This is a genomic window from Paracoccus aeridis (assembly GCF_004923205.2).
Lineage (GTDB): Bacteria > Pseudomonadota > Alphaproteobacteria > Rhodobacterales > Rhodobacteraceae > Paracoccus > Paracoccus aeridis.
The window spans coordinates 169,086-282,895 of sequence record NZ_SELD02000006.1; the positions used below are offsets into that span (position 1 = coordinate 169,086).

General features: G+C 69.7%; 87 protein-coding genes and 1 tRNA gene (1 of these 88 only partly in view). 46 read left to right on the forward strand and 42 right to left on the reverse strand.

Annotated elements, in window-relative coordinates:
- Both ugpA and ugpB read right to left on the reverse strand, forming a co-directional pair.
- Positions 1-54: the 5' portion of a sn-glycerol-3-phosphate ABC transporter permease UgpA gene (ugpA, locus tag ELI80_RS03250; RefSeq protein ID WP_136649555.1), read on the reverse strand. The gene continues 828 nt to the left of window position 1, outside the view; 54 of the gene's 882 nt are visible here — the first part of the coding sequence; it begins with the start codon at positions 52-54; its stop codon lies off the left edge, out of view.
- A gap of 72 nt (positions 55-126) precedes the next feature.
- Positions 127-1,422 carry a sn-glycerol-3-phosphate ABC transporter substrate-binding protein UgpB gene (gene ugpB, locus ELI80_RS03255; RefSeq protein WP_136649556.1) on the reverse strand — a complete coding sequence of 432 codons (1,296 nt, stop codon included), beginning with the start codon at positions 1,420-1,422 and terminating at the stop codon, positions 127-129.
- A gap of 511 nt (positions 1,423-1,933) precedes the next feature.
- On the opposite strand from ugpB, the gene ELI80_RS03260 reads away from it, so the two are divergent.
- The 3 genes from ELI80_RS03260 to ELI80_RS03270 are packed head-to-tail and all read left to right on the forward strand — an operon-like array spanning position 1,934 to position 4,969.
- On the forward strand, positions 1,934-2,854 hold the full coding sequence (locus tag ELI80_RS03260) for a transketolase (protein WP_136649557.1): 921 nt from the start codon (positions 1,934-1,936) through the stop codon (positions 2,852-2,854).
- 1 nt (position 2,855) lies between these two features.
- Positions 2,856-3,860, forward strand: a complete 1,005-nt coding sequence (locus tag ELI80_RS03265; protein ID WP_136649558.1) for a transketolase family protein — start codon at positions 2,856-2,858, stop codon at positions 3,858-3,860.
- Positions 3,857-4,969 carry a RuBisCO large subunit C-terminal-like domain-containing protein gene (locus ELI80_RS03270; protein ID WP_136649559.1) on the forward strand — a complete coding sequence of 371 codons (1,113 nt, stop codon included), beginning with the start codon at positions 3,857-3,859 and terminating at the stop codon, positions 4,967-4,969. The genes ELI80_RS03265 and ELI80_RS03270 overlap by 4 nt, the downstream gene beginning before the upstream one ends.
- 38 nt (positions 4,970-5,007) lie before the next feature.
- Here the strand turns inward: ELI80_RS03270 and ELI80_RS03275 are convergent, their stop codons facing one another.
- From ELI80_RS03275 to ELI80_RS03285, 3 genes are read right to left on the reverse strand one after another with little or no spacing between them, the layout of a single operon-like run.
- The gene (locus tag ELI80_RS03275) at positions 5,008-6,027 is read right to left on the reverse strand and encodes a substrate-binding domain-containing protein (RefSeq protein WP_136649560.1); all 1,020 of its coding nucleotides are present in this window, start codon (positions 6,025-6,027) and stop codon (positions 5,008-5,010) included.
- Between the two features lie 29 nt (positions 6,028-6,056).
- Positions 6,057-7,052: an ABC transporter permease gene (locus ELI80_RS03280; RefSeq protein WP_136649561.1), complete on the reverse strand. Its 996-nt coding sequence runs from the start codon at positions 7,050-7,052 to the stop codon at positions 6,057-6,059.
- A gap of 10 nt (positions 7,053-7,062) precedes the next feature.
- Entirely contained in the window at positions 7,063-8,577 is a 1,515-nt protein-coding gene (locus ELI80_RS03285) for a sugar ABC transporter ATP-binding protein (protein ID WP_236641299.1), read from the reverse strand.
- A gap of 136 nt (positions 8,578-8,713) precedes the next feature.
- On the opposite strand from ELI80_RS03285, the gene mtnK reads away from it, so the two are divergent.
- Together mtnK and mtnA are read left to right on the forward strand one after the other, a co-directional pair.
- Complete coding sequence (gene mtnK, locus ELI80_RS03290) at positions 8,714-9,964, forward strand: S-methyl-5-thioribose kinase (protein ID WP_136649563.1); 1,251 nt, start codon at positions 8,714-8,716, stop codon at positions 9,962-9,964.
- Positions 9,961-11,052: an S-methyl-5-thioribose-1-phosphate isomerase gene (mtnA, locus tag ELI80_RS03295; RefSeq protein ID WP_136649564.1), complete on the forward strand. Its 1,092-nt coding sequence runs from the start codon at positions 9,961-9,963 to the stop codon at positions 11,050-11,052. Before mtnK ends, mtnA begins: the two co-directional genes overlap by 4 nt.
- 8 nt (positions 11,053-11,060) lie before the next feature.
- Here the strand turns inward: mtnA and ELI80_RS03300 are convergent, their stop codons facing one another.
- Positions 11,061-11,990 (reverse strand): sugar-binding transcriptional regulator, encoded by a 930-nt coding sequence (locus ELI80_RS03300; protein ID WP_236641300.1) that lies wholly within the window; start codon positions 11,988-11,990, stop codon positions 11,061-11,063.
- A 147-nt stretch (positions 11,991-12,137) separates the two neighbouring features.
- On the opposite strand from ELI80_RS03300, the gene ELI80_RS03305 reads away from it, so the two are divergent.
- From ELI80_RS03305 to ELI80_RS03350, 10 genes are all read left to right on the forward strand, one after another.
- Positions 12,138-14,177 (forward strand): bifunctional aldolase/short-chain dehydrogenase, encoded by a 2,040-nt coding sequence (locus tag ELI80_RS03305; RefSeq protein WP_136649566.1) that lies wholly within the window; start codon positions 12,138-12,140, stop codon positions 14,175-14,177.
- Between the two features lie 97 nt (positions 14,178-14,274).
- Positions 14,275-15,297 carry a substrate-binding domain-containing protein gene (locus tag ELI80_RS03310; RefSeq protein WP_136649567.1) on the forward strand — a complete coding sequence of 341 codons (1,023 nt, stop codon included), beginning with the start codon at positions 14,275-14,277 and terminating at the stop codon, positions 15,295-15,297.
- A 64-nt stretch (positions 15,298-15,361) separates the two neighbouring features.
- The gene (locus ELI80_RS03315) at positions 15,362-16,381 is read left to right on the forward strand and encodes an ABC transporter permease (RefSeq protein WP_136649568.1); all 1,020 of its coding nucleotides are present in this window, start codon (positions 15,362-15,364) and stop codon (positions 16,379-16,381) included.
- Entirely contained in the window at positions 16,378-17,154 is a 777-nt protein-coding gene (locus ELI80_RS03320) for an ATP-binding cassette domain-containing protein (protein WP_136649569.1), read from the forward strand. The genes ELI80_RS03315 and ELI80_RS03320 overlap by 4 nt, the downstream gene beginning before the upstream one ends.
- Positions 17,151-17,762, forward strand: coding sequence for a nucleoside/nucleotide kinase family protein (locus ELI80_RS03325; RefSeq protein WP_236641301.1), 612 nt, complete (start codon positions 17,151-17,153; stop codon positions 17,760-17,762). Before ELI80_RS03320 ends, ELI80_RS03325 begins: the two co-directional genes overlap by 4 nt.
- A gap of 369 nt (positions 17,763-18,131) precedes the next feature.
- The gene (locus tag ELI80_RS03330; protein WP_136649570.1) at positions 18,132-19,601 is read left to right on the forward strand and encodes a lipopolysaccharide biosynthesis protein; all 1,470 of its coding nucleotides are present in this window, start codon (positions 18,132-18,134) and stop codon (positions 19,599-19,601) included.
- Positions 19,602-20,672, forward strand: coding sequence for a polysaccharide pyruvyl transferase family protein (locus ELI80_RS03335; RefSeq protein WP_136649571.1), 1,071 nt, complete (start codon positions 19,602-19,604; stop codon positions 20,670-20,672).
- A gap of 10 nt (positions 20,673-20,682) precedes the next feature.
- On the forward strand, positions 20,683-21,630 hold the full coding sequence (locus ELI80_RS03340; protein WP_161596416.1) for a glycosyltransferase: 948 nt from the start codon (positions 20,683-20,685) through the stop codon (positions 21,628-21,630).
- A gap of 6 nt (positions 21,631-21,636) precedes the next feature.
- Positions 21,637-22,647: a glycosyltransferase family A protein gene (locus ELI80_RS03345; RefSeq protein WP_136649573.1), complete on the forward strand. Its 1,011-nt coding sequence runs from the start codon at positions 21,637-21,639 to the stop codon at positions 22,645-22,647.
- Between the two features lie 180 nt (positions 22,648-22,827).
- A complete protein-coding gene (locus ELI80_RS03350; protein ID WP_136649574.1) occupies positions 22,828-23,751 on the forward strand; it encodes a hypothetical protein in 924 nt (307 codons plus the stop codon).
- Positions 23,752-23,994: 243 nt separating this feature from the next.
- Here ELI80_RS03350 and ELI80_RS03355 read toward each other — a convergent pair.
- The 3 genes from ELI80_RS03355 to ELI80_RS03365 form a co-directional block, all read right to left on the reverse strand.
- Positions 23,995-24,081: transfer RNA gene (locus tag ELI80_RS03355), tRNA-Leu, on the reverse strand.
- A gap of 47 nt (positions 24,082-24,128) precedes the next feature.
- Entirely contained in the window at positions 24,129-27,872 is a 3,744-nt protein-coding gene (gene metH / locus ELI80_RS03360) for a methionine synthase (RefSeq protein WP_136649575.1), read from the reverse strand.
- A gap of 113 nt (positions 27,873-27,985) precedes the next feature.
- Positions 27,986-29,104 carry an NAD(P)-dependent alcohol dehydrogenase gene (locus tag ELI80_RS03365; RefSeq protein WP_161596417.1) on the reverse strand — a complete coding sequence of 373 codons (1,119 nt, stop codon included), beginning with the start codon at positions 29,102-29,104 and terminating at the stop codon, positions 27,986-27,988.
- A gap of 145 nt (positions 29,105-29,249) precedes the next feature.
- Between ELI80_RS03365 and lipB the strand changes: the two genes are divergently transcribed.
- From lipB to ELI80_RS03385, 4 genes are all read left to right on the forward strand, one after another.
- Positions 29,250-30,005, forward strand: a complete 756-nt coding sequence (gene lipB / locus ELI80_RS03370; protein WP_136649577.1) for a lipoyl(octanoyl) transferase LipB — start codon at positions 29,250-29,252, stop codon at positions 30,003-30,005.
- A gap of 94 nt (positions 30,006-30,099) precedes the next feature.
- Complete coding sequence (locus ELI80_RS03375) at positions 30,100-30,582, forward strand: c-type cytochrome (RefSeq protein ID WP_236641302.1); 483 nt, start codon at positions 30,100-30,102, stop codon at positions 30,580-30,582.
- A 149-nt stretch (positions 30,583-30,731) separates the two neighbouring features.
- Complete coding sequence (ctaD, locus tag ELI80_RS03380; RefSeq protein WP_136649578.1) at positions 30,732-32,411, forward strand: cytochrome c oxidase subunit I; 1,680 nt, start codon at positions 30,732-30,734, stop codon at positions 32,409-32,411.
- An 88-nt stretch (positions 32,412-32,499) separates the two neighbouring features.
- Positions 32,500-33,030 carry a DUF2244 domain-containing protein gene (locus ELI80_RS03385; RefSeq protein WP_136649579.1) on the forward strand — a complete coding sequence of 177 codons (531 nt, stop codon included), beginning with the start codon at positions 32,500-32,502 and terminating at the stop codon, positions 33,028-33,030.
- A gap of 135 nt (positions 33,031-33,165) precedes the next feature.
- On the opposite strand, the gene ELI80_RS03390 is transcribed toward ELI80_RS03385, so the two are convergent.
- The 10 genes from ELI80_RS03390 to ELI80_RS03435 all read right to left on the reverse strand — a co-directional run bounded on the left by ELI80_RS03390 (position 33,166) and on the right by ELI80_RS03435 (position 49,536).
- Positions 33,166-36,285: a multidrug efflux RND transporter permease subunit gene (locus ELI80_RS03390; RefSeq protein WP_136649580.1), complete on the reverse strand. Its 3,120-nt coding sequence runs from the start codon at positions 36,283-36,285 to the stop codon at positions 33,166-33,168.
- A 3-nt stretch (positions 36,286-36,288) separates the two neighbouring features.
- Positions 36,289-37,764, reverse strand: coding sequence for an efflux RND transporter periplasmic adaptor subunit (locus ELI80_RS03395; protein WP_136649643.1), 1,476 nt, complete (start codon positions 37,762-37,764; stop codon positions 36,289-36,291).
- A gap of 163 nt (positions 37,765-37,927) precedes the next feature.
- Positions 37,928-39,661 carry an ABC transporter permease gene (locus tag ELI80_RS03400; protein ID WP_136649581.1) on the reverse strand — a complete coding sequence of 578 codons (1,734 nt, stop codon included), beginning with the start codon at positions 39,659-39,661 and terminating at the stop codon, positions 37,928-37,930.
- Entirely contained in the window at positions 39,639-40,634 is a 996-nt protein-coding gene (locus ELI80_RS03405; protein ID WP_136649582.1) for an ABC transporter substrate-binding protein, read from the reverse strand. Before ELI80_RS03405 ends, ELI80_RS03400 begins: the two co-directional genes overlap by 23 nt.
- 92 nt (positions 40,635-40,726) lie before the next feature.
- The gene (locus tag ELI80_RS03410; protein WP_136649583.1) at positions 40,727-41,842 is read right to left on the reverse strand and encodes an ABC transporter ATP-binding protein; all 1,116 of its coding nucleotides are present in this window, start codon (positions 41,840-41,842) and stop codon (positions 40,727-40,729) included.
- Positions 41,843-41,891: 49 nt separating this feature from the next.
- A complete protein-coding gene (locus ELI80_RS03415) occupies positions 41,892-43,592 on the reverse strand; it encodes an ABC transporter ATP-binding protein (RefSeq protein WP_136649584.1) in 1,701 nt (566 codons plus the stop codon).
- Between the two features lie 184 nt (positions 43,593-43,776).
- Positions 43,777-44,547, reverse strand: coding sequence for an ATP-binding cassette domain-containing protein (locus ELI80_RS03420; RefSeq protein WP_136649585.1), 771 nt, complete (start codon positions 44,545-44,547; stop codon positions 43,777-43,779).
- Positions 44,544-46,514, reverse strand: coding sequence for a Fe(3+)-hydroxamate ABC transporter permease FhuB (gene fhuB / locus ELI80_RS03425; RefSeq protein ID WP_136649586.1), 1,971 nt, complete (start codon positions 46,512-46,514; stop codon positions 44,544-44,546). The genes ELI80_RS03420 and fhuB overlap by 4 nt, the downstream gene beginning before the upstream one ends.
- Positions 46,511-47,431: an iron-siderophore ABC transporter substrate-binding protein gene (locus tag ELI80_RS03430; protein WP_438943051.1), complete on the reverse strand. Its 921-nt coding sequence runs from the start codon at positions 47,429-47,431 to the stop codon at positions 46,511-46,513. The genes fhuB and ELI80_RS03430 overlap by 4 nt, the downstream gene beginning before the upstream one ends.
- Entirely contained in the window at positions 47,425-49,536 is a 2,112-nt protein-coding gene (locus tag ELI80_RS03435; protein ID WP_236641303.1) for a TonB-dependent siderophore receptor, read from the reverse strand. The genes ELI80_RS03430 and ELI80_RS03435 overlap by 7 nt, the downstream gene beginning before the upstream one ends.
- Before the next feature lie 185 nt (positions 49,537-49,721).
- On the opposite strand from ELI80_RS03435, the gene exbB reads away from it, so the two are divergent.
- The 8 genes from exbB (at position 49,722) to ELI80_RS03475 (ending at position 59,860) form a co-directional block, all read left to right on the forward strand.
- Positions 49,722-50,654, forward strand: a complete 933-nt coding sequence (exbB, locus tag ELI80_RS03440; RefSeq protein ID WP_136649588.1) for a tonB-system energizer ExbB — start codon at positions 49,722-49,724, stop codon at positions 50,652-50,654.
- A gap of 1 nt (position 50,655) precedes the next feature.
- Entirely contained in the window at positions 50,656-51,195 is a 540-nt protein-coding gene (exbD, locus tag ELI80_RS03445; protein WP_136649589.1) for a TonB system transport protein ExbD, read from the forward strand.
- Positions 51,192-52,274 carry a TonB C-terminal domain-containing protein gene (locus ELI80_RS03450; RefSeq protein WP_136649590.1) on the forward strand — a complete coding sequence of 361 codons (1,083 nt, stop codon included), beginning with the start codon at positions 51,192-51,194 and terminating at the stop codon, positions 52,272-52,274. Before exbD ends, ELI80_RS03450 begins: the two co-directional genes overlap by 4 nt.
- Positions 52,271-53,263, forward strand: a complete 993-nt coding sequence (locus ELI80_RS03455; protein WP_136649591.1) for a siderophore-interacting protein — start codon at positions 52,271-52,273, stop codon at positions 53,261-53,263. Before ELI80_RS03450 ends, ELI80_RS03455 begins: the two co-directional genes overlap by 4 nt.
- A 129-nt stretch (positions 53,264-53,392) precedes the next feature.
- Complete coding sequence (locus ELI80_RS03460) at positions 53,393-54,970, forward strand: OpgD/OpgG family glucan biosynthesis protein (protein ID WP_161596418.1); 1,578 nt, start codon at positions 53,393-53,395, stop codon at positions 54,968-54,970.
- Between the two features lie 77 nt (positions 54,971-55,047).
- On the forward strand, positions 55,048-57,141 hold the full coding sequence (gene mdoH / locus ELI80_RS03465) for a glucans biosynthesis glucosyltransferase MdoH (protein ID WP_136649593.1): 2,094 nt from the start codon (positions 55,048-55,050) through the stop codon (positions 57,139-57,141).
- Positions 57,138-58,262, forward strand: coding sequence for an OpgC domain-containing protein (opgC, locus tag ELI80_RS03470; protein ID WP_136649594.1), 1,125 nt, complete (start codon positions 57,138-57,140; stop codon positions 58,260-58,262). Before mdoH ends, opgC begins: the two co-directional genes overlap by 4 nt.
- 50 nt (positions 58,263-58,312) lie before the next feature.
- Positions 58,313-59,860: a malonate--CoA ligase gene (locus ELI80_RS03475; protein WP_136649595.1), complete on the forward strand. Its 1,548-nt coding sequence runs from the start codon at positions 58,313-58,315 to the stop codon at positions 59,858-59,860.
- A 7-nt stretch (positions 59,861-59,867) separates the two neighbouring features.
- On the opposite strand, the gene ELI80_RS03480 is transcribed toward ELI80_RS03475, so the two are convergent.
- A complete protein-coding gene (locus ELI80_RS03480; protein WP_136649596.1) occupies positions 59,868-60,929 on the reverse strand; it encodes a zinc ABC transporter substrate-binding protein in 1,062 nt (353 codons plus the stop codon).
- Positions 60,930-61,012: 83 nt separating this feature from the next.
- Here ELI80_RS03480 and ELI80_RS03485 point away from each other — a divergent pair, with 83 nt between their 5' ends.
- The 10 genes from ELI80_RS03485 (at position 61,013) to ELI80_RS03520 (ending at position 74,774) form a co-directional block, all read left to right on the forward strand.
- Complete coding sequence (locus ELI80_RS03485; RefSeq protein WP_136649597.1) at positions 61,013-61,483, forward strand: transcriptional repressor; 471 nt, start codon at positions 61,013-61,015, stop codon at positions 61,481-61,483.
- Entirely contained in the window at positions 61,456-62,322 is an 867-nt protein-coding gene (locus tag ELI80_RS03490; RefSeq protein WP_438943049.1) for an ATP-binding cassette domain-containing protein, read from the forward strand. Before ELI80_RS03485 ends, ELI80_RS03490 begins: the two co-directional genes overlap by 28 nt.
- Positions 62,322-63,140 (forward strand): metal ABC transporter permease, encoded by an 819-nt coding sequence (locus ELI80_RS03495; protein WP_136649598.1) that lies wholly within the window; start codon positions 62,322-62,324, stop codon positions 63,138-63,140. The genes ELI80_RS03490 and ELI80_RS03495 overlap by 1 nt, the downstream gene beginning before the upstream one ends.
- A gap of 104 nt (positions 63,141-63,244) precedes the next feature.
- Positions 63,245-64,450, forward strand: coding sequence for a glycosyltransferase (locus ELI80_RS03500; protein ID WP_201740537.1), 1,206 nt, complete (start codon positions 63,245-63,247; stop codon positions 64,448-64,450).
- Positions 64,447-66,801 (forward strand): UDP-galactopyranose mutase, encoded by a 2,355-nt coding sequence (gene glf, locus ELI80_RS03505; protein WP_136649599.1) that lies wholly within the window; start codon positions 64,447-64,449, stop codon positions 66,799-66,801. The genes ELI80_RS03500 and glf overlap by 4 nt, the downstream gene beginning before the upstream one ends.
- Positions 66,802-66,856: 55 nt before the next feature.
- Positions 66,857-68,017, forward strand: a complete 1,161-nt coding sequence (locus ELI80_RS16155; protein WP_201740538.1) for a glycosyltransferase family 4 protein — start codon at positions 66,857-66,859, stop codon at positions 68,015-68,017.
- Positions 67,908-68,945 carry a Gfo/Idh/MocA family protein gene (locus tag ELI80_RS16160; protein ID WP_201740539.1) on the forward strand — a complete coding sequence of 346 codons (1,038 nt, stop codon included), beginning with the start codon at positions 67,908-67,910 and terminating at the stop codon, positions 68,943-68,945. Before ELI80_RS16155 ends, ELI80_RS16160 begins: the two co-directional genes overlap by 110 nt.
- Before the next feature lie 136 nt (positions 68,946-69,081).
- Positions 69,082-70,029, forward strand: a complete 948-nt coding sequence (locus ELI80_RS16165) for a zinc-dependent alcohol dehydrogenase (RefSeq protein WP_201740540.1) — start codon at positions 69,082-69,084, stop codon at positions 70,027-70,029.
- Positions 70,022-72,388: a glycosyltransferase family 4 protein gene (locus ELI80_RS03515; RefSeq protein ID WP_136649600.1), complete on the forward strand. Its 2,367-nt coding sequence runs from the start codon at positions 70,022-70,024 to the stop codon at positions 72,386-72,388. The genes ELI80_RS16165 and ELI80_RS03515 overlap by 8 nt, the downstream gene beginning before the upstream one ends.
- Positions 72,389-72,491: 103 nt before the next feature.
- Positions 72,492-74,774 carry an FdhF/YdeP family oxidoreductase gene (locus tag ELI80_RS03520; RefSeq protein WP_136649601.1) on the forward strand — a complete coding sequence of 761 codons (2,283 nt, stop codon included), beginning with the start codon at positions 72,492-72,494 and terminating at the stop codon, positions 74,772-74,774.
- 228 nt (positions 74,775-75,002) lie between these two features.
- Here ELI80_RS03520 and phoB read toward each other — a convergent pair whose 3' ends face one another.
- The 7 genes from phoB to ELI80_RS03555 form a co-directional block, all read right to left on the reverse strand.
- Complete coding sequence (gene phoB, locus ELI80_RS03525) at positions 75,003-75,695, reverse strand: phosphate regulon transcriptional regulator PhoB (protein WP_136649602.1); 693 nt, start codon at positions 75,693-75,695, stop codon at positions 75,003-75,005.
- A gap of 3 nt (positions 75,696-75,698) precedes the next feature.
- On the reverse strand, positions 75,699-76,421 hold the full coding sequence (gene phoU / locus ELI80_RS03530) for a phosphate signaling complex protein PhoU (protein WP_136649603.1): 723 nt from the start codon (positions 76,419-76,421) through the stop codon (positions 75,699-75,701).
- Between the two features lie 30 nt (positions 76,422-76,451).
- Positions 76,452-77,255, reverse strand: coding sequence for a phosphate ABC transporter ATP-binding protein PstB (gene pstB, locus ELI80_RS03535; protein WP_136649604.1), 804 nt, complete (start codon positions 77,253-77,255; stop codon positions 76,452-76,454).
- A 15-nt stretch (positions 77,256-77,270) separates the two neighbouring features.
- The gene (pstA, locus tag ELI80_RS03540) at positions 77,271-78,635 is read right to left on the reverse strand and encodes a phosphate ABC transporter permease PstA (RefSeq protein ID WP_136649605.1); all 1,365 of its coding nucleotides are present in this window, start codon (positions 78,633-78,635) and stop codon (positions 77,271-77,273) included.
- Complete coding sequence (gene pstC / locus ELI80_RS03545; RefSeq protein ID WP_136649606.1) at positions 78,632-80,086, reverse strand: phosphate ABC transporter permease subunit PstC; 1,455 nt, start codon at positions 80,084-80,086, stop codon at positions 78,632-78,634. The genes pstA and pstC overlap by 4 nt, the downstream gene beginning before the upstream one ends.
- 85 nt (positions 80,087-80,171) lie before the next feature.
- Positions 80,172-81,206 (reverse strand): substrate-binding domain-containing protein, encoded by a 1,035-nt coding sequence (locus tag ELI80_RS03550; RefSeq protein WP_136649607.1) that lies wholly within the window; start codon positions 81,204-81,206, stop codon positions 80,172-80,174.
- 120 nt (positions 81,207-81,326) lie between these two features.
- Positions 81,327-83,138, reverse strand: a complete 1,812-nt coding sequence (locus ELI80_RS03555; protein WP_136649608.1) for a thiamine pyrophosphate-requiring protein — start codon at positions 83,136-83,138, stop codon at positions 81,327-81,329.
- Positions 83,139-83,301: 163 nt separating this feature from the next.
- Here ELI80_RS03555 and ELI80_RS03560 point away from each other — a divergent pair, with 163 nt between their 5' ends.
- Together ELI80_RS03560 and ELI80_RS03565 are read left to right on the forward strand one after the other, a co-directional pair.
- The gene (locus ELI80_RS03560; RefSeq protein ID WP_136649609.1) at positions 83,302-84,303 is read left to right on the forward strand and encodes a TAXI family TRAP transporter solute-binding subunit; all 1,002 of its coding nucleotides are present in this window, start codon (positions 83,302-83,304) and stop codon (positions 84,301-84,303) included.
- 64 nt (positions 84,304-84,367) lie between these two features.
- Complete coding sequence (locus tag ELI80_RS03565) at positions 84,368-86,446, forward strand: TRAP transporter permease (RefSeq protein ID WP_136649610.1); 2,079 nt, start codon at positions 84,368-84,370, stop codon at positions 86,444-86,446.
- 75 nt (positions 86,447-86,521) lie between these two features.
- Here ELI80_RS03565 and ELI80_RS03570 read toward each other — a convergent pair whose 3' ends face one another.
- The 3 genes from ELI80_RS03570 to ELI80_RS03580 are packed head-to-tail and all read right to left on the reverse strand — an operon-like array spanning position 86,522 to position 89,033.
- Positions 86,522-87,292, reverse strand: coding sequence for a MetQ/NlpA family ABC transporter substrate-binding protein (locus tag ELI80_RS03570; protein ID WP_136649611.1), 771 nt, complete (start codon positions 87,290-87,292; stop codon positions 86,522-86,524).
- A 27-nt stretch (positions 87,293-87,319) separates the two neighbouring features.
- The gene (locus tag ELI80_RS03575; RefSeq protein ID WP_136649612.1) at positions 87,320-87,994 is read right to left on the reverse strand and encodes a methionine ABC transporter permease; all 675 of its coding nucleotides are present in this window, start codon (positions 87,992-87,994) and stop codon (positions 87,320-87,322) included.
- The gene (locus ELI80_RS03580) at positions 87,984-89,033 is read right to left on the reverse strand and encodes a methionine ABC transporter ATP-binding protein (RefSeq protein ID WP_136649647.1); all 1,050 of its coding nucleotides are present in this window, start codon (positions 89,031-89,033) and stop codon (positions 87,984-87,986) included. Before ELI80_RS03580 ends, ELI80_RS03575 begins: the two co-directional genes overlap by 11 nt.
- 386 nt (positions 89,034-89,419) lie before the next feature.
- On the opposite strand from ELI80_RS03580, the gene ileS reads away from it, so the two are divergent.
- Positions 89,420-92,380 carry an isoleucine--tRNA ligase gene (ileS, locus tag ELI80_RS03585; RefSeq protein ID WP_136649613.1) on the forward strand — a complete coding sequence of 987 codons (2,961 nt, stop codon included), beginning with the start codon at positions 89,420-89,422 and terminating at the stop codon, positions 92,378-92,380.
- 70 nt (positions 92,381-92,450) lie between these two features.
- On the opposite strand, the gene ELI80_RS03590 is transcribed toward ileS, so the two are convergent.
- The 10 genes from ELI80_RS03590 to ELI80_RS03635 form a co-directional block, all read right to left on the reverse strand.
- Positions 92,451-93,236 (reverse strand): crotonase/enoyl-CoA hydratase family protein, encoded by a 786-nt coding sequence (locus tag ELI80_RS03590; protein WP_136649614.1) that lies wholly within the window; start codon positions 93,234-93,236, stop codon positions 92,451-92,453.
- Positions 93,233-94,081, reverse strand: coding sequence for a hydroxymethylglutaryl-CoA lyase (locus tag ELI80_RS03595; protein ID WP_136649615.1), 849 nt, complete (start codon positions 94,079-94,081; stop codon positions 93,233-93,235). The genes ELI80_RS03590 and ELI80_RS03595 overlap by 4 nt, the downstream gene beginning before the upstream one ends.
- Positions 94,074-94,778, reverse strand: coding sequence for a glutathione S-transferase family protein (locus ELI80_RS03600; RefSeq protein ID WP_136649616.1), 705 nt, complete (start codon positions 94,776-94,778; stop codon positions 94,074-94,076). The genes ELI80_RS03595 and ELI80_RS03600 overlap by 8 nt, the downstream gene beginning before the upstream one ends.
- Positions 94,779-94,847: 69 nt before the next feature.
- Positions 94,848-96,779, reverse strand: a complete 1,932-nt coding sequence (locus ELI80_RS03605) for an acetyl-CoA carboxylase biotin carboxylase subunit (protein ID WP_136649617.1) — start codon at positions 96,777-96,779, stop codon at positions 94,848-94,850.
- A gap of 85 nt (positions 96,780-96,864) precedes the next feature.
- Positions 96,865-98,469, reverse strand: coding sequence for a carboxyl transferase domain-containing protein (locus ELI80_RS03610; protein ID WP_136649618.1), 1,605 nt, complete (start codon positions 98,467-98,469; stop codon positions 96,865-96,867).
- A 46-nt stretch (positions 98,470-98,515) separates the two neighbouring features.
- Positions 98,516-100,081: an AMP-binding protein gene (locus ELI80_RS03615; protein ID WP_136649619.1), complete on the reverse strand. Its 1,566-nt coding sequence runs from the start codon at positions 100,079-100,081 to the stop codon at positions 98,516-98,518.
- Positions 100,081-100,665 carry a lysozyme inhibitor LprI family protein gene (locus tag ELI80_RS03620; protein WP_136649620.1) on the reverse strand — a complete coding sequence of 195 codons (585 nt, stop codon included), beginning with the start codon at positions 100,663-100,665 and terminating at the stop codon, positions 100,081-100,083. Before ELI80_RS03620 ends, ELI80_RS03615 begins: the two co-directional genes overlap by 1 nt.
- Positions 100,662-101,087, reverse strand: a complete 426-nt coding sequence (locus tag ELI80_RS03625) for a DUF1622 domain-containing protein (protein WP_136649621.1) — start codon at positions 101,085-101,087, stop codon at positions 100,662-100,664. Before ELI80_RS03625 ends, ELI80_RS03620 begins: the two co-directional genes overlap by 4 nt.
- Before the next feature lie 40 nt (positions 101,088-101,127).
- Positions 101,128-102,288 (reverse strand): isovaleryl-CoA dehydrogenase, encoded by a 1,161-nt coding sequence (locus ELI80_RS03630; RefSeq protein WP_136649622.1) that lies wholly within the window; start codon positions 102,286-102,288, stop codon positions 101,128-101,130.
- Positions 102,289-102,353: 65 nt separating this feature from the next.
- A complete protein-coding gene (locus ELI80_RS03635) occupies positions 102,354-103,097 on the reverse strand; it encodes an alpha/beta fold hydrolase (RefSeq protein WP_136649623.1) in 744 nt (247 codons plus the stop codon).
- 178 nt (positions 103,098-103,275) lie between these two features.
- Here ELI80_RS03635 and thrS point away from each other — a divergent pair, with 178 nt between their 5' ends.
- From thrS to ELI80_RS03665, 6 genes are all read left to right on the forward strand, one after another.
- Positions 103,276-105,222, forward strand: coding sequence for a threonine--tRNA ligase (thrS, locus tag ELI80_RS03640; protein WP_136649624.1), 1,947 nt, complete (start codon positions 103,276-103,278; stop codon positions 105,220-105,222).
- A 230-nt stretch (positions 105,223-105,452) separates the two neighbouring features.
- Positions 105,453-105,659 carry a cold-shock protein gene (locus tag ELI80_RS03645; RefSeq protein WP_131673513.1) on the forward strand — a complete coding sequence of 69 codons (207 nt, stop codon included), beginning with the start codon at positions 105,453-105,455 and terminating at the stop codon, positions 105,657-105,659.
- A gap of 257 nt (positions 105,660-105,916) precedes the next feature.
- Positions 105,917-106,585, forward strand: coding sequence for a DsbA family oxidoreductase (locus ELI80_RS03650; RefSeq protein WP_201740541.1), 669 nt, complete (start codon positions 105,917-105,919; stop codon positions 106,583-106,585).
- 81 nt (positions 106,586-106,666) lie between these two features.
- A complete protein-coding gene (locus ELI80_RS03655; RefSeq protein WP_136649625.1) occupies positions 106,667-108,955 on the forward strand; it encodes an adenosylcobalamin-dependent ribonucleoside-diphosphate reductase in 2,289 nt (762 codons plus the stop codon).
- 256 nt (positions 108,956-109,211) lie between these two features.
- Positions 109,212-110,450, forward strand: coding sequence for an abortive infection family protein (locus ELI80_RS03660; protein ID WP_136649626.1), 1,239 nt, complete (start codon positions 109,212-109,214; stop codon positions 110,448-110,450).
- Between the two features lie 234 nt (positions 110,451-110,684).
- Entirely contained in the window at positions 110,685-112,118 is a 1,434-nt protein-coding gene (locus ELI80_RS03665; protein WP_136649627.1) for a hypothetical protein, read from the forward strand.
- A gap of 351 nt (positions 112,119-112,469) precedes the next feature.
- Here ELI80_RS03665 and ELI80_RS03670 read toward each other — a convergent pair whose 3' ends face one another.
- Together ELI80_RS03670 and ELI80_RS03675 are read right to left on the reverse strand one after the other, a co-directional pair.
- Positions 112,470-112,715: a hypothetical protein gene (locus tag ELI80_RS03670; RefSeq protein WP_143803193.1), complete on the reverse strand. Its 246-nt coding sequence runs from the start codon at positions 112,713-112,715 to the stop codon at positions 112,470-112,472.
- On the reverse strand, positions 112,712-113,810 hold a 1,099-nt coding region (locus tag ELI80_RS03675), incomplete at its 5' end, for an AAA family ATPase (protein WP_136649628.1). The genes ELI80_RS03675 and ELI80_RS03670, both read right to left, overlap by 4 nt.

Consider the following 113,810-nt stretch of genomic DNA (forward strand, 5'->3'; position numbering starts at 1 on the left):
CGGCGCAAGCAGCAGCCACGGCAGGACCTTGTGGGGAAAGACGGTTCTTTGCATCCAGGGGGCGCTCTTGACGGAAAACGGACGCGGACGGGCACCGGGCCCGTCCGCACCAAGAAGGGGATGCCGTCAGCCGCCCGCAGCCTCCTTGATCGCGGCGTTGCCGCGCGTCACCGCGTTCTTCAGCGCCTCTTCCGCGGTCTGCTGGCCGGCCAGCATCTTCTCGTATTCCTCGTTCTGGATGTCGCGAAGCTGCGGCAGGTTGGGCGCGCGCACGCCCTTGGAGTTCTCGGTCGGCGGCTTGCCCGACATTTGCAGGATCGGCGTCTCGCGTCCCGGGTTCTCGTCATAGAAGCCCGAGGACTTCGTCGCCTCGTACGCGGCCATCGTCACCGGCAGGTAGCCCGACTGCTCGTGCAGGTACTTCTGCACCTCGGTCTGCGACAGATAGTCGAAGAACGTCGCGACGCCCTTGTAGACCTCGTCCGACTTGCCCGCCATCACCCACAGCGAGGCGCCGCCGGGGGTGGTGTTCTGGGGGGCGCCCTCGGCCGTCTCGTCGTAGGGCAGCTTGCCGATGCCGTAGTTCATCCCCGACTTGACCACGTCGCCAAGGCCGCCCGAGCTTTCGGTCAGGATGCCGCATTCGCCCGAGGTGAAGTTCTGCTTCGCTTCCGACGTCCGGCCGCCATAGACCAAGACGCCTTCCTTGGCGAGGTCGGCGATTTCCTGGAAATGCTTGACGAACAGCGGCGCGTCGATCTTCAGCTCCGGGGTGCCGGCCAGGCCGTTCTCGTTGGTGGCCCACGGCACGTTGTTCCAGGCGGCGAAGTTCTCGGTGTGGATCCAGGTCAGCCAGGTCGAGGTGTAGCCGCAGGTCGCGGCGCCGCTTTCCTTGATCTTGCGGGCGGCGGCCCACACTTCGGCCCAGGTCTGCGGCGGCGCGTTCACGTCCAGCCCGGCCTTCTCGAAGATGTCCTTGTTGTAGTACAGGATCGGCGACGACGAGTTGTACGGGAACGACAGCATCTCGCCTTCGGGGGTCGAGTAGTAGCCCACGATCCCCGGCAGGTACTGGCTCTTGTCGAAGGTGAAGCCGCCCTCGGCCAGCACCTCGGCCACGGGCTTGATGGCGCCGCCCGCGCCCATCATCACGCCGGTTCCCACGTCGAAGACCTGCATGATGTCGGGGGCCTGACCGGCGCGGAACGCGGCGATGCCGGCGTTCAGTGTTTCGGGATAGGTGCCCTTGAAGACCGGCTTGACGACATAGTCGGACTGGCTGGCGTTGAAGTCGCCGGCGATCTTCTCGACCACCTCGGCATTCGCGCCGGTCATGGCGTGCCACCACGAAATCTCGGTCTGCGCCTGTGCGGCGAATGGCATGGCGGCAAAGCCGCAGAGCCAGAGGCTTGTCAGTTTCATCAGGTACTCTCCCTCTTGCGGCGTGCCTGCATGGGCATTCACCGCGACTACCGCGTCGATCCAGCGCCTGACCGTGCCTGCCCCTGGCCCGCGCCCGATTAACCCGAGCGCTACCGCCCGAGTCAATTCTTGTCGCAGGGGTCATTCAGCAATTGCTTAACACCCCGGGTGCCTGCGGCATCCGGCGACGCTGAATCGTGCGGGTCCATGGATAGGCGCGGGTCGTTGCAGTTGCATGACAATCGCGCGCGACCTCGGCCGGGCGGGCCGGACGTTGTTGTTGCATGACCCGCCGAGGCCCGATCCGGCAATGCTCACTCGTTTGAAATCGTGCGCGGCGGCAACCAGTCCTCGGGCTGTTATATCCACGTTTTAAGCAATGAAGATGAACCGTTGCCTTCCAGCGCTACTGCGCTCACAAAGACTAGTTTTCGACACATGTCACCATGCGTTGACTTATGCCATGCGCTTGCGCAAAGATGCTTCCTGAACCTTGAGGGGAGCGCGCCCCGTGAGAAACAGCAAGACGGTGGAAGAGATCGCGGCCGGCATCCGCCGCCGGGTGTTCGAGCACACTATCCGCAACAATGGGGGGTATCTCAGTCAGGCGTGCTCGGCTGCCGAGCAGCTGGCGTTCCTTTACGGCGAGGCGCTGACACTTGGCGCGCCGACACTGCCGATGGTGCCACGGCCGTTCGCTGGCGTACCCTCGGCCGGAAACCCCGACTACGTCACCGGCGCGGGCTATAACGGCCCCGCGGCGCCCGGGTTCGACCGGCTCTTCATCGCGCCTGCGCATTATGCGCTGGTTGCCTATGCCACGCTGATCGAGACCGGTCGCATGGCGCCCGAGGCGCTGGAACAGTTCAACCGCGACGGATCTTCAGTCGAGATGATCGGGGCAGAGCATTCACCGGGGATGGAGGTCCACAACGGCACCCTCGGCATCGGGCTTTCAACGGGGGCCGGGCTCGCTTGGGGGCGCAAGCGCAAGGGCGAGGCGGGGCGCGTCTGCGTCTTCATGTCGGACGGAGAGGTGCAGGAGGGGCAGACCTGGGAGGCCGTGCAGGCGGCCGTCCATCACCGCATCGACAATTTGTGGGCGCTGATGGACGTCAATCGCCAGCAGTGCGACGGCGCGATGGACAGCGTGATGGACGTGGGTGACATCTCGGGCAAGCTGCGCGCCTTCGGCGCCGTGGTCGCGGAATGCGACGCCCACGACGTGGCCGCGCTGCGCGAAGCGGCGGCGACCCCGCACGAGGGCCGGCCGCTGGTCATCCTCGCGCACTCCTCGCCGTTCCACGGCATGGACCACCTCAGCGCGCGAATGCCACGGTTGCATTACGTCCGCTTCAAGTCCCATGCCGAGCGGGACGAGGCCAACCACGCCATCGCCGCCCAACTGGGCATTCCGCCGGTGGAGATCTGAGATGCCGGAACTCGTCACACGTCCCTACGCCCGCGCGTTCGAGGAGTACGCCGTCCGCCACCCGGAGGTGCTGTGCCTGTCGGCCGACCTCACCTCCAGCTGCGAGATCGACGGCTTCCGGGACCGCCACCCCGGGCAGTTCCTGTCCCTCGGAATGGCCGAACAGAACATGATGAGCTTCGCGGGCGGCCTCGGGCTCGCGGGCTTCCGGCCGTTTCTACATAGCTTCGGCGTGTTCCTGTACCGGCGGCCCTACGACCAGTTGATCGCTTCGGTCGCCTATCCGCGCCGCCCCGTGCGGCTGATGGGGTTCCTGCCCGGCATCACCACCCCGGGCGGCATGACCCACCAGGCGATCGAGGACGTGGCCGTGATGCGCGCGATCCCGAACATGACGGTCCTCGACTGCGGCGACGCGACCGAGGTGGAGAGCGTGGTAGAGGCCGCTGACGCGATCGACGGCCCGGTCTACTGCCGCATCCTGCGAGGCGAGGTGCCGCGCCTGTTCGACACGCCGCTGGCGGTCGGGCGGATGCGGGTGCTGGCCGAGGGTCGCGACGTCCTCATCGTCACCGCTGGCATCGCGACCGAGGAGGCGATGCGCGCCACCGCCGCTCTCGCCCGTGTGGGCGTGTCGATCCGGCATCTCCACGTCTCGACGCTGAAGCCGTTCGACGCTGCAACCGTGGTCGGCCACGCTGAATCGGTACACGACGGCGTTGTCACGCTGGAAAACCATGTCACCACCGGCGGCCTCGGGAGCGCGGTGGCTGAGGCGCTGGCCGAAGCCGGTCTGGCGCGTCGGCTGATCCGGCTCGGCCTTGACGACACCTTCGCGCATGGTGGCAGCCGGCCGTACCTGATGCGCCATTATGGCCTCGACGCCATTGCGCTTGTCGCGGCGGTCGAGCGGCTAACGGGACGACGGACCGGGATCGACGAGAACACGCTCGCCGACGTGCGGGTGGACGCGGTCCACTCCGCCACCAAGGCCGAGGCGCTGTGAGCGGCCGCTTCACCGTCACCTACCGGATCGCAACGGCGGATTCAGCCGATGCCCGCACCCGTGCGGAGGCGATCGCCCGCGAGCAGACGCTGGAGGCCCCGCCGGAGGCCACCACACCCGCGATAGAGGCGGCGCTGCTGGGGCGAGTGGACGCGCTGCACCGTGACGGTGAGGCACATGTCGCGCAAATCAGTTATGACCCGAACAGCGCCGGGCCGGATTTCGCGCAGTTCCTGAACGTGATGTTCGGGAACAGTTCGCTGCAGCGGGGGCTGAAGGTCGTAGGGCTGGACGCGGGCCCGATCGCGTCGCTGCATGCCGGACCGCGCTTCGGGATCGATGGCATCCGCCGCCTTTGCGGCCGTCCACGCGGCGGGATGATCGCGCCCGTACTGAAGCCGATGGGACTTGCGCCGGCCGACCTCGCTTTGATCGCTGGTCGTTGTGCCGCGGCAGGGGCGGACATCGTCAAGGAAGACCACGGCCTCGCCGACCAGCCCTCCGCCCCCTATCGTGCCCGCCTGCCACGGATCGTCGAAGCTGTGGCCGAAGCCAACGCGCGGGCCGGCGCCCGCACGCTTTACTTCGCCACGCTCGCCGGCACCCACGAGCATCTGGAAGACAACATCGCCTTCGCTCGGCAGGCGGGCGTGGACGGGCTGATCTTGATGCCCGGCCTCACCGGCTTCGGCCTTGTCGCGCGTCTCGCGGCGGAAGGGGCGCTGCCGGTGATGACGCACCCGGCCTTCCTCGGCGGCTGGACCGCCGCGCCGGGCAGCGGGATAGCGCACGACGTCCTGTTCGGGACACTGATGCGACTTGCCGGAGCCGACATCAGCGTCTTTCCAAATTGGGGCGGGCGCTTCGGCTTCACGCAAGGCGAGTGCCTCGCCATCGCCCGTGCCTGCCGCGACGCCGCCGGCGCGGGGCGGCCGATGCTGCCCAGCCCCGGCGGCGGCATGTCTGTCGAACGCGCCGGCGAGATGGCGAGCGCATATGGCGAGGACGTAGTCTACCTGCTCGGCGGCAGCCTTCTGGCGATGCGCGAACGGATCGGCGACGGGATCTACCGTATGCGCGAAGCGATTGACGCTGCGACAGGATCGTGACGTCCCGGCGCGGTCGGCCCGCGCCGGGTACCATCAGCTCAACGCGGCGGCAGCTTCATCCAGGGCGTCATGGCCACCTCGGCATGGGCAAAGGCGGGCAGCTTGGCGGCCAGTTCCTCCATGCTCTTGATGTCCTGTTCGTTCAGCTGCGTCTGGGTGATCAGCGTCGGCGGCACGATGACGCTGCGACCGGGATCCTCGCCGCCCAGCAGCATCGCGAGGCTGCGGACACTGACCTCGCCCACCACGGCGGGGTTGGTCGCAGCCGTGGCCTTCCAGGCGCTGCCAGGCTCGCGCATGGCGGCGATGTCGGCGGTTGAAATGTCGGCCGAGTAGATCGACATGTCGGCCCCCATCCCGGCCTCGTCCACCGCGATCTTCACGCCCTTGGCGAACTCGTCGTAGGGCGCGAACATCACCGTGATGTCGGGGTTCGCGGACAGGACCGAGCGCGCCTGGTTCGCGACCGAGTTCGCGATCGGGTTATCCATCGTCCCGAACATCGCCTTCTCGGTTATGCCAGGATACCTTGCCTTGAACTCCTTCCAGGTCTCGTCGCGGCGGTCGAGCGGCGCGATGCCAGGCACGTAAACGTAACCCGCTGTGAAGCTGTCGCCGTTGTCCTCGATCGCCTGCTCCAGCGCGAGCCGGGCGAGGTCGCGGTCGGACTGCTCGATCTGGGGAATCGCCTCGTTCTCGACGTCGACGTCGAAGGCCACAACCTTGATGCCCGCATCCACCGCGCGCTGCGCGGCTTCCTTCATCGACTCGGTCAGGCCGTGCTGGATGATGATTCCCTCGACCCCCAGCGAGATCGCCTGGTCCACCATGTCGGCCTGCAGCGCCGCGTCCTGACGGCTGTCGAGGACCTGAAGCTCGAGCCCAAGCGCCTCGGCCTGCTTCTCGACCCCCGACAGGTAGGCCTGGAAGAAGTCCCCGGTCGAAAGATAGCGCACCAGCGCGATCTTGGTCCCAGCGGCCGGCGCCTCGGCGGCGGCCAGGCCCGGCACGAGCAGCGCCGCGGCGGCTGCGGTGGCAAACATCCGTCTGGACAACATGGTTTTCCTCCCCTGATGTGTCCGGTGTCTCAGGCCGGCCGGCCCGCCCGGCCGGACAGCGCGAAGGTGAAGACCAGGGCCACGATCAGCACCGCGCCCTTGATGAAGTCTTGCGTGTAGTAAGGAGCATTCAGCATCGTCAGGCCCTGCAGCAGGATGCCCACGAACAACGCGCCGATGGCCGTGCCGAATGCGTTGGGCTTGCCGGCGCCCAGCACGGCGAAGCCGATCAGCGCGGCGGCGACCGCGTCGAGCAGCAGGTTGTTGCCCGATGCGACGTCCCCTCGCCCCAGCCTCGCCGCCAACAGGACGCCCCCGACCGAAGCAAGCGTGCCCGAGATGACGTAGGCCGCGATCCGGTAGCGGTCGACGTTGGTGCCCGCCAGCGCCGCCGCCTGTGCGTTCGAGCCGATGGCGTACATCAGCCGGCCGTGGCGCGTCGTCTCCAGGAACACCCAGACGAGCAAAGCGATGACCAGCAGCATCACGACCGACAGCGGCAAGAGACGCGGCAGGATGAAGTCGAGGCGCAACCGCCCGAGCGCGAGGAACAGCGGATCGAAGGTGCCCGTGGCGCTTCCTCCGCCAGGGAGCGCCATCCCGGTCGAGATGGAGTTGCCCTGCGTGGGAATACGCTGCAGCCCGATCAGCACGAACATCATGCCCAGAGTCGCCAGCAGGTCGGGCACCCGCAGCTTGACGATCATGACGCCGTTCGCCAGCCCGACGGCAGCGCCCATGGCAAGGCACATCAGCACCGCCTCGATCGCGCCGAGACCCCAGATCACCTGCGCGTAGGCCGACAGCATCAGCGCCGATGTCGCGACTGCCCCGATCGACAGATCGAAGCCGTCCACCACCATGGTGCAGGTCACACCCAAAGCGAGAATACCGGTGATCGCCACCGATTGCAGGATGAACACCGCGCTCTGCGGGGTCAGGAACCCGGGCGCCGACAGGCCGAACACCACAATCAGCCCGATCATCAGGATCAGGAAGCCGTACCGGATTGCAAAGTCTCGCATCCTCGTCCCTTCACTCGGCGGTGACGGCCCGCGCCCCCGGCGCGTCCACCACCTGCGCCATCAGCCGCCCGAGGTCGATGCCGCGGTTCACGTGCTCGCCCACAACCGTTCCCTCGCTCATCACGAGGATGCGGTCGGCGATCTCCAGCGCCTCGTCAATCTCGGTCGCAAGGACGATGGTCGCCCGCCCCGGTGCGGTCGCGCGGATGCGCGCGCCGATGTCGCGCCGGGCCTGGATGTCGACGCCCTGGAACGGCTCGTCGAGGATCAGCAGGCGCGAAGGCTGCGACAGCCAGCGGCCGACGACGACCTTCTGCTGGTTGCCGCCCGACAGTGTCGTGATCGGGTCGCCAGGCGACTGGCAGACAACGCCCATCTCGGCGACCACCGCGCGGGCGGCGGTGCGCTCGGACCTGCGGCTGAGGAAACCGCCCGAGGCGTGGCGGCGCAGGAACGGGAGCGTCAGATTGCGGGTGATGTCGAAATCCCGCACGACTGCGTTCTGAAGCCGGTCCTTGGGACTGAGGAACACGCCGCGCGCCACCGCGTCGCCGGGAGAAGCCGGGACGTAGTCCGCCCCATCCAGCCGCATCGCCCCGGCCAGCGGGAGAGCCACGCCAAACAGCGCCCCCGCCAAAGCGCTCTTGCCACTGCCGACGAGGCCGGTCACGGCCAGCACCTCGCCCGCGCGCGCGTCAAGGTCGAACGCCCGCGCGCCGGGGCGCAGGACCAGTCCCCGTGCCTCCAGCACCGGGGCGCCGGGGGCCGGAATGTCGATCCGCACTTCCGCCATGGCGTGGCCGAGCATGGCACGAACCGCGGACTCGATGTCGAGCGGCGCGCGTTCGAACCGACCCGAGATGGCCCCGTCGCGCATGGCGACGATACGGTCGGCAAGGCGGCGGATGTCGCCCATGCGGTGGCTGATATAGAGGATCGCGACCCCTTTCGCCCGCAGCCGCTCGACGAGCGCGAAGAGCCGCTCGGCCTCGACCGCGGACAGCGACGAGGTCGGCTCGTCCAGGATCAGGAGGCGCGGGCTGCGGGCCATGGCGCGGGCGATCGCGACCATCTGGCGCTCGGCCAGTCCGAGGTGGCGAACTTCAGCCCGCATGTCCAGATCGTGGAGGCCGACCTGCGCCGCGATGGCGCGGGCACGGGCCCGGATCGCGCGCTGGTTCAGGAACAGCGCCCCGCGCGGCAGTTCGTCGAGGACGAGGTTCGTCGCGACGTCGAGGCCCGGGACCACCCCGTCGTTGATGTTCTGGTGGACCGTGACCACACCCGAGGCCAGCGCGTCCGAAGGCGAGGCAGGAGCGAACGGCTGCCCGCCAAGCAGGATGCGCCCGGCATCGGCCCCATGGACACCGCAAAGGATCTTGACGAGCGTGGATTTTCCCGCGCCGTTCGCCCCCATGAGAACGGTGATCGTGCCGGCGGGCAGTTCCAGGTCGATGCCACGCAGGACGGCGTTTCTGCCGAAGGCCTTTCGGACCCCATCCAGGCGGATCGTCCTGTCCGTCACGAAGTTTGCCCCAGCTCGGTTCCTGCCGTCCCGCCCAAGGCTACGGTTGCCGTTTGTCATATGTCAAATACAATTGACAAAAGCCTGCGTCCGCGAAAACCTGCATTCCTGACCAAGATCTAGCGAGGGCCGTCGCTTGTCCGCCGACACCTACCAACCGCTGACAATCGACAGCCTGCCGCAGCGCCTGGGAGCGCTTCCTGTGCTGACGGACCGTTTGGGCGACGCGGCCGGGTGGCGCGCGCGCGAGGTGGGCGACGGCAACCTGAATCTGGTGTTCATTGTCGAGGGAGCGGGCAACGGGGCCGTGGTCAAGCAGGCGCTGCCCTATGTGAGGCTAGTGGGTGAAAGCTGGCCTCTGCCCCTGCGCCGCAGCTTCTTCGAGGCGATTGCGCTGGACCGCCAGGCGCGGCGCGATCCCGGCGCGGTGCCCGAGGTCTGGCACTTCGACGAACCGCAGGCGCTGATCGTGATGGAGTTCCTGACTCCGCACATCATCCTGCGCCGCAGCCTCATCGATGGCCGCAGGCACGAAGGGGTCGGCGCCTTCCTGGGCCGGTTCTGCGCCCGCACGGCGTTCCGCGGCAGCGACCTCGCCCTGCCCGCGGCAGACCGCAAGGCCGATGTCGCGCTGTTCGCAGGTAACGTGGAGCTTTGCGACATCACCGAGAACCTTGTGTTCACCGACCCCTATTTCGACGCCAAACTGAACCATTTCACGTCGGCGCTCGCGCCGCTGGTCGCACGGCTGCGGGCGGACGGGGCCCTGAAGATCGCCGCGCAGGAGCTGAAGGCCGATTTCACGTCATGCGCGGAGACGCTGATGCACGGCGACCTGCACACCGGATCGGTCATGGTGCACGGCAGCGACGCCAAGGTGATCGACCCCGAGTTCGCCGCCTACGGACCCTTCGGCTTCGACGTGGGCATGCTGATCTCCAACTTCCTGATGGCCCATCTCTCGCAACCTGGCCATTGCAATGACGCCGATTTCGGTGAGTGGCTACTGGACGAGACGGCGGCGATCTGGACCGCCTTCCGCGCCGAGTTCACCCGCCTGTGGCGGACTGAGCGGCGCGGAATGCTGTATCCCGACGCGCTCTTCGACGCGCAGGGAGACGAGCTTGCCGCCGAGGCCGCGCGGCTGCGGCTGATGGACCGCATCCGAAGCCAGGCCGTGGGCGTCTGCGGGGTGGAGCTTCACCGCCGCATCGTGGGTCTCGCGCACAACGCCGATTTCGAGACGATCGCCGACGAGGGCACCCGCGCCGCCTGCGAGGCCCGTGCGCTGGAACTGGGCCGGATCCTCGCCGTGCAGCGCGGGCACGTGAATATGGACGACGTCATCGAGCTGGCGCGAACGCTGAACGGAAGGGACTGCCTGTGAACATCGACGGAACCCATTACCGCTCGATCTGGCGCGATGCGGGCGGGATAGTGCAAGTCATCGACCAGCGCTGGCTACCGCATGAACTAAGGGTCGTCCCGCTGAAGAGCCTGCAGGACTTCGCCGACGCGATCCGCGACATGTGGGTGCGCGGCGCGCCGCTGATCGGGGCGACGGCCACCTACGGGATTGCCGTGCAGATGGCGGCCGATCCCTCGGACGAAAGCCTCGATCATGGCTGGGACGTGCTTCATGACACCCGCCCCACGGCGATCAACCTCCGTTGGGCGTTGGACGAGATGCGCGGTCTCCTGCGGCAGATCGCACCGGACCGGCGGGCCGAGGTCGCCTTTGCTCGCGCAGCGTCAATCGCGGACGAGGACGTGGAAATCAACCGCGCCATCGGCCGCCACGGGCTGGAGATCATCCGCGAGATCGCGGCGGCCAAGCCCGAGGGAGAGCCGGTGCGGGTACTGACCCACTGCAATGCGGGCTGGCTTGCGACGGTCGACTGGGGGACCGCGACCTCGCCCATCTACCACGCGGTCGAGGCAGGGATCCCGGTCCATGTCTACGTGGACGAGACTCGCCCCAGGAACCAGGGCGCCCAGCTGACCAGCTGGGAGCTGAACCGCCATGGCGTCAGCCATGAGCTGATCGTGGACAATGCCGGCGGCCATCTCATGCAGCATGGCGAGGTCGACGTCGTGATCGTCGGCACCGACCGCACCACGGCGCAGGGCGACGTCTGCAACAAGATCGGCACCTATCTGAAGGCGCTGGCCGCCAAGGCCAACGGGGTCCCGTTCTACGTGGCCCTGCCCTCGCCCACCATCGACTGGACCGTGCGCGACGGCCTGCGCGAGATTCCCATCGAAGAGCGCGGCGGGACCGAGGTGACGCACGTCCAGGGCCGTGACGCGGACGGGCGGACGGTGACGATCCAAGTCGCGCCGGACGGGACCACGGCGCGCAACCCCGCATTTGACGTGACGCCTGCTGCCCTCGTCACCGGCCTCATCACCGAACGCGGGGTAGTCGCGCCTTCGGAACTGTCCTCGATGTTCCCGGAACGCGCCAAGATCTGACGGCTACCTCAGGCCAGCAGCGCCTGGGCCACGCTCAAGGGGGCAATGAGGTGGGTGACATAGCCGCCGGCGATGGCGGCGCGCGTCGCCTCGACCTTGTCGAGACCCGGCGTCACGCAGATCCCCATGTCGAGACCGATTAGGTAATCGGGCGTGACGCCAATCATCCGCGCGTCGATCGGCCCTTCGACCCAGCGCCCGGCTACGTCGATGAACCGCCCGCACAGCACCGCCGCCGCGCCCCGCGCGACATACCAGGCAAGCTCGTCCTCGGTCGCGAGGCCGCTGCGGACCACGTGGCTGTCGGTCTGGCAGGTTCCTACCGAAAACAAGAGCTTGTTGCACCCCTCCGCCCCCGCCAGCTGGGCGGCGATGATCGGCTCGGCCCTGAGGCTCGCGGCGAGGGCATCGCTCGACAGGACCGCAGGGGCGTGAAGGTTAGCGCAGGTCGCGTGCAGCCGCTCGGCCAGCAGGCTGGAGCAGGCTTCCGCCGAAAAGCCGTAGGGCGTGGCCATCGACCCCACCAGCTGCAGCACGGTAAGATCGGGGAGACGGGTCGGCTCGAGCGTGGTGGCGAGGTCGTAAATTGTCCGCCCCCAGGCGAGGCCCACACGGTCGCCCGGCCGCAGCAGGTCAGGGAGCCAGGCCGCCGCGCCCTGCACCGTTCGCCTGAACGTTCCAACCTCCTCCTGCCCCTCGTCGGGGATGACGTGCGCGGCCGCAAGCCCGAAACGCCGTGTCAGCGCCACTGCCGCGGCGTGGCCAGCAAAGGCCGAGGGGTCAAGGTCGATGCGGATCAGCCCGCGGGTCCGCGCTTCTGCCAGATGGTTCACGACAGTCGCGCGGGAGAGGCTCAGCCGTTCCGCGATCTCCTTCTGGTTCAGACCCTCGCGGTAATAGAGCCAGGCTACCTCGATCACGACGCTGGCGCCGCTCACCTGCGCTGCTGCGCGCTTCCGGCCGCCCGTGCCGGCTGAAGATGGATCAACTTTAGCCAATGACAACGCCACCTGACATTTGTAGAAAGATGGAGCGAGGGTCGCATGCATGGCTAAAGCGCGCAATCGTTCCACTAAGGGGCCAGGATGATCGAGAACCGCTGGAACGAGGACGATGCGCGCTGCTGGCAGGACGCTGCAGGCGACGACCCGGCGACTCGCGAACTGGCGCTCAGGGTCTATTCCTCGCGGCTGATCGGGTCCGAGCCGGACCTTGTGATGCACGGCGGCGGCAACACCTCAGTCAAGCTGACTGCACGCGACGTCTACGGCGACAAGGTGGAGGTGCTGCACGTCAAGGGCTCGGGCTGGGACCTCGACACGATCGAGGCGGCGGGCCTGCCAGCCGTGCGGATGGCCCCGCTGGCCCGGCTGCGCGGGCTGGACTCGCTATCTGACGAGGACATGGTCAACGTCCAGCGCGCCAACTTGATGGACAGCACCGCCCCCAACCCGTCGGTCGAGACGCTGCTTCACGCTTGGCTGCCCGCGCGCTACGTGGACCACACCCACGCGACGGCGTTTCTGGCGCTGGCGAACCTGCCCGACGTCGCAGAAGCCGCGGCCGAGATCTTCGGCGATCGCATGGTGCTGGTGGACTACGTGATGCCGGGCTTCGCGCTGGCGAAACTCGCCGCGGAGACGGTGGCCGCGCACGCGGATGCCGAAGGGCTCCTGCTGGTCAACCACGGGCATTTCACCTGGGGCGCGACTGCGAAGGAGAGCTATGACCGAGTCATCGCCCATACCAACGCAGTCGAGGCGTGGCTGGACCGGCAGCGGGCAGCGGCCCCGTCCGTTGCCGGACGCAAGTGCGACCCGGCCCGGGCGGCGGAGATCCTGGCCTCACTGCGGGGCGCGCTGGCCGCCGGACGGCCGGAGGGTGCGGCGATGCCGGTCCTTGCACTTCGCGACGGGGCGGAAACCCTGGAGATCATGGCCTCGGGCGACCTGGCGGCTTGGGCGAAGCGCGGCGTCGCAACGCCGGATCATGTGATTCGCACCAAGGCGCATCCGTTGCACCTGACCGCAGCTGACTTGAAGGCCGAGCGGATGGCGGCGCGCGTGGCAAGCTTCGCCGAAGACTACCGTGCCTATTTCCACCGCAACGCGCCCGGTGCCACGCAGCGCAAGACGATGCTGCCGACCACCCCGGGGCTCGCGTGGATCGAGGGGGTGGGCCTCGTCGGCATCGGCGCGAATGCAAAGGCGGCGCGGATCGCGGCAGACCTTGGGGAGCAGACGCTGCGGGTCATGCGAGCGGGCGAGGCGGCGGGCGGCTTCCACCCTATTGGCGAAGCCGACACGTTCGAGATGGAATACTGGTCCCTCGAACAGGCCAAGCTCGGCAAGGGCAAGCCTCCCGCGCTGCAGGGGCGGGTCGTGCTCGTGACCGGCGGGGCCGGCACGATCGGGCTCGCCACGGCGCAGGCGTTCCGCGCTGCGGGGGCCGAGTTGTTCATCGTCGACCGCGAGGAGGACGCGCTCGCCGCAGCGTTGAACATGCTCGGACGCGAGGCGCGGGGCCTTGCCCTCGACATCACCGCGCCGGGCGGAGCCGTGAGTGCTGTCGACGCGGCGGTTACGGCGTTCGGTGGCCTCGACATCCTCGTCAGCAACGCCGGGGCGGCAGTCGAGGGCGAGATAGCGACACTTCCGGACGACGTCCTGCGCAGCAGTTTCGACCTCAATTTCTTCGCTCACCAAGCCTTCGCCCAAGCCGCGATCGCGGTCTTCCGCCGCCAGGGCCGGGGTGGGCAGATCCTGATCAATGCCTCGAAGCAGGCGGTGAACCCAGGCCGGAACTTCGGGGCCTACGGACTGCCGAAGGCGGCCGCGTTCTTCCTGATCCGGCAGCTGGCGCTGGAACTCGGGCGCGAGGGCATCCGCGTCAACGGGATCAACGCCGACCGAATACGCTCGGGTCTCTTGACGGCCGAGATGATCGCGGCGCGCGCCTCGTCGCGGGGCATCGACGAGGCCGCCTATCTCGGCGGCAACCTTCTCGGCCGCGAGGTCGAGGCGCGGCACGTGGCGGCGGCGTTCGTGGCGCTGGCGCAGGCCGAGCGCACGACGGCCCACGTGATGACCGTGGATGGCGGCAACATCGAGGCGGCGCTTCGCTGACGCGCGGCAGCCACCGGCCTGCTGCGGCGTTGACAACCACGCCCGCGCGTTCATTGTGCAGCCGACGGCGCGGGATGACCGCGCGAAGGAGGGATACATGAACACGCTGAAAACCACGGCCTGCGCCGCTGCGGCCCTGTTCGCCGCCACCCTGGGCGCGAACGCGCAGGAACCGACCCGCGCCTGCATCATCACCAAGACCGACATCAACCCGTTCTTCGTCAAGATGAAGGAAGGCGCGGAGGAGAAGGGCCGCGAGCTGGGGGTCGAGATCATGGCCTATGCCGGCAAGATCGACGGCGACCACGAGACCCAGCAGCAGGCGATGGAAAGCTGCATCGCGGCCGGGGTCAAGGGCATCCTGCTGGTCGCCTCGGACCCCAAGGCGATCGTCGCGCAGGTCGAACAGGCCCAGGCGCAGGGGATCCTCGTGATCGCGCTCGACACGCCGCTGGAACCCGCCGACGCGGCCGACGCGACCTTCGCCACCGACAACTACGAGGCCGGGCGCCTGATCGGCGCGTGGGCCAGGGGCACGCTCGGAGACGCGGCGCAGGACGCCAAGGTCGCGATGCTGAACATCAACGCGTCGCAGCCCTCGGTGGACGTGCTGCGCAACCAGGGCTTCACCGAAGGCTTCGGGATCGACCCCAAGGACAACACCCGCATCGGTGACGAGGACGATCCCCGCATCGTGGGCCAGGACTACACCGACGGAAACGAGGAAGGCGGCCGCCGCGCGATGGAGGCGCTGTTCCAGCGCGACCCGTCGATCAACGTCGTCTACACCATCAACGAACCCGCCGCCGCCGGCGCGGCCGAGGCGCTGCGCGCGTTCGGGCGGCAGGAGGGCGTGACGATCGTCTCGGTCGACGGGGGGTGCCCCGGGGTCCAGAACGTGGCCGACGGCGTGATCGGCGCGACCTCGCAGCAGTATCCGCGCAAGATGGCCGAGATGGGGATCGAGGCGATCGCGGCGTTCGCCAAGGACGGCACCCGGCCCCAGAACACCGAAGGGCTGAGCTTCACCGACACCGGCGTCCAGCTTGTCACCGACAAGCCGGTCGAGGGCGTGCCCTCGATCACCTCGGCCGAGGGGCTGAAGCTCTGCTGGGGCTGACCACCTGAACTATCGGGGACGGGCGGGCATCCCCGCCCGCCCTTTCCGCAACCGGAGACCCTGAATGACCGAAGCGACCGTCGCCCGGTTCGAGCATCGCCGCACCACCGCCGAATCGATCCAGCATTTCCTGCACCGCTTCCCGACGATGGTGCCGGTGATCGTGCTGATCGTCTCGGTCGCAGGCTTCGCGCTCGCCGCGCCCAACTTCATGTCGGCCTTCAACCTTTCGCTGATCCTTCAGCAGGTGGCGGTGGTCGGCACGCTCGCCGCGGCGCAGAGCCTCGTGATCCTGACGGCCGGAATCGACCTGTCGGTCAGCGCGGTGATGGTGCTCTGCTCGGTCATCATGGGCAAGCTCGCGGTCGAGATGGGGGTTCCGGTGCCTATCGCGATCGCCGCGGGCATCGCGGCCGGCCTGGGGACCGGCTGGGTCAACGGCACGCTCGTCACGCGGCTGAGGCTGCCGCCGTTCATCACGACCCTCGGCACGCTAAACATCTTCATCGCGCTGGTGTATTACCTGTCGGGCCGCAACACGATCCGCAGCCAGGACATCGACGCCAGCGCGCCGCTTCTGAAGCTGTTCGGCCAGAACTTCCGCCTCGGCGGCTTCGTGATCACCTACGGCGTGCTGCTGATGCTCGCCGTCTTCGCGGTGCTTTACGTGGCGCTGAACATGACCGCCTGGGGCAAGCGCGTCTATGCCATCGGCGACGATGCCGAGGCGGCGGCGCTGGCAGGGATCCGGGTCAACCGGGTGCTGCTGTCGGTCTACGTCACGGCGGGGCTGATCTGCGGGCTGGCGGCGTGGTCGTCGATCGGGCGTGTGGGGTCGGTCAGCCCGACCTCGTTCGTCGAGGCGAACCTCGAATCCATCACCGCCGTCGTGATCGGGGGGATCTCGCTCTTTGGGGGGCGCGGGTCGATCGCGGCGCCGCTGATCGGGGCGATCATCGTCGGCGTCTTCAACTCGGGCCTGCGGCTGATGGGGGTGGACGTGCTGTGGCAGCTGTTCGCGACCGGCTGGCTCATCATCATCGCCGTGGCCGTGGACCAGTGGATCAGGAAGATTGCGTCATGACCCAGAACGTTCTGGAGGCGCGCGGCCTCACCAAGCGCTACGGCCGCGTCACCGCGCTGGACGGCTGCGACTTCGACCTGCGGCCGGGCGAGATCCTGGCGGTGATCGGCGACAACGGCGCGGGGAAATCGACGCTCATCAAGGCGCTGTCGGGCGCGATCCAGCCCGACGAGGGCGAGATCCGGCTGGACGGCCGGCCCGCGCACTTCGCAAGCCCGCTGGCCGCGCGCCAGTCGGGGATCGAGACGGTCTACCAGACGCTCGCCCTGTCTCCCGCGCTGTCGATCAGCGACAACATGTTCATGGGGCGGGAAATCCGGCGCGAGGACCTGCTGGGGCGCTGGTTCGGCATCCTCGACCGGGCCCGCATGGACCGGATCGCGCGGGAAAAGCTGTCGGAACTGGGGCTGCTGACCATCCAGAACATCGGCCAGCGGGTGGAAACCCTGTCGGGCGGCCAGCGGCAGGGCGTGGCGGTGGCGCGCGCCGCCGCCTTCGGGTCCAAGGTCGTGATCCTGGACGAACCGACGGCGGCGCTCGGCGTCAAGGAATCGCGCAAGGTGCTGGACCTGATCCTCGACGTGCGGGCGCGCGGGCTGCCGATCGTGCTGATCTCGCACAACATGCCGCACGTGTTCGAGATCGCGGACCGCATCCATGTCCACCGGCTCGGCCGCCGCCTGTGCCTGATCGACCCCAAGCAGCACTCGATGTCGGACGCTGTGGCCTACATGACCGGGGCCAAGGTGCCCGAAGAGGTTCTCGCCGCGTGAGCCTTTGGACGCAGGCCATCGCCGGCCCGCTCGCGGCGGCTGTCGCGGCCATGCCGCCGGGCCGCCGCCTCGTCGCGCTGGCGGGACCGCCCGGCGCGGGCAAGTCCACCCTCGCGGCGGAAGCCGCCGCCGTCCTGCCGGGGGCGACGGTGCTGCCGATGGACGGCTACCACCTCGACGACGCGATCCTGGCCGAGCGTGGGATCCTGCACCGCAAGGGCAGCCCGGAAAGCTTCGACGCGGCGGGGTTCCTGTCGCTGGTCCGCCGCCTTCGCGATGAAGCCGAGGTCTTCCACCCCGTCTTCGACCGCACCCGCGAGCAGTCCATCGCCGGCGCCGGCCGCGTCGGCCCCGAGCACCGGCTGGTGCTGGTCGAGGGGAACTACCTGCTGCTCGACCGCCCCATCTGGCGCGAGCTTGGGCCGCTGTTCGACCTGACGGTGATGGTGGCGGCGCCGCTGGATGAACTCTCCCGCCGGCTTCGCGAGCGCTGGCAGCAGCTCGGCAAAGACCAGGCGGCGGTCGCGCGGCATCTCGATAACGACCTCGCCAACGCCCGCGCGGTGCTGGCGGAATCGTTGCCTGCCCGGCTTACCCTGTCGGCCTGAGGACACGAGCCTCCGGTCTCGGGTGGTGCGGGCCAGGGCCTCCCCCGCGCAGCGTCCGGGCACGGCTGGCGACCGTCCCGCGCCGCTGATCGGCGGCGCGGACCGGCGGCGCGGACCGGGCCGGGTTTTCCGCCGTCGCGGAACGCGGCGGTGCTGCGCGCCCCGGTCAAGCCCCGAACGCATCTGCGCCCCCCCAGCGCGTCAGGGCCGACCCGGCCGGGCCGCCCGTTTCCCGCTCAATACCCGCGGGGCTGGCGGTATCCCGCCGCCTCGCGCGAACGCGATCCTGCCCCGCGGCCGCCTTCGATTGACATTCCACGGCGGATTGCCGATCCCCCCGCCCGCACGCGTTGCGGAAACCGGGATCGCATGACCCACGTCACCAGCTTGAAACGAAGCACGATGGTGGCTTCGCTGTGGTCGATCCTCAGGTCGGTCTGGGTTGCCATCGTCACCTTCGTGCTGTTCGCGGTGCTGGCGCGGCTGCTCGCGCCCGCCGATTTCGGCGTCTTCGCGCTGGCCAGCATCCTCGTGCAGATCGCGACGATCGTGGCCTCGGCCGGGTTCGGCAATGCCATCGTCCGCGAGCCCGCGTATTCCGAGACCTTCGTGAACACCGTGTTCTGGTGCGTGCTGGGCATGTCGATCCTCGCGGCCGCGCTGCTGATCGGCGCCGCGCCGTTCTACGCGCGGCTGGTCGGGGCCGAGGGGACGGTGCCGGTCATCCAGTGGCTCGCGTTCCTGCTGCCGCTGACCACCCTCACCACCGTCCCGTCGGCGCTGCTGACGCGGAACTTCCAGCACAAGAGCCTTGCGATTCAGAGCATCGCCTCCAGCCTCTCGGGCGGGATCGTCGCCGTGGCGATGGCGCTGCAGGGCTGGGGCGTCTGGTCGCTGGTCGGCCAGGCCTTCGTCGGCGGCATCGTCGGCATGGCGATGATCTGGCGCATGTCGCCGTGGCGGCCGGCGCTGAAGTTCGACGCGCGCCTTGTCCGCGGCCTCCTGGTCTTCAGCAGCAGCATCATGGCGACGCAGATCCTGTGGATGCTGCTGGTGCGGGTGCAGGAAATCTTCATCTCGCGCTGGCACGGCCCCGACGCCGTCGGCCATTACCGGATCGCGTGGCGGCTGATCGAACTGATCTCGCAGTCGCTGCTGTCGCCGATCGGCAGCGTGGCGCTGGTCACGTTCTCGCACGTTCAGGACCAGCGCGAGCGGTTCCAGGCGATCTATGCGCGCATGGTCGGCATCGCCGGGCTCGCGACCTTCCCGGCCCTGCTGGGCATCGGCGCGGTCTCGCCGATCCTCCTGCCGCTGCTGTTCGGCGAGAAGTGGGCCGCCGCGATCCCGGTGTCCGAGGTGCTGGTGCTGATGTGCGTGCCGTTCGTGCTGAACTTCTTCACCGGCCCGGCGCTCACCTCGGTCAACCGGCCGCGGGCGAACCTGTGGATCGCCGCCCTGCAACTGACGCTGACGGTGATCTTCACCTGGATTGCCGTGCCCTACGGGCTGGTGGCCGTGGCCGCTGCCTATGTCGCGCGGGCGTGGATCACGATGATCCCGCAGCAGCTCATCCTCGCCCGCCATACCGGCATCTCCCTGGCCGGCACGACGCGCGCCATCCTGCCGGCGCTCGCGGCGGCGGTGGCGATGGCTGCCGCGGTCCGCGCCGCGGCGGGTCCGCTGGTCGCGCGCTTCGGCGCGGGCTGGGAAACGGGGACCGCCACGGTCGTCATGGGACTGCTGCTGTTTGCCGCGATCATGTTCGCCCTGGGCCACGATCCCCGGCGCGAGATCCGCGACCTGCTGCAGACCGTGCGCAAGCAAAAGGAGGCCTGAGTGCCCTCGACTCCCCCTGCCCCCGCCCCGGTTCCTGCATCGCCGGTCAAGACGGCCGCCGAGGTCGTCACCCGGTGCCGGTCGCTGCTCGACGCGGCCCTTTCGGACCAGATCGACGACCTGCGCCGGAACGGCTGCGCGCTGATCGACTTTCCCGATCACGGGAACGTCGGCGACAGCGCCATCTGGTCGGGGCAGATCGCGTGGCTGGACCGGCACGGGATCGCCCGCAAGGTCGCCGGTGACCTGAACATCGACCTCGCCGAGATCCGGGCGCTGCGCGGAACGGTCCCCGTCCTGCTGCACGGAGGCGGCAACTTCGGCGACCTGTGGCCGCGCCACCAGCTGTTTAGGGAACGGATCCTGGCCGAGCTCCCGGACCGCCGCGTGATCCAGCTGCCGCAGTCGATCCACTACGACGACGTCGCGATGATCGCGCAGACGCGCGCTGCCATCGCCCGCCATCCGCGCTTCCTGCTGCTGGTCCGCGACCACCCGAGCCTCGACCTCGCGCGGGACAACTTCGCCTGCGAGACGCGGCTTTGCCCCGACATGGCCTTTGCGCTCGGCCCGCAGGCGCGTCCCGTGCAGCCGGATGCGGACGTGCTGATGCTGCTGCGGACGGATTCCGAGCGGCGCGACGGGCAGGCCCACGTCGATGTCCCGGACGGCTGGATCGTGGCCGACTGGCTTCAGGACGACCCCGATGTCTGGACCCGTGCCGCGGCCGATGCACGGCGGCGCGCGATCCTGTCGTTCAACCCCGCGCGGCTGGGCGCCGCCGCTCGGCGCAGGGACTATCTGGACAACCTGTCGGGCCGCCGCATCGACCGCGGCCTGCGGCTTCTGTCCCGCGCGCGCTATGTCATCACCGACCGGCTGCACGTCCACATCCTGTGCACGCTGCTGGATATCCCGCACTGCGTCCTCGACAACCGCTACGGCAAGATCGCCCGCCTGTCGCAGGCGTTCGGGACCCGCTGGGCGGGCGTCTCGCAGGCGGCCACCCTGCCCGAGGCGGTCGCCACCGCCCGCGAACACCTTGCCCGGCGCGAGCCGCAGACTGCGTGAGGACCGACCCATGCTGAGCGTCATCATGTGCACCCGCAACCGCGCCGAGCAACTGCGCCGGGTGCTGGATTCGGCGGCCGCGATGCGGGTGCCGCAGGATCTTTCGTGGGAATTCCTGCTGGTCGACAACGGCAGCACCGACCACACCGCCGAGGTGGTGGCGTCGTTCGCGGACCGCCTGCCGATCCGGCGCATCGAGCAGCCGGTGCCCGGCCTGTCGAACGCCCGGAACGCCGGCGTGGCCGAGGCGGCAGGCGACTATATCCTGTGGACCGACGACGACGTGGTCATCGACCCCGGCTGGCTGGAAGCCTACGCCGACGCCTTCACGGCCTACCCGCAGGCGGCGGTGTTCGGCGGCGTGATCGAGCCGGTCTACGAGGAGGAACCGCCCGAGTGGTTCCGCCGGAACGAGGATCTGCTGGCCACTGTCGTCGCCAAGCGCGACATGGGGCCCGAACGCCGCATCATGCCCGACACGCCCGGCATGATCCCCTACGGCGCCAACTACGCGCTGCGCGCCGCCGAGCAGAAGCAGCACGCCTACAACCCCGACCTGGGGGTCAGCCCCACCCACAAGCGGCTGGGCGAGGAGACGCTTGTGATCGACGCGATCATCAAGGCCGGCGGGATCGCCGTCTGGGTGCCGGAGGCACGGGTGCGCCACCTGATCCCCGCGAGGCGCCTGACGATGGACTACGTCCGCAGCTACAGCGAGTCCGCAGGCGAGACCTGGGCCTATCTCAGCGAGAACGGCGGCTCGGCCATCATGGGCGCGCCGGTCCCGCGCGGCGGGCGCCGGCTTCTGGGCGCGCCGGTCTGGACCATCCGCAAGATGATCGACGGCCAAATCAGGCTGTGGCTGAACCGCGAGCCGACGCGCGAGCACATCCAGCGGACGCGCGAAGTCGCCCGGCTGCGGGGCGCCATCCGCTACTGGGTTACGCACAGGAACTGAACCGACATGAAGATCGCCGTCATCATCCCGTTCTACCAGAACGAGCCCGGCATCCTCGCCCGCTCGCTCGACAGCGTCCTGCGCCAGGACCTGCCCGACGGCGCGCGGGTCGAGGTGATCGTGGTCGACGATGCCTCACCCGTGCCCGCCCGCGACGAGGTGGCGCGCCACGCCGACACCGACCGGATCGCGTGGCGGCACGTCCGGCAGGACAACGGCGGGCCGGGCGCCGCGCGCAACACCGGCCTGGACATCGTCGCGGCGGACGGCGGCTTCGATTACGTGGCCTTCCTCGATTCCGACGACGAATGGACCCGCGATCACCTTCGCAACGCCGTGAACGCGCTGGAACAGGGCTACGACTTCTACTTCTCGGACCACAGCCGCCCCGGCGTCTTCGACAGCCACTTCGCGGAAGTGGACATCGTGTCGGTCGTGGGCCGCGAGGCGTGGAACAGGGCAACGCGGCTCGGCCCCTTCACGCGCGGCTTCGCGCCGCACGCGCTGGATCACGCCATGCTCAGGCAGTATCTGTCGCAATCCTCGACCGTCGTCATGCGCCAGGCCACGCAGGGCCAGCACCGCTTCGACACCGAACTGCGCCACGCGGGCGAGGACCGGATGATGTGGATCACGGCGGCGCTGTCCGGCGCGCGCATCTGCCTGTCCACGCGGTCCGAAATCGTGTGCGGCCGTGGCCTGAACATGTTCTTCGAAACCGCCAGCTGGGATTCGCCCGGCATCGTGAAGCGGCTGGGAAGCCAGCTGCTGCGCGGGCAGAAGCTGATGCAGCTCGACCACGACGCATCGCGCCAGTGGATCGCCCGCGACTTCAGGAAGAATCGCCGGCTCTATTCCTATCTCGCCGTCCGCAACCTGCTGAAGGGCAAGGCGTCGGATCTCGCCACCCTGCGGCCCCTGATGAAGCGCGACCCGCTGCTGCCGCTGCGGATGCCGTTCCTGTTCGCGAGCTTCCTGCTGTCCGAACGGCGCAAGACCCGCACGGCGGCGCAATGACGCCCGCCGCGGCGCGGTCGGCCCGACGAGGCCGGTCGGCGGTCGCGATCTGACGACAGCGGCGAGATCGGTCCCCGGACCCCGGCCGCTTCACGCCTGACCGGCCCGCGCGCGACAGACATCTTCCCCGCGTGAACCATCTGCGCGTTCGGGCGTCATTGTCGGTGGAGAAAGCTTCTCATGCGCGAACTGATCCTGATCCGGACTCATTTCTCCTGCGAGGCGACGGAGCGGCTTTATAACTATCTCAGGCAAACCTCGAACCGCGACGTCGCATTCATCTGCGATGAGACGAACGGGGTTGTCGACGTGGGTGCCGGCAAGGCGAAGATTGCAGTTTCCGCCCGATCGGTCGCCGAGATGGGGCTGCATGTTCCCAAGAACTTCGGCTGGCTGTGCGGCGACTATTTCCTGTATGCCGCCGCAGGGCTTCTTGGCGCGTACGACAGGTACTGGCTCATCGAGTCGGACGTGAGGATAGGCCTGGAATCGAGCGCCGACTTCTTCGACCGCTTCGACGACGGGTCGGTGGACATTCTCGCGTTCCATGTCTTCAGGGCGAAGGACAACTGGTTCTGGTACAAGCCGATGTGCTTCTTCGAGCCGGAGGTCCATGCGTGCCTGTTCCCGGTGGTCGGGGTGAGCAGACGCGCCATCGACTTCGCTCATGCCGCCCGGCGGGCCATGTCTGCAACTCACGACCGGATCGTTCCGCCCGAGGAGACCCGCCGCTGGCCGAATGACGAATCGTTCCTGATGTCCACCCTGATGGCGAACGGGTTCAGATGCGCCAACCTGGACGACATGGAAGTCAAATACCGCACACGGCAATCATTCAACTTCGGCCTGCCGAAATCGGATAAAAGGATCGGCGCGCAACATCCCTCCGGCCTGTTCCATCATCCGGTGCACTCAGGCGAACGGTTCGTGTCCAAGGCGAACGCATGGCTGACCACCTGCATCCGCAACAAGGCGACAAAGACTGGCCTGGCGGGCGCGTTCGACGAGCTGTTCATGTCGGACATGAGAGCTGAAGCGTCCGGGGCGCAATACGCGGCGTTCGAGGCGCGGCTGCTTGCCGCCATCAGCGACGCACCGGCCTGAGAAGCGATGCCGCGGGGCTGAGGCCCGGCTTGCCGCCTGGTCGGGAAGGTGCGGACACCCTGCCGGGCGCCTCCGCGCGGATCTATCCGGCAAGCAGCTTGCTTAAAACGACCAGAGCGTAAACCGGGGGGTGATCGCGTCACGCATCCGGGACGCAGATGCAGGAAGGCCCGCCGGTATGGACTACCTGGCGGGCCTTGCTTTCCAGCTTCTGCAGGGTTTCTGCGAGGACGCAAGAAACACTGGTGCGGTCGAAAAGACTCGAACTTTCACTCCGGTTAAGGAACAGCGACCTCAACGCTGCGCGTCTACCAATTCCGCCACGACCGCGTCCGTGGTGGGGCTGACATAGCCAACCCCATCACGCTTGAAAAGGCCTATTCGGCGGCAAACTGGCGCGCCGGGTCATAGTTCAGGATCGGGGCGAGCCAGCGTTCGGCCTCGGCCACCGCCATCCCCTTGCGGGCGGCGTAGTCCGCCACCTGGTCCGCCTCGACCTTCGCCACGCCGAAGTAATAGGCGTCCGGGTGGCCGAGATAGAGCCCGCTGACCGAAGACCCCGGCCACATCGCCATGGAGTCGGTCAGTTCCACCCCGGTCGCCTCGGTCGCGCCCAGCAGGTCGAACAGGGTCCGCTTTTCCGTGTGGTCCGGCTGGGCGGGGTAGCCGGGCGCGGGGCGGATGCCGCGATAGGGTTCGCCGATCAGCTGCTCGGGCGTGAAGCCTTCGTCCGGGGCATAGCCCCACAGCTCGCGGCGGACGCGTTCGTGGAGAAGCTCGGCCATCGCCTCGGCGAAGCGGTCGGACAGCGCCTGCAGGAGGATGGCCGAGAAATCGTCGTGCGCGTCGCGGAAGGCCTGCGCGCGGGCGGATTCGTCCCCCGCCGTCACGACGAAGCCGCCGACCCAGTCGGGCTGGCCCTCGGGCGCGACGAAATCGGCCAGCGCGACGTTGGGGCGGCCGTCGCGCTTCATGACCTGCTGGCGCAGCGTGTGCAGCGTCGCCAGCAGGGTGGCCCGCCCCTCGTCGGTCCACAGGCGGATGTCGTCGCCGTCGCGGTTCGCGGGCCAGAAGCCCACGACCGCGCGGGGCGAGAGCCACTTCTCGTCGATGATCCGCTTCAGCATCGCCTGCGCGTCGGCAAACAGCGAGCGCGCGGCCTCGCCCTGCCGGGGGTCGTCGAGCAGCTTCGGATAGACGCCCTTCATCTCCCACGTCTGGAAGAACGGGGTCCAGTCGATGTAGCGCGCGATCTCGGCAAGATCCCAGTCGCCCACCACCCGCGCGCCGGTGAAGGTCGGCGGCTCGGCCTGGTATCCGGTCCAGTCGATCTTCAGCGCGTTCGCACGCGCGGCCTCAACCGGCAGCCGCTCGCGGTCGGTCTGGCCGCGGGCGTAGCGGTCCGCCATCTCGACATATTCGTCGCGCACCGAACTGACGTAGCTGCCGCGTTCCCCCGACAGGAGGTTCGACACCACCCCGACCGCGCGCGACGCGTCGGTGACGTAGACAGTCTGGCCGCGGTGATAGCGCGGGTTGATCTTGACCGCGGTGTGGACGCGGCTCGTCGTCGCACCGCCGATCAGCAGGGGGATGTCGAAGCCCTCGCGCTCCATCTCGGAGGCGACGTGGACCATCTCGTCGAGCGAGGGCGTGATGAGGCCGGACAGGCCGATGATGTCGACGTTTTCGGCCCGCGCCGTCTCGAGGATCTTTTGCACCGGGACCATCACGCCGAGGTCGATGATCTCGTAGTTGTTGCAGGCAAGGACCACGCCCACGATGTTCTTGCCGATGTCGTGCACGTCGCCCTTCACGGTCGCCATCAGCACCTTGCCGGCGGAACTTGAGGCGCCCTCGGACTTTTCCGCCTCCATGTAGGGCAGCAGGTGCGCCACGGCCTGCTTCATCACGCGGGCCGATTTCACCACCTGCGGCAGGAACATCTTGCCCGCGCCGAACAGGTCGCCCACCACGTTCATGCCCGCCATCAGCGGGCCTTCGATGACGTGCAGCGGGCGTTCCGCTTCCAGCCGCGCCTCCTCGGTGTCGGCGTCGATGTATTCGGTGATCCCGTTGACCAGCGCGTGTTCCAGCCGCTTGCCGACCGGCCATTCGCGCCAGGACAGGTCCTTCTCGCGCGCCTTGGCGCCGCCTTCGCCCTTGTAGCGTTCGGCCAGGTCGAGCAGGCGCTCGGTCGCGGTGCCGCCGCCGACGGGCGCGCGGTTCAGCACCACGTCCTCGCAGGCCTCGCGCAGTTCGGGGTCGATCTGGTCATAGACCGCGAGCTGGCCGGCGTTCACGATCCCCATGTCCATCCCGGCCTGGATCGCATGATACAGGAACACGGCGTGCATCGCCTCGCGTACCGGCTCGTTGCCGCGGAAGCTGAAGGAGAGGTTCGAGACCCCGCCCGAGACATGGACGTGCGGCAACCCCTGCACGATGCGGCGCGTCGCGTCGATGAAGTCGACGCCGTAGTTGTCGTGCTCCTCGATGCCCGTGGCCACGGCGAAGATGTTGGGGTCGAAGATGATGTCCTCGGGCGGAAAGCCCACCGCGTTCACCAGCAGGTCGTAGGCCCGGGTGCAGATCTCGACCTTGCGGTTGGCGGTGTCGGCCTGGCCCTGCTCGTCGAAGGCCATGACCACGACCGCCGCGCCGTAGCGGCGGCACAGCCGGGCCTGTTCCAGGAACGCGGCCTCGCCTTCCTTCATGCTGATCGAGTTCACGACCGCCTTGCCCTGCACGCATTTCAGCCCCGCCTCGATCACCTCCCACTTGGAGCTGTCGATCATCAGCGGCACGCGCGCGATGTCGGGCTCGGACGCGATCAGGTTGAGGAAGGTGGTCATGGCGGCGGCGCTGTCGATCAGCCCCTCGTCCATGTTCACGTCGATGATCTGGGCACCGTTTTCCACCTGGTCGCGCGCCACGTCGAGCGCGGCCGGGAAATCGCCCGCCGTGACCAGCTTGCGGAAACGGGCCGAGCCGGTGACGTTCGTGCGCTCGCCCACGTTGACGAAGGGAATGTCGTCGGTCTTGACGAACGGCTCGAGCCCGGACAGGCGCAGGCGCGGGGCGATCTCGGGGACCGCCCGCGGCGGCATGGCGGCCACGGCGGCGGCAATGGCGGCAATGTGGTCGGGGGTCGACCCGCAGCAGCCGCCGACGATGTTCACCAGGCCCTCGCCCGCGAAATCCGCGATCTGGCGCGCCATCGCGGCGGGGCTTTCGTCATATTCGCCCATCTCGTTGGGCAACCCTGCGTTCGGATAGGCGCAGATCAGCGTGTCCGCCACGTCCGACAGTTCCGCGAGGTGGGGCCGCATCGCGGTCGCGCCGAGCGCGCAGTTCAGCCCCACCGTCAGCGGCCGCGCGTGCCGGACCGAGTGCCAGAACGCCGTCGGCGTCTGCCCCGACAGGGTCCGGCCGGACAGGTCGGTGATGGTGCCCGAGATCATCACGGGCAGGATGGTCCCGGTTTCCGCGAACACCTCGTCGGCGGCGAAGATCGCGGCCTTGGCGTTGAGCGTGTCGAAGATCGTCTCGATCAGGATCAGGTCGGCCCCGCCCGCGATCAGGCCGCGGATCTGTTCGGCATAGGCCACGCGCAGCTGGTCGAAGGTCACGGCGCGGAAGCCCGGGTCGTTCACGTCGGGGCTGATCGACGCGGTGCGGTTCGTCGGCCCCAGCGCGCCCGCGACCCAGCGCGGCCGCCCGTCTTGGGCCGTGGCCCGGTCCAGCGCCCGGCGCGCCAGCAGCGCGCCTTCGCGGTTCAGCTGGAAGACCCGGTTCTCCATCCCGTAGTCCGCCTGCGCGATGGTGGTGGAGGAGAAGGTGTTCGTCTCGACGATGTCGGCGCCGGCCAGGGCGTAGCGCAGGTGGATCGCCTCGATCGCCTCGGGCTGGGTCAGGTTCAGCAGGTCGTTGTTGCCCTGCTGCGGGTGGTCGGAATGGACGTGGCAGGCGCAGCCGCCGCCGTGGTTCGTCTGTCCCAGGAAATCGCCCTCGGCCAGGCGCAGGTTCTGGATCTGCGTCCCCATCGCGCCGTCGAGGATCAGGATGCGCTGCCGGGCGGCGGCGCGGATGGCGTCGAAAGCGGGGGAAAGAACGGGCATGGCGACCTTCGGGGTAAAGTTTGCCCCGATGCTATACGGCAGGCCGGTTCGAAAGGAAAACTCATGTTGCACAGGAACAACATGAGAGGCGTTCAAGATGCCCCGTCTTGCGCTCAGCCGCCCATCTTCAGGATCGGCTTGATCGTGCGCCCTTCGTCGCTGTCGTCGATCGCCTTGTTGATGTCGGCGAAGTCGTAGGACGTCATCAGCTTCTCGACCGGGAAGCGCCCCTGCAGCTGCAGGTCCATCAGCCCTTCCAGGAACATGGGCGTCTGCCCGCCCCCGCCCACGACGCCGATCAGGCGCTTGCCCTTCAGCAGGAAGTCGGGATGTTTGACCTTCACGAACTCGGTCGCGGCCGCCCCGCCCACCATCGCGCAGGTGCCGAGGATGCCGAGCGCGGCCACCGCCTCGGACACGAGGTTCTTGCCGTCCGTCGCCTCGACCGAATAGTCCAGCCTGTCGCCGACCATCTCCCTGATCTCGGCCACCGTGTCCGCGCCGTGGACCAGCGCGTCGGTCGCGCCGAGTTCCCGGGCGAGCGCGAGGCGCTTCTTGTCCTTGTCCACCGCGATGATGCGCGTGACGCCCGAAAGCTGGGCCGCCATGATCGCCGCCAGCCCCACGTTGCCGGTGCCGAACACCGCAAGGCTGCTGCCGGGCGCGGGCCGCAGCTCGTTGAGGATCGTACCCGCCCCGGTCGAGATCGAGCAGCCGTAGGGGCCGGTCGTGTCGAGGTCCAGCCCGTCGGGCACGCGCGCAAGCTGGTTTTCCACCGCGAGCGCATGGGTCGCCCAGGACGACTGCTGGAAGAAGCGGCCCGCGACCTCCTCCCCGCCCTTGCGCTTCATCCCGCCGGTGCCGTCCATGCGGTAGCCTGAGAAGTTCAGCCTGGCCCCGTTCTCGCAATAGCGGTGCTGGCCCCGGCGGCAGCTGCGGCAGTAGCCGCAATAGGCGAACCCGATCATCACCCGGTCGCCGGGCTTCCAAGCCGTGACCTCTCGCCCGACCGCCTCGACGATGCCGCAGCCTTCGTGGCCGAGGACGCCGGGCGTGGGGTAAGGCTCCAGCCCGTGGATCGCGCCGCGGTCGGTCCCGCAGATCCCGCATGACGAGATGCGGACCAGCACCTCGTTGTCGCGCGGGTCGTCCAGCTGAACCTGCTCGAGCCTGATCCGGCGGCGCGTCAGCATTCCGTCGGCCTTGGTCATGACGGCGGCGGTGATTTCCATGGCGCTGTCCCCGGGTCGTTGCCCAACGACAAGCGCCGGGCGCGCGCAGGGTTCCCCGGCGCAGGGCTCCGACGCGGTGTTCCGGGGCGCAGGGTTCCGGGGCGCGGGCTTGCTCTTTCCCGTGGCCCGCGCCATGCCGGGCGGCATGAGCGACCAGCCCCTGCCCACGCGACCGACCGATCTTCCCACGCCCGACACGATCCGGCTGGCCGTGCCGGGCGGGGGCGCTCCCGCCGCCGGGCCGGAATGGCTGCTGACCGGGTCGCTCGTCGACCATCCCGCCGCCGTCGCGTTCATGGAAGCGCGTATCGCCGCGATCCTCGCCGGGACCGCGCCGGAAGCGATCTGGCTGGTCGAACACCCGCCGCTCTACACCGCGGGCACCTCGGCCCGGCCCGAGGACCTGACCGACGCGGGCCGCTTTCCCGTTCACGCCACGGGGCGCGGCGGGCAGTACACCTATCACGGGCCGGGGCAGCGCGTGGTCTATGTCATGCTGGACCTGAACCGCCGCGGCCGCGACGTGCGCGCTTTCGTCGCGGCGCTGGAGGGCTGGGTGATCGACGCGCTGGCCGAGTTCGGGCTGCGGGGCGAGATCCGGCCCGGCCGCGTCGGCGTCTGGGTCGCGCGGCCCGACAAGCCGCCCCTGCCCGACGGGACCGCGCGCGAGGACAAGATCGCCGCGATCGGGGTCAAGCTGCGGCGCTGGATCAGCTTCCACGGTCTCGCGATCAACGTCGAGCCGGAGCTTGCACATTACGACGGCATCGTTCCCTGCGGCATCCGCGGGCATGGCGTCACGAGCCTCGTCGACCTCGGCCTGCCGGTCGGGATGGAGGACCTCGACCGCGCTCTGCTAGCGACCTTCGAGGGGCGCTTCGGTCAGCGGCCCGCAGGATGACAGGCGCATTTCGTCGCATGGCCCCGCCGGGGCGAATCTGCTACGCGGGTCCCGGCCCGCACCCGAAGCCATTCCGCGCCCCGAAGGAACAGCCATGATCCCGAAAATGCCCCTTCTGCTTGCCATGCTCGCAATCGCCACGCCCGCGCTTGCGCAGGCACCCGCCCCCGCTGCACCCGCCCCTGCGGACGCTGCATCCGCCGCGACCGCAGGCGACCCCGTCTCGGGCGAGCGCGAATTCAACAAGTGCAAGGCGTGCCACATGATCCGGGACGATCAGGGCACCGACATCGTGAAGGGCGGCAAGACCGGGCCCAACCTCTACAACGTGGTCGGCCGGCAGGCGGGCACGCAGGAGGACTACAAGTACTCGGACGCGCTGGTGAAGCTGGGCGAGGCGGGCGAGATCTGGACGCCCGAGGACCTGACCCACTACGTCACCGACCCGAACGGCTACGTGCAGGAAAAGACCGGCGACAGCAAGCTGCGGACGAAGATGACCTTCAAGCTGACGAAGAAGCAGGCCGACGTCGTGGCCTTCCTCCAGCAGAACTCCCCCGGCGCGCCCGCGAACTAGGGCGCGAACCGGGCGCCGCGGAAGCCTTGTTTACAGCTTCCGCGGCCCTCGCCACGCATTGCCGTCCGTTCACGGGATCGCTAGAAGAACCATGATAGCTCGCCGGTGCCTCGCCCGGCACGCCACCGAATTCACGAAGGAGATCGCGCATGGCTGACGCCGCGATACACGACCATGGTGGGCACCATGACACCCGCGGGTTCTTCACCCGCTGGTTCATGTCCACCAACCACAAGGACATCGGCGTCCTGTATCTGTTCACCGCAGGCGTGGTCGGCCTGATCGCGGTTGCCTTCACCGTCTACATGCGGATGGAACTTCAGTTCCCCGGCGTGCAGTACATGTGCCTTGAAGGCGCGCGCTTCCTGCCCGCGGGCGACGGCGACGTCTGCACGCCCAACGGGCACCTGTGGAACGTCCTGATCACCTATCACGGCGTCCTGATGATGTTCTTCGTCGTGATCCCGGCGCTGTTCGGCGGTTTCGGCAACTACTTCATGCCGCTGCAGCTGGGTGCGCCGGACATGGCGTTCCCGCGTCTGAACAACCTCAGCTACTGGCTCTATGTCTGCGGCGTGGCGCTGGGGATCGCGTCGCTCCTGTCGCCGGGCGGCAACGACCAGCTGGGCTCGGGGATCGGCTGGGTGCTGTATCCGCCGCTCTCCACCTCCGAAAGCGGCTATTCGACCGACCTCGCGATCTTCGCGGTCCACGTCTCGGGCGCTTCGTCGATCGTGGGCGCGATCAACATCATCACGACCTTCCTCAACATGCGCGCGCCGGGGATGACCCTGTTCAAGGTGCCGCTGTTCGCCTGGTCGGTGTTCGTCACCGCGTGGCTCATCCTGCTGTCGCTGCCGGTGCTGGCCGGCGCCATCACCATGCTGCTGATGGACCGCAACTTCGGCACCCACTTCTTCAACCCGGCCGGCGGCGGCGACCCGGTGCTGTACCAGCACATCCTGTGGTTCTTCGGCCACCCCGAGGTCTACATAATCATCCTGCCCGGCTTCGGCATCATCAGCCACGTCATCGCCACCTTCTCGAAGAAGCCGATCTTCGGCTACCTGCCGATGGTTCTGGCGATGATCGCGATCGGCGTGCTGGGCTTCGTCGTGTGGGCGCACCACATGTACACCGCCGGGATGAGCGTCACCCAGCAGGCCTACTTCATGCTGGCCACCATGACGATCGCGGTGCCCACCGGCATCAAGGTCTTCTCGTGGATCGCGACGATGTGGGGCGGCTCGATCGAGTTCAAGACGCCGATGCTCTGGGCCTTCGGCTTCCTGTTCCTGTTCACCGTCGGCGGCGTCACGGGCGTCGTGCTCAGCCAGGCGCCGCTGGACCGGGTCTATCACGACACCTACTACGTCGTGGCGCACTTCCACTACGTGATGTCGCTTGGCGCGGTCTTCGCGATCTTCGCCGGGGTCTATTACTGGATCGGCAAGATGAGCGGCCGCCAGTACCCGGAATGGGCGGGCAAGCTGCACTTCTGGATGATGTTCATCGGCTCGAACCTGATCTTCTTCCCGCAGCACTTCCTGGGCCGCCAGGGCATGCCGCGCCGCTACATCGACTACCCGGTCGACTTCGCGTACTGGAACAACATCAGCTCGATCGGCGCCTACATCTCGTTCGCCTCGTTCCTGCTGTTCATCGGGATCGTGTTCTACACCCTGTATGCCGGCCGCCGCGTGGGCGTTCCGAACTACTGGAACGAATACGCCGACACGCTGGAATGGACCCTGCCTTCGCCGCCGCCCGAACACACGTTCGAGACGCTGCCGAAGCGGTCCGACTGGGACAATGTCCACGCCCACTGACCCTGTGGTGAGGGACGAGCAAAGCAGAAGGCCCCGGAGCGATCCGGGGCCTTCTTCGTGAGAGGCAACGCCGACCGGGGATGATCCGATGCCCTATCGCTGGCAGGACGAGACCGCGCACAGCGGCCCGGCGCTTGAGGATACGCCGCACGGGAATGCGGCCCGCAACCGAGGGCGGCTGGTGATCTGGCCGCACCGGTCGCTGCCGGCGGCGGGCTTCGCCTGGGTGATCGGGCTCGCGGCGGCCGGGCTGGCGCTGCCGATCCTGTCGATGCTCGGCCGCGCGGTCCTGTGGGGCCTGCTGCCGTTCGCCGGGATCGCGGTCGGGGGATTGTGGATGGCGATCCGCGCCAGCAACCGGCAGGGCCGGATGCACGAGGTCGTGGACCTGTCACGGGACCGGATCACCGTCACCCGCCACGATCCCGGCCGCCCCGACCGGGTCTGGACCGCAAATCCCTACTGGGTGCGCCTGCGCCTGCACGCCCGGCCGGTCGAGGACTACCTGACCCTCACCGACGGCGGGCGCGAGATCGAACTGGGCGCGTTCCTCGCCCCCGAGGAACGCCGCGCGCTTCGCGACGAGCTGTCGCGCGCGCTGCTGGACCTGCGCGGCTGAACCGCCGCCGTTCATTGACGGGACCAGTCCGGCCGGCTGGCCCGGGCGGCGTGCCGTCGATCAGGACGATGATCGGCCCGGGCGGCACCCGGCCGAGCGAGTCTGTCCACAACCGGACGCCCCGCCGCGGCAACGTCACTCCGCCGCTTGCGCCGCGCCGCGCGTCCTGCGTCCGCCCGTGAGCGTCCGCACCGCGACATAGAACCCCGGCACCAGGAAGATCCCGAGGAACGTGGCCGAGATCATCCCGCCCATCACCCCGATCCCGATGGAGTTCTGCGCCGCGGCCCCCGCCCCGGTCGCGATGGCAAGCGGCAGCACGCCGAGGATGAACGCCAGCGACGTCATCAGGATGGGCCGGAGCCGCAGCTTCGCGGCCTCGATCGCGGCGGCGGCGGCGGTCCGACCCTGCGCCTCCAGCGCCACCGCGAACTCGATGATGAGGATGGCGTTCTTGGCCGAGAGGCCGATCGTCGTGAGGATGCCGACCTTGAAGTAGACGTCGTTCGGCTGCCCGAACAGAAGCGCGGCCAGCACCGCGCCAAGGACGCCGACGGGGACCGACAGCATCACCGCCAGCGGCACGGTCCAGCTTTCGTAAAGCGCGGCCAGCGACAGGAACACGACGAGCGCCGACAGCGCATAAAGATACGGCGCCTGGTTGCCCGCCTGCCGTTCCTGGTAGGACAGGCCCGTCCACGCCACGCCGAAGCCGCCGCCGGGGATCTGCGCGACCAGTTCCTCCATCGCCTCCATCGCCTCGCCGGAACTCACGCCCGGCGCCTCGGTCCCGGAAACCGAGATGGCGTCCGTCCCCTCGAACCGCGCCAGGCGCGGGGACACCGGTTCCCACCGGGTCGACGAGAACGCGCTGAAGGGCACCATCTCGCCGCTGCCGGTGCGGGCGTACCACGTCTCAAGATCCCCGGGCTGCATGCGGAACGGCGCGTCCCCCTGCACGATGACCGGCCGTAGCGAGGTGCCGAGCGCGAAGTCGTTGACCTCGCGCCCCGCGAAGATCGTGGCGAGCATCCCGTTCACGTCGCTGAGGCTCAGCCCCAGCGCCTCGGCCCGCTGCGGGTCGATGTTCAGGCGCAGCGCGGCGTCGTCCTCGTCGCCGCGGCCCTGGACGTTGTCGAGCCGCCCGTCGGCTTCCGCCGCCTCCTCGAGCCAGGCCGCCGCGCGCCGCAGCGCCGGCACCCCCGCGCCCGACTGGTCGATCAGGAACATGCTGAAGCCCGCGCTGTTGCCCAGCCCCTGGATCGCGGGCGGCTGCATGAAGGTGACGCGGCCCGCGCGCTCGCGCCCGAAGCGCGCGTTGGCGCGGGCGGCGATGGCGGCGGCGGCCTGGTCGGCGTCGGGCCGTTCGGCGAAGTCCTTCAGCCGCACGAACAGCGTGGCCCGCCCCTGGCCCGACCCCGAGAACCCGAACCCCAGCGCTCCGAAGGTCGATGCGACGGCGGTTTCCTCGTTCAGCAGATAGGCCTCGATCTCCTCGACGACGGCGCGGGTCTGCTGCACGGTCGATCCCTCGGACAGGTTGACCTGCGCCATCAGCACGCCCTGATCCTCGGTCGGGAGGAAGGTCGAGTTCATGCGCGTGAACAGCTGCCACACCCCGGCCGAGATGAGCGCCAGCACCAGCAGGACGAGGAAGGGCCGCCGCACGATCCGGCCCACGCTGCGGCCGTACCAGTCGGTCATCCGGTCGAAGCCGCGGTTGAACCAGCGCGCGGGCGCGAAGCCCGCCGGCCCGGTATGGGGCCGCAGCAGCGACGCGGTCTGCGCCGGCGTCAGGATCAGCGCGGTGGCGAGCGACAGCGCCATGGCCGAGATGATCGTGACCGAGAACTGGCGGTAGACGACGCCGGTGGACCCGGCCATGAACGCCATCGGCAGGAACACCGCCGACAGCACCACCACGATCCCGACCAGCGCGCCGCTGATTTCCCTCATGCTGCGCTCGGTCGCCTCGACCGGGCCCAGATGCTTCTCGCGCATCGTCCGCTCGACGTTCTCCACCACGACGATGGCGTCGTCGACCAGCAGGCCGATCGCCAGCACCATCGCGAACATCGTCAGCGTGTTGATGGAATAGCCCAGCACCCCCAGCACCCCGAAGGTGCCCAGCAGCACGACCGGAACCACGATCACCGGGATCAGCGTCGCGCGCCAGTTCTGCAGGAAGATCAGGATCACCGCGACGACCAGCACGATCGCCTCGATGAGCGTGTGGTAGACCTTCTCGATCGACGCCTCGACAAAGGGCGAGGTGTCGTAGGCGATCCGCAGCTCCACCCCTTCGGGCAGCGCGGATTGCAGCTGATCCAGCACCGCGCGGACGCCCGCGGCGGTGTCGACGGCGTTGGCGCCGGTTTCGAGGTTCACCCCGAACCCGGACGCGTTCAGCCCGTTGAAGCGGCTGTCGCTGCCGTAGCTTTCCTGCCCGATCTCGACCTTGGCCACGTCGCCCAGCCAGACGGACGCCCCGTCCTCGCCGGTCCGCAGCAGGATCTGCCGGAAGTCCTCGACGCTGGTGAGCTGGCTCTGCGCGGTGATCGTCGCGGTGAACTGCTGCCCCGGCACGACCGGCTGCGTGCCGAGCGAACCGACCGAGACGGTGGCGTTCTGTTCGGCCACCGCCGACACGATGTCGGACGGCGTCAGCTGATACTGCGCGAGCCGCAGCGGATCGAGCCAGATCCGCATCGCGTAGCCCGACCCGAAGCGGTTGATGCCGCCCACGCCCTCGACCCGGTTCACCGGCCCCTCGATCACCTCCTCCAGCAGGTTGCCGAGCTCCACGGTGCGGTAGCTGTTGTCGGTGGACACCAGCGCGCCCACCATCAGGATCGACGAGGTCGAGCGCGTGACCGACACGCCGTTGTTCTGGACCGGGGTCGGCAGGCGCGACTCCACGCTGCGGACCCTGCTTTGCACGTCGTTGAGCGCGTCGGTCGGATCGACGCTGTCATCGAAGGTCAGGGTCAGCGACGACCGGCCCTGCCACGAGTTCGATTCGAAGTAGATCAGCCCGTCGATGCCGTTGAGCGAATCCTCGATGGGCGTCGTGACGGAGTTCTGCACCGCCTCGGCGGTGGCGCCGGCGTAGGATGCCGAGATGCGGACGGTCGTCGGCGCGATGTCGGGATACTGCGACACCGGCAGCCCGATCAGCGAGAACGCCCCGGCGAGCATCGTGACGATCGCGAGCACCCAGGCGAAGACCGGGCGGTGGATGAAGAACTGTGCCATGGCTCAGTTGGTCCCGGTGGACGCGGGAACGGTGCCGGCAGCAGCCGCGGCGGACGGAACCGACGGGGCGCCCGCGCCCGTGGCGGAAGGCTGCGCCGGTGCCTCGCCCCCCTCGGCGGCGTCGGCGCCCGCGGGCTGCGCGGGGGCGGCTGCGGTTGGCGCGTTCGGGTCGACCGGGTTCGCCGGGACGCCGGCGGGGGCTGCGGCGGGGGCCCCGGAGGCGGCAGCGGCGGGCTGCGCGGGCGCGTTCCCGGCGGCCGCGCCCGCGGTGGGCGCGTCGCTTGCGGCCGTCTCGGCGTCCGCGTCGCGGACCACGCCCTCGTCGTCGATGACGACCGGCACCGTCGTGACCTCGGCCCCGTCGCGCAGGTTGTCCAGCCCGTCGAGCACCAGCAGGTCGCCCGCCTCGATCCCCTCGGTCGCGATCCAGGAATTGCGGGTCGTGCCGGATTCGGTCAGCTCGACCTGGTCGGCCTTGCCGTCGCGCACCACGAAGGCGGTCAGCGCCCCGTCGGCCGCGCGGCTGGTCGCGCGCTGCGGCACCAGCACGCCCTCGACCTGGCCCACCTGGATCTCCACCCGCACGAACTGCCCCGGCAGGATCATCCGGTCCGGGTTGGCGAAGCGGATGCGGAACGGGACCGTGCCGGTCGTCTCGGACACCGCGATGCCGGGGCTGACCTGGTAGCCCGGATGTTCATAGACCTGTCCCGTTTCCAGGATCAGCCGGGACGACGGCCCGTCCACCCGCTGCAGCGTGCCCTCGGCCCGCCGCTCGCGGTTACGCAGGATGCGGGCGCGGCTTTCGGCCACGTCCACGTAGATCGGGTCCAGCTGGGTAACGGTCGTCAGAACCGTCTGCGGGCCCGCCGACACGATGTCGCCGACGCTGACCGACGCGATGTCGGCGATGCCGTCGATCGGGCTGCGGATCTCGGTCCGTTCCAGCGACAGCTGGGTGAGGTCGCGCTGCGCCTGGGCGCCGACAAGCTGGGCGCGGGCCGAAGACAGCGCGACCTCGGCGTTTTCCAGGTCGACCTGGGTCACGCCCGACCCCTGCAGCCGCCGGTAGCGGTTGACGGTCGCCTGCGCCCCGTCGACCGCGGACTGGGCGGATTCGACCGCGGCGCTGTCGGCGCTGAGCTGGGCCGCGATCGTCTCGTCCTCGAGCCGGAACAGCACCGTGCCGGCCGTCACCGCCGAGCCGGGCTCGTACGCCACCTCGCGCACCTCGCCGCCGACCTTGGGCGTGATCGCCGCCTGCTGGAACGCGACCGCGCGGCCGGGCAGCGTCACGGTGACCGGCACCTGGCTGCGCGCGGCGGTCATCACGCCGACCTCGGTCGGGCCGCCCGGTCTGCCGGGCCCGCCCGGTGCGCCAGGTCCGCCCGGCCCGGCCTGCGCCCACCCGGCCGCAGGCAGCACAAGCGCGAGGATCGCGGCCAGGATGGGCATCGGCGCTGCGGGTCGTGGGGTCATCTGAGCCTCGTTGATGTCGTTCCCGGGGCCGGCGCGACCCGGATCGGCCGTCACCATCCGGGGTGCCACCGGGGCGTTTGCCATGGCAACCCCAAACCGCCGCGCAACGGCGAGTTGTCGCGATGGTGAAATCCCGCGCGGCGGCGGGGCGGCAGGGCGTGCCTTACGGCCCCCGCCACGGCAGGGCGCCCGGCGGCAGGTGGCGCGCGCAGCGATCGGCCGCGACCACCAGCACCGCGACCAGCCCCAGAGACAGGACCGACAGCGCCGCGGCCGAGGTCGAATAGCCCTCGTACTGCATCGAGAAGATCTGGACGCCGATGGTCTCGTTCCCCGCCGACCACAGGAGCGACGACAGCGTGAGTTCGTTGAGCGCCGTCATGAACACGACCAGCGCCCCCGCGGCCGCGGCCGGCAGGGCGGCGGGCGCGGCGATCCACAGCATCCGGCGCGCCGGGCTCACGCCGTGGATCCGCGCGGCCTCGTCCAGCGAGGGGTCTGCGGCCTGCAGCGCCGCCTCGACCGGGCGCAGGGTCAGCGGCAGGAAGCGGCCGAGATAGGGGACCAGAAGGATCGCCCAGGTGCCGTAGATAGAGACGCCGATCCCCGGCAGCGGCGGCAGGTAGACGAGGATCATGGCCAGCGCCAGCACCGTCCCCGGCACGACGAAGGCCGCGTCGGCAAGCCAGCCCAGCACCCGCGCCGCCCGGTTCCGGGCCGCCAGCGACAGCCACGCCAGCGGAACCGCGACCACGGCCAGGATCGCCCCCGACGCCGCCGCGAGTGCAAGGGAATTGGCAAAGGCGCGGCGGACCGCCGGGTTCTGCAGCGCCGCGTCGAAGTTGCGCAGCGTCGCCGTGTCCGGCCCGAGCGGGACCCCCAGCGCCGGCACGAGCGAGGTCGTCACAAGCGCCACCATCGGCAGGACCGCGATCCAGATCAGCACCATCCAGGTCGCGGCCAGCAGCGGCCAGCGCCAGCGGCCGGGCGCGAAGCCCGCGAAGGCGGCGCCTGCGCCCACCGGCACCGACAGCCGCGCGACCAGCGCCTGCCGCAGCGCAAGCGCGCCCACCGCCAGCGCGACCAGAACAAGCGCCATCGCCGCGACACGGCCGATCACCTCGGGGCCGAACCCGTTCAGCCGCTGGTAGATCAGCGTCGTCAGCACCGGGAACCGGCCCGGGATCCCCAGCAGCGCCGGCACCCCGAAGTTGCCCACCGCCGCCGCAAAGGCCAGCACCGCGCCCGCAAGCGCCGGGGGCCACGCCAGCGGCAGGATCACGCGCGCGACGATGCGGCCGGCGGGGGCGCCCGCGATCCGCGCCGCCTCGACCAGGTCCAGCGGCACCGTGGCCAGCCGCGCGCGTACGGCGATGAAGACCAGCGGCATGTGCTCGACCCCCATCAGCCAGGCGACGCCCGCGCCGGAATAAAGGGGGTTCGCCTGCCCCGGCGCGGGCGAAAGGCCAAGGGGCCGCAGCAGCCCCGCGACCGGCGACCCGCTGCCCAGAAGCTCGATCCACGCCAGCGCCATGATCTGCGACGGAATCAGCAGCGGCGACAGGGCGAGAAAGCTCGCCGCCGCCCGCCCGGGCAGGCGCGCGAGCCCCGTCGCAAGCGCAAGGGCGGTTCCCAGCACGGTCGACACGACGACCGACCCCGCCGAGGACGCGAGCGTGTTCCACAGCGCGGTGCGGAAGGCGCGGCCCTGCCAAGTCTCGCGCAGGACGCCCAGCCACTCGCCGCCCTCACCCGGCCGCAGCGCCTCGGCGAACAGCCGGATCAGCGGCCACAGCCCCGTCGCCAGCACGAACACGGCAAGAAGGGCGACGACCAGCAGGTCGCCGCCCCGCCCGGCATGACGATGCGCGGGGTCAGCCGCCGAAGAGGTCGGCAAACTTTTCCTTGTTGGCCGTCTCGTCGGCCATCAGCCTGGCGGCGTCCAGCGGCAGCACCTTAAGCGATGCGGGCTGCGGATACCCCTCCGGGACGGCCATCCCGTCGATGATCGGGAAATAGCCCTGCGCGACCGACTGTTCCTGCGCGGCCCGCGACAGCTGCCAGTCGACGAAGGCCTTCGCACCCTCCTCGTTGTCGGTGCCCTTCAGGATGGCGACCGGCTGGGTAATGGCGCTGACGCCCTGCTCGGGCCACGCGAAGGCCACCGGGGATCCTTCCTTGGCCGCGTTCATCGCCATGTATTCGACGATGATCCCGTAGGCCTTCTCGCCGCGGGCGACCGCTTCCATCACGGTACCGTTGCCCTGCCCCGCGACGGCGCCCTTGTCGGCCAGCGCCTCGTAATACGCCCACCCGAACTCCGGCTGCTGGACCATCGTGCCGACGTGGATCACCGCCGCTCCGGAATAGAGCGGGCTCGGCATGATCAGGGACGAGGCGACGTCGTCGGCCTTGAGGTCGTCCCACGACACGGGCGCGGTCTTCACCATGTCGGTGTTGTAGACGATGCCGGTGGTGATCAGCTTGGTGCCGAAGAAGGTCCTGTCGGGGTCGACGACCGCGGCGGGTATGCCGTCCAGCGGCGCATCCGCGTAGGCCAGCAGACGGTCGTCCTGCTTCAGCTGCGTCATCGCGACGGCGTCGGCGATCAGCAGCACGTCGGCGGGCGACGATCCGGCCGCGAACTCGGCCTGCAGCTTCGACATCAGCTCGGTCGTGCCGGTGCGGAAGATCTCGACCTTGACGTCGGGGTAGTCCTTGTTGAACTCGGCCACGACCTGCGCCATCTGCTCCTGCGGCTGCGAGGTGTAAACCGTGATCTGGCCCGAGGCGGCCGCGAAGGCGGCGCCCGACAGGCCGAGGCCGGCTAGCGCGGTCAGGGCGAATGCGGCGTGGCGGACATGGGTCATGGATCTTTGCTCCTGCATCAGTCGACGGCTTCTAGCGCGGGGGCCTGAAGGATTCGTGACAGAAATGGCCGAAAACGGGGGCGTGCGCATCCTCATTCGGCGGCGGCGCGCAGGCGGGCCGCGGGCCCTGGCAGGACGGCCGGCGCCTCGCCGCTGCCCGCGCGGGCTTCGCGCGCCAGCACCCAGCCGCCCCGGATGGCGACGCGGATCGGCTCGCCCACGGCGGCCGGGCGGTCCAGCCGCAGCGACAGCGGGTCGGCGGCAGGCATGTCGTCCAGAAGCACCTCGGCCACGCGATAGCCGTCCTCGAAACGGGTGGCGCTGACGCGTGCTGGCAGCCCGCCCGGGTCGGGCCGAAGGTCGCGGGCGTGAAGGCACAGCCACCCCGGCCCCGGTCCCGCCTGCCCCGGCAGCGACAGGGTGGCGGCGCCGATCCGCACCGCGCAAAGGCCGTCCGCCGTGCGGCCCGTCACCTCGACCGGCAGGGTGCGGCCCTGCCCGATGAAGCGCGCCACCATCGGCGTCGCTGGGCGGTCGAACAGCCCGGCCGGTGTGCCGACCTGTTCCAGCCGGCCGCCGTCCATTACGCCGACGGTGTCGGCGACCGCCATCGCCTCGTTCTGGTCGTGGGTCACGAAGACCATCGTGCAGCCGGTGGCCGCGTGGATGCGGCGGAACTCGGCCAGCATGGCGTGTCGCAGATGCGCGTCGAGGTTCGCGAGCGGCTCGTCCAGCAGCAGGATGCGCGGCCGCGCGGCAAGGCTGCGGGCAAGCGCGACCCGCTGCCGCTGCCCGCCCGACAGCTCGTGCGGGCGGCGCGCGCCGAGGTCGTGCAGCCCCACCATCCGCAGCGCGTCGGCGACCCGCCCCTCGCGTTCCGCGCGGCCCAGGCGGTTCAGCCCGAACCCCACGTTGCCCGCGACCGTCATCGTGGGCCACAGCGCATAGGACTGGAACACCATCCCCAGCCGCCGCCGTTCGGGCGGCACGAAGACGCCCGGCCCGGCGACCTCGTCGCCGCCGAGCCAGAGCCGCCCCGCGTCCGGCCGCTCGAGCCCCGCGATCAGCCGCAGGAGCGTTGTCTTGCCGCAGCCCGAAGGGCCGAGCAGCGCGATGAAGCGGCCCGACCTGAGGCTGGCGGTCAGCCCGTCCACGGCGCGGGTGGCGCCGAAGCTGCGGGTCAGGTTCTCAAGGCGGATCTCGGTCATCGGGCGCGTCTATCCTCGAGTTGTGACGTTCGCGTGAAGCCGGCGCGTGTCAGGACGCGAGCCCGGCATAGACGCCGGCGCTGGCCGCGAGTTCCGCGTGGCTGCCGGTTTCCACGATCCGCCCGTCCTGCATGACGACGATGAGGTCGGCATGGCGGATCGTGGCGAGCCGGTGCGCGATGACCAGAGTGGTCCGGCCGACGGCGAGGGCCTCGAGCGCCGACTGGATCTCGCGCTCCGTCCGGGTGTCGAGCGCGCTGGTCGCCTCGTCCAGGATCAGGATCGGCGGGTTCTTGAGAAAGACGCGGGCGATGGCCACCCGCTGCTTCTGCCCGCCTGACAGCATCACCCCGCGCTCGCCCACGATCGTGTCGAGCCCCTCGGGCAGCGACGCGATCAGGGGGCCGAGCTGGGCGCGGGCCGCGGCCTCGACCACCTCCGCCTCGGTCGCGCCAAGGCGGCCATAGGCGATGTTGTCGCGCAGGCTGCCGCCGAACAGGAACACGTCCTGGCTCACCAGCCCGATCTGGCGGCGCAGGCTGTTCAGCGTCACCGCCCCGAGCGGCAGGCGGTCGACGGTGATCCGCCCCTGTGTCGGCTCGTAGAAGCGCGGCAGCAGCGCCAGGAGCGTCGTCTTGCCCGCGCCCGAGGGCCCGACGAAGGCGACCGTCTGGCCCGAGCGGATGGTCAGGTCGATCCCCGACAGGATCGGCCGGGCGGGGTCGTAGCCGAAGCCCACGCCCTCGAACACGATGTCGCCGCGCAGCGGCGGCGCCTCGACCGCGCCCTTGTCGTCGGCGATCTCTGGGTCGGTCGCGAGCAGCTCGAGATAGCGGCGGAAGCCCGCGATCCCCTTGGGATAGGTTTCGATCACGGCCGCGATCTTTTCCAGCGGACGGTAGAAGACGCCGACCAGCAGCAGGAAGCCCACGTAGCCGCCGGTGGTCAGCTCGCCCCGCAGCACGAAGCTTGCGCCCAGGACCATGACGACGACCTGCACGAAGCGCAGCCCCATGTACTGCAGCGCGCTCGCCCCCGCCATGATGCGGTAGGCGTCCAGCTTCGTGGCGCGGTAGCGGGCGTTGTCGGCGGCGAACAGGTGGCTCTCGTGCGCCTCGTTCCCGAAGGCCTGCACGACCCGGACGCCGCCCAGCGCCTCTTCCAGGCGCACGTTGAAGTCGCCGACGCGGGAATAGATCGACTGCCAGGTCCGCGTCATCCGCCCGCCCGCGACGATCAGCAGCGCCATCATCGCCGGGACCAGCAGGGCGACGATCAGGGCGAGCGTCGGGTGGACGAGGAACATCAGGACGAACGCGCCGGCGAAGGTCATCAGCGCGATGAACGCATCCTCCGGCCCGTGATGGGCGACCTCGCCGATTTCCTCCAGGTCGCGGGTCACGCGGGCGACCAGCTTGCCGGTGCGCGCGCGGTCGTACCAGCGCCAGCCGAGCCGCGTCAGGTGGTCGAAGGCGCGGGCGCGCATCTCGGTCTCGATGTTGATGCCGAGACGGTGGCCCCAGTAGATGACGATCGCCATGAGCGCGGTGTTGAGCGCGTAGATCGCCATCAGCCCGGCGGCGGCGGCCAGCGTCAGCGGCCAGTCGCCCCGCGGCAGCAGGTAGTCGATGAAGCCGGTGACGGCGAGCGGGAAGGCGAGTTCCAGCAGGCCCGACAGCACCGCGCAGCCGAAATCGACCCAGAACAGGCGCATGTGCGGTCGGTAGTAGGCGGCGAACTCGCGAAACATGGGGCCGTCCTACGGCGCGGGGTTCACGCGGGCAACCCGGTGCGCCGGCCTCGTGCGGGGAAGCTTGCCCCGCTCGGGGACGCTGTGCGCCCGCCGACGCGCGCAGCCCGATGCGGCGCCTGCGCGGGCAATCCGGTGCGGGCGACGGGCGCGCCCGCCCACGCGCGCAGTCCGGCGCGCCCGCCTACGCAGGCAGGGCGGCCGGGCGTCCCGACGCATCCGCCAGCACCTGCATCGGCAGGCCGTAGATCGCGGCCAGCGTCTCGGGCCGCATCAGGTCGGCGGGCGTGCCCTGCATCGCAAGCCGCCCCCCGCGCAGCGCCACCACGTGGTCGCAGAACCGCGCGGCCATGTTCACGTCGTGAAGCACGATCACCGGGCTGCGGCCCTGGTCGTGGCACATGCGGCGGACGAGCGACAGCACCTCGACCTGGTGGGCGATGTCGAGCGCGCTGATCGGCTCGTCCAGCAGAAGCGCGTGGGCGGCTTGCGCGACCATCATCGCAAGCCACGCCCGCTGCCGCTCTCCGCCCGAAAGGGTATCGACGAGGCGGCCCGCCAGCGGCTCCAGCGCGCATTCCGCCAGCGCCGCCGCAACCGCGGCGTCGTCCGTGGCCGAGAAGCGGCCCATCGCCCCGTGCCAGGGATAACGGCCGAGCGCGACCAGCTCGCGCACCGTCATCCCCTCGGCCGGGGGCGGGTGCTGGGGCAGGAACGCGAGGCGGCGGGCGTAGTCGCGGGGGCGCCAGTCGGCGAGCGCGCGATCCTCGAACCACGCCTGCCCCGCGGCCGGGGCGACCTGCCGGGCGAGGGCGCGGAGCAGCGTCGACTTGCCCGATCCGTTATGCCCGATCAGCGCGATCATCCGGCCCGCGGGCAGGTCCAGCGTCACCCCGTCCAGCAGCCTGCGTCCGGGCACGTCCACCGACAGGTTCGCGATGCGGAACAGGGTCATCTGGTGGTCCTCATCAGCAGGAACAGAAGCCAGGGCGCGCCGAGCAGCGTGGCGAAAAGGCCCAGCGGCAGCTCATAGGGGAAACCCGCCATCCGCGCGCCGAAATCGGCGGCAAGCATCAGCCCCGCCCCGGCGAGCGCCGCGCCGGTCACGTGGTCGCCGGGCCGGGCAAGGCCCATGCGGCGCGCCATGTGCGGGGCCATCAGGCCGACGAAGCTCAAGGGGCCGACCAGCACCGTCGCGGCCCCGGTGCCGAGACCCGCCAGCAGGATCAGCGCCAGCCGCGCGGGGGCGAGGCGAAGGCCCAACCCCTGCGAGACGCCCGCCTCCAGCGGCAGCAGCGCAAGCCAGCGCCGCGCCGCCAGCGCCGACCCCCACGCGCCCAGCGCCAGCACCGCGAGCGAGGCCGCGCCCTGCGGCGTCACCCGCGCCGACGACCCGCTGAGCCACGCCAGCACCGCCCAGGCGCGCGCATCGCCCGACGCCATCAGCGCCGACAGCACCGCCGCCGCGAGCGACGACACCGCGATCCCCGCCAGCAGCACCCGTTCCGGCGGCATGTCGCGACGGGCGGCGAACAGCGCGACCAGCGCAAGCGCCCCGGCCCCGCCGACCGCCGCCCCCGCGAGGGTCGCGGCCGTCCCCGGCGCCGCCAGCGCGAAGACCGCGGCGGCATAGCCCAGCGCGGCGCCGCCCGAGACGCCCAGCACCTCGGGCGAGGCGAGCGGGTTCGCGGTCAGCCGCTGCAGCACCGCCCCCGCGATCGCCAGCAGCGCGCCCGCGGCGGCCGCCGCCACCAGCCGGGGCAGGCGCATCGGCAGGAAGTCGCGCAGGCTCTGCCCGTCCAACACCGCCCAGCCGCCCGGCACGCGGCCGATCCAGACCAGCACCAGCGCCGCCAGCGCGACGACAACCGCCATCACCGCCAGCGCCCGGCCCGGCCGGGCAAGCCGCGGGGCGCGGCCTTCGGCCGCCTCGGTCCCCGGCGGGGTCGAGCCGCGCAGGCGCGGCAGCAGCCAGATCAGCAGCGGCCCGCCGATCAGCCCGGTCAGCGCGCCCGCCGGAAACATCTCTCCCCCCGCGCCCGCGACCGCCAGCACCAGCCCGTCGCAGAGCGACAGGATCAGCGCGCCGATCAGGGGGGCGAGCCACAGCACATCCTCCATCCGGCGCGCGCCGAGCGTGCGGGCGAGCGCCGGCGCGGCAAGGCCGACGAAGCCGATCAGCCCCAGCTCGGCGGACACCGCGGCCGCCATCGCGACGGCAAGCGCCATGGCGGCCAGCCGCACCAGCGCCACGTTCAGCCCCAGCCCCGCCGCGCCCGCCGCGCCGAGCGACAGGACCCGCAGCGGCCGCGCGAGCAGCGCCGCGCCGACCGCCCCGCCCGCCAGCACCAGCGCCAGCGCGCGCACGCCGGACCAGTCCTGCTGCACCAGCGACCCGCCGTTCCAGATCACCAGCGAAAGAAGATATTCCCCCTGCGCCAGCGTGAACGCGGTCGCGACCGCCGACGCGGTCATCCCGACCAGCATCCCCGCGATCACCACCGTGACCGGCGCGAACCCCCTTCGCGCGCCGACTGCCATCACCAGAGCCGCCGCCGCCCCCGCGCCCGCAAAGGCGACCGGCCGGCGCCCGCCCGCCAGCAGGTCGGGCGCGAGGATCGTCGCCATCACCAGCGCCAGCTGCGCGCCGGACGAGATTCCGAGCGTCGTCGGGTCCGCCACCGGGTTGCGCAGCACCGCCTGGATCAGCGCCCCGGCAAGCCCGAGGACCGCGCCCGCGACCAGCGCGACCACCCCGCGCGGCATCAGCCCGAAAGCGAACATGATCTGGGAAAGCCCCATCTCCTCGGGCCGGAACGGCAGCGCGGGCCAGCCGCCGGGCGGCAGCAGCCGCAGCGCCGCGGCAAGCCACAGTGCCGCCGCCAGCAGCGCCGCGGCGGGAAGAAGGACGCGCGCCGTCATCGGGGCGGCAGTCCGTTCGCAGGCGTGGTCAGCGCGGCGGAAATCAGCTCGGCGAAGCGCAGGCCCGCGAGCACGCCGCCATAGGCGCTCACGTCCGGCAGCACGTGGACGCGGCCGGCCGCGACGGCGGGCAGCGCGCGCCACAGGACGCTGCGCGAAAGCGCCGCCCGCGCGGCCACCGGCACGTCCGACACGATGACCAGCGTGGCGTCGGGGAAGTCGGCCAGCGTCTCCATCGGGACGGGCGCGAGAAAGGCGAACTGCGTCGGCTGGCGCCATGCGTTCCGCAGGCCGATCCGGGTCGCGACGCTGCCGAACAGGCTGTCCTCGCCGAAGGCGCGGAAATGGCGTGCATCGCCGATGTTGATGATGCAGACCGGCCGCCCGTCATGCGCCCGCAACCGGGCGGCGGCGGCATCGAGCGCGGCCCCGGCCCGGTCCCGCGCGGCGATGCCGGCCGCCCGGTCCCCGACCGCCTCGGCCAGCCCGGTCAGCGCCGACAGCGCGTTCGGCAGCGGCGGCTCGCCCGGCACGTAGAACGGCAGCGACATGACCGGCGCGATCGCGCGCATCCGCGGCTCGAGCGCGGTGTAGTAGGGCGAGGTCAGGATCAGGTCGGGCCGGACCAGCTGCAGCAGCTCGAAATTGGGCGAGCCCCGCAGGCCGAGGTCCACCACATCCCCGGGGATCCCGGGCGTCACCGCGTCGGCGCGGAAACGGATCAGCTCGCAGGCGGCGACCGGCATGTGGCCGATGGCGACGGCGGTTTCCAGCATCGCCCAGTCGATCGCGGCCAGCCGGGGACCGCCCGCGCCCGTCGTGAAGGAAGGGCCGGCCAGCGCCCGCCCGCCTAGCAGCAGCCCGCCCGCCGCCAGCCCCAGGAACCCGCGGCGGGAAGGCGCGGGCCTGTTCACCAGCGCCAGGTCAGCCGCGCCTGCACGTCGCGGCCTTCGCCGTAGTTGCAGCCGAACGGGTTGCAGTTCGCGACATAGGCCTTGTCGGTGATGTTGGTGACGTTGAGGCTGCCCACCACGTTCCCGCGTTCGTAGGCCACGCCCGCGTCCACCAGCGTCTCGCCCTCGACCTCGACCGTGTTGCCGTCGTCGCCGAAGCGGTCGCCCACGTGGCGCAGGCCCACGCCCGCGTCGAAGCCGTTGTCCCAGGCCTTCTTGACCCACAGGCTCGCGTTGTGCAGCGGCACGTTGACGACGCGGTTGCCGGCGAACGGGCCTTCCTTCACCTCGGTATCGTTGTAGCTGTAGGCGCCGCGCACCAGCCAGCCATGGCCGAGGTTGGCCGTCCCTTCCAGCTCGACGCTCCTCGACCAGACCTCGCCGATCTGGCTCAGCTGGCCAAGGCCGTCCGACACCGTCACGTCGGTCTGGCGCAGGTCGAAGACGGCGGCGGTGAAGTAGCCGTCGAAGGCGGCCGGCTGGTACTTCACCCCCAGCTCGACCTGCTTGCCGCGCGTCGGCTCCAGCGTGTTGCCGGCGTAGTCGCCGCCGATCTGGGCCTCGAACGAGGTGGCGTAGCTCGCATAGGGAACGAAGCCCTGCGCGGTCACGTAGGACAGGCCGACGCGCCCGGTGGTCGCGCTGTCGGTCCGGTCGGCGCTGTAGGCAGGCCCGTAGCGGTACAGCGTTCCGTCCTGTTCGACCCGGTCATGCCGCAGCGCGAGCGTCGAGCGCCAGTCGCCCCAGCTGATCTCATCCACGGCGTAAACGCCGACATGGCTGCGCGACAGGTCGTCGGCGGTGGTGAGCGGACCGCCCACGTCGGTCGTGGGGGTGCCGTAGTCCGGGTCGTCCACGCGGATCGGGTTCACGCCCTGGAAGGTGGTCGTGGTGTCGGTGTCATAGGCCAGCATGTCCACCCCGACGGTGACATCGTGGCTGGCCCCGCCCGCGTCGATCGTTCCCGACAGACGGGTGTCGAGGTTGACGGTCGCGTTGTCCTCGGCCTGGATGATCTTGCCGCGGTTGACGGTGACGCCGTCCGCCTCGAGCGCGCCGACGTAGAAGCCGACGTAGTCCCAGTCGAACTTCTGGTAGCGGAAGCCCTGCCGGAGCCGCCAGCCGTTGTCGAGATCGTGCCGCACCTCGATGCCCACGTTGGCCATGCGCCGGTCGCTCTCGTCGTCGGAGGGCTCGCCCACGTAGAACTCCCGCAGGTCCTCGGCGTCCACCAGCTCGGTCAGGGCGAAGGGCACGCGGGCCGGGCTGATCGGCGAATCGTCCTGGTAGGACAGCAGCACGTCGATCTGAGTCGCGTCGCTTACGTCATAGCGGAACGCGCCGGCGAAGTAGCCGCGCTCGTTCGTCAGCTCCTCGATCTGCTCGGCGGTCTGCTTTCCGACCCCGGTCAGGCGGTAGGCGAAGCGGTCCGAGACCTGCCGGTTCACGTCGAAGAACACCTCGGCGTCGTCATGGCTGCCGAAGCCCGCGCCCGCTTCCGAGAAATCCTCCAACTGGGCGTGCTTCTGCACCTCGTTGATGACCCCGCCCGGCGCGCCCGAGCCGTAGAGCGCCGAAGACGGGCCGCGCAGCACCTCGACCCGCTCGATGCCGTAGAGCTCGTAGGCGGGGGCGCTGAACTTCCGCATGTGGCGCAGGCCGTTGAGGAACTGCCCCTCGTCCGCGCCGAAGCCGCGCAGCAGCGGGCCGTCGAAGCGGGGGTCCGAGCCATAGGGCTCCGACAGCACGCCCGCGCTGTATTTCAGCGCCTGGCTCAGCGTCTGCGCGCCCTGGTCGCGGATCTGGTCCACCGTCACGACCGACACCGACTGCGAGGTTTCCACGAGCGGGGTCGAGGATTTCGTCACCTGCGAGGTCGGCACGACATAGCCGCTGGTGGGCGCGGTCGGATCGGTCGAGGCGTTGGCGTCGATCACGACGGTGTCCAGCACGATCGTGTCGGCGGTGCCCGTCCCGTCCGCCGATGGTGCGGTCTGGCCCCAGGCGGCGGCGGTCAGGGCGATGATGCTGGCGCCGGCGAGCAGCGGGGCGCGGAAGGTTGCGGTCACGGACGGGATCCTTGTGCGTAAGCCGATGGTGGAAGGCATAACGGTATTGCACCGCCGTCTCTCGGCCCACGCCGCCCGTTTGTCAACGAGCATAGTTGACAAATACTCTAGGCTACTGAAATGGAGATTCCAGCACCGCCGCGGCCCGCCCGCGGCGTCCCGTTCCCAGACTGCCGAGGCCCGTCATGATCGCATCGCAAAGCCGCCGCCACGCCAGGGTCCGGACGCGCAAGCCGGGGCTTCTTCCCGCCGCGGCGCTGGCCCTTGCGCTGCTGTCGGGCGCGGCGCTGGCGCAGTCGGCCCCCGACGCAGCCGAGCCCCCGGCGGCGGTCGGCACGGCCACGGCCCCGGCCCCGGCGGTCGGCACGGCCCCGGCGGCCCCGGTTCCCGCCACCCCATTCGTCGCCCCGGCCATCGCGGGCGCCGTCCCGGCCGGCACCCTGCCCCACGACCTGTCGCCCCTCGGCATGTACCGGCAGGCGGACATCGTGGTGAAGGCGGTGATGCTGGGCCTCGCCTTCGCGTCGGTGCTGACCTGGACCGTGCTGGTCATCAAGCTGGTCGAGTATCTCGGCGGCATGGCCTCGATCACCCGCGGCGCCGGGCGGATCGAGGCGGCGGACAGCCTGCGCGGCGCGCTGGCGCAGGCGAACGGCCGCGGCCCCGACGCGCGGATGCTGCGGGCGGCGGCGCGCGAGCTGAACCGGTCCGGCCCCGAGCTTTCGCACGCGGGCATCCAGGAACGGATCGGGTCCGAGCTGGGCCAGATCCAGGCCCGCGCGGTGCGGCAGATGAACCGCGGCACCGGCATCCTCGCCACGATCGGGTCGACCGCGCCCTTCGTCGGGCTGTTCGGGACCGTCTGGGGCATCATGAACAGCTTCATCGGCATTTCCGAGGCGCAGACGACCAACCTCGCCGTCGTCGCCCCCGGCATCGCCGAGGCGCTGCTGGCGACCGCGATCGGCCTTGTCGCGGCGATCCCGGCGGTCGTCATCTACAACGTGTTCGCGCGCGCCTCGGGCGGCTACCGCCTGCGCCTGACCGAGGCCGCGGCGGGCGTCGAGCGGCTGGTGTCGCGCGATCTCGACCGGCGCGCGGCCGGGATAGCGGTCTGACATGGCCGGCGGCATCCGCGACACCGGCGACGACGAGCTGGCCGAGAACCACGAGATCAACGTCACGCCCTTCATCGACGTGATGCTGGTGCTGCTCATCATCTTCATGGTGGCGGCGCCGCTCGCGACGGTGGACGTGAACGTGGACCTGCCCGTGTCGAATGCGCCCGCGTCCGGGCGTCCGGACACGCCCCTGTGGCTGACGGTCGGCGCGGATGGCGGGCTGTCGCTGGGCAACGATCCCGTGACGCGCGAACTGCTGCCGGCGGCGCTGCAGGCCGCGACCGGGGGTGATACCGAGCAGCGCATCTTCCTGCGCGCCGACCAGTCGGTCGCCTATGGCGAGCTGATGACGGTGATGAACGGCCTGCGCGACGCGGGCTACCTGAAGATCGCGCTGGTCGGGCTGGACCGCGTCAGCGCGCCGCCGTCGGCGCTTGCGCCTGCTGCTGGTGCGCCTGCGGCTGGCGTGCTTGCCGTTGATGCTGCCGATGCGAATGCGACGGCCGCCGCCCCGGTCGCGGCGGCGCCGGTGCAATGACGCGGACCGGCCTTCGATTCGGGCGGGGCCTTCTGTGGACCTCGATCGGCGCGCTGGTGCTGTCGGCTCATGTCGCGCTGGGGGCCTGGGCGATGCGCCGCCCCACCCCCGTGCTCGAGGCGCCGCCCGACGCGATCATGATCGAACTCGCGCCCGCACCGGCCGCCACGCCGGCGCCACCCGCCACGGAGGTCGCGCCCGCGCCCCAGCCTGATCAGCAGCCCGAGCCGGCAGCCGAACCGGCGGCGGAGCCGGAGCCCGCAGAGCCGGCGGTGGAGCCCGAGCCGGAACCTCTGCCCGAACCCGAGCCTCAGCCGGAACCCGAGCCGCAGCCTGAACCCGAGCCTGAGCCCCTGCCGGAGCCCGAGCCCCTGCCCGAACCGGAGCCGCAGCCGCCGGTCGAGCCCGTGCCGGTCCCCGACTTCGTGGCCCCGCCCGTGGTCCCGCTGCCGCCCCCGGATTTCGCGAGCCTCGTGCCCCCGGCGCCGCCGGAACCCGAGCCCGAGCCCTTGCCGGACTTCGTGCCGCCGCCGACAGCGACGCTGCCGCCGCCCGACTTCGCGGAACTGGAACCCGCGATCGTCCCCCCGCCGCGCCGCAAGCCCACCCCGCCCCCGCGTGTCGTCGAGCAGGAGCCTCGGCAAGAACCCGAGCAGCCGCGCCGCGAGCGCGCCCGCCGCGAAGAGCCGCGCGACACCCCGCGCGAACCCCGCCGCGAACCCAGCCGGGAGCCCGCGCGCGAGGCGCAGCCGTCGGGCAGCCGCGCGGCCGCGCAGCCCCGCGCGGCGCAGGGCGCGTCGCGGCAGGCCGGCGCCAACTGGCAGGGCCAGGTGCAGGGGCGGGTCGCATCGCACATGCGCCGGGCCCGGCTGAACGGCGCCGGCGGCACGCTGCGCGCCACCGTGAAGGTGACCGTCTCGGCCAATGGCGGCGCGTCCGCGCAGCTCGTTTCGGGCACGGGCGACGCGCGCATCGACGCCATCCTCGCGCGGCAGGCCGCGCGCATGCCACGCCTTCCCGCCCCACCCGACGGCCGTCCCAAGACGCTGACCGTCCCCATCGCAGTCGAGGTCCGATGAGCATTTCCCCCCTTGCCGGCGCGTCGGGCCGGATCGAAACGGGCGCAGGCGCCGCGGCAGCCGTGATACGGGCGCGCGCCGCCGAATGGGACGCGCCGCTGGTCGAGGACGACACCCGGCTGACGCTGCATCTCTGGGGGTGCGAGCTGCGCCTGATCCCCGACAATCCCGGCGCGCGGGTGGAGATCACGGGGGCCGAGCGGCGGCTGGTGCTGACGCTGCAGGACAGCGCGACGCAGATGCTGGCCGACGAGGGCGTGACGGTCGCGTGGGACAGCGTCGCGGTGGGCGCGCTCGCCCCCGGCCTTGCGCTGATGCGGGTGGTGTCGGCAAGGCCGGTCACGCCCGGCTATGTCCGGGTCCGCCTGACCGGGCCGGAGGCCGCGCGCTTCGCCCTCGGCAGCCTGCATTTCCGTCTGCTGCTGCCGCCGAAGGGCCGCGCGCCGGTCTGGCCGCGCATCGCCGAAAGCGGGCGCGCGGTGTGGCCCGCGGGCGATGACGCGCTGCACCGGCCCGTCTATACCGTCACCGACCAGCAGGACGACTGGCTGGAGTTCGACATCTTCCGCCACGAGGGCAGCCCGACCTGCGACTGGGCGGACCGCGTCGAACCCGGCGCCGAGGTCGGCATCATCGGCCCGGGCGGCGGCTGGTGCCCCGACGCGCACCGGCTGGACTGCTTCGGCGACGAGACCGCGCTGCCGGCGATCGCGCGGATGCTGGGGCTCGCGCAAGGATCGGTCCGGGCCTGGGTCCGCGCCTCGGCCGACGACCTGGGGCCGCTCGCGCTCGATCCCCGCGTGACGCGCTGCGACGACCTGCTGGACGCGCTCGGCGCGATCGAACCGGACGAGGACTGCCACGTCTGGTTCGCCGCGCGCGACGACCTCGCGCGGGCGGCGCGGCGCCGCCTGCTGGACCGCGGCCTGCCCAAGACCGCCTTCACCGCCGCCGCCTACTGGAGCAGGAGCGCCGGCCCGGCCGGATAGGGCGGCATCACCCGCGCGCGGCACCGCCGGCCGATCCCCGCACATCGTCGTCAGACCGTCATCCAGACGATTGCCGTGGATGGATGCTTCGGCTACGCCATGTCTGCTGTCTTGCCCGGGGTCTTTTTCGTGAAACGTCGCATCTTCGTCGGCTCCATAGCCGCCACGCTCGGCTCGACCGTGCTCGGCCCCACCCCGTTCGGCGCAAGCCGCCTTCACGCGCAGACCGCCCCCGCCCCTGCCCCCGCCGCCGTCCCGGCGACCCCGCCGCGGCCCTTCGGGTTCGACGACGTCGTGGCGATGGCGGTCGGGCTGGCGCAGGCCGACTATCAGAAGCCGACCTCGACGCTGACCGCGCCCTTCGCGGATCTCGGCTACGACTCCTATCGCGGCATCCGCTTCCGCCGCGAGGCGGACCCGTTCGGCGCCGTTCGCGGCTGGGGCCTGGACCTGCTGCCGCCGGGGATGCTGTATTCCGAGCCGGTGCGGATCAACATGGTCGACAACGGCGTCGTGCGGCCCCTGCCCTTCGATCCGGGCGTGTTCACCTTCGACGCGATCTCGTTCCCGCCCGACGCGGCGCAGCTGCCGCCGGGCGACATGAGCTGGTCGGGCTTCCGCCTGCGCGCGCCGCTGAACCGGCCCGACGTGCTGGACGAGCTGGCCGTCTGGCAGGGCGCCAGCTATTTCCGCGTGCTGGGGCGCGGCAACCACTACGGCATTTCCTGCCGCGGCCTTGCGCTGGGCACCGGCAGCGCGGCGGGCGAGGAATTCCCGTCCTTCCGCGAGTTCTGGATCGAGCAGCCCGACCTCGACGCGGGCAGCGTCACGATCTGGGCGCTGCTGGACAGCCCCTCGGTCGCGGGCGCCTACCAGTTCGTGGTGACGCCGGGTGAAAACACCCGCGTCCGCACCCGGGTCGCGCTGGTCCCCCGCCGCGCGCTGGAGGACGTGGGGATCGCGCCCCTGACCTCGATGTACTGGTTCGGGCCGTCGGACGGCGACGTTCCCGACGACTACCGCCCGGCCGTCCACGACAGCGACGGGCTGCAGATGATGACGGGCGACGGCAGCCGGCTGTGGCGGGCCCTGAACAACCCGCCCACCCTGCAGCTCTCGGCTTTCATGGACGAGGACCCGCAGGGCTTCGGCCTGATGCAGCGCGACCGCGAGTTCGCCAACTACGAGGACGCGGGCGCCTTTTACGAACGCCGCCCCTCGGCCTGGATCAGCCCGCACACCAACTGGGGCGAAGGCGCCGTCATGCTGGTCGAGATCCCGGTCGAGAGCGAGTTCCACGACAACATCGTGTCGTTCTGGAAACCCGCGCAGCCCCTCGCCCCCGGCACCCGGGTCGAGTTCGGCTACGACGCGCATCTGGGATCGACCCCCGGCGATGTCGGGCCGTACGCCCTCGTGCGCGAGACGCTGTCGGGCCGGTCGATCAACAACGCCGACGCGCGGACCTTCAACATCGACTTCGACAACGCGCTGTTCACGCCGGGCACCCTGCCCCAGGCGTCGGTGACGGCCAGCGCCGGGCGGATCGTCTATCCCTACGTCACCCACCTGCTCGACCAGGGGCTGATGCGGCTGTCGTTCGAGTTCTTCCCCCAGGGAGCCGAGCTGGTCGAACTGCAGGCGCGGCTGGAATCCGAGGCCGGACCGCTGTCGGAGACCTGGATGTACCGCTGGGTCCGCGAGTGACGGCGGAGGGCACGCTTCCCCGGAGCGGCAGCCCCGCGCCGGGTTCCGATCTCCCCGCCCCCGGCACGGGCGGCGGCATGGCCGCGCCGCCCAGCGCGGCCATGCCGGTCCATGCGGGCGGCGGGCCGACGCCGCCCGAAGCGCCGCTCGACATGCCGACGCAGGATTTCCGCGCAGCCCCGCCGCGCGGCCCCGCAAGGCTGCGCCCCACGCGCGAGGTGGTGCTGGCGCGGATCATCGCCTTCGGGGGCGGCGCGCTGATCACGGCGCTGGGGTTCTGGCAGATGTGGCTGGTGCTCAGCGGCTCGCTGCAGGCGCTGCAATACGTGCTGCTGGTCCTGTTCTCGATCACCTTCGGATGGGTCGGGTTCAGCTTCTGTTCCGTTGTGGCCGGGTTGTGCGCGAAGCTGCCGCGCACCCCCGCCGACCCCGGCAACGCCCGGATCGCGCTCGTGATGCCCGTCTACCACGAGGACGCGTCGGCCAGCCTGTCGCTGCTCGCCGCGCTCGCCGACGAGCTTGAGGCGGAGGGGCTGGCCGGCCGGGCCGAGATCTTCATCCTGTCCGACAGCCGCGAACCCGACGCCTTCGTGGCAGAGACGCTGGCCGTGTCGCAGATGCGGGAAACCTGCCCGATCCCGGTCTGGTACCGCCGCCGCACCGACAATTCGGGGCGCAAGGCGGGCAACGTGGCCGAGTTCGTGCGCCGCTGGGGCGGGCGCTACGACCAGATGGTCGTGCTCGATGCCGACAGCGTCATGTCGGGCCGCGTGATCGCCGAGATGAGCGCGCGGATGGCCGCGGACCCTGCGCTGGCGCTGATCCAGACCATCCCGGTGCTGGTCGGCGGGCAGACGATCTACGCCCGCGTCGTGCAGTTCGCGAGCCGCGTCTACGGCCCCGCCGTGGGCCGCGGCGTCGCCGCATGGTCGGGCGACAACGGCAACTTCTGGGGCCACAACGCCATGATCCGGGTCGAGGCGTTCGCTCGCTGCTGCGGCCTGCCCGACCTGCCCGGAAAACCGCCGTTCGGCGGCACGATCATGTCGCACGACTTCGTCGAAGCGGCGCTGCTGCGGCGCGCGGGCTGGAAGGTCCGGCTCGACTGGGACCTGCGCGCGAGCTACGAAGGGTGCCCGCCGACGCTTCTCGACATGGCCGTGCGCGAACGCCGCTGGGCGCAGGGGAACCTGCAGCACCTGCGCGTGATCGGTGCGCGCGGCTTCACCTGGGTCAGCCGCGCGCATTTCGTGATCGGCGTCCTCAGCTTCGTCATGAGCCCCATCTGGCTCGCGATGATCGTCGTGGGCCTTGCGCTGACCGCGCACGCGATCCTCGTGACGCCGGAGTACTTTCCGCAGACCTACCAGATGTTCCCGACCTGGCCGACCTTCGATCCCACCCGGATGAAGTGGCTGTTCGCGGCGGCCGTCGCGCTGCTGCTGCTGCCCAAGGTCTTCGCCGTCCTGCGCGCCCGCGGCCGCCCGCTGGAAGCGGCGTCCGGCGGCATGGGCCGGCTCGCCGCCGGCGCGATGTTCGAGTTCGTGCTGTCCACCCTGATCGCGCCCGTGGCCATGCTGATCCAGTCGCGTCAGATCTTCGACATCCTGCGCGGCCGCAACTCGGGCTGGGAAAGCCAGGTCCGCAAGGGCGCGATGCCGTCGTGGCAGGTCGTGTGGTCGCGCCACTGGGTCCACGTCTTCTGGGGCGTCGTGGTGCTGGCGCTGATCTGGTATCTGTCGCCCGGGCAGCTGATCTGGCTGCTGCCGATCCTTGCCGGGCTGATCCTGTCGCCTCTCGTGTCGCGGCTGACCGCGTCGTCGGTGCTGGGCCGCTGGGCGCGGATGGCGGGGCTGCTGGTCACGCCCGAGGAACGCCGGACGCCCGCCGTCCTCACCGCGTCCCTCGCGCATGCACGCCAGCTCCGCACGCCCGACGACCCGGCCGAGCGGCTGGGGAGCGATGACGCCCTGCGGGCGTCCCACGCAGTCCTGCTGCCGCCGCCGGTCGACGCGCCCGCGGCCACGCGCCTGCCCGCCATCGCCGCGGGCGCCAAGATCGCCGTCGCATCCACCCGGTCCGAGGCGCTGGCCTTCCTCGACCCGGCCGAGCGGCTCGCGCTGTTTTCCGAGCCCGAGCTTCTCGACCGCTGGGCCGCGCTGCCGCGATGAACCGGAACGCGGCGCTCGACATGCTGCGCGGCTACGCGCTGGTCTGCATCATGCTGAACCACATGCCCGCGGGGGTGCTGCGGGCGGCGACGCTGAACAACTTCGCCGTCTTCGACGCGGCCGAGCTGTTCGTCCTGCTGTCGGGCTTCCTCGTCGGCCTGGTCTGGCTGAAGATCGATGCGGCGCAGGGAACCGCAGCCGCCCGCCGGCGCTTCGCCCGGCGCGCGCTGCAGGTCTGGTGGGCGCTGGTCGCCGGCAGCGTCCTGCTGGCGGTCCTGTCGGCGCTGCTGAGCGCGCGGGGCCTGTCGCAAACCGCCGTGTGGAGCGGCTACGGCGACTGGCTGGCGCGGGACCCGGCGGGCTATCTCGGCGCCGTCATGTCGCTGTGGATGCAGCCGAACCTGGTCGACGTGCTCGCGCTCTACGTCGTCCTGATCGCCGCCGTGCCGCTTGTCCTGCCGGTGCTGGCGCGCCGCCCCGCGTTGTTCGCGGCGGGGTCCGTCGCGCTGTGGCTGGTGGCGCCGCCGCTGAACGCGATGCTGCCCAACGAGCGCGCCGGGGGCGGGCTGCTGTTCAACCCCTTCGCCTGGCAGCTTCTGTTCTTCGCGGGCGCCGCGATGGGCCTGTTCCGCCGCCGGATCATGGAGGTGCTGCGCCCCCGCAGCGCGGTCGTGACCCCGCTCGCCGTCTTCGCGGCGCTCTACAGCACGGGGATGGCGCTCCTGTGGCGGATGGGCCCGGAGGCGAAGCACCTGGCCGACCTGATGTGGCACGCGGTCGGCACGGTCGACAAATGGGGGCTCGACTGGGTCCGGCTTGTGGCGGTGATCGCCTGGGCGTGGCAGGTCGCGGTGCCGCTGGCGCGTCCGCTGGGCTGGTTCGCCGCGACCCTGCCGGGACGGGCGCTGGCGACGACGGGCCGCGGCGGCCTCGTCTCGTTCGTGGCCTGCGTGCTGCTGTCGATCCTCGGCGATGCCCTCGCCACGAACTTCATGGGCTCTGACGCGGCCTGGCGGCTGACGGTGGACCTGTTCGTCATCGTGGCGCTGTGGGGCGTGGCCGCCTTGTGGCTGAACCGCGACCGGCTGCCGCTGGTCGGCGCCGCCCGCGCTTCGGGCTAGCGGCGAGGCCCGTCGCGCCGTAAGGTTCCCGGCAAAGATCGGAGCGGGCGATGAGCAACCACCTCTATGATGCACTCGTCGCAGGCCCCGCGGCCCCCGACGCCCCCTGCCTCATCCTGCCGGGCGACGCGCCCGTCACCTACGCGCAGATCCGCGACCGCGCCGCCCGGATCGCGGCGCTTCTGACCGTGTCCGGCCTGCAACCTGGCGACCGCGTCGCGGCGCAGGTCGAGAAGTCGCCCGAGGCGCTTGCCCTTTATCTTGGCACGATCCGGGCGGGTGGCGTCTTCCTTCCGCTGAACCCGGCCTATACCGCCGCCGAGGTCGCCTATTTCGTGGGCGACGCCGAGCCCGTCGCCATCGTGTGCGATCCCGCGCGCGAAGCCGAGACGCGGACCGCTTCGGCCGCCGCGAAGGTCTTCACGCTGGATGCAGCGGGCGCGGGCACGCTGACGGACGATGCGGGGGCGATGGCCGCGGACGAGCCGGCGGCGGCGCGGCGCCCGGACGACCTCGCGGCGATCCTCTATACCTCCGGGACTACCGGGCGGTCCAAAGGGGCGATGCTGTCGCATGACAACCTGCTGTCGAACGCGCGCACGCTGACGGACGCGTGGGAGATCACCGGAGCCGATGTGCTGTTTCACGCGCTGCCGGTCTTTCACACCCACGGCCTGTTCGTCGCCTGCAATACGCTGATGCTGGCCGGCGGCGCGATGATCTGGCGGCCGCGCTTCGACCCGTCGGAGGCCGTGTCGCTGCTGCCGCGCGCCACGATGATGATGGGTGTGCCGACCTTCTACACCCGACTGCTGGACCGGCGGGATTTCACGCGCGACGTGGCAGCGGACGTGCGGGTGTTCATCTCGGGCTCCGCGCCGCTACTGCCGGAAACGCACCGCCTGTTCGAGGAACGGACCGGCCAGCGCATCCTCGAACGTTACGGCATGACGGAGACGAACATGACCACGTCGAACCCGCTTCACGGCGAGCGGCGGCCGGGGTCGGTCGGCCCGGCGCTTCCCGGCGTTGAGGTGCGGATCATGGGCGAGGCAGCGCCGCCTGACGCGGGCGCGGTGGAGCTACCCGAGAAGAACAGGGAGACTGAGCTGGCCCCCGGCGAGATCGGGATGATCGAGGTGCGCGGCCCGAACGTGTTTCAAGGCTACTGGCGGATGCCCGAACAGACCGCGGCCGAGCTTCGCCCCGACGGCTGGTTCATCACCGGGGACCTCGGGACCAAGGGGACTGACGGCTACGTCAGCATCGTCGGTCGCGCCAAGGATCTTGTGATCTCGGGCGGGCTCAACGTCTATCCGCGCGAGGTCGAGATGCTGGTCGACGACCTGCCGGGGGTGCTGGAAAGCGCCGTCATCGGCGTGCCGCACCCGGACTTCGGCGAGGCGGTGGTCGCCGTCGTCGTCCCCCGCCCCGGGGCGACGCTGGATCCCGGTGCGCTGGCCGGGGCGATGGCGGACCGGATCGCGCGCTTCAAGCAGCCCAGGCGCATCGTCGTGGCGGACGAGCTGCCCCGCAATGCGATGGGCAAGGTGCAGAAGGCGGCCCTGCGCGAGACGCACAGGGCCATGTTCGCCTGAGGGGCGGTCAGCGGCAGGAGGCGAGCGACGCGCCGAGCGACCGGATCAGCGCCGGGTAGAAGGCCGGGCCGGTCGGGATCTCGGTCCCGACGGGGTCGATCACGGCGGTCTTCGCGTCCGTGCCGGCGAAGACCGTCTGCAGCAGGCCCGGGTTGAACTGCGGCTCGGTGAAGGCGCAATCGATCTTCAGCTCCGACACCTTCGCCTGCAGCTCCGCCACCCGCGCCGGGCCCGGCGGCGTCGCGTCGCTGAGCGAGATCGACCCGGCCGCGGGCGTGTCGAAGCGGTATTCGAAATACTGATAGGCGTCGTGGAAGACGATGAAGTTCAGATCGGGCAGTTCCGCCAGCTCGGCCCGGACCTCCGCCTCGGCGGCGTCGATCTCTGCCGCGCCTTCGGCCGCGTTGGCGGCGTAGACGGGGGCGTTCGCCGGGTCGATCCGCGACAGCTCGGCGGCGATGGCGGTGAGCCAGACCTTGCCGTTTCGTGGGTCGAGCCAGGCGTGCGGGTCGGTGCCACCCTCAGCGTGGTGGTGGGCGTGGTCGTGATCGTGGGCGTGGGCGTGGTCGTGTCCCTCGTCGGCCTTGCCGTCGTGAGAATGATCGTCGTGCGCGTGGTCGTCGTGTGCGTGACCGTCATGCGCGTGGTCGTCATGCGTATGGCCGTGCCCGTGACCCTCGCCGTCGTGATGATGATGCGGCTCGAACGTCGCACCCACGCGGTTCGGCAGCCGCAGCGTGCCGGGCGCGTCCAGCAGCGCGACGCGCGCCGCCTGCGGGGCCAGCGTTTCCACCGGCTTCACCAGCCACGGGGTCAGTTCCAGCCCGACCATGAACACCGCCTGCGCCTCGGCCAGCGCCGCCGCCTCGGACGGCTTCATCGCGTAGCCGTGGGGCGACGCGCCCGGCCGCACCAGCAGGGCGGGTTCCCCCACCCCCTCCATCACTCGCGCCACCAGCCCGTGGACCGGGGCGATGTCGGCCACGATGCGGGGGCCGCTTTCCGCGGATGCCGCGACAGGAATGGCCAGCGAGAACACAACGGCGGCGGGAAGAAGGGGACGTGACATGGCTAGCTCCGTGTTGTAACGTTATTACATGAGTTACGTTATAACACTCCCGACGTCAACGCCCTGTTCCCCCGGTGCGCGCCATGACTGAGATCCACGACCACTCCGCCTGCATCTCGACCGCGATGGACCGGGTCGAGCGGCGCTGCCGGGCCGAGGGGCTGCAACTCACCCCCGTGCGCCGCCGCGTGCTGGAGATCCTGCTGGAGGAGCACCGTGCGCTCGGCGCCTACGACATCCTCGACCGCCTCAGGGCCGAGGGGATGGGCAGCCAGCCGCCGGTCGCCTATCGCGCGCTCGAGTTCCTGATGAAGCACGGCTTCGTCCACCGGATCGAGACGCTGAACGCCTTCGTCGCCTGCACCGGGGGCGAGATCGACGACCCGCACATGCCCGCCTTCCTCATCTGCCGCACCTGCCGCCGCGTGATCGAGACCCCGGCCGAAAACGGGCGCGGGCGGCTGGAAACGGCCGCAGAGGGCGCGGGCTTCGCCATCGAACACGCCGTGCGCGAGGCCGAGGGCCTGTGCGCGACCTGCCGGGCCGCATCTTGAGCGGCGGGCCGGGCGCGGCCCTGATCGGGCTCGACCGCGTCAGCGTCGCGCTGGACGGGCACCCGATCCTCGACAGCATCGACATGCAGGTGCGGCGCGGCGAGATCGTGACCATCGTCGGCCCGAACGGGTCGGGCAAGTCGACGCTGATCCGCACGATCATCGGCCTTCTGCCCGCGACCTCGGGCACGATCCGCCGCGCAGCCGGGCTGACGATCGGCTACGTCCCGCAGCGCCTCGCGATCGACCCGTCGATGCCGGTGACGGTCGGGCGCTTCATGAACCTGCCCCGCCGCAGGCCCGCCGCAGCCGTCGCCGCGGCGCTGGCCGAGGCCGGGCTTCCCGGCGTCGAGCGGCGGCAGATCGCGGGGTTGTCGGGCGGTCAGCTGCAGCGGGTGCTGCTGGCGCGCGCGCTGCTGGACAAGCCCGACCTTCTCATCCTCGACGAGGCGACCGCCGGGCTCGACCAGCCGGGGGTCGCCGCGTTCTACGCCCGGATCGAGCAGGTGCGCGCGCGCCACGGCTGCGCGGTGCTGATGGTCAGCCACGACCTGCAGATCGTGATGCGCGCATCGGACCACGTGATCTGCCTCAACGGCCATGTCTGCTGCGAAGGCACGCCCGAGAAGGTCTCGCTCTCCCCTGCCTATCACAGCCTGTTCGGCATGGCCGGGGCCGAGACGCTGGCGCTTTACCGCCACCACCACACCCACAGCCACGACGAAGACGGCGGCGGGGAAAGCGGCCGGGAAAGCGGGCGGGCCGACCGCGCCGGATGCGGCCACGATCACGGGCCGCATGGCCCCGCCGAACCCGCCCGCGCCCGGGATCACGCCTGATGCTCGACGACTTCATGATCCGCGCGGCGCTCGCCGGGATCGGGCTGGCGCTGGCCTGCGCCCCGCTGGGCTGCTTCGTCGTCTGGCGGCGCATGGCCTATTACGGCGACGCCACGGCGCACGCGGCGCTGCTGGGGGTGGCGCTGTCGCTTGCCTTCGCCGTGCCGCTGTTCCCGGCCGTGATCCTCGTCGCGCTGGCGATGGCCGCGGGCGTCACCGGGCTGACGGGCAGGAACCACGCGGGGGACACGGCGCTGGGGGTGCTGTCGCACGCCGCGCTCGCGACGGGGATGGTCGCGGTGTCGTTCGTGCCAGGGGTGCGGACCGACCTGATGGCCTATCTGTTCGGCGACATCCTCGCCGTCACGCGGGGCGACCTCGCGACGATCTGGCTGGGCGCGGGCGCGGTGGTCGCACTGCTGGCGTGGCGCTGGTCGGCGCTGCTGCTCGCGACGCTCTCGCCGGAAATGGCGGTCGCCGCCGGCATCCGGCCCAAGGCCGAGCAATGGGCGCTCAACGTCGCGCTGGCGCTGGTCGTGGCGGCGGGCATCCGCATCGTCGGCGCGCTTCTGATCAGCGCCATGCTGATCATCCCCGCCGCCGCAGCCCGCCCGCTCGTCCGCACGCCCGAGGCGATGGCCGTCGCCGCCGGCGGGATCGGGATCGCGGGCGTGCTGGGCGGACTTGCCGGCGCGTGGAACGCCGACCTGCCGGCCGGCCCGGCGATCGTCTGCGCGGTCACGATCCTGTTCCTGCTCGGCGTGCTCGTCGGCGCAGTCGGGCGGGGCCGGCGGAAGCGAGCCGGAGGAACTCTTTGATCTTGCGGAAGGTTGCGTAACAAAGATCAAGCTGCATCGCGGTCGCGGCGACCTTACGTCTCGTGAACGGCCTGCGGACCGGAATGGGGAAAACAAGGAACGCGATGACGAGCCGGATCGTAGCTGTGTCGGATTTCTGCGACGGCGTTCCGCCCGCTCCGAGCCGGTATCACCTCCCCGATTTCACGCGCATCTGGGCAGGCCACGACCTGCCTCCCGCGCGCGCAGCCAACGTCTCGGCCCCCGATGTCCGCGTGGTCGGCGGCTATCTCGAGCGGCTGCCGCTGGCCGCCGTGGCGGCGGGGCTCGTCGAGCGGGCCGAGGTCTGGCAGTTCGCCGGGCACGACGACGCGCCGTTCGACAGCGGCCGCTGGCTTGGCGGCCATGACCGCCACGCCGCTCCGCGCCCGCCCGCGCCCGCGGGGCTGACCCGGCGGACCTTCCGCGCCGACGGGCACCCCGCGCCCTACGGATCGGCCGACGCGCTCGCCCACATCGCCCGCCACGGCGCGCCCGAGATCCTGTGCGTCTGGGGCCTCGGCGTGAACGAGGCGCTGCTGAATGCCTGCCAGGACAGCATCCGCATCTACAACTCGATCGACGCCGACCCGATCCGCATCCCGCCCGAGGTCAGCCGCCACTTCGACATCTTCCTGACCGGATCGGAATGGCAGTCCGACCGCATCCACGCCCGCCACCCCGCCGCGATCTGCGAGGTGCTGCCGATCGGGCCGGATTTCGCGTCGGACCTGACCTTCCACCCGACCGGCGCGGCCAAGGACTACGACGTCGTCTATGTGGCCGCGACCCAGCCCTACAAGCGCCACGACCTGCTGCTGGACGCGCTCGACCGCCTGCCCCGCAGCGTCCGCGCGCTCTGCGTCGTGGGCTACGGCCACCTGACCGACGAGCTGCGGGCCGAGGGCGAGCGGCGCGGCCTGAACATCGACTGGGTCGGCCCGGTCAGCCATGACGAGGTCAACGCCCTCATCAACCGTGCCCGCGTGGGGGTCGTGTGCGGGGTCGATGACGGCGCCCCGGCGATCCTGACCGAATACATGCTGGCCGGGCTGCCGGTGCTCGCCAACGATCGGCTGGTCTGCGGGCGGCAGTACATCCGCCCCGACACCGGCCTGACCGCCCCCGAAGACCGCTTCCACGAAGCGCTCGCCAGCCTGATTGCGCGTTCCGCGCAGTTCGACACCCGCGCCGTCGTCCAGGCGAACTGGACGTGGCCCCATTCCATCCGCCAGCTTACGGCGCTGATTGACAAGGCACGCGGTTATCGTGCCGGAAGGGTTTCCGCATGACTTCTGTCACTCCGACCATCACCGCCGCGGCGGTCCAGGCGCAGGCGTCGCCCGCGCCCCTGATCTGCTTCTCGCACCTGCGCTGGGATTTCGTGCTGCAGCGCCCGCAGCACCTGATCGGCCGCTTCGCCGCCGACCGCCGCGTGATCTTCTGGGAAGAGATGATCCCGGTCGACCACCACCTGCCGTTCCTCGAATTCCATACCTTCCCCGGCACCACCGTGCAGGCCGTCCGGCCGCGCGTGCCCCGCGCCTTCTCGCCCGAGGAGACCGAGCGCGCGCTGGCCCGCCTTCTCGACCAGATGCTGGCGCTCACCGGGATCGCCGACCCCGTGCTGTGGTTCTACACCCCGCAGATGTGGCCGATCGCGCGGCATGTGCAGGCAAGCGCCGTCGTCTATGACTGCATGGACGAGCTGTCGAACTTCCGCTTCGCCCCCGCCGACCTGCGCCGGAACGAGGCCGACCTGATGGCTGCGGCCGACGTCGTCTTCACCGGCGGCCACAGCCTTTACGAGGCGAAGCGCGTCCAGCACGACAACATCCACCCCTTCCCGTCCAGCGTGGACGCGCGCCACTTCGCGCAGGCGCGCGTGGCGCAGGGCGATCCCGCCGACCAGACCGCGATCCCGCATCCGCGCTTCGGCTACTACGGCGTGATCGACGAACGGCTGGACCTCGACCTGCTGCGCGACATGGCGGCGGCGCATCCCGACTGGCACATCGTCATGCTGGGGCCGGTCGCCAAGATCGCCGACGCCGACCTTCCGCGCGCGGCCAACATCCACTGGCTGGGGCAGAAGCAGTATGCCGACCTGCCCGCCTATCTGTCGGGCTGGGACGTGGCGCTGATGCCGTTCGCCATCAACGAGGCGACGCGCTTCATCAGCCCGACCAAGACGCCCGAATACCTCGCCGGCGGCCGCCCCGTCGTATCGACCGCGATCCGTGACGTGATCCGCCAGTACGGCGAAACCGAGGCGGTGCGGATCGCCGCCGACCGGCCCGGCTTCATCGCCGCCTGCGCGGATGCGCTGGCGATGGCGCGCGGCCCCTCGACCGCGTGGCGCGACGCCGCCGACAACATGCTCGCGACCCTCAGCTGGGACGCGACCTTCCGGCACATGAACCGGCTCGTGACCGAGGCTGCCGCCGCCCGCGTGGAACGCCGCGGCGACGACCGCTTCCCCGCGCCGGGCATCCGCCGCGGGGCGGCGCGCCCCTACGACGTCGTGATCGCGGGCGCGGGCTTCGCCGGGTCCGTGCTTGCCGAGCGCCTGGCCGAGGCGTCGGGCCAGCGGGTGCTGGTCGTGGACAAGCGCGACCACGTCGCGGGCAACGCCTACGACCACCACGACGCGGCGGGCGTGCTGGTCCACCGCTACGGGCCCCACATCTTCCACACCAACAGCGACGACGTGGTGAACTATCTCTCGCGCTTCACCGCGTGGCGGCCCTACGAGCACCGCGTGCTGGCGCAGGTCGGCGACCGGCGGGTGCCGATGCCGATCAACCGCACCACCGTCAACGCGCTCTACGGCCTGAACCTCTCGACCGAGGCCGAGGTCGCGGCCTTCCTCGCCGCGCAGGCCGAGCCGGTGGCCGAGATCAGGAACAGCCGCGACGTGGTGGTGAACGCGGTCGGGACGCGCCTCTACGAGACGTTCTTCCAGGGCTACACCCGCAAGCAATGGGGGCTGGATCCGTCCGAACTGGACAAGTCCGTCACCTCGCGCGTGCCGACGCGCACCAACGCCGACGACCGCTACTTCACCGACAGCTTCCAGGCGATGCCGCGCGACGGCTTCACCCGCATGTTCGAGCGGATGCTGGACCACCCGCTGATCGACCTCGCGCTGGGGCAGGACTTCCACGACCTTCCCGAACGCGACCTCGCGCCGCTGACGATCTACACCGGCCCGATCGACGCCTTCTTCGGCCACCGCTTCGGCCAGCTGCCCTATCGCAGCCTGAAGTTCCGCCACGAGACGCTGGACCAGCGCCGCCTGCAGGAAGTCGCCGTGGTGAACTATCCGGCCGAGGACGTGCCCTACACCCGCGTCACGGAATACAAGCACCTGACCGGCCAGATCCATCCGCGGACCTCGATCACCTACGAGTATCCGTCGGCCGAAGGCGATCCCTACTACCCGATCCCGCGGCCGGAAAACCAGGCGCTGTTCAAGCGCTACGAGGCGCTGGCGCTGGAACGCCCCGACGTGATCTTCGCCGGGCGGCTGGGCACCTACCGCTACTACAACATGGACCAGGTGGTCGGGCAGGCGCTGTCGATCCATCGCCGCCTCGCCGCCCGGCTTCCTGCGACGTCGTCGGTGATCGCCGGGGAATGACTTGGCGCCTGCCGTGCTGCCTCCCAGGATTTCGGACCCGACCCGAACCGTCGTGATGGCGACCGACAGCCCGGATCCGTCCGGGGTGGGCCGCCACATGCTGACGCTCGCGCGCGCGCTGCCCCCTGGCTGGCGCGCCCGCCTCGTCTTTCCCGACCACGACGCCGGCCGGTCGCTCGCGGCCGAGGGGCGCCGCCTCGGGGTCGCGGCGGCGACCGCGGCCGGCGGGCGCTGGCGCCACGCGCTCGCGGGTGCGGACCTCGTCCACGTCCATGCCGGGATCGGCTGGGAAGGGCACGGGCTTGCAGGCGTGACGGACGCGCCCGTGGTGCGGACCGAGCATCTGCCGTGGCTCATCACCTGCCCGCAGCAGCGGGCGGACTATGCCCGCATGGTGGCGCGGCTCGACGCTGTCATCACCGTCAGCCGCGCCGCCGCCGACAGCTGGCGGCCGGTGCTGGCGACGATGGGCGGGCCGCGCGTGCCGATGGCCTGCATCCCGAACGGAATCGAGGCCGGCCCGGGCGCGGATCGCCCGGCGCGGCGCAAGGACGCCCCGCAGACGATCCTGTGCGTGGCCCGGTTCACCCCGCAGAAGAACCACCGCACCCTGATCACCGCGATGGCGCGGCTGGCGCGCACCCATCCCCACGCCCGGTTGCGGCTGGTCGGCGGCGGCCCCGAACAGGGCCGCATCCGCGCGCGCGCCGCGCGGCACGGGCTCGACGTCGAGTTCCTCGGGCCGCGCGACGACGTGCCCGCGCTGATGGCGGAGGCGGACCTCCTCGCGCTCCCCTCCTCGTTCGAGGGCCTGCCGCTGGTCGTGCTCGAGGCGATGGCGCATGGCCTTCCCGTCATCGCCACCCGCATCGGCGGCGTGACCGAGGCGCTGGGGCCGGACCACCCGTGGCTCGTCCCGCCCGCCAACCCCCGCGCGCTGGCCCGCGCGCTGGCGGCCGCGATCGACGACGCAGCGGCACGCGCTGCCACCGCCTTGTCGCAGCGCGCGCGCTATGATGCATTCTACACCGCAACCCGCATGGGCGAGGATACCGCCCAGCTCTATGCCGCCGTGCTGCGCGGCCAACGACAAAGGACTTCGGGACATGACTACGACACGTCTGGGCTTCATCGGCGCGGGGGGCATCGCCCACCGGCATTTCGGCGTCCTGGAACAGATGCACGACGTGCGGATCGTGGCGGTGGCCGACCCTGACGCGCACCGGGCGGGCGAAGCGGCGGGGCGCTTCGGCGCGCAGGCGTTCGCCACTCATGCCGAGATGCTGGACGCGGTCGAACTCGACGCCGTCTACATCTGCGTGCCGCCCTTCGCCCATGGCGACGCGGAACGCGCCTGCATCGCGCGGGGCCTGCCCTTCTTCGTGGAAAAGCCGTTGTCCCTCGACCTCGGCCTTGCCGAGGAGATCGCGGCCGAGGTCGAGCGCGCGGGCCTCATCACCGCCGTCGGCTATCACTGGCGCTACCTCGACACCGTGGACGAGGCGCGCGCGCGGCTGGCCGACAACCCGGCGCAGCTGATGACCGGCTTCTGGCTCGACCAGACCCCGCCGCCGCAGTGGTGGTGGCGCGAGGACGCGTCGGGCGGCCAGGTCGTCGAGCAGGCGACCCACATCATCGACCTCGCCCGGTTCCTGTCGGGCGACGTGACCGAGGTGTTCGGGCTGGCGAGCCACCGCCCGCGGCAGGACTTCGAGGGGCTGACGGTGCCCACCGCGACCACGGCGAGCCTGCGCTTCGCGTCGGGCACGATCGCGAACCTCGCGGCGACCTGCCTCCTGCGCTGGAACCACCGCGTCGGCCTGCACGTCTTCGCCGACGCGCTGGCGATGGAGATCACCGACCACGACATCATGATCGACACGGGCCACGGCCGCCCGGTGCGCCATGCCGAGGGCGACCCCGTCTGGCGCGAGGACCGCGACTTCATCGACGCCGTGCAGGGCCGCGAGAACCGCATCCGCTGCCCCTACGCCGAGGCGCTCGAGACGCACCGCGTCGCGCTTGCCGTCTCGAAGTCGGCCGCGACCGGCGCCCTCGTGAAGATGGAGGTGCTGCGGTCGAACCCGCAGCCCTTTTTTCGTCAAGCCGCTGCGGCGGATTCCGGCGCTGGCGCATCAGCATAGGCACATCCGCAGCCTCGGGATCGAGCGCGAGAACGAGCCCTACTTCTTCGGCTACGACGAAGGCCCGGCGGGCGATGGCCAGGTCCGGCTCGACCTGATGTACACCGGCCTATCGGCGGGGACCGAGCTCACGTTCATGAAGGGCACCAACCCCTACCTTCATTCCCGCTGGGACGAAGGCCAGGGCGTGTTCGTTCCCGGCGAGCCGTCGGCGCGGTTCCCGGTCAACTTCCTGGGCTACATGGAGGTCGGGCGCGTCATCGACAGCCGGGCGCATGGCTTCTCCTACGGGAACGCGGTGGCGACGAGCTTCGGCCACAAGACCGGTCACACCGCCGATCCGGGCCGCGACCTGCTGCTGAAGATGCCCGACGGCATGGACCCGATGCTGGGGATCTTCGTGGCGCAGATGGGGCCGATCGCCGCGAACGGGATCCTGCACGCGGACGCCGAGCAGTTCGGGGCCGCGGTTCCCTATCTCGGCGCGGGCGTCGAGGGGCGGCCGGTGCTGGTCTGGGGCGGCGGGACGGTGGGGCTGTTCTGCGCGCTTTTCGCGCGGCAGGGCGGCGCGTCGGAAGTCGTCGTCGTGGACCCCTCGCCCTGGCGGCAGGACCTCGCCCGGCGCATGGGCTTCGACGCGATGGGCGAGGACGAGGCGTGGCGCCATGCCAAGTCGCGCTGGCACCACAAGACGGGCGGGCGCGGCGCGGAGTACGTGTTCCAGACCCGCGCCCGGTCCGACAGCCTGAACCTCGCGCTGCGGGCCCTGCGCCCGCAGGGAACGGTGATCGACCTCGCCTTCTACCAGGGCGGCATGGACGGCGCCCGGCTGGGGGAAGAGTTCCACCACAACGGCCTGTCCATCCGCTGCGCGCAGATCAACCGGATGCCGCGGCAGCTGGCGCACGACTGGGACCAGCGCCGGCTCGCGCAGGAAACCCTGCACCTGCTGGCGGACGAGGGCGACCTGATCCGCGAGCACATGATCACCCACGTCGTCCCCTACGACGACGCGCCGGGGTTCCTGCGCCACCTGGTTCAGGACCGTCCCGAGTTCCTGCAGATCGTGTTCGCCCATGAATGAGCACACTTCCCTGACCGAAACCGAGGCGGCGGCCGTCACCGCCGCCCCGGAAGCGTCGCACCCGCGCGAACTGTCGGACCGTGAGCGCGAGGACGCCCGCGTGGCCGAGGCGCTCGGGTCCGGCCACATCCCCGTGCCGCATCCCGACGCCGGCAAGATCCGCATCCTGTGGGTCTTCGCCTGGCTCGTCGTCGGCGGCGAGGAAACGGAGGTGCGGCTTCTCGCCCGGACGCTCGACCGATCGCGCTACCGGATCGACGTGATCCCCTGCTTCCGCCGCGAGGGGATGCCGGACCAGAGCCACGAGCAGCTGCGCGCGCTCGGCGTCCACGTGGACACAACCCCCTATTCGCTGGGGTTCGAGGACACCATCGACTACCTGCGCCGCAAGATCAGCGGGGCGGATGTCGTGATCTCGTCGCAGGACGTGGCCGACATCTATCCGGCCCTGGAACGGCTGGCGGTGCGCCCGCCGCTGATCGAACACGGCGGGCTGGTCCGCGAGGCGCTGTCGGGGCCGAAGCACTTCACCGCGCGCTACGTGGGCGTGTGCGACAGCATCCGCGAGGCGGCGGCCTCTAAGATGCCGGATCGGCCGCAGCACGCGCTGGAAATCCCGTCGATGGTGGACCTGGCAGAGTTCGACCCGGGTCGGCGCGCGCCCTTGCGCGCCGCGCTGGGGATCGCGGACGACCAGGTCCTGTTCGGCTGGGTCGGGCGGCTCGACCGCAAGAAGCGGGTCGAGGACTTCATCCGCGCCGCCGCGATCGTCGCGCGGGCCGAGCCGCAGGCGCGCTTCGTCGTGATCGGCGGCCCCGACGCCTTCATGCCGGAATACCGCGACGAACTGCACGCACTCGCCCGCGATCTCGGGCTTGACCGCTGCCTGCAATTCATCGGCGACCGCAAGGACGTGCCGGACCTGCTCGCGGCGATGGACGGGTTCTGCTGGCTCTCGCGCGACGAGGGAATGCCGCACGTCATCGCGGAAGCCGGGACTGCCGCCCTGCCCGTCATCGCGACGCCCGACAACGGCGCGCTGCAGCAGATCAGGGACGGCGAGACGGGCATCTTCGTTCCGCACGAAAGCCCCGACGCGGTGGCGGGCGCGATGCTGCGGCTGGCGCGCGACGCGGCGCTGCGACAGCGCCTGGGCCGCGCGCTGCGCGCCCATGTCGAGGCGACCTATTCCGCCGAGGTCGTGGTCCCGCAATGGGAACGGCTGATCGCCGAGGTGCTGGACGAACGCGCGCCGGCGCCGCCGCCCGCGACGTTCGAAAGCTTCGTCCTGGGCGGCTGGGAAAGCTCCACCCACCTGCTGCGGAACGGGACGCGGCTCGACGTGCTCGCCTCGACCGGGCACGACGCCCATGCGGCGCAGGACTACCGCCAGCTGCGCAGCCTCGGCATCCGCGCCTGCCGCGACGCCGCCCGCTGGCACCTGATCGAGCGCGAGCCTCGCCGGTACGACTTCTCAAGCCTCACCCCGATGATCGAGGCCGCGCGCGACACCGGCACGCAGGTGATCTGGGACCTGCTGCATTACGGCTGGCCCGACGACATCGACATCTGGTCGGCCGAGTTCGTCAGGCGCTTCGCCGCCTTCGCCCGCGCCGTGGGCCTGCATGTCAGGAACCTGACCGACGCGGTGCCGTTCTGGTGCCCCGTCAACGAGGTGAGCTTCTTCGCCTGGGCCGGGGGCGACGCGCGCTACCTCAATCCCTTCGCGGCAGGCCGCGGCTACGAGCTGAAGGTCCAGCTCGCCCGTGCCTACCTCGCCGCGGTGGACGAACTGCGCGCGATCGACCCGCGCGCCCGCTTCATCATGGCCGAACCGCTGATCGCCATCCATCACGCCGGCTGGACCGGCCGCCCCCTGTGGGAGGCGCATGGCTGGCACGACGCCCAGTTCCAGGCGTTCGAACTGGTGAGCGGCCGGATGTGGCCGCAGATCGGCGGCGGCCCGGAGGCCTTGGACATCGTGGGCGTCAACTACTACTTCAACAACCAGTGGATCCATGGCGGCAAGCCGGTCGACGTGGACGACGTGATCTACCGCCCCCTGTCGGACCTGCTGGTCGAGGTGGCGGCGCGCTACGATCGCCCGCTGATGGTGGCCGAGACGGGGACCGAGGGCCTGCGCCGCGCAAGCTGGTTCGGCTATGTCGCCGACGAGGTCGCCCGCGCCCGCAGGCGGGGGGCGCGGGTCGAGGGGATCTGCCTTTACCCGATCGCGAACCATCCCGGCTGGGACGACGACCGGCTGTGCCCGAACGGCCTTCTGGGCCACGATCCGGGCTGGGGCGCGCGCGACCTTCACGAACCCCTCGCCGCCGAGATCGCGCGGCGGTCACGCTGACCCGGCCTTCGGCGGCCCCGCAGGGCCGCCGAACTTGATCCAAGTTAGGTGAACCCGGCCGGCGCCCGTCGCGTTGGTCCGGGATAACCGCGAGGAGAAGCCGATGCCCGACAAGCAGGATCTGGACGCGAAACTCGGCCCCGCCGGCGGCTGGGGATCGGTGAAAAGCATCTCCAAGCAGTTCGGTCGGGCCGTTTCGGGGCCCGTCACCGCGACCATCATGCGCAACCAGAACAAGCCCGGCGGCTTTGCCTGCGTGAGCTGCGCCTGGGCCAAGCCCGCCAAGCCCCACCCGTTCGAGTTCTGCGAGAACGGCGCGAAGGCCACGCTGTGGGAACTGACCGACGCCCGCGCGGACGCCGCCTTCTTCGAGCGCCACCCCCTGTCCGAGCTCCTGACGTGGAGCGATCACGACCTGGAACGCGCGGGCCGTCTCACGGTCCCGCTGCGCGTCGATCCCGCGGCCGACCGGCTTGTGCCGTCGACCTGGGACGAGGCGTTCGAGGATATCGGCCGCGAGATGCGCGCGCTGTCGGACCGGCCGCAGTCGGCGATCTTCTACGCCTCGGGCCGGGCCTCGCTTGAAGCGTCCTACATGTGGCAGCTGATGGCGCGGCTCTACGGATCCAGCAACCTGCCCGACAGCGCCAACATGTGCCACGAAAGCACCTCGATCGGGCTGAAGGAATCCGTGGGCACGCCCGTGGGCAGCGTCCGGCTGGAAGATTTCGAACTGACCGACTGCATCTTCGCGGTGGGGCAGAACGTGGGCTCGAACAGCCCGCGGATGATGCACCCGCTGCAGAAGGCGCGGCAGCGCGGCGTGCCGGTCATCGTGATCAACCCGATGCGGGAACGCGGCTGGGAAGAATTCGTGAACCCGCAGAACCCGGTCCAGATGCTGACGCAGCGGGCGACCAAGATGAGCTCGCTCTACCTCCAGCCGCTGCCCGGCGGCGACATCGCGGCGATCGCCGGGATCATCAAGGCGGTGTACGAGCGCAGCGACGTGGGCGAGGTCGTGGACCGCGACTTCATCACCGAGCACACGCACGGCTACGAAGGCTTCGTGGACTGGATCAAGCTGCAGTCCTGGGACGAACTGGAACGCGAAAGCGGCCTGACGCGCGAGCAGATGCAGGACGCGGGCGACATCTTCGCCCGCTCGCGCCGGGTGATGGGGATCTACGGCATGGGCCTGACCCAGCACCGGCTGGGCGTGCAGGCGGTGCAGATGCTGATAAACCTGCTGCTGATCGGCGGTCATATCGGCCGGCCCGGCGCGGGCATCTGCCCGGTCCGCGGCCATTCCAACGTGCAGGGCCAGCGCACCGTGGGCATATCCTCGCGCCCCGAGCAGGTGCCGCTGGACCGTATCGGCGAGCGCTACGGCTTCCAGCCGTCGAAGGAGGAAGGCTACGAGATCGCGGATGGCTGCGAAGACATCGTGTCGGGCAAGGTCCGGGCGATCATCAGTCTTGGTGGCAACCTTCTGCGCGCGGTGCCCGACCAGGTTCCGGTCGAAGCGGCGTGGCGCAACCTGGACGTGACGGTCAACGTGGCGACCAAGCTGAACCGCACCCACCTCATCGCCGGCAGGTGCGCGTGGGTCCTGCCCTGCCTCGGGCGGATCGAGAACGATGTGCAGGCCACCGGCAAGCAGGTCGTCACGATGGAGGACAGCACCGCCCGCATCCACGCCTCGCACGGGCAGAAGCCCCCTGCGGCGCCGAACCTCATGTCCGAGCCCGCGATCATCGCCCGGCTGGCGCGCGAGATCCTGCCGCCGAACCCGCGCGTGGACTGGGACGCATGGGCCGGGAACTACGCGCTGGTCCGGGCCGAGATCGAGGCGATCTGGCCCGACGTCTTCCGCGACTACGAGGCGCGGCTGGACGAGCCGGGCGGGTTCGACAAGCCGCTCCCCTCGCGCGAGCGGAAGTGGGAAACCAAGACGGGGCTTGCCAACTTCATCCTGCCCGACGCGCTGGACGCGACCTTCGCGGGCCATGGCGACGGCGTGTTCCGCCTGATGACGCTGCGCAGCAACGACCAGTTCAACACCACGGTCTACGGCAACAACGATCGCTTCAGGGGCGTGAAGGGGGCGCGGGACATCCTGTTCATGGGCCCCGACGACATGGCCCGCATGTCCTTGAAGGTGGGCGACCGCGTCGAGGTGCAGACGGTGTCGGACGACGACAAGGACCGGCGGCTGGGCCCGCTGCAGGTGGTCGAACACCCGCTGCCGAAAGGCGCCGTCGGGGCCTATTTCCCGGAAGCGAACGTGCTGATGCCGCTGCACCACTACGCCGTGGACAGCAAGACGCCCGCCTACAAGGCGATCCCGGTCCGCGTCGTGCCGTCGCAGATGGCGGCAGAGTGACACGCCGGGCATGATCTCGGGCCGGCGGCGCCTCCGTGCGCCGCCGGCTCACCAGCGGTCAGGCATCGGCGTGGCAGCCAGCATCAGCATGATCGGTCGCGACCGTGGGCGTGCCCGACCGGCTGCACCTGCCCGTGCAGAGTTGAGCCGACGCGCCAGGGACGGGGGGTTACGGATACGAACCGGCGCGAAGGCCGCGCCGGTTGCGTCCGTGGGTAAAGTACCGGCTCAGCCCAGCGAATACCCGGTGCCGCGCACGGTGCGGACGGGGTTTTCGCCGCCGTTCGACATGAGCGCCTTGCGCAGCCGCCCGACATGCACGTCGATCGTGCGGGTGTCCACGTAGATGTCGCGGCCCCAGACGCGGTCCAGCAACTGCTCGCGGGTCCAGACCCGCCCCGGCTTTTCCATCAGCGTGCTGAGCAGCCGGAACTCGGTCGGGCCCAGATGCAGGGCGCGGCCGCCGCGGAAGACGCGGTGCTCGCCCGCGTCCAGGATGATGTCCTCGTAGGCCAGCCGCTCGCCCATTGTCGCGGGCCGGGTCCGGCGCAGCTGCGTGCGCAGGCGCGCCATCAGCTCGACCACCGAATAGGGCTTCACGACGTAGTCGTCGGCGCCGGTTTCCAGCCCCCGGACGCGGTCGCCTTCCTCGGACCGGGCCGACAGCATGATGATCGGGATCTGCCGCGTCTCGGGGTCGGCCTTGACGCGCCGGCAGACCTCGATGCCCGAAACATTCGGCAGCATCCAGTCCAGCACGATCAGGTCGGGGTTTTCCTCCTGCACCAGCAGAAGGGCTTCGTCCCCGTTTTCGGCCAGGATGACCTGGAATCCTTCGGCTTCAAGGTTGTACTTCAGGACTTCGCGCTGTGCGCCCTCGTCCTCGACCACCAGCACGCAGGGCTGCTGCCGAGATGTCATGGATCAATCCTCGCTGTCGGGAATCCCCGCGCGGCTGACGCTGTCACGCTTGGGGCGGGATTCGTCCGGCAGGGCGCCCGACATCAGGTAGACCACCTGTTCGGCGATCGAGGTGGCGTGGTCGCCCATCCGTTCAATGTTCTTGGCGATGAAATGCAGGTGCATGCAGGCGGTGATATTGCGCGGGTCCTCCATCATGTGGGTCAGGAACTCTCGGAAGAGCGCGTTGTACATCTGGTCGACCTCGAGGTCGCGGGCGCGCACGTCGCTGGCAAGCGCCGCGTCGCGGTGGACATAGCTGTCCAGCGCGTCCTTGAGCATCTTCTCGACCGTGGACGACATCCGCCGCAGCGCCATCCCGGCGCCCTCGATCACCGGCATGTGCGCCAGCACGTTGCTGCGCTTGGCGATGTTCTTGGCGTAGTCACCCACCCGTTCGAGGCTGGCCGAGATCTTGATGACGGTCAGCACCAGCCGCAGGTCGGTCGCGGTGGGCGATCGCAGCGCGATCAGCCGCGCCGCTTCCTCGTTCACCTGCGCCTCCAGAAGATCGATGCTGCGGTCGCGGCGGCGGACGTCCTCGGCCAGCTCGTCGTCGCGGGTTTCCAGCGCCAGCGCCGCATCGGTGATGGCGGCTTCCACCAGCCCGCCCATCTTGACGACGAGCGCCTGCACCGTCTCGAGATCGCGGTCGAAGGCCGAGGCGATGTGTCGTTCGCGGTTCATGTGCTTCTCTCCCCGTGGGCGGTGCCGGCCTCAGCCGATCTTGCCGCTGATGTAGCTTTCCGTCCGCGGGTCCTGCGGGCGGGTGAAGATGTCGTCGGTGGTGCCGTACTCGACCAGGTTGCCGAGGTGGAAGAACGCGGTCTTCTGGCTGACGCGCGCGGCCTGCTGCATCGAATGGGTCACGATCACGACCGAGAAGTCCTCGCGCAGCTGGTCGATCAGGTCCTCGACCTGGCTGGTGGCGATCGGGTCCAGCGCCGAGCAGGGCTCGTCCATCAGCAGCACCTCGGGCGAGGTGGCGACGGCGCGGGCGATGCACAGGCGCTGCTGCTGCCCGCCCGACAGGCCGGTGCCGGATTCGCCCAGCCGGTCCTTCACCTCGTTCCACAGCGCCGCGCCGCGCAGCGCCTTTTCGACGATGCCGTCCAGTTCGGCCTTGTTGCGGGCAAGCCCGTGGATGCGCGGCCCGTAGGCCACGTTGTCATAGATCGATTTCGGGAACGGGTTGGGTTTCTGGAACACCATCCCCACGCGGGCGCGCAGCTGCACCGGGTCCACGCGGCGGTCGTAGATGTCCTCGCCGTCGAGCATCAGCTTGCCGTCCACGCGGGCGACGTCGATCGTGTCGTTCATGCGGTTGAGGCACCGCAGGAAGGTCGACTTGCCGCAGCCCGACGGGCCGATGAAGGCCGTGACGGTCTTGTCCTCCAGGTCCACGTCCACGTCCTTGATGGCGTGCTTGTCGCCATAGAACACCTGCACGTTGCGGCAGCTGAACTTGATCGGTTTGCCTTTGGTGTCCACGGTGCGCTCCGCCAGTCGCATGTCGTTCATGTCGTTCAACTCCTGTTACCAGCGCCGTTCGAAGCGGCGGCGCAGGATGATGGCCACCAGGTTCATTGCGAAGAGGAAGGCCAGCAGCACGATGATGGCACCGGACGCGCGTTCGAAGAATGCCGAATCGGCGCGCTGGGTCCAGTTGTAGACCTGCACCGGCAGCGCCGAGGCGGGTTCGAACAGCCCTTCGGGCGGGGCCGCGGGGTACTCGGTCACGAACGCCACCATCCCGATCAGCAGCAGCGGCGCGGTTTCCCCCAGCGCCTGCGCGAGGCCGATGATGGTGCCGGTGAGGATCCCGGGCATCGCCAGCGGCAGGACGTGGTGGAACACCGTCTGCATCTTGGATGCGCCCACCCCCAGCGCCGCGTCGCGGATCGATGGCGGCACGGCGCGCAGCGCCGCGCGGGTCGAGATGATGATCGTCGGCAGCGTCATCAGCGTCAGCACCAGCCCGCCGACGATCGGCGCCGAACGCGGCAGGCCCATGAAGTTGATGAACGCGGCGAGCCCGAGGATCCCGAACACGATCGACGGCACTGCGGCGAGGTTCGAGATGTTGACCTCGATCAGGTCGGTGAGCTTGTTCTTCGGCGCGAACTCCTCGAGGTAGATCGAGGTCGCGACCCCGATCGGCAGCGACAGCACCAGCACGATCAGCATCATGTAGGCGGACCCGATGATCGCGACGCCAAGCCCCGCGGCCTCGGCCCGGTTGTCGGATGCGTCGGGCTGGGTCACGAAGTCCCAGTTGAAGCGGGTGGCGAGCGCGCCCTTTTCTTCCATCGCGTTGGCCAGCTGGAACTGCGCGACCGAGGTGCGCTTGTCGATCGCGGCCGAGGCCTCGGTGACGCGGCCCTTGAACATGCCGTCGATCGTGGACGCGGCCAGCACCGGCACCTCGACCGTCTGGTCGACCAACTCGGGGTTCTGCAGCACCATGTTGCGAAGCTGGGCGCGGGCCTGGTTCGAGAAGACGCCGGCGTAATCCGAGTCCTTCAGCCCCTCGATCTCAACGCCATTATCGGCGGTCCACCTGGCGAGCGCGTCCTGAAGCACGCCCGCGTAGGACATGGTCAGCACGTCGTCCATCTCGGACGGGTCGCGGTTCCCCTTGGGATCGACGACGGCGGCGTCGATTGCGACCGGGATCTTGACGTAGGTCTGCCAGAACGCGCCGCTGCCGTCGCGCAGGATCGTGAACATCAGGAAGAACAGCGCCAGCATCGCGACCGCGATCGCGATCACGCCATAGGCGCGGAACCGGGCTTCGGCCGCGTTGCGGCGCTTCGTCCGGGCATCGGCGACCAGCAGCGATGTCCGCGCGGCGGCAGGGCCGCCCACGCGCCGCGGACCTGCAGAAGTTGCGTCGCTCATTCGTACTGCTCCCGGTATTTGCGCACGATGACGAGCGCGGCGACGTTGAGGGCAAGCGTCATGACGAACAGCGTCAGGCCCAGGGCAAAGGCGACCAGCGTCTCGGGCGAGGCGAAGTCGTTGTCGCCGGTGAGCTGCCCCACGATCTTCACGGTGATGGTCGTCATCGCCTCGAACGGATTGAGACTGGTCTGCGCCATCGCGCCCGCGCCCAGGACCACGATCATCGTCTCGCCGATGGCGCGCGACGCGGCCAGCAGGACCGCGCCCACGATCCCCGGCAGGGCGGCGGGCAGGACGACGTTGCGGATCGTCTCGGACGGGGTGGACCCCAGGCCCAGGCTGCCGTCGCGCAGCGATTGCGGCACGGCGTTGATGATGTCGTCCGACAGCGACGACACGAACGGGATCAGCATGATCCCCATCACGAGCCCCGCCGTCATCACCGACGAGCCGGAGTTCCCGAGCCCGGCCGGCTGCGCGATCCAGTCGCGGATCAGCGGCCCCACCGTCACCAGCGCGAAGAGGCCGTAGACGATGGTCGGGATGCCGGCCAGGATCTCGATCAGCGGCTTCACGACGCCGCGGACGCGGGGCGTCGCGTATTCCGACATGTAGATCGCCGCGAACAGCCCGACCGGCACCGAGAAGAGCAGCGCGATCAGCGAGATGTAGAGCGTGCCCCACAGAAGCGGCAGCATCCCCAGCCTGGACCCGCCGCCGAAGCTGGGCGTCCATTCGGTGCCGAAGAAGAAGTCCTGCCAGGGATAGAGCTGGAAGAAGTTGTAGGATTCGAACACCAGCGACAGCACGATCCCGACGGTGGTCGCGATGGCGATGAGCGAACACAGGATCAGGAAGCCGCGGATGAAGCGTTCGACCACGTTGCGGGCGCGGTAGTCCGGCCGGGTCCGCGCCATCGCCCAGCCGAACCCGCCGAGCGCCAGCAGCAGCGAAAGCCCTGTCAGGGTGCGCGAGGCGTTCTGGTTGATCGAGCGATAGTCCTTCGCCGCCTCCAGCACCGCGGGGTTCGGCGTCAGCGTGATGTCCTCGTCCGCGAGGCGGTCCAGCAGCGCGGTGTTGTCCGGCGTCAGCGACCGCGCCTCGGCTTCGGTGAGCAGGCCCTTGTTGACGGCCTCGCCGATCGAGATCGCGGTGCCCTGCACCTCGGACATGATCCTGCCGCGCGCGCCGGCGTCGGCGACGGCGCTTTCGGGAATGTTCGCCCCGATCGCGCGATCGACCACCAGCGGCTGCGCCAGCACCCACATCAGCAGCACCAGCAGCGACGGAAGCGCGGTGAACAGCGCGACGTTCCAGCCGTAGTAGGTCGGGCGGGAATGAAGGCCGCGGATATCGCCCGCAGCAACGGAACCGGCGCGTCGCCGGCCCAGGACATAGCCCAGCGCGGCAAGCACCAGGATGGTCACCATGATCCAGAAGGGAGACATTCAAACCCTCGCGGCACCGTCCCGGTGCGGATACCTGAAAACGGACGGGCCGCGCGGGCCCGCCCTGTCGTCGCCGGACCGTCGCTTATTCCGGCGCGGTCATGGTGGTTTCGGCGTCCACCGCCGCCTGCGTCGCGGGCAGTTCCGGGTCGGGGACCAGGCCGTAGTTGGCCAGCGGGCTGCCGTCGCCCGCAACGGGGTCGGACACGAAGAACGAGGCGAATTCCTTCAGGCCGGGGATCGTGCCGATATGCTGCTTCTTGACGTAGAAGAACAGCGGTCGCGAGACCGGGTATTCGCCCGACGCGATCGTTTCGGTCGAAGGAGTGACGCCCGACATGGTCGCGACCTTCAGCTTGTCGGTGTTGTTCTCGTAGAACGACAGGCCGAACACGCCCACGCCTTCGGGGCTGGAACCCAGGCGGGCCAGCGTCTCGGTGTAGTCGCCGTCGATATCGACCGAGCGGCCGTCCGTGCGGACCTTGCTGCAGGCCGCCTCGCCGTCGTCTTCGCCCTTGGCGGCGACGAAGGCTTCCTGTGCGCCCGCTTCCTCGCAGCCGGCGATCATGACCTTTTCCTCGAACACTTCACGGGTGCCGTGCTTGGTGCCGGGAATGAAGGCGAGGATCGGTTGCTCGGGCAGGTCGGGGTTCACCTGGTTCCAGGTGGTGTTCGGGTTGGCGACGACCGCGCCGTCCACGACGACTTCGGCGGCAAGCGCGTTGAACACGTCCTTCGGGGTCAGCGCGAAGTCGGCGCCCGAAACGGCCGAGGCGAAGACGATCCCGTCATAGCCCAGGCGGACTTCCATGATGTCGGTCACGCCGTTGGCCTGGCAGGCCTCGAACTCGGCCTTCTTCATCGGGCGCGACGCGTTGGCGACGTCGATGCCGCTTTCGCCCACGCCTTCGCAGAACTGCTTCAGACCGGCCGACGAGCCGCCGCCTTCGACGACGGGCGCGGCGAAGTCGGTGTTCTCGGCGAAGGCTTCGGCCGCGATCGTGGCGTAGGGCAGCACGGTCGACGAACCGGCGACCTGGATGTTGTCGCGGGCCGAGGCGGCCGTCGCCGACAGCGCGGCTGCGGCCAGCGCCGAGGCGGTCATCTTCATCATGTTCATGGCAGGCTCCTGGTTGGAGAGGTTTCGGGCCGCCCTCCTCCTAGGCGCAGGTTGTATCAGTTACGTGACAGTAATATCACGATCTCATGGCACTCCCCTTTGCCTGCCGCGCGCCGGTCGTCAGGCGTCCGGCAGCAGCCGCCCCAGGATCTGCCGCGCCGCCCCGCCGATGACCCCCGCCCGCTCCTCCTCGCCCGACCACAGGGCGTTGGCGAAGCCGCGTGCCTGCGCCAGCGTGATGTGCGGCGGCAGCGGCGGCACGTTCGGGTCGGCCAGGATGTCCAGCACGAACGGCCGGTCGGCCGCCAGCGCCTCGTCCCATGCAGGCCCGATGTCGCCGGGCGTCTCGACCCTGCGGCCGCCCAGGCCCATCAGCCGGGCGACATCGGCATAGGGAATGTCCGGCAGGTCCTGGCTCGCCGGGTATTTCGGATCGCCGAGCTGGGTCCGCTCCTCCCACGTGACGAAGGCGAGTTCGCGGTTGTTCAGCACCATGACGATCAGCCGCGGATCGGCCCAACGCTTCCAGTAGCGGGCGATGGTGACGAGCTCGGACATGCCGTTCATCTGCATCGCGCCGTCCCCCGCGAGCGCGATCACCGCGCGGTCGGGATGGGCGAACTTGGCGGCGATCGCATAGGGCACGGCGCAGCCCATCGTGGCGAGCGTGCCGGAACACGACCCCATCATCCCCTCGCGCAGGTCGAGGTCGCGCGCCCACCAGGCGGTCGTGGTGCCGCTGTCGGTCGTGACGATGGCGCGGTCGGGCAGGCGCGGGGACAATTCGCGCGTGATCCGCTGCGGGTTGATCGGGTCGGCTTCCTGCCCTGCCGCGCCGGCCAGCGCCTCGCGCGATTTCGCGACCGACTTCTCGACCGTCTCGCGCCAGCTGCGATCCTCCTTGCGGGCGAGATGCGGGATCAGCGCGCGCAGCGTCGCGGCCGCGTCGCCCAGCAGGTTCACCTCCGCCGGGTAGCGCAGGCCCAGCATGCCGGCCGACAGGTCGATCTGGACGCCGCGCGCCTGTCCGGGCCTGGGCAGGAACTCGGCATAGGGGAAGCCCGTCCCGACCATCAGCAGCGTGTCGCAGCCCTGCATCAGCTCGTCGCTGGCGGGCGTGCCCAGCAGGCCCATCGAGCCCGTGACCCAGGGCAGCGTGTCGGGCAGCACCTCCTTGCCCAGAAGCGCCTTGGCGACGCCGGCGCCGAGGATGTCTGCGACCTCGGCCACCTCGGCGGCGGCACCCTTCGCGCCCGCGCCGATCAGGATCGCCACCTTCTCGCCCGCGTTCAGCACCTCGGCGGCGGCGGCCAGCGCGCCGTCCTCGGGCACCGGCCGCGTCGCGGTCAGTCCCACGCCCGAGTGGACGTAGAAATGCTCGCGCGGGCGATCCTCCATCTTCTCGACCTGCAGGTCGTTGGGCAGGATCACGGCGCAGACGGCGCGCTCGGCCGCGGCGATCCGCCACGCGCGGTCGATCAGGTGCGGCACTTGCGCAGGCACCGTCGCCGTCTCGACGAAGGCGCCGGCCACATCCTTCAGAAGCGACTGCAGGTCCACGTCCTGCTGGTAGTGGGACCCCATCGCGGAGCGCGCCTGCTGCCCCACCAGCGCCACGACCGGCATGTGGTCGCCCTTGGCGTCGTAAAGACCGTTCAGAAGATGGATCGCCCCCGGCCCCGACGTCGCCATGCACAGCCCGACCTCGCCGGTGAACTTGGCGTGGGCGGTGGCGCAGAGCCCGGCCATTTCCTCGTGCCGGACCTGGACGAAGTCGATGCACGGCGCGTCCGCGTCGTCCTCGGCTTCCTTCTGCATCCGGTGCAGCGCGCCGACGAGCCCGCCGATCCCGTCCCCCGGATAGCCGTAGACCCGGCGCGCGCCCCAGTCGTGAAGCCGCTTCCAGATGAAATCCGCAACCGTGTCCGCCATGACCGTTCTTCCTGCCGCCTGCTCCAGATGCGCACCAACGCCGACGCGCGGCGGCGGTTCACCCCGACGCCGTCCTACAGGAAGGATGACAGGGCAATCAGGTTGCGTCGGCCGGGTTCCTGCTTCACGATATCGTAATCACCTGACAGCAAAGGGAACGCGCATGCTGAGCAAGAAGATTGCGGGGATCGCCGCCGCCACACTGATCGCCCTTGCCGGGGCCGCATCGGCGCAGGACATGGCATTCTTCCGCATCGGAACCGGGGGAACCGCCGGGACCTACTACCCGATCGGCGGCCTGCTGGCGAACGCCATCTCGGCCCCGCCCGGATCGCGCGCCTGCGAGGACGGCGGCGCGTGCGGCGTGCCGGGCCTGGTGGCGTCGGCTGTGGCGTCGAACGGGTCGGTCGCGAACGTCAACGCCATCATGGGCGGGGCGCTCGAATCCGGCTTCGCGCAGGGCGATGTCGCGGCCTGGGCCTATACCGGCACCGGGATCTGGGAAGGCCAGCCCAAGGCCGAGAAGCTGCGGGCCATCGCGAACCTCTATCCTGAATCGATCCACCTGGTCGCGACGCAGGCGTCGGGCATCAAGTCGGTGGCGGACCTGCGCGGCAAGCGGGTGTCGCTGGACGAACCCGGCTCGGGCACGCTCGTCGACGCGCAGCTGATCCTGGCCGCCGCCGGCCTGGCCGAGGGGGACGTGAAGCCCGAATACCTCAAGCCCGACCAGGCCGCCGACCGCATGAAAGACGGCGCGATGGACGCCTTCTTCTTCGTGGGCGGCTACCCGGCCGGCGCCATCGCCGAGCTGGCCAGCCAGCAGGACGTCGTGATCGTCCCGATCGAGGGCGAGGTGGCCGACAAGGTGCTGGAGAACAAGTTCTTCGCCACCGACACGATCCCGGCCGGCACCTACGACAACCAGGAAGCCGACGTGACCACCATCGCCGTGGGGGCGCAGTGGCTGACCTCGGCCGACCAGCCCGAGGAGCTGATCTACAACATCACCAAGGCGGTCTGGAACGACGCGACGCGCAAGCAGCTGGACGCGGGCCACGCCAAGGGCAAGATGATCGTGAAGGAGAACGCGACCGCGGGCCTGGGCCTGCCGCTGCATCCGGGCGCCGAGCGCTTCTATCGCGAAGCCGGGCTGATCCAGTAAGCCCCCCTGCCCCTGCCCGCAGGCGCATCGCCGCCTGCGGGCCTTCTTCGTTCAGGACCACGACATGACCGACCCCCGCCCCGCCCGCCACGACGCGCCCGACGTTCTGAGCGCCGATCAGCTCGCCGCGATCGAGGAGAAATACGACCCCGAGATGCGGTTCCGGGATCTGGTGCGCCCGGTCGCCATCCTCACGGGCGTGATCCTGTTCCTGCTGAGCTGCTATCACTACTACACCGCCGGGTTCGGCATCCCGCAGGCGACGGTCCATCGCGGGCTTCACCTTGCCGCGACGACCTTCCTCGTCTTCATGTCCTTTTCCGCCTTCGGCCGGCAGCAGGTCGCGCGCGGGCCGCTGACGCTGCTGGGCCTGCCGCTGGTGGACTGGCTGCTGGCGGTCGCCGGCGCGGCCGCGGCGCTCTACGTGCCGTGGATCTACGACCAGCTGGCGTTCCGGGTCGGCAACCCCACGACCACCGACGTCCTGATGGGCACGACCCTGATCGTCGTCCTGCTGGAGGCCGTGCGCCGGTCGATGGGATGGCCGCTGCCGGTCATCGCCATCCTGTTCATGGCCTACGCCTATTTCGGCCAGCACATGCCCGGCATCCTCGTCCATCCCGGCGCGAGCTGGCCCAACATCGTCAACCACCTGTACCTGACGAGCCAGGGCATCTACGGCACCGCGCTCGGCGTGATCGCGACCTACGTGTTCCACTTCGTCCTGTTCGGGGTCATGGCGACACGGATCGGGCTGGGGCAGCTGTTCATCGACGTGGCCTCGGCCTTCGCCGGGCGCTACGCCGGGGGGCCGGCCAAGGTGTCGGTGCTGTCCTCGGCGATGCTGGGGACGATCTCGGGGTCGTCCATCGCCAACACCGTCACCACCGGGGCGCTGACGATCCCCGCGATGATCCGCGTGGGCTATCCCCGCCACTTCGCCGCGGCGGTCGAGGCCGCGGCCTCGACCGGCGGGCAGATCACGCCCCCGGTCATGGGGGCGGTCGCGTTCCTGATGATCGAATATCTCGGCCTGCCGCTGACCACGATCCTGATCGCCGCCATCGTGCCCGCCTTCATGCACTTCTTCGGGGTGCTGGTGCAGGTCCACCTGGAAGCCAAGCGACTGGGGCTGCGCGGCCTTCACCCGTCCGAGCTGCCGAACGCGTGGAAGGTGCTGCGGCAGGGCTGGCTCGCGCTCATGCCGCTGATCCTGCTGGTCGCGGTGCTGATGTCGGGCCGCACGCCCTTCGCCGCCGCCTTCTGGTCGATCACGGCCTGCATCGCGGTCCTTCTGTGGCAGGAGCTTTCGGCCAAGGGCCTGACCGAGGGGCTGAAGGGCGCCGCGCACGGCATCTACGAAGGCTTCAAGCTGGGCGCCAAGCAGTCGCTGTCGGTCACCGCCGCCGCGGCGCTGGTGGGCGTGGTGATCGGCGTCGTGACCCTGACCGGGGTCGGCTTCAAGATCGCCTACATGGTCACCGGCATCGCGTCGGGCTGGGCGCAGGACGTGTCGGGCTGGCTGTCGGTCCTGCCGTTCGAGATCATTGGCCTGGACACGCTGACGCTGCTGTTCACGCTGATCCTGACGGCCGTGGTCTGCGTGCTGATGGGCTGCGGCATCCCCACGACCGCGAACTACATCATCATGGTCGCGGTCGCGGCGCCCGTGCTCGGCCTGATGAACGTCGAGCCGATCGTCGCGCATTTCTTCGTCTTCTACTACGGGGTGCTGGCCGACGTGACGCCGCCGGTCGCGATGGCCGCCTATGCGGGCGCGGGGATCGCGGGCGCCAACGCCTTCAAGGCCGGGAACACCGCGTTCCGGCTGTCGATGGGCAAGGCGCTGGTGCCGTTCGTCTTCGCGTTCCAGCCCGCGCTGCTGCTGGTGACGCAGGACTTCACCTGGGCGAACTTCCTGCTCGCCTTCGGGGGCGCGGTGCTGGGCATTCTCGCGCTGTCTGCCGCGATCACCGGGTGGCTGTTCTCCCGCCCCTCGATGCTGGAGCGGGTTCTTCTGGCCTTCGCGGCGATCCTGCTGGTGGCGCCGGACTGGACGGCGACGATCATCGGGCTGGTCATCGCGGTGCCGATCGCGCTGCGGCTTCATTCCGTGGCGCGCAAGGCGCCGGCGGTCGCCTGACCCCGCGCGCACCTGCAGGAAAAGGAACGGCCCGCCGTTACCGGCGGGCCGTCTTCTTCAGTCTCGGGGGCGAAATCACCAGGCGGGGATGACCGCGCCTTCGTACTTCGTCTCGATGAACTGCTTGATCTCGGGCGAATGATAAGCCTCGACCAGCGTCTTGACCCAGGGCTGGCCTTCGTCGCCGCGGCGCACGACGATCACGTTGGCATAGGGGCTGTCGGCCTTTTCCATCGCGATCGAGTCGGTCTTCGGGCTCAGCCCCGCCGACAGCGCGTAGTTGGTGTTGATGACCGCGGCGTCCGCGTCCTGCAGCGCGCGGGGCAGCTGCGCCGCATCCAGCTCGGTGAATTCGAGGTCCTTGGGGTTTTCGGTGATGTCGAGCGGCGTGGGGACGAGGCCCGCGTCGGGGTTCACGGTGATCAGCCCCTGCTCGGCCAGCACGAGAAGCGCGCGGCCGCCGTTGGTCGGATCGTTCGGGATCGCGACGGTGGCGCCGTCCGCCAGGTCGCCCAGCGACTTCAGCTTGCTGGAATAGACGCCCATCGGGGTGGTGATGGTCTTGGCCACGACGACGAGATCGTAGCCCCGGTCCTTGATCTGGTTTTCCAGGTAGGGAACGTGCTGGAAGCTGTTGGCCTGCAGGTCGCCATCCGCAAGCGCGGTGTTCGGCACGACGTAGTCCGAGAACTCGATGATGTCGAGGTTCAGGCCCCTGGCGGCCGCGATCGGGGCGACCTGCTCCAGGATCTCGGCGTGCTCGCCGGGGCTGACGCCGATCTTGATGTCCTCGGCGGCGGCCATGCCCGCGCTCAGCGCCAGCGCGGCGGCGATGTGTTTCAGCATCTCGGTTTCTCCTTTGTAGGGTGGGGATCAGGGCCCGCGGTCCTTGGCGGCGCGGTGGTCCAGCCTGCGTGCGATCCATTCGCCCGTGGACTGCACCGCCTGCACGAGGACGATCAGGACGACGACGACGACCAGCATCACGCCCGGCATGAAGCGCTGGTAGCCGTAGCGGATGCCGAGGTCGCCCAGCCCCTCGCCACCGACGGCGCCCACCATCGCGGAATAGCCGATCAGCGACACCATGGCGAGCGTCAGGCCAAGGACGATCCCCGGCAGCGCCTCGGGCAGCAGGACCTTGCGGATGATCTGGCCGGGGTTGGCGCCCATGGCACGGGCGGCCTCGATCAGGCCGCCATCCACGTCGCGGATCGCGGTTTCGACGATCCGCGCGATGAACGGCGCGGCCGCCAGCGTCAGCGGCACGATCGCGGCGGTGGTCCCGATCGAGGTGCCGGCGATCGCGCGCGTGAACGGGATGATCGCGACGACGAGGATGATGAAGGGGATCGACCGCATCGCGTTCACGATGAGGCCGAGGATGCGGTTCGCGAGCGGCGCCGACATCAGCTCGCCCCGCTTCGAGGTGGCGAGGAACACGCCCAGCGGCAGCCCGATGGCGGTGCCGATCAGCCCCGACACCGCGACCATGTAGAGCGTCTGGAGCGTCGCTTCCCAGATCAGCGCGGCGAGGTTAGCCGACATGGCCCAGCACCTCCGTCCCCAGCTGCCGGGCGTGCAGGAAATCGCGCACGCGGGACAGGTCGGCCGCCGGCACTTCCACCGTCAGGTTGCCGAACGGGCGGCCGTCGATCTCCTCGATCGCGCCCGACAGGATGCTGGCGTCCACGCCCAGCTGCGATCCGATCCGCGACAGCACCGGCTCGGCAGCGCTGTCGCCCGCGAAGGTGATCCGCAGGATCGCGGGGCCCGCGCCCTCGGGCACGATCCGGCGCGCGATGAACCCCGGCAGCGCCGCGCCGGTCACGCCCGACAGGAACGACCGCGTGACCTCGTGCGTCGGCGCCGCGAAGATGTCGTAGGTGGACCCGGACTCGACGATCTTCCCCGCCTCGATCACCGCGACGTGCTGGCAGATGTCGCGCACGACGGCCATCTCGTGCGTGATCAGAAGGATCGTGAGGCCGAGTTCGCGGTTGATGTTGCGCAGGAGCGCCAGGACGGAGGTCGTGGTTTCCGGGTCGAGCGCGCTCGTCGCCTCGTCCGACAGAAGGACCTTCGGCTCGGTCGCGAGCGCCCGGGCGATGCCGACGCGCTGCTTCTGCCCGCCCGAAAGCTGCGCCGGGTAGCGGTCGGCGAGCGGGCCGAGGCCGACGAGGTCGATCAGCTCGTCCACCCGCGGCCCGATCCGGCCGCGCGGCGTGCCCGCGATCTCGAGCGGCAGCGCCACGTTGCCGCGCACGGTGCGGTTGGCGAGCAGGTTGAAGTGCTGGAAGATCATGCCGACGTTGCGGCGAAGATCGCGAAGCCCGCGCCCCGAGGCGGCGGTCACGTCGCGGCCCAGCACCTCGACCTGGCCCGAGGACGCGCGCTCCAGCCCGTTCACCAGCCTCAGAAGCGTGGACTTGCCGGCCCCCGACCGGCCGATCACCCCGGTGATCCCGCCCCGCGGCACCTGCAGATCGACATGGTCCAGCGCCGCGACCGCGCCCCCGCGATGCGGCCAGGTCTTGACGACATCACGAAAGGCGATGGCCGGAGCGGCCTGCGGAACGGGCGACATCTGGGACATGGGCGACTGCCTACTCTCCCGCGCGGGACGCTTCAATGCCGCCCCCCGTGGGGTGGCGCGGAAAAGGATGGCTTCGGGGCGGGCAGGACCGCGACGGGATGGCGGAGGCGGACTGACGGGGAAAGACGGGAACAACGCCTCGGTAGGGGAGGTGAGAAGGACTAGCTTCCCTTGCGACGGCCCGCGCCCCGCCCCGCGAGGGTGATCTTTCCCCCGTCCCGGTCCCGGCGCCCTGCCCTTGCCGCGCGCCGGGCCGGTTCTTATAACCACGCCCATGCTTCACGCGGCGCGGATATCCCGAATTAGCCGCCCGGCAGCGTGAGGTCTCGCGCTGCCGGGATGATGCCTGTCAACGACAATTCCAAGGATCCGCCCCGATGAGCGCCGACACGACCGACTTGCAGCAGGGCCTGCAGACCGCAGCCCCCGACTACCGCGACACCGTCTTCCTGCCGGAAACGGACTTCCCCATGCGCGCGGGCCTGCCGCAGCGCGAGCCGGCATGGCTCGCCCGGTGGGAAAAGCTGGGGGTCTACGACCGCCTGCGCAGCACCTCGGCGGGCCGCGCGCCGTTCATCCTGCATGACGGCCCGCCCTACGCGAACGGGCACCTGCATATCGGTCACGCGCTGAACAAGGTGCTTAAGGACTTCATCGTCCGCAGCCAGCAGATGATGGGCCGCGACGCGCGCTACGTCCCCGGCTGGGACTGCCACGGCCTGCCGATCGAGTGGAAGATCGAGGAGCAGTACCGCCAGAAGGGCCAGGACAAGGACGCCGTGGACGTCGTCGAGTTCCGCCAGGAATGCCGCCGCTTCGCCGAACACTGGGTCGGCGTCCAGCGCGACGAGTTCCGCCGCCTTGGCGTCACCGGCAAGTGGGACGACCCCTACCTCACCATGAACTACCACGCCGAGGCGGTGATCGCGGGCGAGTTCATGAAGCTCCTGATGAACGGAAGCCTGTATCAGGGGTCGAAGCCGGTGATGTGGTCGCCGGTCGAAAAGACCGCGCTGGCCGAGGCCGAGGTCGAATACCACGACCACACCAGCCATCAGGTCTGGGTGGCGTTCCCGGTCGCCTCGCAGCGCGAGTTCGCGGCAACCGACGCCTGCATGAAGACCGACCTGCTGGGCGCGCGCGTCGTGATCTGGACCACGACGCCCTGGACCATCCCGCAGAACCGCGCGGTCGCGTTCGGGCCGGGGATCGCCTACGGGCTCTACCAGGTCACGGGCGAGAAGGCCGGGACCTACCTTCTGGCCGACAAGCTCGCCCCCGACGTGTTCGCCGTCGCCAGGGTCGACGCGGACGCCGTGACGCGCCTGCGCGACGTGCCGGCCGACGAGCTGGCGTCGCTCGTCCTCGCCCACCCCTATCGCGGGATCGAGGGCGGCTTGGGCGAATGGGACTACGACGTCCCCGTCCTGCCGGGCGACCACGTGACCGACGACGCGGGCACGGGCTTCGTCCACACCGCGCCGAGCCACGGCGACGACGACTACCAGCTGGGGCTGAGGTTCAAGCTGCCGATGACCCACAATGTCGAGCCGGACGGCAGCTACCGCGCCGACCTGCCGCTGTTCGGCGGCCAGGCGATCATCGACGCGGACGGCAAGGAAGGGCCCGCCAACGTCTCCAACATCAAGGCGCTGGCGGCGCAGGGCGCGCTTTTCGGCAAGGGCAAGCTCAAGCATTCCTACCCGCACAGCTGGCGGTCCAAGGCGCCGCTGATCTACCGCAACACGCCGCAGTGGTTCGCGGCGATCGACAAGCCGCTCGCCGACGGCAAGGGCCAGAACGGGGACACGATCCGCGCGCGGGCGCTGACCTCGATCGACGAGCTGGTGACGTGGACCCCGCAGAGCGGGCGCAACCGGATCCATTCGATGGTGCAGAACCGCCCCGACTGGGTGCTGTCGCGCCAGCGCGCCTGGGGCGTGCCGCTGACCTGCTTCGTGCGCCGCGGCGTGCGGCCGGATGCCGACGGGTTCCTGCTGCGGAACGAACAGGTCAATGCCCGCATCCTCGACGCGTTCGAGGCCGAGGGCGCAGACGTGTGGTACCGCGACGGCTTCAAGGAGCAGGTGCTGGGCGGCATCGTCGACCCGGCCGACTACGAGCAGGTCATGGACGTGCTCGACGTGTGGTTCGACAGCGGCTCGACCCACGCCTTCGTCCTGCGCGACCGCGCGGACGGGGCGCCGGACGGGATCGCGGACCTCTATCTGGAAGGCACCGACCAGCACCGCGGCTGGTTCCAGTCCTCGCTGCTGCAGGCCTGCGCGACGACGGGCCGCGCGCCTTACCGCGGCGTCCTCACGCATGGCTTCACGCTGGACGAGAAGGGCATGAAGATGTCCAAGTCGCTCGGCAACACCATCGTGCCGGCCGAGGTGATCCAGCAATACGGTGCCGACATCCTGCGGCTGTGGGTGGCGCAGGTGGACTATACCGCAGACAGCCGGATCGGGCCGGAAATCCTCAAGGGCACCGCCGACAGCTACCGTCGTCTCCGCAACACGCTGCGGTTCCTGCTGGGCGCGCTCGACGGCTTTACCGAGGCCGAACGGGTCGCGCCTGCCGAGATGCCGGAGCTCGAGCGCTGGGTCCTGCACCGACTGGCGGAACTCGACGGCCGGGTCCGCGCGGGCTACGACGCCTACGACTTCCAGGGCGTGTTCCGGGCGCTGTTCGACTTCGCCACCGTAGACCTGTCGGCCTTCTGGTTCGACATCCGCAAGGACGCGCTGTACTGCGACGCCGCCGGCAGCCTGCGCCGCCGCGCCGCGCGCACGGTGCTGGACGCGCTGTTCCACCGGCTGACCCTGTGGCTCGCCCCGATCCTGCCCTTCACGATGGAGGACGTGTGGCTGTCGCGCTTCCCCTCGGACGAGGACAGCGTGCATCTGCACGACTTCCCCGAAACGCCCGCCGGCTGGCGCGACGAGGCGCTGGCCGCGAAATGGGACGGCATCCGCCGCGCCCGCCGCGCGGTGACGGCGGCGCTGGAGATCCGGCGCGCCGACAAGACCATCGGCGCGAGCCTGGAAGCGGCGCCGGTCGTCCATGTCGAGGACCCGGCCCTGCTGGCATCGCTGCGGTCGGTGGACTTTGCCGACGTGTGCATCGTGTCCGACCTGGAACTGACGGACGACCCTTCCCCGCCCGAGGCGTTCCGCCTGCCCGAGGTCGCGGATGTGGGCGTGGTGTTCGAGCGGGCCGACGGCGAGAAGTGCCAGCGCTGCTGGCGGATCCTGCCCGACGTGGGCAGCCACGACCACCCGGCGACCTGCGCCCGCTGCGACGAGGCGCTGGACGGACTGGACGCGGCCTGATCCGCGAGATCCGGAACGACGAACGGCGGGCGCATCGGCCCGCCGTTCTCATTCATGGCCCTTCGCCGGGTCAGCCCTGCCAGCGGGCCGGGCGCTTGTCGAAGAACGCAGCGATCCCGTGCGGGGCCTCGTCGTCTTCCCAGACGCCGACCAGCCGGTCGATGGTCATTTCGATCACCTCGGGGTCGATCCGCGGCCCCAGCGCGCGGGCGAGCGATTTCGCCGCCGCCACCGCCCTGGGCGCCACCTGAAGATAGGGCACGACCTCGGCTTCGACCGCCGCATCGAGGTCGCTGGCCGGAACCACGCGGGCGAGGAGGTCGAGATCCTTCGCCTCGGCCGCGTCGAAGATGCGGGCGGACATGAAGACGCGGCGCGCCCTGGCCTCGCCCATCCGGGCCACGACATAGGGGCCGATCGTCGCCGGGATCAGGCCCAGCCGGGTCTCGGTCAGGCCGAACTTCGCGCCCTCGGCCCCGATCGCCACGTCGCAGACCGACAGCATCCCGACCCCGCCGCCGAAGGCATTGCCGTGGCAGCGCGCGATCAGCGGCTTCGGAAGCTCGTTCATCGCGTTCAGCATTCCGGCCAGCGCCGACGCCCCCGCCCGCCGGGTCGCGGCGTCGGCATCCATCTGCTCGCGCATCCAGGCCAGATCGCCGCCCGCGCAGAAGCTTTTCCCCTCGGCCGCCAGCACGACGACGCGCACCGTGTCGTCTGCACCAAGCTGCCCGGCGGCGGCGGTGAGGTCGTCCAGCATCCGCGCCGACAGCGCGTTGTGCTTGTCCGCGCGGGTCATCCACAGCGTCGCCACGCCGCGCGCGTCGGTGTCGATGCGGATCGTCTCGAAGCTCATGCGCGCAGTCCCTTCGCGAATTCGGCGGCTTGGGCGACGACGCCCATGTCAAGACCGGTGCTGTAGCCCAGCCGTTCCAGGTGCGCCGCCACCTTCTCGGTCGCGACGTTGCCCTTGGCGCCCGGCGCATAGGGGCAGCCGCCGAGGCCGCCCACCGCCGCGTCGAACACCCGCAGGCCACGCGCGAGGCTCGCGTCGATGTTGTCGAGCGCCCGCCCCGCCGTGTCGTGGTAGTGCCCGGACAGGCGGTCTGCCGGCACCTCGTCCAGCACCGCGGCGAGCATGGCGTCGATCGTCTCGGGCCGCCCCTGCCCGATCGTCTCGCCGAGGCTGATCTCGTAGCAGCCCATGTCGCGCAGCACGGCGACGACGCGGGCAACGTTCGCGGGCGCGACGGCGCCGTCGAACGGGCAGTCGGTCACCACGCTGACATAGCCCCGCACCGGGACCCCGTCGGCCCGCGCGGCGGCGGCGACAGGGGCCAGCCGTTCCAGGCTTTCCGCGATCGTGCAGTTCAGGTTCGCGCGGCTGAACCCTTCGGACGCGCTCGCGAAGATCGCGATCTCGGACGCGTTCGCCGCGCGCGCCCCCTCGTAACCCTTCATGTTCGGGGTCAGCACCGCGTAGCGGATGCCGGGCGCGCGGGCGATGCCCGCCATGACCTCGGCCGCGTCGCCCATCTGCGGGACCCACCTGGGGCTCACGAAGCTCGTCACCTCGATCCGCCGGAACCCCGCGCGGGACAGCATGTCCACCAACGCGATCTTGTCCGCGGCGGGGATCAGGCGCTTTTCGTTCTGGAGCCCGTCGCGCGGGCCCACCTCGAAGATCTCGACGTCAGGCATCGGGAAGCTCGTAGAAATCGCGGTCATAGAGGACGGGCTCGCCCGCGCCCGGCAGCGCGGCGCGGAAGGCCGGGCGTTCGGCGCAGCGATCGATGTAGCCTTCCAGCGCGGGCGACAGCCGGACGAACCGGCGCGCGGTCCAGACCGACCAGCCGATCGCGCAATCGACGCCCGAGAAGCCCCCGGCCATCAGCCAGTCCTGCCCCTCGACCGTCTGCTCGACCAGCCGCAGCGTGCGCCCGAGGCGCGCGGTTTCCAGCTTCATCACCGTGGCCGAGCGCATCGAGGGATCGCGCAGCATCAGGTGGCTCTGCGTGAGGTTCGCGATGTGCTGGCCGATGGTTTCCGCGAAATGGAGCCAGTCGAGCCAGCCGAGCCGCCCCTCGGCCCCCGGGGCGCGCCAGAGATGCCGGCCGCGCGTTTCGCACAGGTATTCGATGATCGCGCCCGATTCGTGGATCACGCTGCCGTCGACCTGCAGCGCGGGCGCGCGACCGACGGGGTGGATCGCGGCGTATTCGGCCGCGCGCATGTCCTTCGAGGTGATGTCGAGCACCCGCAGGCTGAACGGCACCTCGAGTTCGTTCAGCAGCCAGAGGACGCGCATCGACCGCGACAGGGGGACGTGCCACAGGACGATCGCGTCCTCGTCCGCGCCCGCGACCGGGCCGCCGCTGGCGGGGGGGCCGCCCGCCATCAGGCGCGGCCCGGAAGGATGTTGCGTGTGCAAGGTTGCATGGCGTTCCCCGTTTGCTGCCGCGCGATGTCAGGCGGAGGCTTCGTCGTCGTCAAGGCGGATCAGCGCGGCACCCGCCTCGACCTGGTCGCCGGCAGCCGCCAGGACCTCGGCCACGGTGCCGTCGCGGGCGGCGGTCAGCGTGTGTTCCATCTTCATCGCCTCGAGGATCGCGAGCCTGTCGCCCGCCGCGACCGCCTGCCCCGGCGCGACGAACACGGCCTTGACCAGGCCCGGCATGGGCGACAGCGTCAGGCCGCTGCCCGAAGCCTCGGCCTGGCGGTCCAGCGGGTCCTGCGGCACCAGCGTCAGGCTGCGGCCGCCGAAGACGCTGACGCCCGCCGCGTGGGTCACGATCCGCGACCGGCGCGGCGCCCCGTTCACCCACCAGCGTTCGCCCTGCCAGAGGACGTCGTGCGCGGTCCCGTCCAGCGTGACGCGCGCCGCGCCCGGGCCCAGCACCTCGACCACGCCCTCGCCGCCTTCCCACGTCACGGTGCGCTTCAGGGGCGACCACAGCGTCACGCCGCCGCGCTTGTCCGGGTCGTGCAGCCCTGCGACGCCGAGCGCCGCCAGCGCGCGCGTTTCCGGGGCGGCCTCGGCCTCGCTCAGAAGCTGGTCCATGTCGCGGGCGATGAGCCCGGTATCGACCTCGCCCCTGCGAAAGCCCTCGTGCCGGGCCAGCGCGATCAGGAAGTCGATGTTGGTGACGGTGCCCGCGACCTCGGTATCGACCAGCGCGGCTTCGAGCTTGCTCAGCGCGATGGCGCGGGTCGTGCCCCGGGTGATGACCTTGGCGATCATCGGGTCGTACCACGGGCTGATCGCGTCGCCCTGCCGGACGCCGGTCTCGTTCCTGGCCTCGTCCGCGAACTTCAGGTGCGCGAGCCGCCCGGTGGCGGGAAGGAAGCCCGCCGGGACGTCCTCGGCATAAAGCCGCGCCTCGAAGGCATGGCCGGTGATCGTCAGCTCGTCCTGCGCGGCGGGCAGCGGCTCGCCGGACGCCACCCGCAGCTGCCATTCCACCAGATCGACGCCGGTGACCGCCTCGGTGACGGGATGCTCGACCTGCAGGCGGGTGTTCATCTCCATGAACCAGAACCCGTCGGGGCGAAGGCCGCGGGAGCCGTCCACGATGAACTCGATCGTGCCCGCGCCGGCGTAGCCGATGGCCTCGGCCGCGCGGACGGCGGCGGCACCCATCGCGGCGCGGACCTCCGCCGTCATGCCGGGGGCCGGCGCTTCCTCGATCACCTTCTGGTGGCGGCGCTGCAGGGAACAGTCGCGCTCGAACAGGTGGACCGCGCGGGTGCCGTCGCCGAAGACCTGCACCTCGATATGGCGGGGCGCGGTCACGTATTTCTCGATCAGCACGGCGGGGTTGCCGAAGGCGGTCTGCGCCTCGCCTTGGGCCGAGGCGAGCGCGTCGGCGAAGTCTTCCGCCCGCTCGACCAGCCGCATCCCCTTGCCGCCGCCGCCCGCGACGGCCTTGATGAGGACCGGATAGCCGATCTCGTCCGCGCGGGCGCGCAGGAAGGCGCCGTCCTGTTCGTCGCCGTGGTAGCCCGGAACGACCGGCACGCCCGCCTTTTCCATCAGCGCCTTGGCCGCGTCCTTGAGGCCCATGGCCCGGATCGCATCCGCCGACGGGCCGATGAACACCAGCCCGGCCGCCGTGACCGCGTCCACGAAGTCGGGGTTTTCGGACAGAAAGCCGTAGCCCGGATGGATCGCCTGCGCGCCGGTATCCAGCGCGGCCCGGATGATCGCGTCGCCGCGCAGGTAGCTGTCCGTGGGTGCAGGCCCGCCGATATGGACCGCCTCGTCCGCCATCGAGACGTGCCGCGCGGCCCGGTCGGCGTCGGAATAGACCGCCACCGTGCGCACCCCCAGCTTGCGGCAGGTGTCGATGACGCGGCAGGCGATCTCGCCCCGGTTGGCGATCAGGATCTTGCTGAACATGGGCTCACCCCTTGCTGCCCGGCCGCACCGGGGGCTTCGCGCCCCCGGACCCCGGCGGGATATTTCTGGACAGAAGATTGCATCGTCACATCCTGAAGATGCCGAAGCGCGTCGGCTCGATGGGCGCGTTGAGGCTTGCGCGCAGCGACAGCGACAGGATGTCGCGCGTCTTGCGGGGGTCGATGATCCCGTCGTCCCAGAGCCGGGCCGAGGCGTAGAGCGGGTGGCTCTGCCGCTCGAACATCTCGATCGTCGGGCGCTTGAAGTCGGTCTCCTCCTCGGCGGACCAGCTGCCGCCCTTGCGCTCGATCCCCTCGCGGCGGACGGTCGCCAGCACGCCCGCCGCCTGCTCGCCGCCCATGACGCTGATGCGGCTGTTGGGCCAGGTCCAGAGGAACCGCGGCGAATAGGCGCGGCCGGACATGCCGTAGTTGCCCGCGCCGAACGACCCGCCGACCAGCATCGTGATCTTGGGAACGCTTGTCGTCGCCACCGCCGTCACCATCTTGGCGCCGTGGCGGGCGATGCCCTCGTTCTCGTATTTCCGGCCGACCATGAAGCCGGTGATGTTCTGGAGGAACACCAGCGGGATGTTCCGCTGCGAGCAGAGCTCGATGAAATGCGCGCCCTTGACCGCGGCCTCGCTGAACAGAACGCCGTTGTTGGCGACGATGCCGACAGGGCAGCCCTCGACATGGGCGAAGCCGGTGACCAGCGTCTCGCCGAAGCGGGCCTTGAACTCGTCGAAGCGCGAGCCGTCCACTACGCGGGCGATGACCTCGCGGATGTCGTAGGGGGTGCGCAGGTCGGCCGGGACGACGCCGAGGATTTCCTCGGGGTCGTACAGCGGCGCTTCGGGCGACTGCCATGTCACCGTCTGCGGCAGGCGGCGGTTGAGGTTCCCGACCGCGCGGCGGGCGAGCGCGAGCGCGTGGGCGTCATCCTCGGCCAGGTAGTCGGCGACGCCGGAGAGCCGGGTGTGGACGTCGCCCCCGCCCAGATCCTCGGCGCTGACGACTTCGCCGGTCGCGGCCTTCACCAGGGGCGGGCCGGCGAGGAAGATCGTGCCCTGGTCGCGCACGATGATCGTCACGTCCGACATGGCGGGCACGTAGGCGCCGCCCGCGGTGCAGGACCCCATCACCACGGCGATCTGCGGGATGCCCTTCGCGCTCATCCGCGCCTGGTTGTAGAAGATGCGGCCGAAGTGGTCGCGGTCGGGGAAGACCTCGTCCTGGTTCGGCAGGTTCGCCCCGCCCGAATCGACAAGGTAGACGCAGGGCAGCGCGCATTCCTCGGCGATCTCCTGCGCGCGAAGGTGCTTCTTGACCGTCATCGGGTAGTAGGTGCCACCCTTCACGGTGGCGTCGTTGGCGACGACCATCACGTCCTGCCCGTTGACGCGGCCCACGCCCGCGATGACGCCCGCGCCGGGTGCCGCGCCGTCGTACATGCCGTGCGCGGCGGTGACGCCGATCTCGAGGAAGGCCGAGCCCGGGTCGAGGAGGTTCGCCACCCGCTCGCGCGGCGGCATCTTGCCGCGGCTGACATGGCGGGCGACCGCCTCCGGGCCCCCGCCTTGCAGTGCAGCGTCGGCGGCCTGCCGGACGGCGTCGAGCATGCCCAGATGCGCCTCGCGGTTGGCACGGAAGGCGTCGGACGAAGGCAGCGCGGTGGTGCGGAGTTTCATGCGGCGGGCTCCGGTGAGGGCGTGTCGGGGGAGAGGGCGGCGAGGGTCATGCGCCCGCCGCCAGCTTGCGAAGCTCGCGCCGCATGACCTTGCCGGTGACGGTCATCGGCAATGCGTCAAGGAACACGACCTCGCGCGGGTAGCTGTGCGCGGCGCAGTGGACGCGGGCATGGTCCTGCAGTTCGGCGGCGAGCGCGTCGGACGCGGCGAAGCCGTCGCGCAGGACGACGTAGGCCACGACGATCTCGGTCCGCAGGGGATCGGGCTTGCCGATGACGCCGGCGGCGGCGACGGCGGGGTGGCGGATCAGCGCGTCCTCGATCTCGGACGGGCCGATGCGGTAGCCGGCGGACGTGATCACGTCGTCGTCGCGGCCGACGAAGCGGATGTAGCCGTCCTCGATGACGCCCCGGTCGCCGGTCACGAGCCAGTCGCCGCGGAACTTCTCGTCCGTTGCGTCGGGGCGGTTCCAGTAGCCGAGGAACATGGACGCGGCCCCCCCGGCGGAATCGTGGCGGCGGATGGCGATGTCGCCTTCGCCGTCGGTCGGCTGGCCGGTTTGGTCGATCACCGCCACGTCGAAGCCCGGCACGGCGCGGCCGATGCAGCCGGGGCGGGCCGGGAACATGGTCGAGGCAGAAGACGCGACCATGTTGCATTCGGTCTGGCCGTAGAATTCGTTGATCGTGACCCCCAGCGCCCGCCTGCCCCAGTCGAGCATCTCGGCCCCCAGCGTCTCGCCCCCCGACGCGACCGAGCGCAGGCCCGGCAGCGTCGCGTCCGCCGCCTTGAACATCCTGAGCGCGGTCGGCGGCAGGAAGACCGAGGTCACGCCGCAGGCCGCGACCAGCTTGCGGCAGGCGTCCACGTCGAACTTGGGCAGCCGCGCCGCGACCACCGGCACGCCGAGCGCGAGGCCCGGCATCGCCACGTCCAGAAGCCCGCCGATCCACGCCCAGTCGGCGGGCGTCCACAGCACGTCGCGGCCGGGCGTCAGCAGGTCGTGGCTCATCTCCACCCCCGGCAGGTGGCCGGTCAGGACGCGGTGGGCGTGCAGCGCCCCCTTGGGCGCGCCCGTGGTGCCCGAGGTGTAGATCATCACCGCCGGGTCTTCCGGCCCGGTGTCGGCCGCCGGGAACGGGCCGGCTTCGGGCAGGCCGTCCTCCTCGGGCACGATCACGTCAAGGCCGAAGGGGGCCAGCATCGCGCGCCCCTCGGGGTCGGTCACGACGGAGCGGATGCCGGCGTCGTCCAGCCGCAGCCGCAGCGCATCCACGCCGAACAGCTTGAACAGCGGGACCGAGATCGCCCCCGCCTTCCAGATCGCCGCGTGCGCCGCGGCGGTCCACGCCGATTGCGTCCGCAGCACCCCGACCCGGTCGCCGCGCGCGGCGCCCAGCGCGTGGGCGAGCCGGTCGGCGCGGGCGTCCAGTTCGCCGTAGCTCACCGGGCGCGGCTCGGCACCGTCGTATTCCAGGATCGCCGTGCGGTCCGGCTCGCGGCGCGCCCAGCCGCCGACCACCTGCTCGGCCATGTTCAGCCGCGCGGGCAGGTTCCAGCGGAACCCGCGCCGCAGCGCCTCGTAGTCGGACCCGGCGAGCGTCGGCCGCATCAGTTTCGATCCCCGATGTAGCCGTCGAGGATCAGCGACTGCCGCGCCGTCTCGCGCACGAGGCACAGCGGCTCCGCCGTCTCGCCGCCGGTGCCGTGGCCGTTCGTCAGCCGGTCATAGCCGCAGAGCGCGTCGCGGAACGAGATCCACGCCCGCTCGGCCGCGCGCAGGGCGTCGGCGCGGTCCGCGCCCCGCCCCTGCTCGATCGCCATCAGCCGGTCGTAGCGGTCGGTCAGGCGGGTGTCCCAGTAGTCGCGCTCGGCGCCGAGGCACGGCACCTCGCCATGAACCTCCCCCACGTCCCTGTAGGCTTCCCTGACATGCGCCACGCAGGCGGCCTGCGTCGTGCCCACGCAGGCCATCGCGGCCTCGCCCCGGCCGGCCCTCTCGACGCAGGCGTCCAGCGCGGGGGCGTCGATGTTCGCCTGGTCGGCGGGCATGGCGCGCGCCGCCCCGGCCATGAGCGGCAGGGCCGCGGCCATGCAGATCGCACGAAGGATCGGTTGGTCGATCATCGCCCGCGAGTTCGCGCGGGACGTCCGCCGCGACGCCTCGTAGTCGGTGTGGAACAGCATCTGTCTCATGCCCTGCCCGTGCGCGGTTCTTCCGCTTCGCCCAGTTCCCGCCGCACAGTCTCAAGCTCGCGTTCAAGGAAGAACGACGTCACCGAGCGAATCACGACAAGGATGCCGAGGAATACAAGATCAGCCATCGCCAGGCTGACTGCCGTGGTGATGATGTCCGAGACGATCAGGATTTCCAGTCCGGCGAGGATGTAGCGCCCCAGTTCCACCCGCTCTGCGTTGAGCCCGCGCTTGCGCCTGTCCTCTCCGGGGCCACACTCGGCCTTGACGTAGCCGATCAGGAAGCGGGCCGCGCCGACGAGCAACACGGCGATGGCGACAAGGTCGATCAGGGTGGCCGCGACCTCGATCGCGCCGACCAGCCACTCCATTCGGCCGTGCAGCAGGCCTTCGTCGCGGACATAGGCGAAAAAGCCGTTCATGACGCCGCTTCATCCCGCAGAAGACGCAGGCTAGCGCGCATCAGTCCAGCGCCATCAGTTCGCGGCCGATCAGCATCCGCCGGATCTCGCTGGTGCCGGCGCCGATCTCCATCAGCTTGGCGTCGCGGAACAGGCGCGAGACGACGCTGTCGTTCAGGAACCCCGCGCCGCCCAGCGCCTGCACGGCCTGATGGGCCTGCACCATCGCCTGCTCGCTGGCGTAGAGCACCGCCCCCGCCGCGTCCTGTCGGGTGACCTTCCCGGCGTCGCAGGCGCGGGCGACCTCGTAGACATAGGCGCGGGCGGTGTTCAGCGCGACGTACATGTCGGCGATCTTGCCCTGCATCAGCTGGAAGTTCCCGATCGGCTGCCCGAACTGCCGGCGCTCGCGGACATAGGGCATCACCTCGTCGAGGCAGGCCGCCATGATCCCGGTGCCGATTCCCGACAGGACCAGCCGCTCGTAGTCGAGGCCGGACATCAGGACGCGCACCCCCCTGCCCTCGTCGCCGAGCACGTTCTCGAACGGGATCTCGGCGTTGTCGAAGACCAGCTCGCCCGTGTTCGACCCGCGCATCCCCAGCTTGTCGAAATGCGGCCCCTGCGTGAAGCCGCGGATGCCCTTTTCCACGATGAACGCGGTCATCCCCTTCGAGCCCGCCTCGGGGTCGGTCTTGGCATAGACGATCAGCGTGTCGGCGTCGGGGCCGTTGGTGATCCAGTACTTGGAGCCGTTGAGAACGTAGTAGCCGTTCCGCTTCTCGGCCCTGAGCTTCATCCCGACCACGTCGGAGCCCGCGCCTTCCTCGGACATGGCCAGCGCCCCGACATGCTCGCCCGAGCACAGCTTCGGCAGGTACTTGCGCTTCTGCTCGTCCGAGCCGTTCAGCTTCAGCTGGTTCACGCACAGGTTGGAATGGGCGCCGTAGGACAGGCTGATGCTGGCCGAGGCGCGGGCGATTTCCTCGACCGCGATGGTATGGGCGAGATAGCCCATCCCGCTGCCGCCGTATTCCTCGGGGACGGTGATGCCGAGCAGGCCGAGATCGCCCATCTCGCGCCACAGCGCGGCGGGGAATTCGTTCGATGCGTCGACCTGGCCCGCGATCGGCTTGATCCGGTCCTGCGCCCAGCGGTGCACGGTGTCGCGCAGCGCGTTCACATCCTCGCCCAGGTCGAATTCCATGCCTCGGGTGAACATCCGCCAACCCCTCCCCGGTTATTGAACGATCGTTCAGTTAAAGATGCGGCAGAGTCGCGCGCGGGTCAAGCGCCCGGCCCCGTGGCGACCTCGGCGATGGCGGACAGCATCAGCTGAAGCTGGGGCGGCGCGGAAAAGCGGTGGTCGGCGTCGCGCACCAGCGTCAGGCGGATGTCGGGTCCGGTCGCGTGGTCCAAGAGACGCAGCGCCTCGGACATGGGCACGTCCACGTCGGCGGTGCCCTGCAGCATCCTGACCGGCATCGGCAAGGTCAGCGGCTCGGCGAGGACAAGGTTGTCCGCGCCCTGGTCGAACAGGCGGCGCGAAAAGACGTAGTCGCCCCCTTCATAGTCCGACGGCCGCGTCACGAACCCCTTCCCCGCCAGATCGGCCCGGTCGGCCTCGGAGAACTCGCCTTCCATCCGCCGGGTGAAGTCGGGGGCGGCGGCGATCGTGACCAGCCCCGCGACCCGGTCGGGCCGGTCCCGCGCCAGCAGCAGCGACAGCCACCCGCCGAGCGACGACCCGACCAGTACATGCCGCCCGGGCGCGAGCGCGTCGATGATGTCCGTCGCATCCTCGACCCAGTCGGAGATTCCGAACTCCTCGACCGAGCCGTCGCTCTCGCCGTGGCCGGACAGGTCGAACGCGAGCATCGCCCGCCCCTCGGCGCGGCACCGGTCGGACAGGGCGGCGACCTTGGTCCCCTTCCGGTCCGACCGGAAGCCGTGGATGAACACGATCACCGGCCCCTCGCCCTCGATCCGGTCATGGGCCAGCCGCCGTCCTCCCGCCGTGGTGTGAAACATTCCGCGTCCCCCGTTCCTCGTCACGGAAGTATTCCACGGGATCGGTGGGGCGTCAGCCCCGTTCGTCGGGGGCAAGGCCCCTTCCCCTCCATTGACACCACCGCCCCGCCGGGCCACAGGACGACGACATACCCGCAACCGGGCGTTCCGTGGGCGCCAGACCGATTGGGAGGACGCGATGTCCCGGATTTCCCTGACCTTTCCCGATGGCGCGAGCCGTGACTACCCCGCCGGCGTGACCGCGGCCGAGGTCGCCGCCTCGATCGCGCCGAGCCTTGCGAAGAACGCGGTCAGCGCGACGCTGGACGGCAACCACATCGACCTTGCCTGGCCGATCGCCGTCTCGGGGCAGCTGTCGATCAACACGATGAAGGACGCGGGCCCGGCGCTGGAACTGATCCGGCACGACTTCGCCCACGTGATGGCGCGCGCGGTGCAGGAACTGTGGCCCGACGTGAAGGTCACGATCGGCCCGGTGCGCGACCAGGGCTGGTTCTACGACTTCGACCGCGCCGAGCCCTTCACGCCCGAGGATCTGGGCGCGATCGAGGCGAGGATGCGCCAGATCATCGCCGCGCGCGATCCGGTCCGGACCGAGGTCTGGGACCGCGCCCGCGCCGTCGCCTACTACGAGGAGCGCGGCGAGCCGTTCAAGGTCGAGCTGATCGACCGCATCCCTGAAGGCCAGGACCTGCGGATGTACTGGCACGGCGACTGGCAGGATCTCTGCCGCGGCCCGCACCTGCAATCGACCGGCCAGCTGCCCGCGGACGCCTTCAAGCTCACCCACGTCGCCGGCGCCTACTGGCTGGGCGACAGCACCCGCCCGATGCTTCAGCGCATCTACGGCGTGGCGTTCCGCAACCGCGACGAACTCAAGGCCCACATGACCATGCTGGAGGAGGCCGCGAAGCGCGACCACCGCAAGCTGGGGCGCGAGATGGACCTGTTCCACATGCAGGAAGAGGCGCCGGGCCAGGTCTTCTGGCACCCGAACGGCTGGACGATCTACACGACGCTGCAGGACTACATGCGCCGCCAGCAGCGCCGTGGCGGCTATGTCGAGGTGAACACCCCGCAGGTCGTCAACCGCAAGCTGTGGGAGCAGTCGGGCCACTGGGAGAACTACCAGGAGCACATGTTCATCGTCGAGGTTGACGAGGAACACGCCCGCGAGAAGACGGTCAACGCCCTCAAGCCCATGAATTGCCCCTGCCACGTGCAGGTGTTCAACGTCGGCCTGAAATCCTACCGCGACCTGCCGCTACGGATGGCCGAGTTCGGGTCGTGCAACCGCTACGAGCCGTCGGGCGCGCTGCACGGGATCATGCGCGTGCGCGGCTTTACCCAGGACGACGCGCACATCTTCTGCACGCCCGCGCAGATCGAAGGCGAATCGCGCCGCTTCATCGAGTTCCTGTCGCGCATCTACGCCGATCTCGGCTTCGACACGTGGCGCATCAAGCTGTCCACCCGTCCCGAAAAGCGGATCGGGACCGAGGAAAGCTGGGACCACACCGAGGCCGCGCTTGCGAACGCGGTGACCGCCGCCGGCCACAGCTACGAGATCTTCGAGGGCGAGGGCGCGTTCTACGGCCCCAAGCTCGAGTTCGTGCTGACCGACGCCATCGGGCGCGACTGGCAGTGCGGGACGCTGCAGGTGGACCCGAACCTGCCCGAGCGGCTGGACGCGGAATATGTCGGCGAGGACGGGCAGAAGCACCGCCCGGTCATGCTCCACCGCGCCGTGCTCGGCAGCTTCGAGCGGTTCATCGGCATGCTGATCGAGAACTTCGCGGGCAAGCTGCCGCTGTGGCTCGCGCCGCGGCAGGTGGTGGTGGCCTCGATCGTGTCGGACGCCGATCCCTACGTCCACGAGGTCGTGGCGGCGCTGACGGCGGCCGGCATCCGGGCCGAGGCGGACACGCGGAACGAGAAGATCAACTACAAGGTCCGCGAACATTCGCTGGGCAAGGTGCCGGTCATCATGGCTGTGGGGCAGAAGGAAGTGGCCGACCGCACCGTGTCGATCCGCCGGCTCGACCAGCAGGGATCGCGGACCCAGACGCTGGCGGACGCGGTCGCGGCGCTGGCTGCCGAGGCGACCCCGCCCGACCAGCGCTGACCCCTGTGCCCGACGCTTTGCTGATCGGCCCGGCAGGTTTTTGCCGGGCCGGTTCCCCCCGGTCGCGCAAGCGTGATGCAGGGTCTTGCGTTTTGCAGGGAATCGGGCATCGTTGACCGCGCGTGAGCATGACTTTCTACCGCCTCCCTTCACGGGGCAGCCGGACTGCGAAAGGGCTGCACGGCTCGGAACGGCAATCTCGCCGCCGGGATTACGAAGGAGACAAGGTCATGGCGACCGGCACGGTTAAATGGTTCAACGGCACCAAGGGGTTCGGATTCATCGCCCCCGATGACGGCGGCAAGGACGTGTTCGTCCACATCTCGGCGGTCGAGCGTGCCGGCCTGACGGGCCTGAACGACAACCAGAAGGTGGAATACGAACTGCAGTCCGGCCGCGACGGCCGCGCCTCGGCAGCGAACCTCCGCCTGCTCTGATCCGGCTTTCCGGCCCACCCGAAGGGTGCGCCCGACGTGCTTGGCAGACCACCCGAAGGGTGCGCCGCCCGACATGACGGCAGATCGAGACAAGGACGGCCCGCCGCTCGCGCGGGCCGTTTTCGTGTGCGGCTGCCCTCGGCGCCCGGCGCGGCGCCCGACCCGCCGCCCCCGGCGCGGCCACCCCCTTGCACCGCAGGCGCAAAGCCCGCATCTCGGGTTCGGCTGCGGCGACGCCCGTCGCCGATGGACACCAGATGGCTGGAAACCAGATGACCGTCACCCTCGACATCTTCGCAGATCCCGTCTGCCCGTGGTGCCTGATCGGCAAGGCAGAGCTTGACCGGGCGCTGGAAAGCCGCCCGGATCACCCGTTCGACGTGACCTGGCGCCCGTTCCGGCTGAACCCCGACATGCCCCGGTCGGGGATGGCGCACACGGCCTACATGCTGGCGCGGTTCAAGGACGACAAGGGCATCATTGCCGCCAACCGCCCCGTGCTGGAAGCGGCCGAGCGGCTGGGCTTGTGGCTGAACATGGCCGCGATCGACCGCGTCCCCGACACCACCGACGCGCACCGTCTGCTTCACTGGGCGCGGATCGAGGGCGCGCAGACCCGCGTCATGTCGGGTCTGATGGCGGCGCACTGGCGCGAGGGCCGGAACATCGGCCGCGCCGACGTGCTGGCGCAGATCGCCGACGCGGCCGGCATGGACGGGATGATGGTGGAACGCCTGCTGGCCACCGACGCCGACCGCGACGAGGTGATCGAGGCAGAGACGCACGCCCGCCAGCGCGGCGTGACCTCGGTGCCCACGTTCATCGTCGGCAACACCCATGTCGTGCCGGGCGCGCAGCCCGCGGCGCTGTGGCAGCAGGTGATCGACGAGCTGGCGGGACAGCCGGGACCCGACCTCGACGGCTGACGCCGCATAACGGCTTGCCCCCATCCGCGCCGTGCGGCATCACCCCCTCCTTGCCCGACCGACCGCTTCGAGGATCCCGACATGACCCGTTTCGCCGCCCCCATCGCCGAGCAGATCTGGGACATGAAATACCGGCTGAAGGATGCGGACGGCACCCCGCTCGACACCACGGTCGAGGACAGCTGGCGCCGCGTCGCCCGCGATCTCGCCAGCGTCGAGGCCGACCCGGCCCGCTGGGAGGACCGCTTCTACGCCGCGCTCGAGGACTTCCGCTTCCTGCCCGCCGGCCGCATCCTCGCCGGCGCGGGCACCGGGCGCAGCGTCACGCTGTTCAACTGCTTCGTCATGGGCACCATCCCCGACAGCATGGGCGGCATCTTCGAGATGCTGAAGGAAGCCGCGCTGACCATGCAGCAGGGCGGCGGGATCGGCTACGACTTCTCGACCATCCGCCCGCGCGGGGCCGAGGTGAAGGGCGTGGCCGCCGACGCCTCGGGACCGCTGTCCTTCATGGACGTCTGGGACGCGATGTGCCGCACGATCATGTCGGCGGGATCGCGCCGCGGGGCGATGATGGCCACGATGCGCTGCGACCACCCCGACATCGAGGCGTTCATCAAGGCCAAGCAGGACAGCGCCCGGCTGCGGATGTTCAATCTGTCCGTCCTCGTCACCGATCCGTTCATGGAGGCGGTCCAGGCCGACGCCGCGTGGGATCTGCAGTTCGGCGGCCGGGTCTACCACACCGTGCAGGCGCGCGAGCTGTGGAACCGGATCATGCGCGCGACCTACGACTACGCCGAGCCGGGCGTGATCTTCATCGACCGCATCAACGCCGACAACAACCTGCACTATGTCGAACAGATCGCCGCCACCAACCCCTGCGGCGAGCAGCCGCTGCCCCCTTATGGGGCCTGCCTGCTGGGGTCGATCAACCTCGCGAAGCTGGTGCTGGACCCGTTCGGCAACGACGCGCGGCTGGATGAATCGGCGCTGGACGAACTGGTCGCGACCGCCGTGCGGATGATGGACAACGTCGTCGACGTGTCGCGTTTCCCGCTTGAGGCGCAGGCGCGCGAGGCCGCGGCCAAGCGCCGGATCGGTCTTGGCGTCACCGGCCTTGCCGACGCGCTCCTCATGGTCGGCCTGCGCTACGGCGCGCCCGACGCGGTCGAGGCCACGCGCGCGTGGATGAAGCGGATCGCGCGGGCCGCCTACCTGACCTCGGCGGACCTCGGGCGCGAGAAGGGCGCCTTCCCGCTGTTCGACGCCGACGCCTATCTCGCCTCGGGCTTCATGCGCCGGATGGACGACGACGTGCGCGAGGCGGTGCGCACCCACGGGATCCGGAACGCGCTTCTGACCTCGATCGCGCCGACGGGGACGATCAGCCTCTACGCCGGGAACGTCAGCTCGGGGATCGAGCCGGTCTTCGCCTACGCCTACAAGCGCAAGGTCCTGCAGAAGGACGGCACCCGGACCGAGGAGGAGGTCGTCGACCACGCCGTCCAGATGTGGCGCGCGAAGAACGGCGACGCCCCCCTGCCCGCCCATTTCGTGGACGCGCAGACCCTGCCCCCGTCGGATCACGTCGCGATGCAGGCGGCGGCGCAGGAATGGGTCGATTCCTCGATCTCGAAGACCATCAACTGCCCCGAGGACATCGACTTCGACGCCTTCCAGGACGTCTACCTGCAGGCCTGGCATCTCGGCTGCAAGGGCTGCACGACCTACCGCCCGAACGACGTCACGGGCAGCGTCCTGTCGGTCAGCGACGCTTCTCCGGCGCCGCAGCCCGTTCCGGCGAGCGTGGGCGGCTACCTGACCGAGCCGCTGGACCGCCCGGCGGCGCTGGAGGGCGCGACCTACAAGCTGAAGTTCCCGGGCAGCGAGCACGCCATCTACATCACCATCAACGACGTGGTGATGGACGGCGCCCGCCGACCGTTCGAGATCTTCATCAACTCCAAGAACATGGAGCATTACGCCTGGACGCTGGCCCTCACGCGGATGATCTCGGCCGTGTTCCGCCGCGGCGGCGACGTGAGCTTCGTGGTTGAGGAGCTGAAGGCGGTGTTCGACCCCCGCGGCGGCGCGTGGATGGAGGGGCGCTACGTCCCCTCGATCCTCGCAGCCATCGGCGGCGTGATCGAGCGGCACATGGTCGCGACAGGCTCGCTCGCCGGCGAGGGGCTGGGGCTGAAGTCGGACCCCAAGGCCGAGGTGACGGAACTCGGCGCCGGGCCGAAGACGGGGGCGACTGCCGCGCGCTCGCGCGGCCCGTCCTGCCCGGCCTGCGGCAGCACCGCCGTCCGCAAGGTGGAGAACTGCCTGACCTGCATGGACTGCGGCCATTCGAAGTGCGGCTGACCAAGCGGGGGGACTTCGGCTGGTGTGCTGACAGGCAAAACTTTTCCTTCTGCCGCCCATAATTTGTCCTTTTGCGAGCCATAACTTTTCCACCGGTCGATTTTAAGGCAAGCGGCTTACAGAAGGATCGAATACCTACCAGGCGGCCGGCAGCGGCCGCCTTCTTCAATTTTGAAGCGCATGGCCTGACCGGTTGCTGCCTCCCTCGAGATGCGCCAAGTTCTTGTCGAATAGTCCATATGGAGCGGTCGGACGGATGCGCTACCTGAGCATAAGACGGCAGATCGAAGGCGCCCTACCGACTGTGGTCGAGCTGCTACGGGCAAGAGGTGAAAGTGCTGCGCTCCGGGTTCTTACATTGGCTGAGATCGACCTTCAGCATACCGGAGACGATAACTGGAACGGGGGCACTGAACTCTGGACCGCTTTCATCAGGCTACCGGTATCCGCTTTCGTAGAGGTGGAGAGCGATCTGAAACAGATCGTCGACGTCATCGACACCAACCTGCAGCTTGTTTGTGGAAGCGATGAGAAGTTCTTGGTGAAAGCTGCGGTAACGCCGAACCGTGTCCGCCCACACGGATCCGGGGTCTCAGACGGACGTGTGGCTCCTCGCACACGCTCCGCCCTCTTGGACGAGATGAGGGCGCGAGGCACTATCTGGTTCGGCGCTCTTGACGAAGTGTCGTTTCTAAGTCGCATCTACGAACTGTCGATCTTGCCGTCAGGAGACAGCCGGTTCGAGACCGCCGAGGGTGACATATGGCAGCACTGTGTCAACAATGCGGACTGGCCGTTGGACTGGATTTACGGCGACCCTCGTTTCCGGCTTTATGATGCAGATGAAGAGACCCTGCTGCGCTTCATCTGCGAGGTCGTCCATCCGGTTGTGCGCAGAGATGCAGAAGAGCAAACGGCTCTCGTGACTGCGTTCAACGGTCACCTTGCGGCCGATGGATGGGAACTGGTCGAAGATCAGGTTATCGACGGCCGCCCCATCTACGTCCCGCAGAGGAAGGTGCATGCACTTGGCATGCCGCTGCACCGAATGAAGGCGGTCGCAGCCACCTTGAACTCCGATACGCTCTACGAGGACTTGAGGCGGCTCGAGCGCATCGGGGATACGGAGCCAGGCGAGGCCATCGCGCTTGCCAAAGAGATAGTTGAAGGATGCTGCAAGCTCATCCTAGACGATCGTAAGGTCGAGTATCCCTCTAGGGCGGAGATACCAGACCTGCTGAAGCTTCTGCGGAAGGAGCTGAGGATCATGCCCGAGGGCATCGAAGAGACAGCCAAGGGAGCTTCGGAGATCCGCGACATCCTGACGAGCCTCGGTAAGATCGCGCACTCTCTGGCTCCTCTCCGAAACGCCTACGGCAAAGGGCACGGTCGCGGCAGGAGCTTCAAAGGGCTGCAGCCGCGTCATGCCCGACTGGCTATCGGCGCCGCCAGCACCTTCGTTGACTTCGTCATGGACCGGCACTCGTCGAGCTGATTACATCCGAGTCGAAGACCATCAACATCAATACGTCTTTTGCAGAGCAGTTCGGCCCACACCGCAGCGAACCGACAGGGGTGCTGCTTGCACGTCCTTCGTGGAGGCCTTGTCGTAGGCCGATTAGAAATTTCCCAACATTTTTTGTAGCGCCATGACCGTTCTTAACATAGCTTTCTAATACGGAAGGCTGAACATTAACACTCCTGCTATCAAATTGAAAGAGGAATTCCAATGAATGAGATTATCCAAGGAAAACCTAATCAGCTAGTTGATCCCCAGGCGCAGAGAATAGTAGATTATCTGGAAAGCGTTGGCCTTCCATCTGAGCATATCATTGCAGCCGCTGCAGAGCGCGAAATTATCGGGAATAACCTACCAGCTTTTATCGATAAGTTGCCGCCAGAGATCAAGTCTGAGGCGCGCTATCTTTCGAAGTTTGTAGTCGGCGCTGGTTATGGTCCTTTTGATTATTCACTCAATGCTGTTTGGAATGAGGTAATTGTTGATCTGAGAAAGAAAGCAATTCGATACGGCTTAGACATTTTCTTCGATGCTGCTGTTGGCGGTGGCAAAAATCGCGACATGTATTCTACTGAGGCCGATCTTGGTAATATTAAAGACATCGTTCTTATCGATAGTTGTAGGAAGCTAGAGCTAATCGCTGACACAACTTATGCAAAGCTGAAGCATATTCTAGACATGAGAAATAGTATAGGTATATCTCATCCGAACAACTATAACATTAATGCCTTCGAGTTGTTGGGTTGGCTTCAGACTTGTGTCCAGGATGTTCTGAACGACCAGCCCTCCGAGGCGGCGCTTCAAGTTCAGGCCTTCATCGGAAACCTGAAGAAGCGCACTTTGCCGTTAGACGCCGCAACGGCAAAAACGATTGAGCAGAGAGTCTTAGAGCTTCCGACTCACTTCTGTGGAAATATCCTCAGAACAGTATTTGGAATCTTTGTTTCTCCGGACACAGATCCTGCAGTTCGAAAGAACATTTCTATCATCGCACCTTGCATTTGGAATAGCTGCCTAGATGAGCCGCGAATGAAGCTCGGGACTGTCTTGGAGGGATTCAAGGCCAACCTTCACGCGGACAAGTATGCGCTGGGAGAACAGTTTTTCGAAATTGTGGGGGGCAATGCCTATAGATCAAATTCTGAACGGCTTATTATCGTTAATGAGCTTCTTATTCAGCTTAAGGATACACATCATGCATGGGATAATTTCCACCACGAAGTTCCTGTGGCTCGCAGTCTAATCAGTTACATTCCTGAGGCTTCTGCGATTATACCCAACATTGCCGAGCCTTTATTTAGGACGATAATGATTTGTCGCGTTGGAAACGGCGTATCATATAACAATGGTGTGTCTCCCGGGGCGAAGCCGATCTATGACCAGATACTGTCATTTGCCGGTGATCAATATGCTGCGTTAGTCATGGCACTAATGAGCCACTACGAAATTCGGAGCAACTTAGGGATCTCTACAAGCAGGCAGCAGGCAAAGAAGGCGCTTGAGGCCGTAAAGCCAAACGTTATCAACCCCCGACTAATCGAGTGCATTGACTACTTGATTTCCAATATCGAGGGAAATCCCAGTTGTGTAGCGGACTCCCACTTCCGCAAAATTTCTGCAGGCCATATATCTTGGCCAAGCTGAATTGCCTCTGAAGGAGCATCAGGCTCATCCGGTGCGGGGGTGGTGGGCGCCGCGATCGGGCGTGGCTGTATCGCCAAGTCTACGAGTTGCAAGGTGGGGTCAGTGACCGGCCGTAGCGGGGGCCGCTCGAAGAGATCTCCTTGGACGACCCGCGCCCAATAACCGGGGGGCGGGCAAGGGACATGATGTTTTGAGCATCTCCTGCGAAGTTCAATTTCACTGATACCGAGGTTGGTTGCCACCTCGGGCGCCGGCTTGGTCCATACCAGGTCGAACAACTTTCGTCGCGTGATGCCTTCACCGTGCTCAGACAGGGTCGCAGCCCCTATGGTGCGTTGATCTAACGGGTCGTCAACCGCCGGACCGGGCGGCCGACTCTCCTCCGATCATAAGGGCGCACCGCAACACGTCCAGCCTTTCCCGAGCCACCATAGCCCCGCGCGCCATGGCCGCTCCCTGCGCCCCGCCTACGCCCTCTGCCGCCCAGAACAGGAGGTCCAGGATCTCGGACAAGGCGGCCGTCTCGTCCATCGCTGCCGTCACCCGTTCGCCGCTGATCCCGGCGCCTGCGCCCGTCGCTGCCGGTTCCTTCATCATGCCACCCCCGTCGTGGCCGCGGGGGCCAGGCCTTCCAAGAACCAGCCCTCATGCGCTCCTTCACCGGGCTCCATCGTCCGCTCGGCCACCAGTCGTTCCGCCAGGGCCTCGAGCGCCGGTCGTTCATCGCTGAGCCTGGCACGAACCCTCCCCATCGCCTCACGAAGGCGGTCGTTCGCTCTGCCCCTTACCTCGGGGCACGCGGCCAGCAAGGCGCCGGAAGGGTCCGCCTGGTAGAGGATCCCGTGGTCGGTCAGGCCCCAGGACAGTTCAAGTCGCAGGGCAAGGTCCGAGGCCAAGGCTAGGTCGCTCGTCGGAGCGCCGCCCGCGCCGACTGACGGGCTCCCCAGAACCAGCTCCTCAGCGGCCCTGCCAGCGAGGATGACCTCCATCCGATCCGTGACGTCCTGGGCGCTGATGAGGGGCTTCCGCCCTCCGAGGAGGACGTTGCCGCCGGCGGGCGAGATGGTGATCCGCTCGACCCGGCCGCACCCTAGTCTGAAAGCGGCGATGGCATGCCCCGCTTCATGGATTGCCACGCGCCGGACGATCTCGGCGTCTTCGTCGCCGATCCCCAGCGCCGCGGACAGGTGGGCGGCCGTCAACGCCTCCCCCCGCTGCCGGGCGAGGCTGCGCGCCTCACGCACCGCACCGTCCAGTTCAGCCGCGGTCCTGCCGACCGCCTTCCGCGCCAGATCCGAGATCTCGCCCGGAGCGATGTCTCCGCGAGCATGGTGTTTAAGGATCCGCTCCGTCGCCACGAGGCCGGGGCGTCGGACCTCCACCACCGCGTCGATGCGACCGGGCCGGGTCAAGGCCGGATCAAGGGCGGCCACGTCGTTGCACGCCGCGACGAGGACGACGCCCTCCATCCGGAGCGTGCCGTCCGTCAGTTCGAGGAGCGCGTTCACCACCTGGCGGCGGTAGTTTTCGGCGTGCCTATCCCTGCCGTTCCGATCACCGGCGGAGTCGATCTCGTCGATGAACAGGATCGACGGCGCCGCCTCGCGCGCCTCGGCGAATGTCGCGCGCATCTCCCTCAGGAGGTCACTGGTCTGCCCCCTGAAAAGTGGTCCTCCCTGAAGTAGGCTTTTG

What these genes read in the sequence shown, in the direction of transcription:
- ugpB (WP_136649556.1), bottom strand. Translation starts at nt 1,422, where the DNA reads ATGAAACTGACAAGCCTCTGGCTCTGCGGCTTTGCCGCCATGCCATTC.
- ELI80_RS03265 (WP_136649558.1), top strand. Translation starts at nt 2,856, where the DNA reads ATGCCGGAACTCGTCACACGTCCCTACGCCCGCGCGTTCGAGGAGTAC.
- ELI80_RS03275 (WP_136649560.1), bottom strand. Translation starts at nt 6,027, where the DNA reads ATGTTGTCCAGACGGATGTTTGCCACCGCAGCCGCCGCGGCGCTGCTC.
- ELI80_RS03280 (WP_136649561.1), bottom strand. Translation starts at nt 7,052, where the DNA reads ATGCGAGACTTTGCAATCCGGTACGGCTTCCTGATCCTGATGATCGGG.
- ELI80_RS03305 (WP_136649566.1), top strand. Translation starts at nt 12,138, where the DNA reads ATGATCGAGAACCGCTGGAACGAGGACGATGCGCGCTGCTGGCAGGAC.
- ELI80_RS03310 (WP_136649567.1), top strand. Translation starts at nt 14,275, where the DNA reads ATGAACACGCTGAAAACCACGGCCTGCGCCGCTGCGGCCCTGTTCGCC.
- ELI80_RS03315 (WP_136649568.1), top strand. Translation starts at nt 15,362, where the DNA reads ATGACCGAAGCGACCGTCGCCCGGTTCGAGCATCGCCGCACCACCGCC.
- ELI80_RS03320 (WP_136649569.1), top strand. Translation starts at nt 16,378, where the DNA reads ATGACCCAGAACGTTCTGGAGGCGCGCGGCCTCACCAAGCGCTACGGC.
- ELI80_RS03330 (WP_136649570.1), top strand. Translation starts at nt 18,132, where the DNA reads ATGACCCACGTCACCAGCTTGAAACGAAGCACGATGGTGGCTTCGCTG.
- ELI80_RS03340 (WP_161596416.1), top strand. Translation starts at nt 20,683, where the DNA reads ATGCTGAGCGTCATCATGTGCACCCGCAACCGCGCCGAGCAACTGCGC.
- ELI80_RS03345 (WP_136649573.1), top strand. Translation starts at nt 21,637, where the DNA reads ATGAAGATCGCCGTCATCATCCCGTTCTACCAGAACGAGCCCGGCATC.
- ELI80_RS03350 (WP_136649574.1), top strand. Translation starts at nt 22,828, where the DNA reads ATGCGCGAACTGATCCTGATCCGGACTCATTTCTCCTGCGAGGCGACG.
- metH (WP_136649575.1), bottom strand. Translation starts at nt 27,872, where the DNA reads ATGCCCGTTCTTTCCCCCGCTTTCGACGCCATCCGCGCCGCCGCCCGG.
- ELI80_RS03365 (WP_161596417.1), bottom strand. Translation starts at nt 29,104, where the DNA reads ATGGAAATCACCGCCGCCGTCATGACCAAGGCCGACGGAATGCTGACG.
- lipB (WP_136649577.1), top strand. Translation starts at nt 29,250, where the DNA reads ATGAGCGACCAGCCCCTGCCCACGCGACCGACCGATCTTCCCACGCCC.
- ELI80_RS03375 (WP_236641302.1), top strand. Translation starts at nt 30,100, where the DNA reads ATGATCCCGAAAATGCCCCTTCTGCTTGCCATGCTCGCAATCGCCACG.
- ctaD (WP_136649578.1), top strand. Translation starts at nt 30,732, where the DNA reads ATGGCTGACGCCGCGATACACGACCATGGTGGGCACCATGACACCCGC.
- ELI80_RS03385 (WP_136649579.1), top strand. Translation starts at nt 32,500, where the DNA reads ATGCCCTATCGCTGGCAGGACGAGACCGCGCACAGCGGCCCGGCGCTT.
- ELI80_RS03390 (WP_136649580.1), bottom strand. Translation starts at nt 36,285, where the DNA reads ATGGCACAGTTCTTCATCCACCGCCCGGTCTTCGCCTGGGTGCTCGCG.
- ELI80_RS03395 (WP_136649643.1), bottom strand. Translation starts at nt 37,764, where the DNA reads ATGACCCCACGACCCGCAGCGCCGATGCCCATCCTGGCCGCGATCCTC.
- ELI80_RS03405 (WP_136649582.1), bottom strand. Translation starts at nt 40,634, where the DNA reads ATGACCCATGTCCGCCACGCCGCATTCGCCCTGACCGCGCTAGCCGGC.
- ELI80_RS03410 (WP_136649583.1), bottom strand. Translation starts at nt 41,842, where the DNA reads ATGACCGAGATCCGCCTTGAGAACCTGACCCGCAGCTTCGGCGCCACC.
- ELI80_RS03415 (WP_136649584.1), bottom strand. Translation starts at nt 43,592, where the DNA reads ATGTTTCGCGAGTTCGCCGCCTACTACCGACCGCACATGCGCCTGTTC.
- ELI80_RS03420 (WP_136649585.1), bottom strand. Translation starts at nt 44,547, where the DNA reads ATGACCCTGTTCCGCATCGCGAACCTGTCGGTGGACGTGCCCGGACGC.
- fhuB (WP_136649586.1), bottom strand. Translation starts at nt 46,514, where the DNA reads ATGACGGCGCGCGTCCTTCTTCCCGCCGCGGCGCTGCTGGCGGCGGCA.
- exbB (WP_136649588.1), top strand. Translation starts at nt 49,722, where the DNA reads ATGATCGCATCGCAAAGCCGCCGCCACGCCAGGGTCCGGACGCGCAAG.
- exbD (WP_136649589.1), top strand. Translation starts at nt 50,656, where the DNA reads ATGGCCGGCGGCATCCGCGACACCGGCGACGACGAGCTGGCCGAGAAC.
- ELI80_RS03450 (WP_136649590.1), top strand. Translation starts at nt 51,192, where the DNA reads ATGACGCGGACCGGCCTTCGATTCGGGCGGGGCCTTCTGTGGACCTCG.
- ELI80_RS03455 (WP_136649591.1), top strand. Translation starts at nt 52,271, where the DNA reads ATGAGCATTTCCCCCCTTGCCGGCGCGTCGGGCCGGATCGAAACGGGC.
- mdoH (WP_136649593.1), top strand. Translation starts at nt 55,048, where the DNA reads ATGGCCGCGCCGCCCAGCGCGGCCATGCCGGTCCATGCGGGCGGCGGG.
- opgC (WP_136649594.1), top strand. Translation starts at nt 57,138, where the DNA reads ATGAACCGGAACGCGGCGCTCGACATGCTGCGCGGCTACGCGCTGGTC.
- ELI80_RS03475 (WP_136649595.1), top strand. Translation starts at nt 58,313, where the DNA reads ATGAGCAACCACCTCTATGATGCACTCGTCGCAGGCCCCGCGGCCCCC.
- ELI80_RS03480 (WP_136649596.1), bottom strand. Translation starts at nt 60,929, where the DNA reads ATGTCACGTCCCCTTCTTCCCGCCGCCGTTGTGTTCTCGCTGGCCATT.
- ELI80_RS03485 (WP_136649597.1), top strand. Translation starts at nt 61,013, where the DNA reads ATGACTGAGATCCACGACCACTCCGCCTGCATCTCGACCGCGATGGAC.
- ELI80_RS03495 (WP_136649598.1), top strand. Translation starts at nt 62,322, where the DNA reads ATGCTCGACGACTTCATGATCCGCGCGGCGCTCGCCGGGATCGGGCTG.
- ELI80_RS03500 (WP_201740537.1), top strand. Translation starts at nt 63,245, where the DNA reads ATGACGAGCCGGATCGTAGCTGTGTCGGATTTCTGCGACGGCGTTCCG.
- glf (WP_136649599.1), top strand. Translation starts at nt 64,447, where the DNA reads ATGACTTCTGTCACTCCGACCATCACCGCCGCGGCGGTCCAGGCGCAG.
- ELI80_RS16155 (WP_201740538.1), top strand. Translation starts at nt 66,857, where the DNA reads ATGGCGACCGACAGCCCGGATCCGTCCGGGGTGGGCCGCCACATGCTG.
- ELI80_RS16160 (WP_201740539.1), top strand. Translation starts at nt 67,908, where the DNA reads ATGACTACGACACGTCTGGGCTTCATCGGCGCGGGGGGCATCGCCCAC.
- ELI80_RS16165 (WP_201740540.1), top strand. Translation starts at nt 69,082, where the DNA reads ATGAAGGGCACCAACCCCTACCTTCATTCCCGCTGGGACGAAGGCCAG.
- ELI80_RS03515 (WP_136649600.1), top strand. Translation starts at nt 70,022, where the DNA reads ATGAATGAGCACACTTCCCTGACCGAAACCGAGGCGGCGGCCGTCACC.
- ELI80_RS03520 (WP_136649601.1), top strand. Translation starts at nt 72,492, where the DNA reads ATGCCCGACAAGCAGGATCTGGACGCGAAACTCGGCCCCGCCGGCGGC.
- phoB (WP_136649602.1), bottom strand. Translation starts at nt 75,695, where the DNA reads ATGACATCTCGGCAGCAGCCCTGCGTGCTGGTGGTCGAGGACGAGGGC.
- phoU (WP_136649603.1), bottom strand. Translation starts at nt 76,421, where the DNA reads ATGAACCGCGAACGACACATCGCCTCGGCCTTCGACCGCGATCTCGAG.
- pstB (WP_136649604.1), bottom strand. Translation starts at nt 77,255, where the DNA reads ATGAACGACATGCGACTGGCGGAGCGCACCGTGGACACCAAAGGCAAA.
- pstA (WP_136649605.1), bottom strand. Translation starts at nt 78,635, where the DNA reads ATGAGCGACGCAACTTCTGCAGGTCCGCGGCGCGTGGGCGGCCCTGCC.
- pstC (WP_136649606.1), bottom strand. Translation starts at nt 80,086, where the DNA reads ATGTCTCCCTTCTGGATCATGGTGACCATCCTGGTGCTTGCCGCGCTG.
- ELI80_RS03550 (WP_136649607.1), bottom strand. Translation starts at nt 81,206, where the DNA reads ATGAACATGATGAAGATGACCGCCTCGGCGCTGGCCGCAGCCGCGCTG.
- ELI80_RS03555 (WP_136649608.1), bottom strand. Translation starts at nt 83,138, where the DNA reads ATGGCGGACACGGTTGCGGATTTCATCTGGAAGCGGCTTCACGACTGG.
- ELI80_RS03560 (WP_136649609.1), top strand. Translation starts at nt 83,302, where the DNA reads ATGCTGAGCAAGAAGATTGCGGGGATCGCCGCCGCCACACTGATCGCC.
- ELI80_RS03565 (WP_136649610.1), top strand. Translation starts at nt 84,368, where the DNA reads ATGACCGACCCCCGCCCCGCCCGCCACGACGCGCCCGACGTTCTGAGC.
- ELI80_RS03570 (WP_136649611.1), bottom strand. Translation starts at nt 87,292, where the DNA reads ATGCTGAAACACATCGCCGCCGCGCTGGCGCTGAGCGCGGGCATGGCC.
- ELI80_RS03575 (WP_136649612.1), bottom strand. Translation starts at nt 87,994, where the DNA reads ATGTCGGCTAACCTCGCCGCGCTGATCTGGGAAGCGACGCTCCAGACG.
- ELI80_RS03580 (WP_136649647.1), bottom strand. Translation starts at nt 89,033, where the DNA reads ATGTCGCCCGTTCCGCAGGCCGCTCCGGCCATCGCCTTTCGTGATGTC.
- ileS (WP_136649613.1), top strand. Translation starts at nt 89,420, where the DNA reads ATGAGCGCCGACACGACCGACTTGCAGCAGGGCCTGCAGACCGCAGCC.
- ELI80_RS03590 (WP_136649614.1), bottom strand. Translation starts at nt 93,236, where the DNA reads ATGAGCTTCGAGACGATCCGCATCGACACCGACGCGCGCGGCGTGGCG.
- ELI80_RS03595 (WP_136649615.1), bottom strand. Translation starts at nt 94,081, where the DNA reads ATGCCTGACGTCGAGATCTTCGAGGTGGGCCCGCGCGACGGGCTCCAG.
- ELI80_RS03600 (WP_136649616.1), bottom strand. Translation starts at nt 94,778, where the DNA reads ATGGCGGGCGGCCCCCCCGCCAGCGGCGGCCCGGTCGCGGGCGCGGAC.
- ELI80_RS03605 (WP_136649617.1), bottom strand. Translation starts at nt 96,779, where the DNA reads ATGTTCAGCAAGATCCTGATCGCCAACCGGGGCGAGATCGCCTGCCGC.
- ELI80_RS03610 (WP_136649618.1), bottom strand. Translation starts at nt 98,469, where the DNA reads ATGAAACTCCGCACCACCGCGCTGCCTTCGTCCGACGCCTTCCGTGCC.
- ELI80_RS03615 (WP_136649619.1), bottom strand. Translation starts at nt 100,081, where the DNA reads ATGCGGCCGACGCTCGCCGGGTCCGACTACGAGGCGCTGCGGCGCGGG.
- ELI80_RS03620 (WP_136649620.1), bottom strand. Translation starts at nt 100,665, where the DNA reads ATGAGACAGATGCTGTTCCACACCGACTACGAGGCGTCGCGGCGGACG.
- ELI80_RS03625 (WP_136649621.1), bottom strand. Translation starts at nt 101,087, where the DNA reads ATGAACGGCTTTTTCGCCTATGTCCGCGACGAAGGCCTGCTGCACGGC.
- ELI80_RS03630 (WP_136649622.1), bottom strand. Translation starts at nt 102,288, where the DNA reads ATGTTCACCCGAGGCATGGAATTCGACCTGGGCGAGGATGTGAACGCG.
- ELI80_RS03635 (WP_136649623.1), bottom strand. Translation starts at nt 103,097, where the DNA reads ATGTTTCACACCACGGCGGGAGGACGGCGGCTGGCCCATGACCGGATC.
- thrS (WP_136649624.1), top strand. Translation starts at nt 103,276, where the DNA reads ATGTCCCGGATTTCCCTGACCTTTCCCGATGGCGCGAGCCGTGACTAC.
- ELI80_RS03645 (WP_131673513.1), top strand. Translation starts at nt 105,453, where the DNA reads ATGGCGACCGGCACGGTTAAATGGTTCAACGGCACCAAGGGGTTCGGA.
- ELI80_RS03650 (WP_201740541.1), top strand. Translation starts at nt 105,917, where the DNA reads ATGGCTGGAAACCAGATGACCGTCACCCTCGACATCTTCGCAGATCCC.
- ELI80_RS03655 (WP_136649625.1), top strand. Translation starts at nt 106,667, where the DNA reads ATGACCCGTTTCGCCGCCCCCATCGCCGAGCAGATCTGGGACATGAAA.
- ELI80_RS03660 (WP_136649626.1), top strand. Translation starts at nt 109,212, where the DNA reads ATGCGCTACCTGAGCATAAGACGGCAGATCGAAGGCGCCCTACCGACT.
- ELI80_RS03665 (WP_136649627.1), top strand. Translation starts at nt 110,685, where the DNA reads ATGAATGAGATTATCCAAGGAAAACCTAATCAGCTAGTTGATCCCCAG.
- ELI80_RS03670 (WP_143803193.1), bottom strand. Translation starts at nt 112,715, where the DNA reads ATGATGAAGGAACCGGCAGCGACGGGCGCAGGCGCCGGGATCAGCGGC.